Origin of the sequence: Paenisporosarcina sp. OV554 (assembly GCF_003058165.1) — a bacterium.
In the GTDB taxonomy this organism is placed as follows: Bacteria; Bacillota; Bacilli; order Bacillales_A; family Planococcaceae; genus Paenisporosarcina.
In genome coordinates, this window is record NZ_QBUC01000018.1 from 1 (window position 1) to 85,534 (window position 85,534).

An 85,534-nucleotide genomic window follows, 5' to 3' on the forward strand; every position below is an offset into this window, starting at 1 on the left:
GGTTATCAATATGCGATAAAAATTCCGCAAAAACTTCCATGTTGTTCCCTCCTAAAATGAAAATTATGTCGTTCAGAGAAATTCCTCAAACCCATGTATCCAAAATAAGAAAAAACACCTGGTGGGCTAAAATCTAGAGAAAATAACTACGTAGAAAACATCCTTTGAGAAGTGTTATATTCTCTGTCTTTTTCCGTTACCTCTTGTAATGCAACAATAGTAATTTCATTAGTTTCATTTATTACTGTTTGTAAATAATTCATCTTTTCTTCAATTGACCCTTTTATTGCAACATTCCAGTTTATTATTTGTAATTTAGACATAAAGCACCATCATATATCTTTTTTATCGGAAACTACATGGTTATCCAGTCAATGAACTTGTGTACAGGCGATATCCCTTCTAATTTTTATATAATCCCATACATTCATATGGGGGGGATTTGAGTCATTTAAATTAATGCTAATAGGATCCCACAGATCATTCCAAAAACTGGCTATATATATCATTTTTCTTTACTGGTTTGTTTATGTCTATGAAGGAATTTACGACCTGTTAGAGAAATCAGTAACAAGACCAGTACTAGTACTACAATTTGCATATATGATAAATTAAAATATTTAGCACCTGTAATAATTAATAGTGTAGAAAGCGTACCTTTTACAGTGAAAAAAATAATAATCCATAATCCGCCTTTTTTCCAGTTCATTTATATTTTACCCCTTTGATAGTTCTTGAAAGTGATATCTTAATAGAAATCTAATACATTAAGAAATAAAAAAGCAGATTTTTTTTAAACAAAAATCATGTCAATTTAATGTAACGAATTCATGTTAAATGAAATTGATAATCATTGTCAAATTTACTAAGGATTTTTAAATTTAATGTCTAATTGTTTTTCCATAAGCCTATATTTCCTTTTACTTGCAAATAAGCACTATAAAAAAACAGAAAACAAATTTCATTCAACTACGTGCCAGCGAAATAATTACCCAGCAAGACTATAGAGAGGTAATACAGCAAAATGAGTCGAGTTTGCAGCAACTTGGTCACACACTAAATTGGAATTAGAAAAGAAACTTAATAATTCCTCAAACCAGAAGCAAGTGGTAATAATTCAGAATCAGCTTGCTCAAATTACAAAGTTGGATAGTTTAACACCAGAGTTATTGCACCGCCTAATCGAAAGGATAGAAATAAAAGCAGACGGAACAGCGAGAATCTTTTATAGATTCTCGTTACCATCTGCTATTGTTTAACGTAATTTTAGCAACACGCAGTACTCCACATGTGCAGAGTGTATGTGGCTACTGAATAAAATAAGTACACATGAGTTGATGTGATTCATTTTTTCTCTAACTTTTTGAGAGTTACATCATTTCACTGTCCCCGTCCCATCAACATTCTTTTCCAAAGTTATCAAGCAATGCACGCACTTCATCTGTTGATTTCGTGTTCATCAATTGATTTCTTAATTCACCAGCTCCACGGAATCCTTTGACATAAATTTTGAAAAAACGATGAAGCCCTGTGATTGAACGTGGCAGTGCTTCCGCATATTGATCTTGAAGATCAAGCTGCAGTCTTAAAAGATCAAGGTATTCTTTACTGCTATGCTCTTTTGGCTCTTTTTCAAAAGCAAAAGGATTTTTAAAAATACCTCGCCCGATCATAACGCCATCAATACCATATTGTTCAGCAAGCTGGAGCCCAGTTTGACGGTCAGGAATGTCTCCATTGATTGTTAGCAACGTATTTGGTGCGATACGGTCACGTAATTTTTTGATTTCCGGAATTAGCTCCCAATGCGCATCTACTTGGCTCATTTCCTTTTTTGTACGTAAATGAATAGAAAGGTTCGCAACATCTTGTTTTAAAATGTGCGTTAGCCACTCCTCCCACTCATTTACAGCCTCATAGCCAAGTCGTGTTTTCACGCTGACAGGCAGTCCGCCCGCTTTTGCTGCTTGAATAAGTTCTGCCGCAACGTCTGGACGCAGAATAAGGCCACTACCCTTCCCTCTCGATGCCACATTAGGTACAGGGCAGCCCATATTAATATCGATGCCTTTAAATCCTAGCTCTGCCATGCCAATACTCATTTGACGGAAATATTCGGGATTATCCCCCCAAATATGTGCCACCAATGGCTGTTCATCTTCTGTAAAGATCAAACGGCCACGCACACTTTTCATGCCCTCTGGATGACAATAGCTATCCGAGTTTGTAAACTCTGTGAAAAATACATCCGGTCGACCGGCTTCACTTACTACGTGACGAAAAACAACATCTGTCACATCTTCCATTGGTGCAAGTACAAAAAATGGTCGTGGTAAATCACGCCAAAAATTATCTATCATTTCAAACTCAAATCCTCTCACTATAGATACAATTCAAACTCTCGGGCAAAAAATATAAAGCCAAATGAAAAAAGGAACGTATTTCTCGATGGGAAATACGTTCTTTTATATATTATACTAACTCCAACCACGCCACTGCTTCACAATGTGTGGTCTGCGGGAACATATCGACTGGTTGTACTTCTTGCGTAACATACCCACCATCTTCTAATATGCGTAAATCTCTTGCCAAGGTACCTGGATTACATGATACATAAACAACACGCTTCGGCTTTTGTTCCAAAATTGTCTGCAATAATGCTTCGTCGCATCCTTTACGTGGAGGATCGACTACTAGTACATCGGCAGTTTTTCCTTCTTTGTACCATTTCGGGATGACCACTTCTGCAGGGCCCGCTTCAAAATACGTATTTTCAAAACCATTGATTTCAGCATTGCGTTTCGCATCTTCAATGGCTTGCGGCACGATTTCTACACCTAATACTTGCTTCGCTTGTTTCGCTAAGAATAGAGAAATGGTTCCGATTCCACAGTAGGCATCAATGACGGTTTCTGTACCTGTTAGTTGTGCATAGTCTAATGCTTGTTGGTATAACACTTCTGTTTGTTCAGGATTCACTTGATAGAATGAGCGAGCAGAAATTTCAAATCGCACGTCTCCGATTAAATCTTCTATGGCATCTTTGCCCCAAAGTGTAATGGTTTTTTCACCGAATATCACATTTGTTTTTTCATCGTTAACGTTTTGTACGATTGAAGTGACTTGTGGCAGGATTCTTTTGATTGCTGTTACCGCTTCAACTTGTTGCGGGAATTTCTTTTTCTTTGTGACTAGTACGACCATGATTTCGCCAGTTGCGCGTCCTTTACGGATGACCACATGACGTAACATGCCTTGATGTGTTTTTTCGTTATATGGAGCAATGCCAAGTCGGCCTAATTCTTTTTTCATTTCGCGAAGGATTTCGTCTGCTTCTTCCGTTTGAATGATACAAACATCGGTGTCTGCAATTTCATGTGAACGGGTTTGATAAAAGCCAGCGACCACTCGTCCATCTTGCAATCCGAATGGAATTTGAGATTTGTTGCGGTAACGCCAAGGGTTGTCCATTCCTTTTACAGGAAGGACAGGCACGTCTGGCAGTTTCCCGATTCTAGTCATTGCATTTTTCACCATTTGTTGTTTCCACATCAATTGTCCTTCGTAAGATAAATGTTGAACTTGGCACCCACCACATTCATCAAACACATGACAAGGTGGTGCCACTCGGTGTTCAGATGGTGTAATGATTTCGATTAATTTAGCAAAACCATATGATTTTAATGTTTTTAATACATGTACTTCTGCTGTTTCACCAGGCAGCGCGCCCACAATAAATAACGGATAGCCGTCTATTTTTGCAACACCTGCTCCGTCATGCGTTAGATCTTCTATAGAAACCGTGATGCGGTCGTTTTTTTGTACGGGTAAAGACATATAACTTCCTCCATTTCAATTGCTTTAATTGTATCATGAGACCGTGATATTAGCAGAGCGAGATGGAATGTTTATTACGTTTAATAATTACCATGTATCTTAAATATTAAATCACAAAACTGTTGAGTAACTAACTCCTGAATATTTTCTTAATATTTTAATACACTATATAAATCATTCATTGACTTCCCTGGTCAACGTAATTATGATTAAATTGACTGAATTGGTCAAAATCTTTTTTGTGTGGGGGAAAAGCATATGTATTCTAAATTTTTAAATGTGGATCCAGAAAAACAAGAACGAATTATAAACGCAGCTAGTAAGGAGTTCGCTCAAAAAGGATATGACAATGCCTCAACCAATGAAATTGTAAAAGAAGCAGGTATTTCAAAAGGGCTTCTATTCCACTATTTCAAAAATAAAAAAGGATTGTATTTATTTATATTTGATTATTTGCAAGAAATGTTTAGGGAAAAGATTTACGAAAATATTAATTGGAATGAGAAGGATCTCTTCATCAGATATCGTGAAATTGGATTACTTAAGTTCGAATTAATTAAAAGTTATCCCGAAACGGTTAATTTCATTAAGGTTGCCTACCTTGAAGACTCTAATGAAGTGAAAAGTGACTTAGAACAAAGACAAAATATATTGATAGCTACAGCTTATCAAAAATTATTTAGTGATTTTGACCACTCTAAATTTAAAGAGAATATTGATATTAACAAAGCTATTCAGATTATTTTTTGGTCGATGGAGGGTTTTGCAAATCAGCAACAAGAAAAACTCAAGGCACTTTCAATGGATCAAGTTAACCCAGAAGAAACCCTAGTAGAGATGGAGTCTTATTTGGACATGTTGAAAGAAGCTTTCTATAAATAAGTAAATGATTTTTTCAATGTTATTTGCATTCGTTTTATCAGTTTAATTTTCATTAAAAACAGGAGGTTCTACTATGAATGTAATTGAAATTAATAATCTGACAAAAACCTATGGTAATGCACGGGGAATAACAGATCTTAGTTTTCATGTAGAAGAAGGTGAAATTTTTGGTTTTATTGGACCAAATGGAGCTGGGAAGTCGACAACAATTAGAACGATTTTGTCTCTTATTTACCCTACTGGCGGAAGTGCTAAAATCTTTGGTAAAGATTGTATTGATTTTGCACCAGAGATTGCAAAGGAAATAGGTTATTTGCCTTCAGAAGTTTTCTATTATGACAATATGAAGGTTATCGACCTGTTAAAATACTCGGCTAGCTTTTATAAAAAAGATTGTAAGAAAAGAATGAATGAATTAGTTGAAATCATGGATCTTGATATAACAAAGAAAATTGATGACTTATCTTTAGGGAATAAAAAGAAAGTGGGGATTGTTCAAGGATTGCTACATGAGCCAAAACTTATCATTCTTGATGAACCCACTAGTGGGCTAGACCCTCTCATGCAACAAAGATTTTTTGATTTGCTTTTAGAAGAAAATAAAAAAGGTGCAACCATCTTATTTTCATCACATATTTTAAGTGAGGTTCAGCGATTATGTGATCGCGTTGCCATTATTAAAGAAGGTAAAATCGTCACAGTTGAAAAGATTAGTAATTTAAAAGAAAACAACTACAAAAAAATTAAAATTGAAACAAGAAATGCTGTAGACCGTGACTACTTTAATATTACTGGTGTGAATGATTTAACCTTTAAAGATAGCACCATAAGCTTTTTATTTAGAGGTGATATTAATACAGTTTTGAAAAAAATAGCTGAAGTTGATATTACAAACCTTTGGATAGAAGAACCTGATCTTGAGGAAATCTTCATGCATTACTATGAAAAGGAGGACTAAAAACTATGAATATTTATTTTCATGAGTTAAAGGCTTATAAAAATTCAACGCTCATTTGGACGTTTTCTTTAATTGCCTTAGTAATCCTTTTCATGTCTATGTTTCCTTCTATTTCACGAGACGTCGAAGTGTTTAAAGAGTTGATGGAAGGTTTCCCTGAAGCTGTAAGGAAAGCACTTGGTCTTGAAATTGAAAGTTTTGGAACAATTCTTGGTTTCTATTCTTATATATTTTTATATGTAACTCTTTTCGGGGCTATTCAGGCAATGAATATTGGAACTTCCATTATCTCAAAGGAAGTTCGTGACAAAACAGCGGATTTTCTTTTAACGAAGCCTGTTTCACGTTCAAAAATATTAACATCTAAGCTTATGGCCGCTCTGACCACATTAATCTTTACGAATGTCGTATATGTAGTTGCGGCTAGCGTAATCGTTTCACAAGTGAAGACTGAAGCTTATAGTATGAAAATCTTTTTAATGATTACCTTAACATTGTTTTTTGTTCAGCTTATTTTTCTTGCTCTAGGAATAATCATTTCTGTAATTGTGCCAAAAATCAAATCTGTACTAACGGTATCACTGGGAACTGTGTTTACTTTCTACATCATCGGGTTACTTACTTCAACTACTGGTGATGAGTCCAAACGATATTTATCTCCTTTTCAATATTTTGACACAGGCTATATCATAAAAAATTCTAGCTTTGAGACATCTTTTTTACTTGTAGGAGTAGGGATTGTCTCTGTTTCACTAGTTACTAGCTATATCATATATACCAAAAAAGATATCCAAGCAGTTTAAATTTTACCGTTTCATCAGCCTTGTCTAAATGGAGGTATTAATAATGAATATTTTTTTGAACGAATTGAAAGCCCATAGAAAATCTTTAATTATCTGGTGTATTGGGATCATATTCTTTGTTGTATCGGACATGGCTAAATATGCAGGGTTATCCACTTCAGGTCAATCGCTGAATGAATTATTGGCTGGCATGCCTAAATCTTTACAAGCAATAATGGGTACAGGAAATTTTGATCTATCAACGGCAATAGGATATTTCGGCATGCTCACTATATATCTGTATTTAATGGCAACAGTTCATGCTGCAATGCTTGGTGCTAATATAATATCCAAGGAAGAACGGGACAAAACAGCAGAATTTTTATTCGTAAAACCTGTTTCAAGAAGTAAAATTATTTTCCCGAAATTACTGGCTGCTTTAGTCAATATCGTAATATTTAATATAATAACTTGGGTTTCTTCTTTTTATATGGTTAAAATCTTCAGCAAAGGCGAATCTGTAAGTAGTGACATCGCTTCGATAATGGCAGCAATATTTATTCTACAGATCTTATTCTTGGTCATCGGCTCAGCAATAGCAGCTGTAAGTAAAAATCCAAAAAGAGCTGTATCCATATCTACAGGAATTCTTCTAATCACCTATATATTATCGATTGTCATCGACTTAAATGAAAACATTGAATATATGAAGTATCTCTCGCCATTTAAATATTTCGAATCAAAAAATGTGATGTTTGGTGGAGGCTTAGATCCTGTCTTTGTAGTATTATCTTTGGTCATGATTGGAGTACTTACAATGGGTACCTTTGTTTTTTATAACAAAAGAGATTTGAATTTATAATAGCGAATGATTAGACAAAGGGTTAGAGAAATCTCTTATTTGGCAAAACTAAATGAATCAATGTTTTTAAGACGGTACTTCTGCTGTTTCACCAGGCAGTGCGCCCACAATAAATAACGGATAGCCGTCTATTTTTGCGACAACTGCTCCGTCATGCGTTAGATCTTCTATAGAAACCGTGATGCGGTCGTTTTTTTGTACGGGTAAAGACATATAACTTCCTCCACATGAAAAAAGCAGAATGGCTTATCCCATTTTTCTAGTCACCGTCACTTACCTTTGGCGGTGAGCAAACTTTCAAATGAAGGTTATTCCCTAATTAATATAGTCGTTGTTGACAGTGAGGAAATGGGTTAATATCTCGAATCGTTTGGTATTCATAATGCTTGAGCGCAAACTGTGACTGATATAAGTACTCCATGACGTAAAGTTCACCATCATAAGCATCGCATAATATGCCGGAGGTTCCTTGACCATTCATAAATGAAATTCCTATTGGCTGACCAATTAAGTGCATGATTTTCTGCTGCCAGTTCATAAAAATCACTCCTTTTTTGTTACCATATGAAGCTTGCCAAAACAATGTGCAAACCAATAGGTAAAGATGGCTAAAACTTCAAGACGGGCACTCCGCTATTTTCAGCAAAAATAGTAGGTGTGATGATTGGAGTACATGTACCTTTTTTGGCATAAGAAAAGAGATTTGAATTTATGAAAAAGGGTTAGAGAAATCTCTTCTTATGGGGATTTCTCTAACCCCTTTTTTACTTTTCAAAAAATAGATGGAAAGAATGCATGTAAAAATAAAGGAATTTAGTTTATTTAGATAGAAAGTAGTTAAGATACATTCAAATTATTTCCTTAAACTACCTGGGTCTCACAAAAGGAGCAGATACAATGGAACAATCAAAACAAAAAATCCACTCATTTTTAATGTTTGAGGGGAATGCTGAAGAAGCGATGGCTATGTATACCTCTCTATTTGAAGAATCTGAAATTATTAATATTATTCGTTATGGACCAAATGAGTCTGGTGATGAAGGTTCGGTTCTACATGCAACATTTTCGGTTAAGGGGCAAGAGTTTATGGCAAGTGATAGTTATGTGAAACACGATTTTACCTTTACCCCTTCAATATCGATGTTTGTCACATGTGACTCAGAAGAAGAAATTGATGTGGCATACGCGAAATTATCTCAAGGCGGAGAAATCTTGATGCCGCTAGCAGATTATTCATTTAGTGCCAAGTTCGGTTGGGTCAACGATAAGTTCGGCGTTTCATGGCAATTAAGTCTTCCGCTTGAATTTTAACAATGTGTCTTTTGGGGAATATCACCATTTCAAGAAAGTTGGGTTAGAATGGAAGTCATACTAACAAGTATCTTCACCATCCTTATCACGATTATGACCTTCTATAATCTTATTAAGGTATTCACGTTGGCCTATAAAAAAAAGCAAATTACGTATTCAAGGTTACTGCTATATGTAACATCTTCAATCGCAGTAGGTTTTGTTGTAGCTTCCATTCTACCTTTGGTTATTATTACAATAGTTGAAGTTCTTATTTAATTAATTAGTCATAACGCACTCCATTTGGGGTGCGTTTCTTTTTATGGAAAATCAGCAACAGTACTACTTCATGGAAATACTGAATGGGACTTCCTAGTAGAAGTCCCATTCTCAATTGATCTATTCTAATGCCTTCTTTACAGATTCAAGCGCATGGATGACTGTTGTATCAAATAACGGAACTTCTGAATCCTCTGGTTTTACTAATAACCCGATTTCTGTACAACCTAATATAATACCTTCAGCTCCATCTTCAATTAAACGCTGGATAACCTTTTTATAGTACTCCCTTGATGATTGCAAAATCTCACCTAAACACAATTCCTCAAAGATTACTTTATTTATGACTTCTCTATCCTCAATATTTGGCACCAAAACCTTAATCCCATTAGACTCTATTCGAGATTTGTAGAAGTCTTGCTCCATCGTATATGAAGTACCTAGTAACCCAATCGTACGTATGTCTGACTTTACAATTTGATGTGCTGTGGCATCGGCAATATGTAAAATAGGAATGCTGATTTTTTCTTCTACAAGCTTAATAACTTTGTGCATAGTATTGGTACAAATGATAATAAAATCTGCACCCGCTTTTTCCAATGACTGTGCAACATCGCCTAATACATGTCCAGCTTTTTCCCAGTCACCTTGTGCTTGATAACGTTGAATCTCTTCAAAGTTAACACTATATAAAATGCATTTCGCCGAATGTAATCCACCTAGTTGCTTTTTTACTTCTTGGTTGATTAGCTGGTAATACTTAGCTGACGATTCCCAACTCATACCACCAATTAGACCAATCGTTTTCATGTCTATCCCCCCTTAATAACTCAATATATTCTCCATTCTATGTCCCTATTCTAAGGCACGCGTTGAAGTGGGTAAACTAAGAACAACGAAACTTGTGTACCTAAATAACATTCAATTTAAAAAGACGATGATGATGATGCTTACGAGTATAAGAGAGTTGTTTTAGATTTCTGTCATGCAGCTGAATTGTTGTTGAAGGAGATATTATTTAGAATAGATCCAATTTATGCTTTTGATAAGAACGATTTGTTTAAGAAATGTCTTGATCCATTGCATCCGACTATTGAGGAACTTTATTTATGCAGGTCTTTAAAGGAAATATAATAGGAAATCCAAAAGGCACGAACATCCCTCTTCCCGTTTCTGGAATCAGTAAAAGTGAAGGCGATCAAGTGATTGCAGCAGCACGTTCCGGCAACCTGAAACTGTTTGTTGAGGGTGAAGCAAATACACCATATGTATATGATTTGATGGATGTTCATCAAGACCAGATTCCAAACAATTTAAAATATGCACCATCTAACACTTTTGGCCATTATATATTAAGCAAAGTCAACCAATTCTATTTTTAATAGTGTACTACATTACGATCTTCTAACGAATAGAGATATGCAACGTCATCAACGTTAGGTTATACTTCTCAGTTAGAAACAAAATCCCTACTCATATTCGATTAAATCACCCTAAAATGAAAAATGAGCGCTTATCCTTATTCCAGGATAGCGCCCGATTCTTGAAGATCAAGGACTGTTAAAACCGGTTCGTACTTATTGAACAATAGTCCCTTTTAATAAATTTTAAAAAAAGAGTTGCCTTAACTACTCCTAATACTTGTTATCTTATCTACTGAAGCTCTTCCAGAAGATCGTCGAGGCGGTCTAATTGTGAGGCAAATCCTTGGACTACACCCATTTCCATTACTTTTTGAAGTTCTTCGACTGACTCGAATCGAGAACGCGTTATGAGTTTTGTCTTACCCTCGTGTTCAACAAACGTCATCGTTACCAGCGTATCTGGCATACTGTCGGCTGCGTTGCCTTTTTCATCTGCAAACACATCGGTGTAGACAATCTTCTCCAGTACGACAATTTCTTGATAGACAGCTTTACCCCAAGATTCTTGGCCATAAAATTCCCCTTGGTTTTCATCTGTGCACCGCATGCTATAATGCCATACGCCGTTAGGCTTAAAATTAAACTCCCGATTTTCCGTTTGCAATAAAAAAGCCGCATTTTTTTGTGCTTCTTCTTCAATGTATTTCTTAGAAGCGACTGAACCAATTTCTTCATCTGAATTGCAAAGAAAAACGTTTTTTATTTAACGGAAGATTTAGTTTTTTAATGGCTTTAATTGCCCATAAAGACCGGATAATACTACCTTCATATCCGGGCTTATTTCGTATGCGTATTTTTAAAATATCTGTAAAAGGTAATGAAAAACTACTTGGAAAACCTTAAATTTTATATAAAAATAAATCTTAAGTTGATGCATCGTTAACCTGTATATATGATGGCTTAATACTTCACCCCAACATGCCTTACATTAAATAACTGATTTAATAACTTGTCTAACTCTTGACTACATTGAATGGTTTTGGAATGAAGAAACCCATACTGCTTATAAATATCAAATAATTCATTTTTCTTTTCCTCTATTTCTTGTGTTACTTGTTGTAATAACATAGCCATTCCTATAACCCTCCATCCAAATAACTCTTAGTAAGAATTCTATCTTGATGTGACTGCCGAAATTAGCTGCCCCGTTGTTATCTTTTCCACCAGTTACAGCATAATCAGCAAGAAGGTGAACGTCCTTGATTTTTAAAGTTTTTATAGATTAATAGAAAGCCGCACTCCATTGTGTCACTTTGCTTGATTTTGTAACGCTCATGACAACTGGCGGGTCAACGTTCAAATCCAAAGTACAATCTGCAATCCCTTTTCTCTGCTTATTCTAAATAGATATATATAGTGTAAAAAAACCGGCAACGTCATAATGAAGCGTCACCGGTTCTTAGTTATCATGTAAATTAACTAGGTTCTATCTATAGTTTGCACATGAGATGTTATAACGTACCAGTTGCTGTACTTGTTTATTTTTTTGGATTTAAACCAATCGAACGAAGGAAGTACTCTAAGCCTTTTTTGCCGATTGTTTCTTTTGGACTCACCGTTTCAGGAACGCCCACTTCTTTTCATATAGTCTAAGTTATGAAACTTATATTACAACTTTAAGTTTTTACGCGTTTATTGTAAAATTATGAAATATTATGGTAAACATAACAAAATTTTATTGATATTCAGCACTATACTAATATGCACCAGTCCAAAAAAATCTGGTTCTGGTGCAAAGTTAAAATAAGAGAGAATAAAGCGCATATATTCCTATCAGAATTATAATGAGGCTTACGTAAAACATGCAGTTCATGCTAAAAAAGCTATTAAAGAACTTTTAATTAAACAATAAAAATAGCCTATCCATCATTTGTAGATGGATAGGCTATTAAATTTATCTCAAGCCATAAGCCTTAATGACATCTTGAGAAATTTTGTTGCCTAGATCATCCAAAGCAGTTGCTCGTAATGATACATACTTAGCATTCTTCGGATTGTTGATCTTGGCTACCCACTTGTTATCGGCCGTACGCTTGAGTTTCACAGTCTCCCACGACTCACCTTCATTAAAGGAAACCTCTAATGTCGCTCCTTCTAGCTTACCCTTACCTGCTACACCTTCAAGTTTTGCAACAGATAGTTCGAGTGGAGTGGAAGGTGCCGCAAGTGCGTTACCGTTCATATCGGTCTCAACCTTATAATCCAGTGAATAGAATGGGAGTAAAGTTTGGCCTTTTTGAGACCAGAATGTCCATTCTGTATGCGTACTTAATGATGTTTTCCAGCGATTCGGGTCTCGCTTCGCATCACTTACTAGACGGTATTGTGTTTTTTCTTCTAGGACTGGTTTTGACGACATTTTTTTTCCTGTTACTTCTTGAAGAAGGGTATCTCCTTGGTACAATTTAAGTGTTTCATTTTTTACGGATTCCGCGGATGTGACCTGACCTGTAGAGCCAATTCCTGAATCTGCCCAAGCAGGAATATTAAATCGTAAATTGTTCCCTTGGCGGTTAGGGCCTTCACCCAAACGCGGACGAACTACTGGAGAGAACCAGTCTTCCTGAAGTTTTTGTCCTTTTTCATACGTAACTAAAGGCTGGTTAATTTCCCATGGACTGTCTAATACGATTGCTCGGTGTTGCCAGCGAGTATCTTTCACTGCTGAAACCCACTCTGTTCGAACAGAAGGCAACTGTAGATTGCTTAAACTCGCTATAGAGAAGGTTGCATACGGACGAAAATCATAACGGAACTCTTGACCAGGTGCTTCACGATCTGATTTGTAACTCGTGTCGATTTTAACGAGTTCATTGTTAGATGGTGCATATTTTAAATTATTTGGAATCTGACCTTGATGAACATCCGTCAAATCATATACATATGGTGTATTTGCTTCACCTTCAACAAACAGTTTCAGGTTGCCGGAACGTGCTGCTGCAATCACTTCATCGCCTTCACTTTTATTGATTCCAGAAACGGGAAGAGGGATGTTCGTGTCATATGGATAAAATGTTGTATTTCCTATATTCGGAGTGAATTCCTCATCGGTATTGTTTACGACAATCAACAGTTTTGCACCTGCTGCATGTGCCGCAGCGGCCTGTGCACGTGACGCAGCGAGCCTCTCACCTTCCGTGATACGATCGACGACAACCACTTTGCCATTTACTTCCAGATGCTCATAGTCAGCTGATGTTCCTTTTCCTGCATAAACCGTGGATAAGTTATATTTACCATCAAGAAGTGCACTTCCCCACGCCGGTGTATCATCCAACACTTTTCCTTTAAAATTGATCTCAAGGGAAGGTTTTATTAAACGCCAGCGAGTCAGAAATTCGAATTCTCCTGTCTCAACTTCCTTTGTTGGGGTAGCATATATTTTATCGACGTTTGAAGGAACAATATAGAAACCGTTTATTGTTTTGTCACCAAGGGAACGGTAGAATTCCATGCGCTGATAGCTTGGTTCTGTCTTCTTCGGCACTTCAGCTGAAATTTCTTGTGCATTTCGTGCATCAAGTTCCACGGTTTGAGGACCGTCTAGCTTGATTTCAGGATTACCGACTAATGCTACTTTAACTTGATCGGTATAACCATCCATTTCAATATAACCCATGGCTGAATACGTACCAGGTGGTAAACGAAGTGTTTTTGTTCCGGTTACGGGAATGCCAATGAATGTAGGTTTCATGTTTTCGCTAACGAGTCCAACAATCGTCCTAACAGGATTTCCATTACGGTCCTTAGCGTTAAGTGTTAGCGGATACTTCTCTTCTTCTTTCACCATGCCCATTGAAGTATGAGCCACTTGCTTGCCTTCAGAATCAGTTGCTGTTAGATGCCCCTCATAACGACCCCAGTTGCCAAGCTTCGGATCTACTGTAACTGTTACTGTCTTTGTACCATTAGCTGGAACAGTGATTTGTTTTTCGGAAACCGTCAGCAAACCATCAGGTGCATTTTTGCCATCTGCTTTAAAATCAGCTTGGAGGTTAAGCGTAACTGCAGAATCGTTGTCGTTTGTATACGTGACTGTTTTTTGTACAGGCTGCGCCTTATCGTATGGCCACTCAAAGTAGCCGATCGAAAGAGAACCCGTTGCACGAACAGTGCTGTATACAGCTGCAGGTACATCCAGTCGGCCCGATCCGATATGATAAGGCGAGTAATCTAACTTTTTAGACGTACTCATCAACGCTTCTTTTAGCTGAGTTCCGTTCCACTCAGGATGCTTCTGCAGAAGGATCGCAGCAGCACCCGCCACATGTGGGGTTGCCATGGATGTACCACTCAGACTCTTGTAAAATCCGCTTCCTGATGTTAGTCCAGATCGAGCTGCAACGATGTCAACACCCGGTGCAGACAGGTCAGGTTTCAATCCCATGTCTCCATAACGAGGTCCTTTTGATGTGAAATAAGCAATTTTGTCTGCCTTATCAACGGCACCGATCGTTAAAGCAGCATCTGCAGCTCCTGGTGAACCGATGGATCCTTCAGCACCTGCGTTACCGGCAGCAATAACAAATAGTGCACCTGTTTCTTCACTTAGGCTATTTACGGCTTGAGATAGCGGGTCTTTTCCGTCACTTTCCCCGCCTCCCAAACTCATGCTTACAATCTTGGCGTTATGTGCAGCCCATTCCATACCGTCAATAATCCATGAATCCATACCGCGTCCTTTGTTATCTAATACTTTCCCTACTAGTAAACGTGCTTCAGGAGCAACTCCTTTGTTCTTGCCTTCAGAAGCAGCACCTGTCCCTAATACCGTTGAAGCAACGTGTGTGCCGTGTCCATGACCATCATCAATCGTTTCTCCAGGTACAAAACTTTTTGCTTCGTCTACTTGATTTGCAAGATCGGGATGATTAGGATCAATTCCTGTATCAAGTACCGCTACCTTAACCCCCTTACCTGTAAAACCAGATTCCCAAGCCGTTGGGGCACCGATCTGAGGTACGCTTTGGTCTAATGTGGCTTCCACACGACCATCAAGCCATATCTTTTCAATGCCCTGGTCGAAGTTAGGTTCGGCTTTCTCGGAAGCCTCAGGTGTGATATCCTCCCAGAACGTATCCGCTTCTTTTTTAGATGTTGCAAGAGCAGCACCATTAATACTTTCTAACACACGAACCTTTTTTGCCCCTTTTGGATTGGCCTTCTTTGTTTGGACGGCGCCCGCTGTTTGGACGGCTCCAGCTGTTTGGACGGCCCCCGCTGTGGACTCTGTGTATTCTACGATAATTGGCAGGGAAGAGAGACTTTTATCATCGTAGCCGTCCTCTATTAATTTCGTTACATTAAACAAATCCTCATCCAGTTTGCCAGCAGCCAAATAAGGCATAGCTGAATTTGGTATAACATACGTATCTTCACCAATCGTATACATTTGTACGCCTGCATCGTTCGGATCGGCAGGTTCCACGTCTATGACGCTTTTACCGTTTTCAATCTTTTTGATTTTGACGATGTCACCCGTAATTAGGGTAATGGTTTGCTCGTCAGATTCACTTAAACGATCAACAACAGCAGCATTCTCAAGTGTTTTTTCTAATGTCGTTTTATCGTAGGCTTTTACGTTATAAATAGGTAAAGCAAGGACAGCCGTAGATAATGATACAGCTAATAACGTCTTCAATTTCATTTTTTTCACCATACATCCTCCTAGTAGATATGAATAAGTTACAAATGTTGAGAAATGCCTTAAAGCAGGATTCATTGTTGAATAGGGTAGTAAATTAAGAGATTAACAGGTTAAAAGGGACACCTCCTGGACGAATTACCGATTCTGTTTCAGAGGCATGTAGTAATATCCCCGCTTTCTTATTTTGATAAGCTTTTCAGAAAACTAGTAATCAACTACCCCTTCCTTAAAATTCTGAATTTTTCATATAGTCTAAGTTATGAAACTTATATTACAACTTTAAGTTTTTACGCGTTTATTGTAAAATCATGAAATATTATGGCAAACATAACGAAATTTTATGGATATTCAGCACTATACTAACTAATATGCACCAGTCCAAAAAAATCTGTTTCTGGTGCAAAGTTAAAATAAGAGAGAATAAAGCGCAAATATTCCTAGCAGAATCGTGTCTTATGCACTAACCACAAACAATTGATGGATGAATTCTTTCTGATTTTGGACAGACAGATCTCGTAAATCAATCTGTTCTTTTTTAATCATATGCATGTCTTCTACTACTGGAAGAATGGATGTAGCTGTGTTGAATCGATACTGGATAAGTTGGATTTTTTTCTACTGTTATTTCACGAGGTCTGGCAGGAGTTATTATCGAATTCGCATGGTCTGCCCTCGCTTTTAACCAGATTTTTGTTCTTGTTTTGGTATTGTCGTTGATATTTTCTTTCATTTTTAAGAATAAAAAAGAACTGGTTTCGGTAGTTGAAAATTTGATTTTATTAGTAATGGAAAATTATTTTGTCATTACTCAAAAAGATTTTATGTTTGATAATTTCCCTAACTACGCATACGGAATGCTCATACTGTTATTGCTAATGTACTATGTCTTCTTTAGAGATGTGTATTTATACGAGCAAGGAAATCAGAAAGAGTTCCAACAGAGGAGTAACTGAATCCTTTGAATTAAATCAGCTATTTAAAGAAATGGATTCAGACTGGATTGAATTTGCCATGGATCGTCTAGAAGCGAAGAAGACGGGTGTGGCAAATGGACATTTGAGGACATCCCCCTAAAATTATGGCCTGTAAGCCCGTTAAGCGAGATGTGGGGAATTGGGCGCTAAGGAGTATTTATCTTCCATATCACCCCACATAAATAAACCATTTTTGTCAAACACAATTGATGATACAGTTTTATAAAACTAGAATTATAGTTTAAGAGCTCGACTATACATTTCTAACAATTCTTTTTTCAAATCACTAATGAAGTGATCATTCAAATTCTTTACTTGTTTATTTTTTGATCGAACGATTCCAAACGGTAAGGTTGAAACAATGTTGCTAACGAACGGGATTGAAACGATTTGACCATTCAAAATGGTTGGTTCATCTTGTGAAGCTAATGTAGAGATTGCAAATGCAATATTCTCATTAACAGCAGCATAGATTGCGTTTGTATTATCTGACATAAATATGATATTTATTGGAACTATTTCTAATAATTTTTTAGTGAATGGATCGATACCAGAGCTGTACGTAGCGGCTGTTTCATTTCTCAAATCCTCTGGTATGATTGTTTCTTTTAATGCTAAATGCGATTTTTTACTTACGCAGATTCGCATTTCATTATTGAATATGAATTCTTTAGGAAACTCATTTATTTGTTCTGGTAAATAATTGTGAAAGTTAATGACACCGATATCAATTTTTTGATTTAAAATGTCATCTACTAATTCGATTGAGGTTTTTTCTACAATATCTATTTGGACATTAGGATACTTTTTTTTAAAGTTTGAAAAGACACGTAAGATCACACCCATTAAGCCTGTAATTGTCCCAATACGAATTACTCCATAAATTCCATCTTGATAGTAAAGACCTTTATCTTTTAATTCTTGAACTTTCTCGATCACTTCTTTAATTGTAATGATTAAATTCTTTCCTTCTAAAGTGAGTAAAGTACCTTGTTTTGATCGGATAAAAATACTTACACCTAATTCTTTTTCTATGCACGTAATCGCTTGACTAATTGTAGGCTGAGTAACATGTAGATTTTGTGCGGCGATCGATATAGATTCGGTTTTAGAAACTTCATAGATATAGTTCAATCGTTCAATATTCATAGATTCACATCGCTTATACATTAAATTTTTTAATATAAAACATTAACTTTCTTAAAGTATAATGCCATTTTATAATAAATTCAAATAATTCCGAGTAAACAAATTAGTCAACTGGGTTACAAATTTCTTCAAAAATAGACCAAACTTCTACAAATCAAACATCTGTCATTGTAGAGTGGAAACCAAATTAATACCACGATGAATAATTGTATACATCATTGTCTAAATTATATTTCAAGAAATTAAATTAAGCAATAACAATCTTAAAATTCAAAACATTCTTTACCTTGAATATTTATGCGCTTGATTAAATGAATAATAGTCGTGTTTTACATTTCCACTTACAGACAAGATTGAGAATAATTTATAGTTCGATATAATATTTATAAGGAGTGTTGGTTATGTCCATTGAAAATAAAAAAAATCCACCACTATACGTGGCGATTTATGACAAATTATTTAAACTAATTAATGAGGGAGTCTATCCCGTTGGAAGTAAGCTACCTTCAGAACCAGAACTTTCTAAGATGATGAATGTTAGTCGAATGACACTAAGACAAGCATTGGGTTTTCTAAAAGAGGATGGATATATTGAAACAATCCATGGACAAGGGAACTTTATTAAACAAAATATGAATGTAAAAAGTGTTGGCTTAGAAAAAATAGATAATACTGTTTTTCAATGTTGTACAGAAACGATTGATGATATTGATGCTTATGTTGATGTTAGTTTTTCAGACGATTATGATTACATGAAAAAGATTTTTAATCACGATTCAGCAGTGATGATTAGATTTAAAAGGGTGTACAAGTGTAAAAATAAAGTAGTGGCACAGGCTTTTACAATGTTACCAAGTGAGACAGCTTCCCGATATCAAATGAATTTCAACGATCTGCAGAGCGTACTAAAAATACTTGAAGAGGATATTTTTACGCTAATACATTCATCAAGAATCGAAATAAAATTTACAGAAGCAATTCTTCCTCCTTTACACCATGAATTACGTTCAAATAATAATTTATTCGTATTACTAATTGAAAATCTATGTGACTCAATGGGGAATGTTGTACTTAAAAATAAGATTTATATCCCAATCGAACTTAGTTCAATCAAAATTAATCGAATAAACAAATTACCATAAAAAGAAGAGCATAATAACATTCGTATATGTAAACAAGAATTGATATAACAAAAAAGAAACGAGAAAAAATAAAAGGCTATTTTTTTGAGGTATTGCTAACAAACAAATGAAGACGGACATCATTAATAGAAGTCCGTCTGTTCATTTATTCTCAACTTTAGTTATATTAATAGCAAATTTTTGTCAAGCGTCAACCTCATCCAACTGACAAGCGAGGAAAAATTATTGTTTTAACTGAACGAGGTTATTATAAGGTAAACCAATTTTTACTGGTTGACCTTATTTTTATTGGATTTCATATATCAGTAGCCATGTTAGGACGTACGGATGTGGGACAATAATCACTTCAGCTAAACTGTCCACCCCCTACTTGTAGAAACATGTTTGAGGATGGTTGGGACGTAATACTCGTATAACACACGAAACTATGATACTACATGGAGGATTAGGGGTACTAGTGAGTACGAGTGGTTGGTCAAGATATGACAATTTTATCAACATTTTGATGAAATTGTCTTTTTGCTTTGTGCCTTAAGCTATTCTTTTAAGCTTCTACTTTTCCTTAAAATATCAAAAAAAGAGTCAAGAGACTCTCTTTATTTTGGCAATTAGAACACGATTGCTGCTCTCAAATTAGTACTGCCATTTTCTAAATACCCCTTCAAACAGGTCAACATATAAACCCAGCCTTCTTTATTACCTAACAAATTACTGATTAATTCATCATCATTTTCGTTCCAACCTTTTTCGTTCACTTCAATAATTGTAGTCGTATCATCCACTTCGCTCAGTGTGATTGTTACCACATGTTCGTCCCCAGGCGCACCCCACTTGAATGCAATTTTCTTATCCTCTTGGATTTCCAATACGGTTAATTCCACTTGGGCATCGTATTCTTCGTATCTCAATGTAATGGTTTTGTCTTGTTCCAGTCTTGCCGAACCCGATGAAAACCAATAATTGGCCATTTTTTCAGGATCTACGATGGCTTCAAATACCTCATTAACTGGCTTTGCTATTTTTAATTTCGTATTCACTTCAATTCCCATACTTACTAATTCTCCTTCGACTACTTTATTTTTCATCATCTACTATACATTCACCATTGAATGTCTAACACCTTTTTATTTGCCTCCAAAAGACAAAACTACTTGATTACTGAATATTCATACAGTACATTAAGAGAAAACTATTTTTAGGAGGAACTCCAGTGAACATTATTTTTTTCTCCCCACACTTTCCTCAAAATAGTACGTATTTTTGTACTCATTTAAAAAATAATGGAGCAAACGTCTTGGGAATTGGGGATACCCCCTATGAATCCCTAAGCGATCCGCTAAAGGAAGCTCTAACAGATTACCTGCACATTAAGCATATGGATGACTACGATGAGGTTCTGAAAGCAGTTGGCTACTTCACGCATAAATTCGGAAAAATAGAACGTTTTGAGTCTCTTAACGATCATTGGCTAGAACTAGAAGCAAAAATCCGAACCGATTTCAATATATACGGTACAAAGTTAGATTTCGTATACGATGTTATTCACAAATCCAAAATGAAAAAGTTTTTTGAGAAATGTGATGTCACAATGATTCGCAGCGTCAAGGATGTAACGTATACAAAAGCAGCTGAGTTTATCAAGCTCGTTGGATACCCTATCGTGATTAAGCCGGATTTAGGTGCAGGCGCAAGCATGACCTCTAAGATAAATAACGATAATGAATTAAACCAATTTTTTGAACAGAAACCAACCGAAGTCAATTTTATTGCTGAAGAATTCATTGAAGGTAATGTTTTAACTTATGACGGCTTAATTGACCGTGACGGCGTAGTCCAATTTGAGGCAACTCACTTATTTGATCAAAGTATTATGACGGTCGTTAATACAAATGACCATTTGCATTACTATTGTCTAAAAGACGTCCCGCCTAAAGTTAGGCATGCAGGCCAGAATATTCTACGTTCTTTTGACATTAAAGAACGATTTTTTCATATTGAATTATTTGAGTCCAAAAAAAATGGAAACCTCTATGCACTTGAAGTTAATATGAGGCCTCCTGGTGCTTGGATGACCGATGCCATTAACTACTCGTACGATATCGACATTTATAAAGAATGGGCCAATATGGTAGTACATAACCAAGTGATCACCCCAAAAGAAGGGACCTACTATACTGCCTATGCAAGCCGAAAAGATCATAAGCACTATGTCCATAGCCACGAAGACTTATTGTCTACTTATTCACCTTACCTTGTTAACTATAATCGAATTGAAGATGTTTTTAGCCAGGCTATGGGGAATTACGCTTATCAATTTCGAGCAGAAACCTTTGAAAAGGTTCAATCAATTGTCTCTTTTGTTCAAGATGAAATGAGGAATTAATATGCATATCTCTTACCATAAGGAATGGAGCCATTCATTAAATAGAGAAATGGAATACAAGGTGTATGGACTTCGTGGAAAACCCATATTAGCATTCCCGTCTTCAGGCGGCAGATTTTTTCAATATGAAGACAATGGAATGATTGAAGAGTTGAGTGACTACATCGAGGTGGGACGCATTCAACTATGGGCTTGTGACGGCATTGATGAAGAAACTTTCTTCGCACAACATTCTGATATCCATACCCGGATGACCCGTCATAAGCAATATGATCAATACATAGCCCAAGAACTTGTTCCGTCAATTTTACATACAAGTAAGATGAACAATAATAGCGATGAGCAAAAGATTTGGATAACTGGTTGTTCCATGGGCGCATTCCACAGTGCGAATTTTTTCTTTCGTCATCCCTTCGCTTTTGATGGATTGCTAGCACTCAGTGGTGTATACTCCACGACTTACTTCTTCGGGAATCATATGGATGATGACGTCTATTTCCACTCAACTCTTTCCTACTTGAATGATCTGCATGATGAGAATCTTTTACAATCATATAGACAAAGCAGACTGGTCATTTGTACCGGCCAAGGTGCTTACGAAGAGGAAATGATTGAAGAAACCCATCAACTAAAAATCTTGTTAGAAAAAAAATCAATTCCAGCACGCATCGATTTTTGGGGACATGATTCCCATCACGACTGGGATTGGTGGAGGAAACAATTTCGCTACTATATAAGTGAGTGGATGTGAATAGATAAATAGTGAAAGGTCTCACAAGCTTTAGCGCTTGTAAGACCTTTTTGTTGCCTTGTCAACCAAATAGAAGCTCATTGCTCCATTGTTGTTCACATATAGATTACCTGTGAATGGCTTGTTGAGCTTTATGTTTATCTTCCTCTTTTACATAGATATCATATTGAGTTAAATCATTATTTCGAGCAAAATTCGCGTTAAGATTTGGGTTCCTTATACTAACTGTTTCGTATGAAACACCGTATTCTTTTAAATTGTTTATAACCTTATAATACTTTTCATTTCCAAAAGCTGTATATACTAGACACTTATATTTTGAAAACAACATCCTAAACAAACCCATCCATAACAACTCCTTTAAGATTGTTTACTATTTATACGTCTTTTATGAAAGATAGGATTCACAAATTGATAAATAATGGGAATCAGGTTATGTCCTCTTTATATTGCGCTATAGATTTGAGCGTATTTATTTGTTTTCGACCATTCAACATTGGTTTCCGACCACTCATGTTGTGTTTTCAACCACTCATGCTTACTTTCCACCCATTCAAAAGGTGTTTTCAACCACTCATAGTCACTTTCCAACCATTCGGCTATTTCACGCTATCGATTTCATCCTATTTTATTTGTTTTCGACCACTCGTAGTCACTTTCCACCCATTCGGCTATTTCACGCTATCGATTTCATCGTATTATTTGTTTTCGACCATTCAACATGGGTTTCCGCTCACTCATGTTGTGTTTCTAACCACTCATGCTTACTTTCCACCCATTCATAAGGTGTTTTCAACCACTCATAGTCACTTTCCAACCATTCGGCTATTTTCACGCTCGAAATTTCATCATTATTTGTTTTCGCTCATTCAACATTGGTTTCCGACCACTCATGTTGTGTTTTCAACCACTCATAGTCACTTTCCAACCATTCGGCTATTTCACGCTATCGATTTCATCCTATTATTTGTTTTCGACCATTCAACATTGGTTTCCGCTCACTCATGTTGTGTTTTCAACCACTCATAGTCACTTTCCACCCATTCGTCTATTTCAGTCTCGAAGTTCATCACATTTATTCTCTTGTTTGAGCATATTTCTTTCCATTTGGTATGATGAGAAAGAGTCTATACTAATCGTTCTAATTAGGAGGAGATTTTAATATGAAAGCACTTGTATATAACACGTTTGGTGGACCGGAAGTACTGGAATATCGTGAAATCGCTGATCCTGTTATTGGTCCGAATGAAGTTTTAATTCGAATGAAAGCAATCGGTTTGAACTTTGCCGATGTTTATAGAAGAAAAGGAAATTATCATCTTGCTGGTCAGCCTCCATATATTTTGGGCTATGAAGGTGCAGGAATCGTGAAGCAGGTTGGAAAAGACGTACATGGTATACAAGTTGGTGACCACCTTGCCTTTGCGGATGTCCCGTTTGCGAACGCAGAGTTAGTAGCTGTTCCATTAGATAAAGCTATTCCACTTCCAGATAGCATTTCATTTGAAGATGCTTCATCTGTTTTGTTGCAAGGGTTGACTGCTCATTATTTAACGAAGGACAGTTACGCAGTGAAAACCAATGATGTAGTGCTTGTTCATGCGGCAGCTGGCGGTGTTGGACAGCTACTCATTCAGATTGCCAAGTTGCTTGGTGGTAAGGTCATTGGCTTAACTTCTTCTAAAGAAAAAGCTATGGTAGCGCAAGAAGCTGGCGCGGATAACGTGTTCCTTTATTCGGATGACTGGAAGTTGGCAGTACTTGAAGAAACAAACGGGAAAGGTGTCGATGTTGTCTATGAATCAGTAGGATCTACGTTGATGGATAGTTTTGCTGTAACGCGCATCGGAGGTACAGTTGTGTTTTACGGAATGGCTGGCGGAGACCCAGTTGCAATTGATCCGCGTATGTTGATGGATACATCTAAAACTCTGACAGGCGGAGATCTTTGGAATGTCCTCACTTCCCTTGAACAACGTGTGACCCGCTCTAGCGAATTGTTTCAATGGATGGAAGAAGGAAAAGTACGTGTATCTAAACCGACTATCTTTGCACTACATGATGGACAAGAAGCACATCGTTACTTAGAAAGCCGGAAGAGTACCGGGAAAATATTATTGATTCCTTCGAATGGAGAAACGATATGATTATATTTCAAAAAGACGGGCTAACCGTATTTCAAAGCGCTTTATGGAAAACCACAAGTTCAGTGATTGAAACGAATGATTTGATTTTAGTTGTTGATCCTACTTGGTTACCCCATGAAGTTCAGGAAATTCAACAACATGTAGAACACATACGCAATGGGAAAGATTTGTATTTGTTATTTACGCATGGCGATTTCGATCATATTATCGGCTATCACGCATTTCCAGATGCGAAAGTAATCGGTAGCAAAGGCATGCAAGAGCATCCTAGAAAACAATACAAACTTGATTTGATTCAGTCTTTTGACAATGAATATTATGTGGAAAGACCTTATGCAATTGAGTTTCCCACTATTGATATTGTTATAGAGAAAGATGGACAGCAATTAGTACTGGGCGATACAACGATTACCTTTTATTTATCCCCCGGGCACACCCACGATGGATTATTTACCTTCATTGAACCTTTAGGTATTTGGATTACGGGTGATTATTTATCAGACTTTGAACTTCCCTACTTATTTGATAGCGCGAAGGCATATCTAGAAACCCTACAAAAATCGTTTATGATATTGAATAAATATCATGTAGAAGTTCTCGTTCCAGGACATGGACAAGCAACTGAGAGTAAGGAAGAAATGGAACGAAGAATTGACCTGGCCAAAGATTATCTTGAACGATTAATTAATGCAGTGTCAAAAGAAGATGCAGAAGCGGTCCTTGGATTGAAAAAAGAAATGTCGTTTCCATCAAACTTCACGAAAGAATGCCATGAGGAAAACGTTGCTATTATTAAGAGAGAATATAGTTAAAATGGTAGGACTCCCTGCCATTGTATAAACAAATTAGGATGGTGAGATAATGAATGTTTCAGTTTTAGGTTGTGGGCGTTGGGGAACTTTTATTGCTTGGTATGTCAATAAAGTTGGGCATAATGTAACGTTATGGGGCAGAGAAAACTCTAGAAATTACATTGGATTGAAAGAAACCAGAAAAAATGATTACCTTACATTACCCGACGATATTGAATTAAGTACTTCATTAGAAAACGCGGTTTCATCTGCAGACATTATAATCATTTCAATTAGTGCTCAAGAATTACGTTCATTTGCAAATCAATTGAGTTCATTAAATGATTTAGAGGGTAAAACATTCATTTTATGCATGAAAGGTTTAGAAGGTACTAGTGGAAAAAGACTGTCGCAAGTATTTGGTGAAGAAGTCGGGAAAAATATAAATCTTGCTGTATGGGTCGGACCAGGACATGTACAAGATTTTGTGAATAATATACCTAATTGTATGGTTATAGGCTCTGAAAATATTGAAATAACTAAAAAGATTGTTCAAGAGTTTAATAGTGATTTAATTAGGTTTTACTATGGACAAGACCTAATTGGAAATGAAATTGGAGCTGCTACAAAAAATGTTATGGGTATAGCTGCAGGAATGTTAGACGGATTAAATTATAGCAGTTTGAAAGGTTCACTTATGGCAAGGGGGACAAGAGAAATTTCTCGTCTCGTTAGAGCCATGGGTGGAAATGATTTAACGATATACGGGTTAAGTCACCTGGGAGATTACGAAGCAACATTGTTCTCACCGCATAGTCATAATAGAAAATTTGGACAAGCATTTGTTGAAGGAGAAGGATTTGGGAAGCTAGCAGAAGGCGTTTCAACAGTTAAGGCATTAAGAGAACTATCCTTACAGTATGATGTTGACCTTCCACTTTGTAATGCTATTTATGAGGTACTGTTTGAGAATAAAAATGCTAAAGAAACATTAGAAGATTTATTTTTAAGACCTGTAAAATTTGAGTTTTAATATGAAACCCTTGTGACCAAATTTTAATGTACATGTTTCTCGGTTTACCAAACTAATATTTAAAACGCTTGAGTTAGCATGGCTTGAATCTTTGTTATTTTTAAAGTTTATGAATTCATAAATATCGATTGACATATATTAGTATTTTACTGTTTAATGGAAAATGTAGGTATTTCAAAACACTAAATTGGAGGATGATATGTTTGAACAAAAGAAAGTTTATCAGAATAATGGTTGTCGTATTAATTTCAGTATTATTCTTCAGTCAGCTTCCATTGAAGGAAATTAAGGCAAATGAATCAACAGTACCCCAAGAGGAAACACCATTAATCATCTCAACTCCAGTAGAAGATGTTTTTGAGTCTTCAGAACAAATTCATTGGTATAAAATTGATCCTACTCAAGGTGAAATTGCGGATTTCACACATTTACGTATGAAGCTTCAATCTGAAAAAGAGTTAAATATAACAATCTATTCTAGTTTAGAAAATGCGATAGACAATCGTGCATTTGATAGATACATGGGATATTCATTTACAAATGTACCTGCTATCATTGATTTTCCGATTGCATGGGTTGGACCTTATTATGTGAAGGTTGAATATTATGGAGAAGAAAATAGTGAAGGTGAACTTGAAGCGCCGATTGATACAGTTACCCCTTACACAATCAGCTATGATGGCGTTACACTACCTCCAACTAATCTAGTAAGCGCGGAAGAGTGTCCTGCAGAACTAAGTACAAAACAACGAAAAAACGGTAAAGATTTATTATTAGATTTAAGAACAATTCGTGAAGATGTACTAGCAAAAACAAATAAAGGAAAAGATCTGTCAGCTATGTACTATAAAATGGCTCCATTTGTAAGTTCAAAAATGATATTCAATAAAACGTTAAGAGATAACGTTTATAATGATTTAATGCAATTGAAGGAATTATTTACTAGCGTTGCCAAAAATGGTGATGCAAGTACTTACAAAATTACAATAGAAGATCAGAAATCAATCAACAATTTGTATGAAACTGCTCTAGATTCTGTTCCAAATTTCTTAAAAGATCAAATCGAAAAAACTGGAAAGAGCATAGATATTTCTAATTTAACAAATAAAACAGTCTCTTCTATTCTAACAAAGGGCGGATTTACCAAATCCAATGTTAGCAGCAAAGAAAATCGCTTAATTGTTAAATTAAAAGATGGTAGAAAACTAAGCAGCATTCAAGCGAAAACAAAGTCATTTGGCATTCAGTCTATTGCTCCTTTAGAAATGAAGGATTCAATCTTCCCGAATATGTATGTAATGGATGTTGAAAGTAGCTCTTCTAATTTTAATGTAGCATCTAATTCTTTAAAAGCAGCATCAGTGCAAATTTCTAAGCTTCCGGAAGTAGAATTTGCTGAACCCGTACAGCAATACCATGCATTAACAGCAGATTCACAATATCCTTATCAATGGTCATTAAAGAATGAAGTAATTGGTCAAGGTAAAACTGCTGCTGATATTCAATTTGAACAGCTTCAAGAATTGCTAAAAGGAAAGCCCCTAAATGACAATATCATTGCAGTGGTAGATACTGGGGTTGACCATACACTTGCAGATTTAGGTGGGCGTGTACAAGCAGATGATGGCTATAATTTTATAAATAATAGCTCAAATGCAATGGATGACAACGGTCATGGTACTCATGTTTCGGGCATCATTGCAGCTGAAGGAAATAACCAGTATTCAATGTCTGGCATCAATTCACACTCTAAAATTCTACCTGTTAAAGTGCTTGACGAAAGTGGCAATGGTGACACGGAGCAAATTGCGTACGGCATTAAATATGCGGTGGATAATGGGGCTGATGTCATTAATCTAAGTCTTGGTGGATACTACAGCAGAGTGCTCGAATATGCGCTTAAATACGCAAATGACCATGGAGTAACTGTTGTAGCAGCAAGCGGAAATGATGGAGCTGAAGAAATCGCTTATCCTGCATCATCAAAGTATGCAATTTCAGTAGGAGCAACTAATCGTCTTGATATTGTTTCAGATTATTCCAATTATGGAAAAGGAATAGACCTTGTTGCACCAGGAACAGAGATACCAAGTCTTATGCCAGATGGCAATGTCACATATATGTCTGGGACTTCTATGGCAACTCCTCATGTAGCGGCAGTTGCAGGAATTCTTCTCGCGCGAAATCCCGATTTATTGCCAGGTGAAGTAGAAAAAATCTTAACAAAAACTGCAGTTGATGTAACATTTGAAGAACAAGATAATCCCGGTAATGGAGAATACCCAGAATATCCAGAATATCCAGGAGAAGATCCTTACCCCATCGAACAGCCTATACCAGGATATGATAATGTTTCCGGCTGGGGAAGACTTGATGCTTACAGTGCAGTTAGTTCTCTTGATAAAAAGGCTGCCTCAATGGAGCGTATTTCTGGTTCTAGTCGTTATGAAACCGCAGTAAATGTATCCAAAAAAGGCTGGGAACAATCAAATGTTGCGGTTATTGCGACAGGAAAAAATTATCCAGATGCATTAAGTGCAACACCACTTGCTTATAAAAATAAGGCACCTCTTTTATTAACAGATACAAAATCACTTCCAGCTACTGTGAAGGCAGAGCTTAAACGTCTAAAAGTTAAAAAAGTAATATTAATTGGTGGAAAATCCGCTATCACTACTAATGTTGAAAAAGAGATAAAAGGATTAGGAATTACGAGTATTTCAAGAATCAGTGGCTCAGATCGCTATGAAACATCTGTCAATATTGCTAAACAACTTGGCAGTACAGGACGAGCAGTAGTAGTAACAGGCGAAGGTTTTGTAGATGCTCTATCAATTGCACCTATTGCAGCTTCACTTAACATGCCAATCCTTTTAACGAAGAAAAATGCAATTCCTACTTCTGTTAGCCAATTTGTAACATCAAGCAAATTTAATCAGACTTTTGTTATTGGCGGATCGTCTGTTGTTCCTGATAAGATTGCTAGTGGTTTCCCACACCATATGCGAATCAACGGTGTAAGTCGTTATGAAACGAATAGCAACATTATTAATCACTTTGCTGGTGAACTAGATATGTCTAGCGTATTTATTGCAACGGGTTCAAATTATCCGGATGCATTGTCTGGCTCTGCTTTAGCAGCTGTTCATGGCAATCCAATAATTTTAACGAATCCGTCAGTTGCCCAGCAAATAACGAAAGATACAATTTCTAAGTATGCTGATTTAGCTGAAAAGTATTTTATCATCGGAGGAGAGACTGCTCTTCCTAAATCTTTAATTGAATCATTATTTGAATAACATGTAAAAAACCCCTGATTTCTTTCAGGAAAAAAGCTTGTAGAGAGTTTCTCTACAAGCTTTTTTTTCTTCTAATCCCTTTTCCGAGTAATTTTTGTTCTCAGATTGGATTATGTTTTCAGAGTACAGTTTTCCATATAGTAAGCACGAAAATAATATTATAAAGTATTGTTATCTATGGGCTGTTCTTCATCCGTATTCTTCGTTAGGAACCAACCAGCTGCGGCAATTCCAAGTAATACTGCGTAGAAGATGAGCTTCCACTCAGTGGAATGTGCGAATTCATATGAGATCACGCCAACGTCAGGGTGACCCAAAGTTAAGACAGCAAGCTTCACACCTACCCAGCCAACAATGGCAAACGCGGCAATTTCAAGACCAGGCTTCGCATGTAGCAATTTCACAAAGTAGTTTGCTGCAAAACGCATGATAATCAAACCAATCAACCCTCCCGCAAAAATAACGAGGAACTTCCCGCCATCCATGCCACCGATTGAAGGGAGATTGGTGTTCGGCAATGTCATCGCCAACGCCACAGCAGCTAATATTGAGTCGACTGCAAAAGCGATATCCGCTAATTCCACTTTGAAAACTGTTCCCCAGAAACCTGATTTCTTCTTTTCTTTTTCTTCTGTTTTCTGAATCTTTTTATTGAAGTAAAGCTTTCTAACGATATGATTGATCGCAATGAATAACAAATATAAAGCTCCTATTGCTTGTACCTGCCAAACATCGACAAGGAAAGAAATAATGAATAATGAACCAAAGCGGAAAACGAAAGCTCCTGCTAGTCCGTAGAACAATGCCCTTCTTCTCTCTTCCTCAGGAAGATGCTTTACCATAATTGCTAATACAAGTGCATTATCCGCTGCCAATAATCCTTCGAGACCAATTAATAATAGTAAAACCCAACCGTATTCTAATAATATCGATGCATCCAAATCATTTTCATCCTTTCAAATTTAAGTTATTTGTAATTCACTCTGTTATTTTAAGACTCCTTTTGGAGAGGGATTATGTTTTTAGAATCGTTATGACATCATGATCCAAGCTCTCTACACCTTCATTGAAAGCAAGACGGGACTTGAAGCGATACGATACTAGATTGTCTACATGTAGCGAATGTGGAATTCTAAATGTAAAAGGGATGTGATTTTCGGCATTCGATTCGATGTACTTTGTGGTGTAAATTGTAATAGCATCGACCACTCTTCCTGCTTTTTGGTTTTCATTATCAGACATCACAAGATCACATTCGATTCGCTTCAATTGCTGTCCAATAAGCCCCCCCTTGACCACAAATACTCCTTTTACTTGTTCCCCTAACTCGTACGTATCCTTTTCAAGTATTAAATCGATTCTTGCAGAACCTACTCCTAATAACGCCATATATTTCCTCAGTATCATATATATCCTCCTGTTTTAATTTTTAGCTGAGATGCTCCAATTCACTGGTACGATTCCGGTCTGTAAATAGAAAAAAACCTTTACCAGAACAGGCAAAGGTTTTGAAAAAATAAAAGACCTCTACCAATTGGTAAAGGTCTTGCTAACAACGAAGTCGTTGCCAACAAAGCCGGGAGAATGAAAACTCCGTAATGACGACCTTGCTGTAAAAGCTACTCCCCTTTAGGAGTTACGATTCAACTAATTACTACTAATATATTATAATCTCCACCATTTGTCAAATACTACAACGTTTCTCTTAAGTCCATTTATTTTCATCTGAAATCCATTTACTTTCTTTTAAAATCATAAGTATGAAAAAAGAAGTAGGACGGTAATTTAAGCTCGGATTCACCCGCACAATTTTGATTGTTTATTTTTGGGATTCAAGAATGAACTGGTAAGTAAATCGCTACCTCCTCCACTTCGTTTTCTATTGGATGATAAGTCTCTACAATATAAGATTCTAAGTCGCTTTCTAAACCTTTTCATCGGCCCATTTTAATAAATGCATGTGAAGATCTTCAACATCTGTTATTTTCCCTCTAGTTGTCACGTAATATTGTGTGGCTTCAATATATTCCATTCCGGAAGGAACTTCCTTTGCCTTATCAACAACATTTAATCCAACATAATAGTTACCTTCCAGATGGTTTTCACCCCTCTTTGGTTCAAAAAGTGCAATTTCAGTATCCGAAGAATTTTGAATTTCGTTAGTTCGACTCATAAATTGTTGAGCCAATACTGGAACTTCACTACCAAAGTTGGCGAAGGCTCCTCTGTTTTTTATGCCTACTACTTTAAACTCTTTTTTAACCATTTTACATTCCACTATAACTCCTCCTAAAAAAGTATTATCATATTAGTTCTATAAAATCAGACAATTCCCTTTTCTTCTCCAACAAAATTGAATATAAAAAAGAGCACCCGTTAGTTGAACAACGAGTTGAATTTATAGATTTCAAAATTATTTTTTGACTGATAAAACCACATCAGCATAGAGAAAGAGGTGCATACACAACCCAAGAATTTTCACCTATGTTTCCCTAGATGAGTATCTTATTGTTGATGCCACTTTAATTAAACGGAGGGAACAACATGGGATACTTTGTTACTGTAGAACCTGGTGTAAGAATATATGTAGAGGATGTAAACCCGGAGGGAAATAAAACAATTCTATTTATACATGGTTGGCCATTAAACCATAAGCAGTTTGAATATCAGTTTAATGTTCTTCCAGCAAAGGGATATCGATGTATAGGTATTGACTGGAGGGGTTTCGGTAATTCGGATAAACCATTCAATGGCTACAATTTTGACAGATTGGCAGATGATATCCATGCAGTAGTAGAGGCGTTGCAGTTAAAAGACTTCACACTTGCTGGACACTCCACAGGGGGCGCGATCTCGATTCGATACATGGCGCGATATCAAGGGTATGGAGTATCTAAACTTGTCCTTATAGACGCGCAATCTCCGTATAGTGTTCAAGAAGAAGTTGCAAATATGTTCATTTCAGGATCACTTAATGATCGACCTAAAATGTTGCAGGGATTAAATGATCTCTTCTTCTTCCAGTATCTTACCACCCCATTATCGGACTGGTTTTTTCAGATAGGATTACAGGCAGCTGGTTGGTCGACTGTAGCAGTAATGAAGACACTAAGAGATGAGAACGTGTACTATGATCTTGACAAAATACTAGTACCTACACTGATTATTCACGGAATACATGATAAAATTGTTCCGTTTGATAAAGCTCAGGAAACAAATACGCTAATAAAAAATTCACTGCTTGTTCCATTTCAATACAGCGGTCATGGTCCTTTTTGGGAAGAACGTGAGAAGTTTAACCAGCTATTGATGCAATTTATTGGCTAATAGTTCACTTCAGCTAACGGATAACGATATTTTTTTAACCGCTCATGTCATGGGCGGTTTTCCTTTGTAAAAATCAACAGTAAACGATAACAGAGCCTTGGATGTTAGAAACTTACTTACTGATTGAACAAGAATTAAAAATAGAACTACCGTTCACAATTTTATCTGTTCCTGATTCAAGTAATCCAAAGCATTCTGTATTACTGATTTGACCATTATCAATTACTGCAATGCTTAATCCGGATACATTGTAATGCTTCATACGCTCGGCGATGTTTATATTTTTAAAGTTCATATATAAGATCTCCCATTTGTTAGCTTGATTACAACACCATTTTGAATTTACGTTCTTATCTAAATGAATCGTGTTAAACTAATCTGCCTTGTTAGTTTAATAAGAAAAAAGAGTTGTCTAAGTAGCTCAATGATCTTCAACTAAAGCTCCCGTTAGTTGAAGAAATTTATTGTAGAGTTGAACAAAACTGTTGATTAAGAAATCTTTTCTTCTCGCTCTTTTATATTCATATAGAGAAGAACACTGACACAGAAAATTGCACCAATTGTACTGGTAATAACTCTCAACAATCGAGTTTCATCAAAACCAAAAAGCCAATGTCCTAAAGTATATAAAGCTGATAGAACAATAAACCATCGAAGTAATATTTTTTTCATTTGCTAGTAACTCCTTATTTCAAACAAATAATGCCGTACTTATGTAAGTTTACCTCGGTCTGCATTCATTAGGAATGTTGATTTTAATTGGAAACGCCCTCTTAATAGAGATAACCTAGAAAATCTAAGTCACCTTCAGTCCATTCATTCATACCAATTTTCTTAATCATCAATTCACTTTTTTCTTCATAGCCTATGCCCAGTATAGTTTGATTTCTATCCTCGATTTTCAACCATTTACATTTGTTCTTAACAGATTTGTAGCCGTTCTTTAAATACAATGTCTTATTGTCGGCAAATAAAAGTAAAAAATCAATATCCTTCTTTACACAGTATTTATCAATTTCTGATAGTAAAAGTGAAGCTATTCCTTTTGTACGGGATTCTCGTGAAACACATAAGTCAATTATTCCAAGCACTTTTATAAGTTTTCCACTAAGATTCATAACTCGGTAATCTAACCCAACCTGTGCAAGAAGGTGTTTCTCCTCGTTAAAAGCTAAGAATCTAAAATGAGGCACTTGTTTAAAATAAATCCTATTATTTGGATAAATATCCTGAAAACTCACAGTTAATAACTCTTGAATATTTTCGGTCAGTTCATTATCAATTTCGCACTCTAAAACCTTTTTTATCTTCAAATTCTTTATCATAAATAAAAAATCCTTTCTTTAAATATCCTTCTTTTAGTAAACTATTTTTCCAATCTACATTACACAGTTGTGTCAGTTTTCAAACTATAACTTGATAAAGCAACCACAATAATCGCTAAGATAATTCTAACTATTTTTCAAAATGATATTCAACTAAAGCACCCGTTAGTTGAATAAGTCGTTTTATCTATCATTATCTAAATCATCATCAAGAAAAGATTTTTTATTATCTTTAATTCCATACTTTTTTTAAAGAAAATCACCAATTATTGAATTGTTAATACCTCCCCCTAAATTTTACCACAAATAATCTTACCCCTTTTGAAGTAAATCACCTGCGGTCACTCTTCTTCTTCATCTGGAATAGTTTGTAGTTTCACTGTCACGGTTGTGAATCGAAGGTTTTTTCTTTAGTTCTTTCGTTTATCTTTCCATATTATGATGGAGGCACAGACATTCAGTCTACAATGATTCATCTCTAACATCATGTTATAGCTACGGTGATTAGACTCTATGGAAACAGTTCCGGAATCATCTACCGACTAAGTGATACCTGATACCCATCTCTATACATCATCGATTGACAATCCAATTTGCAACAACAACTGTCTATAGTTGTGGAAGATACGTTGAAAGTATTCTGTATTTGATGCACCTAGCATATGTCTGAATTTGTTCGTATTTTGCCAAGTTCTTTCCTCCTGCTTTTCCTTATAGAACAGAGATTAAAGTAAAAAAAACCGGCAACGTCGTAATGAAGCGTCACCGGTCTTTATTAATCATATAAATCATCTAGAGCCAATCTGTAGTTGGTACATGAGATGTTGTAAAACATATCTAATTGGCTCTAAAATAGTTGTTTCAAAGCGTACAATAGAACTGTACCTGCTTATTTTTTCGGCTCTAGACCAATTGCACGTAAGAAGTCTTCTAATCCTTTTTTGCCGTGTTTTTCTTTTGGCTTGGCGTTTTTCTTCGCGTCCGGCCCTACTTTTAAGAAGTTCTTTTCAATAAAGCGAACATCTTTTTCGTCAACAATTCCGTCCTGGTTCAAATCTTCTTTCTTATGATCCTTTCCGTAAAAAGCAACCACTTGGACGATATCTTGAATATCAATCATTTTATCGCCGTTCACATCACCGGCAAGGTTGTCATCCATACGTGCACTGTAAAGTTGCCCGACTAATTCCCCGTCCTGCATTTTACCGAGCTTTGTTGTCAGCTTACTCTGCAAGTGACCTGGTATCTCCACGTTAATATCGTATTCTTTATCACTTACAGGAACATTATGAATCTCAAATTGGCCGTTTTTATCAATGGTTCCTGTATATTTCTGTCCATTCCCGGTAACGGCGTACACTTTCGCTCCTAATTTTGTGTAGTCGTTAGTGGATAACCATCCTTGTTCATTCAGGAAAGCCTCTGGTTCGATATGCCCTCGAATCATGGAATGCTTTGAAATAAGGGTAAATCCTTTAGCTTGAAAAGCAGAAATCGTAACCACATCCGCTGCACCAGATTGTGTATAAGAGAATTGATCCGGTTTAAATGACAGGAAGCCATTCACACTTTCATCATTTGTTACTTCGAACGTGACATCCAAGAATGGCGTATCGCCATCCAGTCCTTTAAATTCATTTCCCTCTAAGGATGCACCGACTTTCACCTTGGCACCCCAATCGTCTTCCGCGATAGCCGGATTTGAGAGTTTCACGTTCAGTCCATGTTCTTCCGCATATTTTGTAAGCGCAGGATTCGGTTTGACATCTGTGAATGTAAACATTTTTTTATCATACGGAACTTCCAATGTACCGGATAGGAGCTGTTTGACATTATTCAAGTTTAAAGTCAACGTGATTTTTTCACCCAGCCTGACTTTGTCTTTGTTATAACTTGAGACAGCGTATTCTGTTCCTTCTTTGACAAAGGTATAATCTTTAAATCCATATCCCATGCTGCCTGCCGTCGCAGTGTCAAATCCAAACAATCGTAAATTTAACGGCTCGTTCACTTCCTCTGGAAGCACCCCGAATTTAAAGTCCCCGTTTGCTTGAATCGTGTTCAATAGGCCTGACGGAAAAGCAGAATTTTGATAATATGCGATCATATTTGCTTTTTGATCATATGGAAGGCCCTTCGCCTTTAACGCATCTACCGTTGAGTCATAAATATTGCCGTGCACCCATACCGCATGCTCGCCGTCTTCATTCGTGAACATGGATTCATTCACCTCATGAACACCCGGTTGAAGATCTTTGAACTTCATTTCTGGAATGGTATTGTCAATGATGATACTGTCGCCTTTTGTATAGGATTTTCCTTCATTATCGTATCCGATGAAGTCAAGTTCGTAATCTCCCTCAGGCAACGTGACTGGTCTATCCGCAATCGGATGGGAAGGATCGCCTGTAAATGGGTACACATAGCCCCCCATACCGGAGAACATGATATATTCGAGATTCGGTTTTATGTCGCTTGCGTCAAGTGTTCCAACAAGTCCTAATGTTTTTCCTGTTTTTCGATCCTTCACAACGGCATCAATCGTTTTCAGCGGACTGTTCAATTTGAATGTCAACGGCGAGGACGGCCTTTCCATATATGGATGGAAGTTTGTCGAATCTGTTGCCATCGCGTCCCGAAGCAAATCTACAGATGCAAGTCCCCGCTCTGTCAAACGAACGGCAAACGGAACTTGGTACGTTTCTGTTTCATTATGTTTGTTGGTGATGTGGATGTACCCTTCATATCTTCCGAATTCCGCGTTTTCCGGAATGAAAATTTCAGGATGGATTTCCCCGGATGCTCCAGCAGCTACTTTAATGGAATCCTGCACATTCAATATCACACCGTTTTTCGCCGCGTCTTGTACGCCTACACTCGTTGGCGAATATTCTACTTCTATTTTGAACTCTTTTTCATCTGTTTTATTGTTGTTTTTAATCACAACTTTTCGACTGTCTGTAATCGGCGTATGTTGTTCCAATTGGTATTTGTGACCGAACACAATCGAGCCGGTTTTCTCTTCCATTTCCACTTCTTCGTCATTTTCGATGCTTGGTGTTTTATCGATGACCTCAATGGCTGTATCTGCATGAACGGCTTTATACGCATCGATTCGCCCTGCACCCACCTCGTACACGGAACGCTCTTCTTTTAAATCAACCGCCGTGTTCATGAGCGCCTCTTTCACATCAAACGGGTTATAATCCGGGTTCGCTTGTAAAATCAATGCTGCTACACCCGACGTATGAGGAGTCGCCATGGATGTGCCGGACATACGCTCATACGCTACCGTATAATTGTCTCCGTCTTTCGGGTCGTTGATATATTCTGGGACAGTCGAGAAAATCGCCACACCCGGCGCTACGACATCCGGTTTAATATCATCCGTTTGACTCACAGGACCTCGGGAACTGAAATCAGCCAAGCGGTCGCCCTCTGTTTTTGTGTTGCTGAGCTCTCCGAATGTCAAGGTGACATCTCCTTGTGCCCGCAATTTCTCGCCATCTGCCTTTGTCAAACGGAAGGAAGGAATAGAAGATGTACTTTCTCCGAGATAAGCCGTGATTTCACCTTCTACATTGTTGTACATGATTACAGCCTTCGCGCCTGCTTGCATGGCATTTTTAATTTTTTCATCGAATGCAATTTCGCCACGTTGGATGAGCACAAGCTTTCCTTTTACATCTTTCCCTGTAAAGTCAGCTGGTTTTCCAAGCCCTGCATATACAACCGATAACGGTTGCCCTTTTAAGTCCTCAAGCTTGTCCGTAAAGCTTTTGCCGAGCAACATCATCTTGTCTATATGCCAATCGCCTGCATCCACCGTAAATGTCGGAATGGTTATCGCTGCGTCGCTTGCGCCAACTGTAATCGGAAGAGCCGCAGACCCAGGCGAACCGAGGCTTCCTTCTCCCGGTCCCGCATTTCCGGCCGCCACAACCGTTACGACCCCAGCTAACATCGCATTATTTACTGCCACGGATGTAGGATATAAAGGATCATTGATGTTAGCTCCTAATGACAAGTTGATCACATCCATACCGTCTTTTACCGCTTTGTCGATCGCGGCCAGAACACCATTTGTATCCCCGCTTCCGTATGGACCTAACACTCGGTATGCATACAAGTCTACACCAGGAGCTACCCCTTCAACCGCATAATCCACCGTGTTTTTCTTGTCTGCGGCAATCGTTCCGGCTACATGTGTCCCATGGGATGTATAGTAAGGACTGCCATTATAGACCTCAGGATAACCGCCGGAATTTTGCCAATCCTTGTATGTTGTTTCCATCGGATCTGCATCGTCATTGACGAAATCCCAACCTTTTACAGAGTTCGGATCGACTTTTGTTGGATCCGCTCCTTCTTGAGTACGATATCCTTTATACGCGTCTTTTAAATCAGGGTGATTATAATCGATTCCTGTATCCAATACCCCAACTTTAATGCCCTTACCCGTTATGTTTTCCGCATGGAGCTTGTCCACGCCGATTTGCGGAACACTGTCCGCCATTTTCGGCTGTACAGCGGCCTTAGCTGTTTCTTTCGGTAAATCGAGCTGTACCTCCTGATCGTTCCAGACGCGCTTTACAGCACCAGATCGCACCAAATCTTCAATTATATTGCCAGGCAAGGTCATGGCCACGCCATTGAACGCGCTCTTATATTCTCTTGTGATTTTGGCGGATTGAAAGTCTTTCTCTGCATCTCTCTTTTTTTGCAGCTGTTGCAGGGCTACTTTAAATTCGTGATGAGATTCTTCCACCTTTTGTTCTGCGGCAGAAGACGTAAGCTTCTTTCCTTTCGCTGCTTGCTTTAATACTTCCACTTTGGCAGGTGCCTGTTCAAATTCTACGATTACGTTTACTTTCTCTGGCGTTGATGTATTGATATCCGGAGAAATGACGAAGCCTGGTCCTGCCTCCAGTGTTTTCAAAGCATGGCGCTGTTCCTTTGTGAGATTGCTTAATACAGCTTTCGCATCAGTAACTCCAGCTGGCTTAGATGTGTTTTCCGCTAATACGTTGTACGGAACGCCGGATGATAATAGCATACTGGCAGCTAATGCTCCAGTAAGAATTTTGATAGATTTCTTCCCCTTCATGTTGTTCCCCCTCTATTGACATTCATTGTTCTTTACACAAGTGATCATTAGTTTCTCAACCATTTACTTGGCAAAAATAAGATGATCTATTCCTTTGTGTAATCTAAATTATAGACAAAACAGAAGAGTCTGTTAATTTGGAAAACAACGGTCATTTAAAGTCAGATTTTGTGCTTTTCAGGGGATTTTTCTCGAAAAAACAAACAAATACTCGAAAAAAACATTGATTATCGTATGTTTTTAAACTTTGGAAAATTTCTAAAAATCAAAACATATTACAGATTTAATCACCAAAAAAAAGGACAACTGGTTCACAATTGTCCTTTTCATCTATTAAAATACTCATTACTTCTCTAATAACCTCAAGTTCTCAAGCGTCACAGGATTCCCAATATTATGAAGCGCATTTTTAAGAATCCGATTGGATGCTAGAAGATAATGATTAACGGAAGTCAGATCTTTTTTTTCCTTATAATACGCTGTTATCATATCTAAATATTTTATCGCTCTTCTGAAATGCATACGCCGTTCGAGTGTCGGCAGCCCATGCTTAATTAAATATTGGACAAGCGTCTTTTTATCTCCCAGGGCTTCAAGATAAAGTATTTTTTGTTCTACATACATTGGTGATTTTCGGTCTTGGAAGGAATCCAATTCTTGTTTTAACAGCGCGGCCGCCTTTTCATGTTCATTAAATTCGGTAAGCGCTTCTGCGAAACTTGAGACGGTCACATAATAGGAGAGTGTATATTTTTGCTTTAAATCAAGGGATTTAGAGAAATATTCGAGCATCTTTTGAAAATTTCCTTGTCTGTGATACAAGAATCCTAGGTTATGAAGAGCGATTGCTTTCATGTCTGTATTCCGCAGTAATTCAGCGTCACTTAAGACGAGAACGAGCATTTGATCCGCTCGCTCAAATTTACCGATGTATATTAAATTAACGGCTATAATGATTTTTACATGTACAATACGTAATATATTGTTCGTATCTTGCAAAACGCGCAATGCCTTGTTTGCATAATGAAGAGACAAAGAATACTGATACAAAAGGCCATGCGTTGCCGCTCTATAGTAATAATAATCAGTGATTTTTTCACTATATTGTACTGCTTTGTCTTCTAAACGATTCAAAATCTCGAGCGATTGTACGTATTGTTGTTTGTGACCATAATAAATGGCTTGAAGGAAATCCCATACATACGCCTCAAATGAAGAATACTTTGCTACATCCTTTTTCATTTTCGATGATACTTCTTCAAATTCTGAAAATCGATCCAAGAATAATAAGTAACGAAGCATATATAGTTCATATAAATAGATCATCTCCGTGCATTGGACATATTCTTTATGCTCCAATAGCTCTTTATATAATGCTGCCGCTTTCTCTTTTTGAAGCCGTTCCATAGCATCATAAAAAAGTTCTAGCTGTCGTTTTAGAAGCTGTGTTTTTTTATTTTCTTCCTCAATGGATATATGCAATCTCTCACATAGCAATTGTAACGTTTTTGTATTTGCTTCTTTGAAATTGTTTTCGATTCTACTCAGGTGACTAACAGAACAAATCCCGTGGCAAAGCTGTTCCTGTGTCTTATGCTGCTTCTTGCGGTGATAATAAATGATTTTCCCTATAGACATAAAGCACCCCACCCTAGTTATCTGACTTTTTTTATCATTCATTATACTACATGAAGTTGAAAAACGACGAAGAGAAGAAAATGTTATTATTTCTGTGGAATTTATAGAAAGAACAGCGTTTCCATGACTTTTTCTATTTCATAAGAAATGAATCTCTTTTCTCAAGAACTAAAAAACTACATGTCTCTAATGGTTCTCTAACAGTTAGCAAAAAAAGAGTAGGTTTGGAAAATATCCAACCTACTCTTTTTTACTTAGCTTGCCATTTATTGTCTCTGTTTTCATTATTTATCCATTTGAATCTGTTTCACTAGATAGTAGTTGAATTCTTAATTTAGACATTTCTTTGTCCAGTAACGAGGAAGCATTGGATAGCTCAATTAATTGTTTTTGAGCTTCTTCCGGTATCGATTCACCTTGATATTTATAGTTGAGTTTATGTTCTGTTGATGCCCAAAAATCCATAGCGGATGTTCGGATTTGGATTTCTGCGGGAACCCATATCACTTCATTAGATAAGATGACTTGCGTTTCTACAACAAGATGAAGGCTTTTGTAGCCACTCTTTTTAGGTTCTTTAATATAGTCTTTTACTCTAATCATGCGAATATCTTCACGCTGCTCGATATGTTCCTTCAGCAAATATACATCATCAATAAAGCTAGTGACAATTCGTACTCCGACAATATCTCGTATTTCTTGTTTAATAGATTCTTGAGTCAGCGGAATTTCTTTATTTTCAATCTTCTCAACCAATGACATAATAGTTTTCAAGCGTGTTTTCATATGCTCGATGGGAGAGTATCCGTGTTTCGATTTCCATTCAAGATCAATAATATTGAAATCACTCTTCAACTCATATAATGCCATCTCATATGGGATGAAAAAGCCTTTCCAGTTTTTTAAAACCGTTTGCACTAAATCGATCTTATGTGTCTCTTGATACATATTAAACACCCCTTGATTAAAATCACACTTTATTATTCTGTCATCATATCACAGGTGGTTTGAATCGGATATATGAGAATGACTAGCCAGTGGATGAAATGGAAGTGTAATCGTGTTGTAGAAACAAGCTAAATTGAAGAACGTTTGAGCTCCCCACAACTGCGAGAAATCCATTATCTTTACCCTTTCTTACTTCAAAAACATTGAGGCCGACACCCATCGTTCTTCAACTAAAGCACCCGTTAGTTTAAGTACATTACTTCACAATGTTTAGTTTTGATAGTCCAGTTAAATAATCCTTTTACTTCTTTTCAACATATAATATTTAGACCCTAACTTAAAGGAGTGAAATAACATAGGATTTTTTCAGCCCGAGGGAACAATGGCACCAACTTCCCCTCCCCCACCTCTCATACCAACAAAACCTTCTGTATCCTATATAATTGACTGTGTATATCAAAACACTTATGTATGGCTTATAAATGGGGACCAATTCTGGTTTTACCCAACTCGCGTGGAATATGGTGAAGTATCTGGATATAGATGGAACGGTTCCTTCTGGCAATTCTACGGAATTGACCCAAGATTTATAGATGCTGTTGCCTGTTATCCTACTCCTACCCTTTACTAAAATCCAAAAAGCCTTTTGGTAATTAAAAACCTGAAGGCTTTTTCTTTTGTAATAGGCTTAAAATGAATACACATTTTCGCGATATAATCCATTCAAAGTAGTATTAAATATTTCATTAACCTGCCTCTATAAAAATTGATGTATCAACGGTTTGCACCACTTTGTGATGTTGAGTAAATATTTTTTGAAATAGTTTATAAACAGAGTCTTGAATTTCTCGTTTTTATTACCAAATACAGCTTACGCTTCGCTAAAACTAATGGAAATCATTAGCTTTTTTATCCACTATGTGATGCACAATGGATCTCTGCGATGCTTAAGAAGACGTACCCTCCCATGTCTCTTGGCGTCGGTGTGCTGACATTCCTTCGTTCGGTCTATTCATAAGGCAGGTCTTAGTTTAGTTATGTTGCTGGCTTCTCCGAGTCATCCTTCTGTTATAGGTCTCGATGATAAGAAATGTTTACGCTGTCTCTGCGAGACAGTGGAGATCCTTCATCATGTATTGTTCGTTAAAACGGACTTTCTTTTTGCAAATACCATGTAATATTTTCAGTAATTTACCACAGAGCACTACCATCGATTGCTTCCTTCGTAAGGGATTCTGTTGGCGTGTTGCGTAGTATTCATGAAGCTGTTTAAACGCTGTGTTATGACGAATGAGTGGAACCATTACTTTGAAAAGTATATATCTGAGTTTCTTTCGTCCTCGTTTCGAGATATATTTTTGTCCCTTATGTTGACGAGACGAGTTTTCACGGAGTGTTAATCCCGCTAGTTTGATAAGTTGGCGTGGATTTTCATAAAGTGAAAAGCAATTCATTATATTTTAAGAATAGAGGTTTAATAGCAATGGAGAGTATAATTACGAATAAGTGGACAGTGAAAGGAAAGTACGTGGTAATTACCGGGGCCACCAGCGGCATTGGGCTTGCCACAGCCAAAGAGCTCGCGATTCGAGGCGCAAATCTGGGAATCGTCGCGCGTAATCAGACCAAAGCGAATGAAGTAGTAAATCAAATCAAGGCATTAACCGGGAATGGAACCACAGTGGATGTGTTCCTAGCTGACATGGCTTCTCAGCAGTCCGTACGTCAAGTTGCTGCCGACATTCTGGCTAGATGCCCGAAAGTGGATGTCCTAATCAACAATGCCGGTGCCTTGTTCGAAACGCGACAACTAACTGCAGACGGCTTGGAGATGACATGGGCGGTCAACCATCTAGCTCCCTACCTGCTTACGACACTGCTCCTTGACCGGCTAAAGGAAAATGAGCAATCCCGAGTTATCACAACCGCATCCCACGGTCACAAGATGGCCAAGAAGGGGATTGATTTTGATGATCTCAGCGCCGAGCGTCTCTATAGCTTCGCCAAAAAGTTCGTTGGCGGCCCTACATTTCGCTACGCGGAGACCAAGCTCGCCAACATCTTGTTCACCTCTGAATTGGCGGGGCGACTGGAGGGAACAGGAGTCACAGCTCACTGCTTCGATCCTGGTCTAGTTTCCACGAACTTTAACCAGAACAACGGACTGTTGGCCCGGTTGACCATGTCCGTGATGAATTTGTTCTCCCGAAGCCCTGAGAAAGGTGCCGAAACTTTGGTATGGTTGGCGGACTCAGACGAAATTACCAGTCACAATGGCCGTTACTACACCGACATGCAAATTACAATCCCATCTGTGCCCGCTCAGAACATGGACGCGGCAAAGCGCTTGTGGGAAGTAAGCAAGGAACAGATCCAGTGCTCGTACACGATCGATAAAGAGTAGTCCTAAATTACCTGAAAATTGGAGAGTGAACAAACGTTGACGCAATTAAATGAACCTCAACCTAATAACATTCATGATGAGCGCAGAGAACAGATTAAAAATGCAGCCCTTAAAGTATTTGCACACCGAGGAATCATCGGGACAAAAATGAGTATGATTGCTGCTGAGGCCGGTATTAGCCAAGGTCTTTCCTACCGCTATTTCAAATCCAAAGAGAGATATGCTTCGTATGTTGAAAAGTTCCCGATACAATAACTACTTCTACATCCTTCAAAAATCACCTGCTTCTTTAACTAACCTGCCTCTTTAGTTGAATAACAATAGCACAAACTTAGACACTACATCCATCATTACATTACCATATTATTGATGTACTACCTTTTATTATTAGAAATAATATTTTGTTAAACGTAAAAAAGCATTGCTAAAAGCAATGCTAATTTGTACGTTAATATGACGTTATTTGTAATGCATCTGTCGAGTTATTTAAACTTTTTACCACTCAACTGTACGGGTTAAATAAATCTTATCCAAGCGTTTTGATTTATTCTTTTTCCCGTAAAGGTCCGTCTTTAGGAGCGAACCAAAATGCTGTGATAATCGAGACAATTAAAACGATAAATGGTGCGTAAAACATTAAGAACTCAGTCATGTGATTGGCCTCCTTTAGGCATGGTAATCCTTGTTTCCACGAACGTAGTCTTTGTTGAATAAGAATAGTCTCAACAATAGATACAACGAAGGAAGCAATAATCCTAAACCGGCAATAAACGCAACAATTAATGCAATCGCCATCGCTTCGTTGGTAAAGCTATCGTAAATCGTTAAATATGGATACAACAAGTACGGGTAATGTGAAACCCCGTAACCGAAGAATGCTAAGGCAAACTGACCAGTTAATAAGCCAAATGCTAGACCATAGTTTTTGCGTTTCCAAATGAGCCATACTGTTCCGACAAACAGCAAGAAGGACAATCCGAATACCCACCATAAATCCAGGATGCGCGCATAGTGTTCAGGGTTATGACTGCGCAATTCGAAAATGATGCCTCCTGCTGTTATCATCGTTGGTAAAGACCAGATGAGTGCATATTTCCGTAGTAGATCCGTCGCAGATGAATCTCCCGCTTTATTGGCATACCACGTTAAAAATACTGCCGAGATATACAACAATGCGGTTATACTCAATACGACAATACTCCAAGTTAATGGACTCGTAAATAATCCGAAGTAATCTAAGACAGGATTTCCATTTACCATGGAAATAAATCCACCTTCAGAAATCGTCAGTACGACGGAAAGTGATGCTGGGATAAATAAACCTGATATCCCGTACATGAACGTATAACCTTTGTGTCCATATGAACCATACATAGCAAACGCATAATACGAACCGCGTATTGCTAGTAAGACAATCGCTATACTTGCTGGTACCAATAGTGTCGTTCCATAATAGAAGGCAGTTTTCGGGAAGAATCCGATAACACCAACGAAGAAGAACACTAGAAACACATTAGTTACTTCCCACACAGGTGATAAATAGCGTTCTATAATATTCGTTAAAATATGTTCACGTCTTGTTAATGTGTTGTACGCATTGAAAAATCCTGCACCAAAGTCAATCGATGCCACGATAACATAACCGAATAAAAACATCCATAAGACGGAAATTCCGATAATTTCGAGTGTCAGTGTCATGTAATGTCACCGTCCTGTTCTTTACGTCGATCTTCAATTTCTTGTTCAACTGGATTCTTTTTAAACATACGTCTAAGTACGACAATACTTCCGATTCCAAGGATTAAATAAAGACCTGCGAATAATGCGAGCATAAGATCTACTTGACCACTTGTGGTTGCAGCATCTTCAGTACGCATAATGCCTCTCAACACCCAAGGTTGGCGACCTACTTCTGCGAACCACCAACCTGCTTCGATTGCGAGCAAAGCAAGAGGACCACCTGCAACAAGTATCCAGCGGAACCATTTGGTCTGAACGAACGACCATCTTCTCCAAGTTGCCAAGACATATAACGCCGATAATCCTGTCAGCGATATCCCAATTGTTACCATTAAGTCAAATAAGTAGTGAATATAAAGTGGTGGTACTTCATCTTCAGGGAATTGATCAAGACCCTGAACTTCGGCAAATGGATTACCATGTGCCAACACACTGAGTGCATATGGAATTTTAATTGCATACTTCACTTCACCATCGTCTAAAACACCATACATAACCAGTGATGCATTTTCTTCTGTTTCAAAATGCCATTCAGCGGCAGCTAATTTTTCAGGTTGGTATTCTGCTAAATATTTTCCGGAAAAGTCCCCGATAATAGCAGTTGCTATAGAGAAAATCAGCCCTAGTTTTAACGTTAAGAATAATGCTTTTTTGTGATAGATATGATTTGAACCTTTTAACAATCGGTAAGCAGCAATTGATGCTAATACGAATGCTGACGTCATGTATGCGGTTGCTACAACATGAGCAACCTTAGTAGGCATTGCTGGGTTAAACATTGCTAGTAGTGGGTTAATGTTGATTAATTCCCCATTTACTAAATCAAATCCTTGTGGCGCGTTCATAAACGAATTTACGATTGTAATGAATACGGCTGAGAAAGATGCCCCAATCGCAACGGGAATAAGGATTAATAAATGCTTTTTCTGATTTTCAAAACGATCCCAAGTGTATAAATAAATTCCTAAGAAAATAGCTTCAAAGAAAAAAGCGAACGTTTCCATAAAGAGTGGTAAAGCAATAACATTACCCGCTAGTTCCATAAAGTTCGGCCACAATAAAGATAGTTGGAGTCCGATGGCTGTCCCTGTTACGACTCCGACGGCAACTGTGATTACAAAACCACGAGCCCAGCGTCTTGCAAGTAATATATAATGTTCATCATTTTTCTTAATTCCGACCCACTGAGCAATCATGATCATGAGCGGAACACCTACACCAATCGTGGCATAAAGAATATGAAACGATAGTGTCAATTCTGTTAAAATGCGACTAAAGAATACCGCTTCTTCATTTCCCATCTGATTACCCTCCTATTAACTACCGAAAATCCGACCTAGTATTGACAACATCATAATGGCTGCAACTATAAATACAACCCACATCAATTTTCTCTCATGATTTTTATACATGTAGTCACCACCCTTACTTCCTATCATACCCCATTTGAACTTCTTTAAAATAACTGGATGTATCCATTTTGTCACGCACTTGTGAAGGAAATGTGAAAACCATCACAAATTAATATTGCGAAAGTTTGGATTATTTTGTATTCTAATTAATCATACTTAAATGATAGAGGTGCATAAATTGAAAATAAAGCGGAAAGTCCTTGCCTATATTACAAAAGGACAAGAACCTAATTTAGAATTGCTTGTTTTTGAACACAAAGACTTTCCTGAAGCTGGCTTGCAAGTTCCAGCTGGCACCATCGAAGAAGATGAACTATTAATTGATGCTCTTTACCGAGAAATTAATGAAGAAACTGGTCTCGTTCGAGATGCTCTGTATTTTATGGGCAAAATTCATAAATATAACTACTATCCACAAGGAAAAGATACGGTCCATGAGCGTAATTTCTTCCACTTGAATTACGCTGGTGAACAAGTGAACTGGGAACACAATGTCGTAAGTAATGGTCTAGATAACGGTTTGACATTCAAATTTCGCTTCGAACCAATAAAGACGTTACCTGAACTTTCAGGTGAACAAGGTGAAGCATTGAAAATGATGTAGATTCAAGGAGGAAGTAAATTGAATATCAGACCCATTGAAGTAAGGGATGCAGAACAACATTTAGCACTTAGCAAAAAACTAGATGAGTCGAACTTTATGTTACATGAACCCGGTGAGAGAAAAACAACTCTTGAACAGCAGACAAAATCGATAGAAACAATTTTATCTAAAAAGAATAACATCATCTTTGTTGCAGAAGTTGAAGGCAATTTGGTGGGATTCATTGCAGCAATCGGCAACCAATTCCAACGTAACAAGCACTGTGCTTATTTAGTGATAGGCGTACTTGATATGTACCAAGGACAAGGAATCGCAACGAAATTATTCAATCACGTATTTGATTGGGCGAAAGAAGTCAAACTGTCCAGACTTGAACTTACGGTTATTAAAGATAATAACAAAGCATTTAATCTCTACAAAAAAATGGGATTCACCTTGGAAGGTGAGAAAGTAAATTCATTAATCATCGATGGCAACCCAACGAATGAGTATTATTTATATAAGTTGTTGTGACGAGAAAAGAGCGCTTCCCAGATTTCCAGGAAACGCTCTTTATTATTAAAAATTAACATTCATTTTTCATGAATGATTAACACCTTTAATTACACACTACTGTACAGAGTGCTTTGCATTTTCGTTATTTGTTTGTTGTATTCCCGCCAATTTGTTGTTGAGCCATCTGAACTAAGCGTTTTGTAATTTCTCCACCAACTGAACCGTTTGCACGAGAAGTAGCATCTGCTCCTAGGGAAACACCAAACTCTTGCGCGATTTCATATTTCATTTGGTCTAAAGCTTGTTTTGCTCCAGGAACTTCAAGTTTGTTACGACTTCCAGAATTATTGTTAGCCATATCTGTCACCTCCTTGCAATGTAGAATGCTCCGTTTTGAACATTTCATTCGTGATTATAAGTTGTTAATTTATAGCTAAATTTCCTTGTGGAGGGTTGGGTGTTTTTTTCTATGAGCGGTTCTTTGTCGACTATGCGCGGATTTTTGTCGGCTACGCGCGGTTCTTTGTCGACCATGCGCGGATTTTTGTCGGCTACGAGCGTATCTCTGTCGACTATGCGCGAATCCCCAAAAAAACCAAAAACCACTACCCAAAAAGGTAGTGGTCATTAGTTAATTCAAGGACGATCTTGTTCACGAATGTCATTTATCGGAACAAACACTTCAATATGACGATGTAAATTTTCAAAGACTGCAGGTGCATTACCACCGTATTCACCGTCTAAATTTAGTTGCACATGAGCGTCAGCTGTCACTTTTATGTGACTCGCTTTTTTATAAATCACCAGTGGATCCTCTAAATGATTACCGCCTATTGCAAGTGTTGCTAAACGGATAAACTCTGCGATGTTACATTTTTTCAAGATTAACAAGGTGAACTTCCCGTCGTTAATACTTGAATTTGGTGCAAGTTTTTCAAATCCACCTACGGAATTGGTTAAACCGACTAGGAACATCATGGCCTCATCGTCAAATACTTCATCATCGTACTCGATTCGTACTTGAGAAGCTCGAATTGATGGTAACATTTCGATGCCTTTTAAGTAATACGCAAGTTGACCAAGAACTGTTTTTAACTTACTTGGAACGTCATACGTCAATTCGGTTAACTTTCCACCGCCCGCGATATTAATAAAATAGCGATCGTTGACAACGCCAACATCTACCGGAATGGTTTCTTCCGCTATAATTATGTTCACCGCTTTAGTAATATCGCGAGGAATGCGCAGTGCTCTAGCAAAGTCATTCGTAGTTCCCATTGGAATCAGCCCGACTTTCGGACGTTTTTCAAAACCACTTATTCCTGCAACGACTTCGTTTAACGTACCATCGCCACCTGCTGCTACTACTAGATCAAAACCTCGTTCGACTGCATGTTTAGCCGCCTCTACTGCATCGCCTTCACAAGTCGTCGCGTGACACGACGTTTCGTACCCAGCCTTCTCTAATTTCTCTAATACTTCTGGCAAGTGTTTTTTGAATAATTCTCGGCCAGATGTAGGATTATAAATAATACGTGCACGTTTCATACACACATTTCCTTCCTGCTTTACATTTTCAACAATTAATAGGACTTATACGCGATTAAAAAGTTGCATCTGTAGTTCGTCGCAATCTATTACCCACGAAAAGAAGCCGGACAACTGCCTCGGCTTGATTCCTTTATTATATACGAATGCAAGCGTTAGAACAATTATGATTGTTTTTGGAGTGCTGCTGTAAATTCTTTGCGAATGTCTTCATATACCCATAACCAGTATTCTGGCGTTGAAATATACTCTGCAGTAATCTTTTCAATAAATTGTTTTTGCTTGTCTTTAAATGTTGGATCCTCTGAATTCGGTAGATCTTGGCGGAGTTTTAGGACGTATTCTTGTAATTGCGGAGCACGAGGACCCCATTTTGAAATGACTTCACCTTGCTGATTTAATAATAAATATACGGGAATTGAACGCCCTCCATTTGTTAAGTAGCGATCCATTAAATCTAACGTCTGATCTCGGTAAACTACTCGAACTTCTACATCAGCCGCTTCCGCAACACGACGAATAATTGAGTTATTCAACATCGCATCGCCACACCAATCTTCAGTAATACCCAAAATGCGTGGTGATTTTTCTTTCAATAACGTAATAAACTCATCGTCTTGAGGAACATGAAACTGATCATAAATTACTTTGCTATTTTCTTTATTAGTGCCCATTTTGTCCATATATTCATTTAGAGAAATCGCTTCCTCAAAATACTGTTGTTCAGTTTTCATTGACTAACCAACTCCTTTGCAATCAGTTTACTCGCTTCATTCAAATGAATCAAATATCTTGTTGACAGTTTAATTAAAGAAGCATAGAGTTAGCTATTATTTTGATTCTTTTAAATTAGGAAGTGCTTGGATGCGGAACATTAAAAAGAAAAGTTTTAAAATCTCACCCCCGCTCGTAATAGCAGGAAGTTTTTTGATTTTAATATTTATAGGAACCCTTTGTTTAAAGCTCCCTTTTGCTACGACAACACCCATTTCTTGGACTGATGCCTTGTTTGTTTCGACTTCAGCAACAACCGTGACTGGTCTGAGTGTTTTTGATCCTGGAACTACGTTGACTGTATTTGGTGAAGTCGTTTTAATGATTCTTATCCAATGTGGCGGGATTGGGTTAATGACATTTGCGATAGCTTTACTGATTTTGCTAGGAAAGAGAGTTGGTCTTCAAAATCGGATTTACCTGCAAGAGTCTTTTAATCAAAACTCCGTTGGTGGCATCGTCAAATTAGTAAAATTAATTTTAACTTTTGTATTAACAGTTCAATCTATTGCTATTGTCATCATGACGCTCCATTGGCTTCCGAAATTCGGATTTACAGAAGCACTCTACTTAAGTGTCTTTCATGTCATTTCAGCTTTTAATAATGCGGGCTTTGCTTTATTTCCAGATAACTTAATTGGGTTTTCTGGTGATCCCATTGTCAATATCATATTATCAGGATTATTTATTTTAGGTGGGCTTGGTTTCACCGTCGTTATCGATCTTTATCAGAAAAACTCATTTAGAAAATGGTCTCTCCACACGAAAATGATGATTATCGGTACGATTATCATTAACATCATTGCGGCTCTCACGATTTTCTTATTGGAATACGGTAATCCGGATACTCTTGGTAATATGCCTTTATATGAAAAAATAATGACTGCCTATTTCCAAGGTGTAACCCCTCGAACTGCTGGTTTTAACACAGTCAATTATGGAATGATGGAAGATCCTACACTCTTGTTTACTATGATGCTTATGTTTATTGGTGCAGGGAGTGCTTCGACGGCCTCAGGGATAAAATTAACAACCTTTATGGTTGTCATTCTTGCCACAATAGCTTTTTTGAGACAACGAGGAGAACCCGATTTGTTCGGCCGTTCGATTCGTCTCGATACGGTAATTCGCTCACTTGCTATTACCACCATTAGTTTATTACTCGTGACGGCCTTTATCTTCATGTTGACCATTACAGAAAAAATCCCTTTCTTACCTCTCGCGTTCGAGGTTGTCTCCGCATTTGGTACAGTCGGATTGTCGATGGGAATTACTGGTCAACTAAGCGATTTAGGTGAAGTTTTATTATGTATTGTCATGTTTGTAGGACGGATTGGATCGCTAACTTTGTTCTTCCTCCTAATGAAACCGAAAAAAGCAAACTACCGTTATCCATATGATCAAGTATTTACAGGATGATTGTAAAGCCTCTCGATATTCTCGAGAGGCTTTTGTGTATGATTAATTGATACTTTTTAAGCGATTTGTCCATACCTAACCTTTGCCCAATAGACGCTGCATTTCCAAATACCACTTTTTGAATAAATAATGGCACACCTGCTAAATTTGTATTTTGCATTTTTAACATCATAGCTAAATGAAAAATGTTTTTCGGAATGCTTTTTTTATTAGCCTTCCCATCCGCAATCAAGCCATAACCCATTCGCATTGATTCCTCAAATTGAGAACCAGGTGTAAGTGTTACAAAAAATGTGACTGGTTGATTCGATACATTAGAGAATCGATGGTGCACTTTCTTATCAACAAGCAATTGATCATGCTCTCTTAATATATTTACTTCATTGTTGACTTGAACAGTCAATTCTCCTTCAATTACTTCAAATAGTACTTCAAATGCCAAATGATAATGTAAAGGCGGACCTTCTGAATGAGGCGGTAGATAAACTTTTATTAGAATATATTTCCCATTTGTTTCTTGAGAACTCTTCAGAAAAGTAATCTGCTCCCCAGTAAAAACATTGACGATTGTTTGATTAGAACTCATCACTTCACTCCTTTCCTTATTGTTTTTACCGAACGTTCTTCCTCACACAATGCAGCCTTATAAAATCTATTCGTTATTACTCAAAGTAATGCCTTTTATGTAAAAAATTGCTTCTTTACTTAATTCGAATAGCGTTTGGATAAGCTTATTTAAGTTTGAGATACAGTAAAGTAAGTGTCATAAATAGCAAAGAGTCAGTTGGTGTCCAACTGACTCCATTCCAGCACTTGAACGCTCAAAAGAGTTCTGTCTTATTAGCTAACTTATCTTGGTTAATAGAGACACACGTCCACTAACTCACTCCAATTCCTTCAATCAAAAAAGCGACCCCAAATTAATGGAGTCGCTTCTTTCTATTATTATCGTTTTGAAATTTCGTCTTGTAGAATTTTATTTACAAGCGGTGGGTTCGCTTGGCCTTTTGTTGCTTTCATGATTTGACCGACTAGGAAGCCGATCGCACGGTCTTTACCGTTTTTGAAATCTTCGATAGATTGCGGGTTCGCATCAAGTGTTTGTGTCACAATGTCACGAAGGGCGCCTTCGTCGGAAATTTGAACTAAGCCTTTATCTTTGACGACTTGTTCAGCTGTTCCACCATTGTCAGCAAGCTCTTTGAATACTTTTTTCGCGATTTTCGATGAAATCGTTCCATCACTGATTAGCTTGATCATGCCAGCTAATCCTTCAGGAGTAAGGTTTGTGTCATGCAATTCTTTTTGATCAACATTTAGGTAGGCAGAAACTTCACCCATCATCCAGTTTGATGCAAGTTTTGTATCAGCACCTAGTGCAATCGTTGCTTCGAAGAAATCGGACATTTCTTTCGTTAATGTTAAGACCATTGCGTCATAAGGTGGCAAACCTAAATCTTCAACATAGCGTTGTTTACGAGCATCTGGAAGTTCAGGGATTTCTCCACGAATACGATCCATCCATGCTTGGTCAATTACTAAATCAACTAAGTCTGGTTCTGGGAAGTATCGGTAATCGTCTGCTCCTTCTTTTACGCGCATTAACAATGTCTTACCTGTTGATTCATCAAATCGACGAGTTTCTTGTAGGATTTCTCCGCCACCAAGTAATACTTCAGCTTGTCGAACTTGTTCATGTTCTAGGCCACGACGTACATAGTTAAATGAGTTCAAGTTTTTCAATTCAGCTTTTGTACCGAATTGCTCCTGACCATATGGGCGTAATGAAATATTGGCGTCACAACGAAGTGAACCTTCTTCCATTTTACAGTCTGATACACCTGTGTATTGGATGATCGATTTCACTTTTTCCAAGTAAGCATATGCTTCAGCTGGTGTACGGATATCTGGTTCTGACACGATTTCGATTAATGGCGTTCCTTGACGGTTATAATCGACAAGTGAATAGCCTTTATCCGTATGTGACAATTTACCAGCATCTTCTTCTAGGTGTAAACGCGTAATTCCAATGCGTTTCTTGTAGCCATCTACTTCAATTTCAACCCAACCGTGTTCACCGATTGGTTGGTCAAATTGAGAAATTTGGTACGCTTTTGGATTGTCGGGATAGAAGTAGTTTTTACGGTCAAATTTCGTGTGTGTTGAAATTTCACAGTTTAAGGCCATAGCCGCTTTCATCCCGAAATCAATTGCGCGTTTATTAACAACCGGTAATACGCCCGGATAACCAAGGTCAATTACATGTGTATTTGTATTTGGTTCTGCACCAAAATGGTTAGGTGCTGGTGAAAACATTTTTGAATCTGTTTTCAACTCTACGTGAATTTCTAATCCAATCACTGTTTCAAAGTTCATGAGTTTGCTCCCTCCCATAGTTGAGGAGTTTCTTTATGGAAGCTTGTTGCTTGCTCAAATGCATGAGCTACACGGTAAATCGTTGCTTCGTCAAAGTGTTTTCCGATAATTTGTAAGCCCAGTGGCATACCTTCAGAGAATCCACATGGAATCGAAATTCCTGGTACACCCGCTAAGTTTACAGGGATTGTTAAAATATCATTTGCATACATCGTTAATGGATCTTCGTTTTTCTCGCCCACTTTAAATGCTGGTGTTGGTGTCGTAGGTCCAATAATGACATCGTATTTTTCAAATACTTGATCAAAATCTTGTTTGATCAATGTACGAACTTGTTGAGCTTTTTTATAGTACGCATCGTATGAACCTGCACTCAGTGCGAATGTTCCAAGCATGATACGTCGTTTTACTTCGTCTCCAAAACCTTGGGCACGTGTTTCTTTGTATAATTCCATCAATGATTCCACGTTTTCTGCACGGAAACCGTAACGAATTCCATCAAAACGAGCTAAGTTTGAAGATGCTTCAGAAGAAGATAGTAAATAGTAAGTTGCTAAGCCGTATTTAGAGTGTGGAAGAGATACTTCTTCCCACGTTGCGCCTAGAGATTCTAATACTTTTAACGCGTCTAATACCGATTGTTTAGCAGCTTCACCAACACCGTCTCCTAAATATTCTTTAGGAACACCGATGCGAAGACCTTTAATGTCACCAGTTAGCGACTCAACAAAGCTTGGCACATCTACGTTTGCAGATGTTGTATCGTGCTCATCGACACCTGAAATGGCTTCAAGTAAAAGTGCATTGTCTCTTACATTGCGTGTAATCGGTCCAATTTGATCAAGAGATGACGCGAAAGCCACCAATCCAAAACGAGATACACGGCCGTAAGTAGGTTTCATCCCAACAACACCACAAAACGATGCAGGTTGACGAATCGAACCACCTGTATCAGATCCTAATGAAAATGGTACTTCTCCTGCTGCAACTGAAGCTGCAGAGCCACCTGAAGAACCACCTGGAACGCGGTCTAAATCCCATGGGTTACGAGTGATTTTGTAAGCTGAGTTTTCAGTTGATGAACCCATAGCGAATTCATCCATATTCAATTTACCAATTGTAATCATGCCAGCTTCGCGAAGTTTGCGAACAACTGTTGCATCATAAATCGGGTTAAATCCTTGCAAGATTTTAGAACCACTTGTTGTTTCTAAACCCTCGGTAACAATGTTGTCTTTTACACCAATTGGCAATCCGAATAAAGGTCCACGTTCTGAAACTGGCACTTGATCCATTTCTTCGGCTTGTTTAAAGGCTTGTTCTTTATTCAAAGCTAAAAAGGCTTTTACATCGCCGTCTAATGCTTCGATACGGTTATATGCTTCAGCAGTTACATCAGCAATGGAAATTTCTTTGTTATGTATCATTGCTTGAAGTTCACTGGATGAATGGTTAAATACTGTCATGGGTTGTCCCTCCTTACGTCAAAATCAGTCTAAGATTGATGGTACTTTAACTTGTCCGTCTTCTTGCTCCCGAACGTTTTTCATCATTTTATCGCGGTCAAGTCCTGGAACAGCCTTGTCTTCACGCATAACATTTACGAGTGGTAAGACATGAGTAGTAGGTACAACATTAGTTGTGTCTAGTTCATTTAACTGCTCAGCAAAATTTGTAATTCCCGCAAGTTGGCCTGCAAACTTTTCAGCTTCTTCATCTGTAATAGAAAGTCGAGCTAAATGGGCAACGTGCTTTACTTCTTCTTTTGATATATTCGCCATTTTTACACCTCCGAATTCACAATCATACGGAATATCATATCATTTTTCACATTAAAAGAATAGGGACAGCACTGAAGCTATCCCTATTCTTGTCTTAATTTTGTATCTAGTTTTGAGCTTTAAGCTGCCACTCATACTTCTATTACAAGATTGAGTCATTTTTAATCGTAAATATGGACATAAGGTTCTTTAGCATCTGCTTTTTTAATAACTACTGCTTCTGGTCCATTTATCGAAGTGACACTTACTTCGACTTCCAGGGATGCAGGGAAATGTTCCATAACAAGTCCCGTCATATATTGCGTAAAACCAATAAGTTCTGCGGACCCATAAAACTGGATAGGAATATCAATAGTCAATTTTTTAATTTGATCTTCTTGATAGAAACCTGTTCCGATAATGCTTGTGTAATTCGAGAAATACTCTTCCACGTCTTGTTTAAAGTTTTTAAATGAATCACTGGCTTTACGATACTTAACTTCAGAAGGTGGTTGAGGAAAAATGACGTACTCTTCATTTAATTTATTCCAATCTCCTAATGCTTTGCCCTCATCCGCTACACTATATGCAAAATAAGTACCTGGCACAATTGAGTTACGGTCTTCTTGTTTAAATAGTCCAACCGTAATTGGTACATTCTCGAGCCCTTCCATCGCACGCATCCGTTTGATAATTTCAGCGGCCATCTTTTTTCCTTGCTCTTCGATTGTCGCTTGTGGAATCGGTTGTTCATACGGACCGTAATCTCCAACCTTGTAATAATAAACAGAGTTCATGGCTAGCCCAATAGAGACGCCACCCAGTTTGATCGTATTGTCTTTCGTTTTGACCATGTAATTTTGTTCAACAATATGAGCTAAATATTTCGGGTTTGTTTTAGCTAACTCAGCTGTGATTTCCCCGCCAGGTAGTACGGGATTTAAGCCCAGATCTACTTCCGCTTTCTTTTCTTTATTATCTTTATCTTTTCCTACTTCTCCTTTTCGTGTTAACCAAGCACGCAATGTGTCAGTATCTAACATTTGCCCTTCTTGGAAAAGGTAATCATCTGCAGAAAACGTTCGTTGAGACAAACGCAGTAAGCCACTTTCTACTTCTTTGATATCATATTTTGAATACACATTTGAAACGACTAATCCTCTACTTTTACTTGGTGCATACGGCAAAAGAGTTCGATAATAATCTTTCGAGATTTGCAAGCTTGGTATAATGGTTTTCGCTACTTCTTCGTCTTTCTCAATATCGTTAATAACTTCCGTATCTTTAGTTGAGTCTGGTGCACAGCCAGCGATTAACACTAAAGAAATAATGGCTGGAATCCAGCTAGTTCGTTTCATTATAGGAAGGACTCCTTCACTAGTTTAATTCTTCAATTAGACGGTTTTCATCCCATACTGGAATTCCTAAAGTCTGAGCTTTATCAAGTTTTGAACCGGCATCTTCACCTGCGATGACAATGTCCGTTTTTTTACTGACACTTCCGGCGACGGTTCCGCCTACAAGTTCTATTTTCTCTTTTGCTTCTTGTCGTGTCAATTGTTCCAATTTCCCAGTTAATACAACCGTTTTACCAGTCAGCACATGATTGAGATTCGAAAAATCTACTTTCTTGCCTGTGTAAGCCAAATTAACGCCGAGATCTTCCAGTCGCTTGATCAAGTCTTGCACTTCTTCATTATCAAAGTAACGAACAACTGAATCTGCCATTTTATCACCAATTTCGTGAATGGTTATGAGTTGGTCGGGAGTAGCTTGAGCCAGTGTTTTCATATCACCAAGTTCTTCAGCCAGTATTTTGGCAGCTTTTTCGCCTACATGCCGAATGCCTAATCCAAATAACACACGCTCCATTGAATTTTGTTTCGCAACTTCAATAGCAGCGACTAAATTCGTCGCCGATTTATCACCCATACGATCGAGTTGAATTAATTGATCTTTCGTTAAGGTAAATAAATCCGAAACATCATGAATAAGTCCTTCGCGGAACAATTGCTCAACTACTTTTTCTCCAAGACCGTCTATATTCATCGCGTTACGCGACACAAAATGAATCAGTCCTTCTGTAATTTGGGCAGGACACTGAGGGTTCACACATCGCAGTGCTACTTCGCCTTCAATTCGTACTAGTTCACTTTCACATACTGGACAATGTGTTGGCATCTTATATTCCGGCAAGTCTTTTTTACGTGCTTCAAGAACCACAGCTACGACTTCGGGAATAATGTCGCCCGCTTTACGAATGATGACTGTGTCTCCGATGCGAATGTCTTTTTCACGAATTAAATCTTCATTATGCAAAGAAGCACGACCAACTGTCGTTCCCGCTACTTTTACTGGTTTCAATATCGCGGTTGGCGTTAATGCGCCTGTACGCCCTACCGTTAATTCAATATCGAGTAATGTAGTCACGACTTCTTCAGCTGGGAATTTATAAGCTGTTGCCCATCGTGGGCTTTTCGCTGTAAATCCTAGGTCTTGTTGGTGAACGTAACGATTTACTTTAATGACAATACCATCGATTTCATACGGTAGTTCTGGTCGTTTAACTGTCCATTTTTCGATATATGCTTGTACTTCATCTATTGAATGACAAGTTTTTCGTTCTTTATTGGTTTGAAAGCCTAATTCGTCTAAATAATCGAGCGCCTCTGCGTGACTATCTAACTGATAGGCTTCTCCGTCCCCCCCGATACCGTAAACGAAGATTGCTAAATTGCGACTTGCAGCAATTTTCGGATCAAGTTGACGTAAAGAACCAGCCGCTGCATTTCGAGGGTTCGCGAACTGTTCTTCTTCGTTCTCTACTCTAGATTCATTTAAAGCGATAAATGATTTCTTCGGCATATAGGCCTCTCCGCGAAGTTCTATAGTGACCGGCTTCTTAAGTCGCAATGGAATCGAACGAATGGTTTTTAAGTTTTCGGTAATGTCTTCCCCTACGCGTCCATCTCCACGAGTGGCACCGCGCACAAAGACTCCATTTTCATACGTCAGTGAAATGGCTAAGCCATCTATTTTTAATTCACATACATAAGAAAAGTCATTCCCAATGCTAGCACGAATGCGTCGATCAAAATCATCTAAATCTTCTCGACCAAATGCATTTGATAGACTAAGCATCGGATGGGTGTGTGCTACTTTATTGAATCCTTGAAGTATCGTCCCTCCCACTCGTTGAGTAGGAGAATCTGGATAGATTAAATCAGGAAATTCACTTTCAATAGCGATAAGTTCCTGCAAATATTGGTCGTAAACCGCGTCTGACACGAGCGGTTGATCCAGCACGTAATAAGCATAGCCTGTGTCATGTAAAAGTTGGTTCAGTTCTTTTACACGTTCTTCTAATTGTACTTTATCCATTGAAACGTTCCTCCGCTCGTTACTTAAATAAAAATTTAAAAAGGAGCATCAAAAGAGCCAGTTTTGGAACTCAGGTTAAGAACGCCACATCCCTGCTCCTGCGGTTACTCGTCGCAAAAAGGTCTGCTCCTGCGGTTACTCGTCGCAAAAAGGTCTGCTCCTGCGGTTACTCGTCGCAAAAAGGTCTGCTCCTGCGGTTACTCGTCGCAAAAAGGTCTGCTCCTGCGGTTACTCGTCGCAAAAAGGTCTGCTCCTGCGGTTACTCGTCGCAAAAAGGTCTGCTCCTGCGGTTACTCGTCGCAAAAAGGTCTGCTCCTGCGGTTACTCGTCGCAAAATTCCTTTTGTGGCAAAACCTGAGTGACCAACTTCGTATTGCCCCGAGGCGGCGTAGCCTTTGAGTACCGCACTTGCACAGAATGTGCTGGCTTCTGCAATGCTTACAGGATGTAAGTATTGCAGAAGTTCCTCTTGTACTTAATACGTGAGGAACGGAAAAGCAAGCCAACGAAGAGATTCGACGTGCTATTTTGAGCGGACTTTTTAAATTTCATATATTATGCTTTTTCAACAGGTGCAAACTTAGCCAGTAACCTCTTAATACCAGTTGGACTTGGGAACGCAATATCGAGTTCTGTGTTCTCGCCTTCACCTCGTACACTAACAACCGTTCCAGTACCCCATTTCTTGTGAATGGCTTTGTCACCGGTTGTCCATCCAAGCTTGTCTCCGCCTGAAGATTTGTATGCTGGACGTGCAACAGCTGCACGGGTAGTGCTTGGAACTGCACGGCTGGTAGTTCTACTTCGGCCAGTCCCTGCTGATTGTTTTAAGGTAACATGTTCTAAAATATCTTCTGAGATCTCCGCAATAAATCGGGAAGGATTGTTAAAACCACTTCGACCGAACAAGGTACGTGTTTGTGCACAAGTTATATACAAGCGCTGTTCAGCTCTTGTAATTCCAACGTACATAAGACGACGTTCTTCTTCCATTTCATCCGAATCTCCGATTGAACGTGAATGTGGAAAGACGTTTTCCTCTGCGCCGATAATGAACACGACCGGGAACTCCAATCCTTTTGCTGCGTGCATCGTCATCAGAACTACTTTCCCTTTAGATACGTCTTCTTCATTATCTAACTTGTCCAAATCTGAAATTAGCGCTAAATCAGTTAAGAAAGATACGAGCGTTTTATCGTCACTACGTTCTTCAAAGGCTTTCGTAACGGATAAAAACTCTTCTATATTTTCTAAACGGCTTTCCGATTCGATAGTCTTTTCATTGTTTAGCATGTTGCGATATCCAGTTTTATCTAGCACTTGTTCTACGAGCTCAGTGACAGATAAAAACTCCTGCATTTTAATGAACCCTTCCATCATTTGATGGAACTTCGCAGCTTCGTTAGCAGCTCTAGCAGGCAAGCCCATAAAGTCTACTTCTTGTAGGGCATCAAAAATCGAACGATCCTGTTCGATTGCAAAACGCGCCATTCGGTCAAATGAAGTTGCTCCAATGTTTCGTTTTGGTTCGTTAATAATACGGGATAGAGCTAAGTCATCTTCATTGTTGGCAATTAAACGTAAATACGATAGTAAATCTTTAATCTCTTTGCGATCATAGAACTTCGTACCTCCAACAATGGTGTACGACATATTCGATTTAAGCAAAACTTCCTCAATTACACGGGACTGGGCATTCGTGCGATATAAAACTGCGAAGTCATCGAGACTACGATTATCTTTTTGCATTAATTCTTGAATGGTTTTGACAACAAACTGTGATTCTTGTTGTTCGTCATAAGCTTTGTAAACATTGATTGATTCACCAGGTCCATTGTCTGTTCGCAATTCTTTTGGATAACGTCCTGTATTGTTTTTAATAACGTCGTTCGCTGCCTTTAAGATGTGTTTAGTAGAGCGATAATTCTGTTCTAACATGATAACTTGTGCCTTTGGATAATGCTTTTCAAAGGACATGATGTTTTGAATATCTGCTCCACGCCAGCGATAAATCGATTGATCCGAGTCGCCTACTACACATAAATTATTAAATTTAGCTGCTAGCATTTGCACAAGTTCGTATTGTGCTTTATTTGTATCTTGATACTCATCGACATGAATATAATGAAATTTATTTTGGTAAAACTCCAAGACATCTGGTACACGTTTGAAGAGAATTAGAGTTGTCATGATTAAATCATCAAAGTCGAGGGATTGATTTTTACGAAGACGTTTGTCATAAGCCGTGTATACTTGTGCTGCTGTCTTCTCAAAAGGATTGAATTGATTCGCTTGACTGGCAAATGTTTGAGCATCAATGCACTCATTTTTTGCTGAACTGATGATGTTTAGCATCGAGCGAGCATCAAATTGTTTGGAGTCAATATTTTGATCTTTTATAATGCGCTTAATCACGGTTAGCTGCTCTGATGTATCTAAAATAGAAAAGCTTTTCGAATAGCCGATACGATCAATATTACGTCTTAAAATACGTACACACATCGAGTGGAATGTTGATACCCACATGCTTTGACTTGTACCGTTCCCAAGTAATCCATCCACACGGTTACGCATTTCTTTTGCCGCTTTATTCGTAAAAGTAATGGCTAATATTTTAGAGGGATACACTTCTTTTTCAACGACTAAATAGGCAATTCTGTGTGTCAATACGCGTGTTTTACCAGAACCCGCTCCTGCCATGATAAGCAGTGGTCCTTCTGTTGCTTTTACAGCTCTTTCTTGTTCGGGATTCATCCCACTTAACAAATTCTTTACAAGTACTTCCATAGTGCACCGTCCTTTTTCACGATATAAGTAAATATAAGTTAATTAGAGCTACACCATTGAACTTGGAGAAGCTATGTCTAGCTCCAAGCGCCAGCCCGCACCTAAGCTTCAGACCCTCAGGCGAAAGTAGGCTTTCGCATCGCTTCTTCCAGCACCGGTGTCGTGCTACAAGGCGCTTTGCGCTTTTCTTGCGAACATTAGTTCTTTAATTATAAACTGCTTCAGCTAATTGTCAAAGTGACAAGGTATGCACAGCTTTCACTGTTTCAAGTGCTTCGGCTAAGTTGTCATAGAGATGATTACCTACTACAATCGTGTCAGCTATTTTGGACATTTCAGACGCTTGTCGTGCAGAAGTAATCCCCCCACCGTAAAACAACCGTGTCTTTGTTAAGACTTTCTTCGCTGCACTTACCATGGCAGGGTCACCATATATACCGCTATATTCTAAATAAAAAATAGGCATGTTAAAAAAGTGTTCAGCTAATCTGGCATGGGCAATCACGTCATCCACAGATAGTTCGGTTTGTGCTTCCGTTACATGTGCCGCCTTACAATCTGGATTCAAAATGCAATAACCCTCGGGTACAAGTTCAGTCCAGTCCATAAAATCGCCGAATTCTTTAATTGCTTCGATTTGTAAATCTTTCACAAACGTAGTATTTGAACTATTTAACACAGAAGGAATGAAGTAAAAATCAAAACCAGGTGTAACGCTTTCTATTGTTGAAATCTCTAGGGCTACGGGAACTGTATATTGTCTTACTCTTATTAATAAATCGACTACTGATTCTAATGTTACTCCATCTGTTCCACCGATTAAAATGGCATCTGTTCCAGATTCACACACACGCTTTAGCGCTTCTTCAGAAAGATCTTTTGCTGGATCTAATTTAAAAACGTGACGCCACTGTAAATACTCCATGGGCTCCCACCTATCGTAATACTTTTACATCTATCTAGTATAACAAAAAAAAACTGAACAGAGTTGGTCTCTGTTCAGTACTTTGGAAATTGAAATGGTTTTTCATCTGGATACAACCGGCCCAGCATTTCATCATATGTATCGTTCCCATAATCAAAACATCGACGTACACGTGAAATGGTTGCTGTGCTGGCACCGGTCTCATTTTTAATCGTTTCATACGTTTTCTTCAAACGTAACATATGCGCAACTTCAAATCGTTGAGATAACGATTGAATTTCGCTAATTGTACATAGATCATCAATAAATCGATAAACCTCTTCTAAATCTTTTAATTCTAAAATGGCTTTAAACAATTGATCTGTTTGATGACCACGTATTTTATCTACCTGCATAATAATTGACCTCCTTTTCAAGCCTGCTTCGTTATTAAGGGGTGAAAGTAACCATCTGGTCGAGGCCAGGATCGGTTTTCACTAAATGAATCCATGATTTCCCTGGAACGAGTTTTGCAGGTTGACCATTCTCCATGGGGACAAGTACTCCATTTAGTTGTTGCCATTCAATTTCTTTCATGACACCAGCTTGGAATAAATAGCCTTTTCCACCCGATGTTAAATCGAGTTGTTGACGTCCTTTATTATCAATCGTTTGATGAACCACTTCAAAAAACATTACATTAGCCAAACTAATTTCTTCTTGTGACTCGCTATCTAGTGTTATTTCCCCACCAGAAGTACGATTGTATTGTTGAGTAAGTGTATCATACGAATACATATGGTGAAAGTCTTCACTACTGCCATAGCGGACTTCGATAATACTTGCCAGGTCACTAAGTGGTACATCTTTTGCAGAGCTGTAAAAGTCTAAACTTGGAATTTTTTCAATGGTAGTTCGTGCTCCCTCTTTTTCCATTCCTTCAAGGACATGTTCACCGGTAATATATGAGTTGTGAGGTGCCACGCGGTCATTTGAACGAATAAAAAGCGAACCATCATATTGCATACCATTTATATGATCAACTTCACCATTTCGTAACATCAACTGGGCATCAGGACTATAACCGTGTGCTACATAAAATGCGTCAAGTCCTTTTGCAATATTGACAAAGTAATCCCGTGCACTTCGAACAGGACCGATTTGTGACGGCAGTTCACTTTGATATAAAGCTAATAGTCTCGTGATATTTCCTTCAGCGACCATTTCATAGACTATATCCGCACTTGCAAGGCCTGATTGAGGTCTTGCTTTTGGATGATTGTTAACGGTAACAAGCACGGGGCGATTGGTAAATTCCTTTTCTGAACGTTCACCCGAAAATGGAGCAGCATAAGGAAGTACCACCTCTTCATCTGGTGAATTCTCTTCTGATTTTCCATCTGTTATTATTGGTTCTTCTGCATCCACTTTTTCTTCTTTATCTTTTGAACATCCAGCGACTATAAGAAGCAAGACTATCATAAACAGCCATTTCTTCATTTCTCAAAATCCCCCTAATTGTAAAAATAGTTTTGGTGTGTCTCATCTTATTAAGTATGCAAAACACCTTACTTTGATTACAACTTTCACTATTTATATCCATTGATCTGCATGATTACGAATGAATGTAATATCATCTTGATAATGCTTCACATGACCTTCATCTATCATCTTTTGAAAAGCTAGATCACCTTCACTTGCTTTTCTATTGATAGTTTTACATAATCCGTCTAATCGTTGGAGTATCATTTCTATCACATTTTCTGCTACTTTCTCTCCGTATGATTCAAAATACAATCTCACTCGCTCTTTCCTCAAATCCGCTTGTGATAATGCATCATAATCAATTTTCTCACCCTTTTCAGAAAGATAAAACCTACCTAAAGGTACACAAGTATACAGAGTATATGCTATATCCCAAAGTCTCGGACCCGGGCCCACTACATCAAAATCAATAATTCCTATAGGTTTCTCTTTGTTGAAGATAATATTATAGATTGCAAAGTCATTGTGACATAACACCTCCGCATTTTGAGGAGTGTTGTCTATCCTTTGCCAGTTTTCATCAAACGGAAAATCGCTCACGGCATCATGATAACTTCGTTGCATTTTAGCAATATTTCTTAAAACCTCATTTGACCACATGTAATCTTTTAAAGGGTAATTACCACATTCACCCTCAATAAAAGATAATATTTCTCTTCCATGTTCATCAATACCTAAAAATTTTGGTGAATACTTAAAAGCTTTATCTTCTAAATGTTTCAGTAGTGCATGAATTTTTTCACTATTTTCTTTTAATTGGCGTCTTACTGTGTTCCCGGATCGATAAACTTTCGAGACGTTTCCTCCAGTTAATATTTCATCATTTGGATGGTTGGTCATCAAATCATCTAATCTCCTCGTTATTGAGAATTTTAATCTTTTGCGTACATCAACAGTAATTGACTTTAAGATCTCATAAATGATGGGAACAACACTGATTTTTTCATCACGTCGAAAATTCCACGTTGGGTAATACGTACATACGGTAAATGCGTTGACTGTAAAAACAACAACGTATAAATTGCATCCCCATGTTTAAAGCCTCTATCGCTTAAAGCTTTTTTCAATGCGAGTTCTTGTTCAATCAAATCTTCTACTTTTTCATTTGACAAGCCTCCGCCAATACGAAGTGGAATGTGCACAACGACTTCATTATCCTCAACGAGAACAATGCCGCCTTTCAATCGTTTCATTTCATTGAATGCTACCAACATATCATGACGGTTTTTTCCAATGAGGATAATATCTCCCGTATTCGAGTAAGATGATGCAAAACCCTGCACGGATGTTGCAAAACCTTTAATCATCGTATTGACACGCCACTTACCATTGCGGTCCACAAGCATCAAAAAGCTCTCATCATGCTCTGTACTTAAACTTGCTTCACCCGTATAAATCGATACACTATATGGCTTCGTTATAACATCATTAACCATTTCAATTCCAAAAGGCATGGAGAATTCAAAATCACCATCATGTAAATCAAATGGTAACTCTAATTCGTCTAAAACAGACCAATCGATAGTAGGCAATTGCTGAACTTTTTTGCCATCTTTTTTCATCCATACTCCTTTTGACAACACACTTAACGGTACTGGATTACGTTCATTTTCCAAAAAGTTTAAAGAAGCAATTCGCCCTGTAGCAATAAAGCCATGTAAGCTCGTCATATTGTAATAGCGAGCTACATTGTAGGAAGCCATTTGATACGCATCAATAGGTTTAACTCCTGCATCAAGGGCTACTTGAATACATTTATCCATTACACCGTCGATATGAAACGAAGGTGTTGAGCCATCTGTTGTCATCATTAAGTGATCAAAAACATCCAAACCTTTTTCTACAATGCCTCTTAGTAAATGCGGTAAGTCCGGACGGATAGAAGAGTGTCTTAGTGTCACAGCATACCCATGTAACAAACGACGCTCAACTTCCTCAACTGTCATCGCTTCATGGTCACCATCACTGCCAAGTAATCGCATGCGTGCCAATGTTTTTTCTGATGCGCCAGGAAAATGACCTTCCACTTTTTTGCCTTTCATTTTAGCTGATTGTAACCAGTACAACAGTTGATCATCACCAGCTAATAATCTTGGCCATCCAGTTAATTCACCACCCATTAATACTTCAGGGCGATCCAACCATTCACTAATCGATTTAGTAGTAAACAATTGTTCTTCGTTTTCAAGTTCTGTTTGAGAATCAAATCGAGCCCACCAATAAAAAGAAAATGGCAGTTCATTTAGTTGATCTAAAATTGTAAACGCTTTCTCATTTTCAAGTAATAAAAAGAGAATGAGATTGTCTGATAGAAAAGTAGTAGTACCTAATTGAGCTGCATAATCAGCAAATGATTGGGGATGATAAAGTTGAAATGGATGAACATGAGGTTCAATATAGCCTGGCACAATTACCTGTCCGCTTGCATCAATTATTTCTGCCTGAGTCGTATTCGTTGGCATCTCCGAACCTGCATACACAATGCGGTGTTTTGAAATCCAAATATTTCCTTCTACCCATTTTTTTAAAACACTATGCAAGTATGTAGCATTCACGATAATTTTGTCGGGACTCACTTTTCCATCAATCATACTAATTTGATGGCGAATCTCACCAATTTTCCATAAAGGGTGTTGCATGTTATCCATTCCCCTTTCACTAACAATGTTCTTTTTTTATCTGATTTCCTTTTAAATCATTTAATAAAAGACAGCAGCCTGCCCCGTTATGGCGACAAGCTGTGATTCCTTAATTTTAGCATATTCATTAAGTAAAATACAGACGGTATAAACACTTATTCGAAAATTCAGACAGGAGGAAACATAGAAATGACACAAACACAAAACATAAGTACGCGTAATGCACTTGCAAGACTTTCACTTGGACTTAGTATGCTCGCTTACGGAACAGCTAAACTTTCCCGCAACCCCCATTGCAACAAAGGTCGCTTGATGGTGGCACTTGGCGCCATGAAAGCAGCCGAAGGAACCGTTAAGTTTTGCCCACTTAAAGCCATGATCCAACAACAAGGCTTGATGGGCCAACCAGCTGGACCGGATGCCGGTAACTTAATAAAAGATCTCGCTGGACAAGGCATGTCGGTAACAACTTAAAGATTTTAGTTAGCGGATTATTGGTGACGGAATGGCGTGAATTTAGGTTAAGAGGTGTTTATTCCTGTTCGAATGGATTTATTCCCTTTCGATGCTTTTTATTCCTATTCAATTATTGTTATTCCTTTTCAAACACTGTTTATTCCCTTTCGCCCAATAAATGACAAATAGACTGTTCCAAAATTACTTGGAGACAGTCTTTTTGGCTTTATTAAACCTTATTGATCTTGGCGTTTTGATAATAGGGCTATTATTATAGCTATAATCAACCCACTTATATTTACTACAGTAGTTGTAACTTGATTATCCAAGATGAAAATATTTACTTTCGTAACGATAAATAAAAAGACAATCATAATGTTTTTAAAGATTCTCCCGATTAAATTCAATAGACATTATGCTTAATAAGACAAAACACTCGAAGTTACTTCCTCAATTTAAACACGATAAAATCACTACATCGAAAATCTTCCTCGAACGATGGGTATTTTTCTAGCATTTCTGAGGATGGTTTTGGTTCAACCAAACCTTCTAAAATAAAACCTGCTTCTGTTATCGCGTTAAAATAGCTCGTCAATGTTCTATGGAAAAACAACACTTTATCTGTTTGTCCTTGAGGGTAAGCTTGTTCGTAGACACCTTCATAAAAATACTTGTCAACTTTCCAATATAACTTCTCACCATCTTCACTTTTTTCCCAACCACTATCTGGTGTCACGAAACAAGGGTGTAATATTGAAAAGACAAAACTCCCTCCACTTTTCAACAATCGATACATCTCTTTAATTGCTGCTTTATAATTTTCAAGATCTTGAATCACCATATTGGATACGATTATGTCAAAGCTTTCATCATCTAGAAATTCTAATTTCTCGCAATTCCCATAATGGTATTTAATATTAAGCTCTTTAGGTGTTTTTTTACGGGCTATGTCTAGCATGTTTTTAGAAAAGTCTACAGCTACTACGGACGCACCGGACTTGGCAAAGATTCTACTTAAATACCCTTCTCCACATCCAGCATCTAAAATATTCTTTTGTTTCACGTTTTCAACTAACTTAAATAAAGTTGGGTTGAGTAATACTTCTCTATGCAAATCCCCTTGTTCACTATAGTTTGCTGTTATGATTTCTGCGTTCTGATCCCATAATTTTATTGCTTCTTCTGTGCCCAACGAATTTTTCATAATGACACCCTCTTCTTTAATATCTATTAAACTAATTATTCCATATTATCTAATAATACCAAAATTAATGAAAATCTTTTGGTGAAAGTAAAAATCTTGAAGAATAAAAGTTTCTTATTTGTCATTATGGTCGCAATCTGCTTGATCCCTCTACACAAGAAAAAAACTCTACTAATCGACTATACAAAAATAGACATCCCATCACGAATGTAATGGGATGCCTATTTCTATTAATTCAAACTTGTTATTTCATTGCACGCCATCCGATATCGTGACGATAGAAGAATCCATCCCACTTCAAATCAGATAACGCTTTGTACACTTCGTTTTGGGCTTGTTGTAAGGTTGAAGATTTTGCAGTTACCAAAATCACACGCCCACCGTTGCCAACAAATTGACCATCTACCTCTTTTGTTCCCGCATGGAATACTTGTAAATCTCCATTAAGCTTCGTTAAATCAGGCAATTTATCTCCCTTTTCAACCTTTTCTGGATAACCATCTGCAGCAATCACAACACCTAGAATTTCATCATCCGACCATTTCAATTCAAATGGCTTTTCATCAAGAATGGCCATCATCAAGTCGCCAAAGTCTGAAGCCATCCGTGGCAACACAACTTGTGTTTCAGGATCGCCGAATCGTGCATTAAATTCGATTACTTTCGGCCCTTCATCTGTCAAAATTAATCCTGCATATAAGATTCCTGTAAACGGTGTTCCTTCAGTTGTCATCGCTTTTACGGTTGGTAAGACGATTGAGTCGTATGCTTGTTGAACGACTTCTTCCGAAATATGAGGAACTGGCGAATAAGCTCCCATTCCACCCGTATTCGGACCTCGGTCTCCGTCATATGCACGTTTGTGATCTTGGGCAATGACCATTGGGTAAATTTGTCCGTTATGTACAAATGACATATAGGAAAATTCTTCGCCATCTAGGAAAGCTTCAATGACAACACGTGAAGACGAATCACCAAACTTTTGATTGCCAATCATGTCTTCGACAGAATTAATTGCTTCTTCCAAAGACATTGCAACTACGACGCCTTTACCAGCAGCGAGTCCGTCAGCTTTGACCACAATTGGTGCGCCCATTTTTCGGATATATGCTTTCGCTTCATTTACATCTGTAAATGTTTCATATGCAGCTGTTGGGATATTATATTTTTTCATCAATTCTTTTGCGAATGATTTACTGCCTTCAATTTGAGCAGCCGCTTTCGTAGGTCCGAAAATTCGTAACCCTTCCGCTTCAAAATAATCAACAATTCCCGCAGCAAGAGGTTGTTCAGGTCCAACAAACGTTAAATCAATGGCATTTTCTTGAACGAACGCAACCAGCATTTGAAATTCCAACGCGTCAATAGCTACACATGTTGCATCGCTTTTCATTCCATCATTGCCAGGGGCAACAAATACTTCAGTTACAGAAGGAGAGTTTTTAAACTGACGCACAATGGCATGTTCACGCCCGCCACTACCAATCACAAGTACCTTCATCTAGAAAACCTCCTTATAATTAGTGTTCAAAAGGAGCATCAAAAGAGCCAAGGAGGTCGAGGCGCGTAGCCTTTGAGTACCGCACTTGCACAGAATGTGCTGGCTTCTGTAATGCTTACATTTTGTAAGCATTACAGAAGTTCCTCTCGTACTTAATACGTGAGGAACGGAAAAGCAAGCCAACGAAGAGATCCGAAGTGCTATTTTGAGCGGACTTTTTGAACTTCCTTTAGTGTTTAAAATGACGTACGCCTGTAAACACCATCGCGATTCCATATTCATTAGCTTTTTGAATTGAATCTTCATCTTTTACCGAGCCACCAGGTTGAATAATCGCAGTAATTCCAGCTTTTGCAGCCGTTTCAACTGTATCATTCATTGGGAAAAAGGCGTCTGAAGCAAGTGATGCACCTTGAGCTTTGTCTGCTGCTTGTTCTAAGGCGATCTTCGCAGCTCCTACTCGATTCATTTGTCCAGCACCAACACCAAGTGTCATCTGTGCATCTGTGACAACAATTGCATTAGATTTCACGTGTTTAACAACGCCCCAACCAAGCTTAAGAGCAGCCCATTCTTCTTCCGTTGGTTCGCGATCAGTCACAACACGTACATCTGCTTCCGCAAAACCATATGCGTCAGGTTGTTGAAGCAATAAGCCGCCTTCAATTGACACCGTGTTCCATTTATCTTTTTTGCTTTGTTCAAATGGAATGGTTAATAATCGAATGTTCTTCTTCTTGGTTAAAATAGCTAATGCTTCTTCGGTAAATGCAGGAGCTAAAATAATTTCTAAGAAAATGCCTGAAAGTTGTTCAGCTGTTTGAGCGTCAACTTCACGATTTAACGCAACGATGCCCCCAAAAATAGACATGCTATCTGCTTCGTAAGCTTTACCGAATGCTTCAGCAATTGTTTCACCTATTCCAACGCCACATGGGTTCATGTGTTTAACAGCTACCGCAGCTGGAAGCTCAAATTCTTTAACGATTTGAATCGCTGCATTGGCATCTTGTATGTTGTTGTATGAAAGTTCTTTGCCATGTAGTTGTTGTGCAGATGCAATCGAGAAATCAGATCCAAGCGCACGTTTATAGAACGCTGCTTTTTGATGTGGATTTTCTCCGTAGCGAAGCTCTTGTTTTAATTCGTATGTAAATGTAACTTGTTCTGGGAATTCTTCACCAGCTAGTTCTGTTAAATAACCCGAAATATACGCGTCGTAAGAAGCTGTATGACGGAAAACTTTTGCCGCTAAACGACGTCTAGTTTCCATTGTTGTTTTACCTTCAGCTTGAAGTTCTTCTAAAACAGCTGGGTAATCTGTAGCATCTGTAATGACTGTTACATAAGCATGGTTTTTCGAAGACGCACGCAACATCGCTGGTCCACCAATATCAATATTTTCAATCGCATCTTCAGCAGTAACATTTGGTTTAGAAATAGTCTCACGGAAAGGATATAAGTTGACACAAACAACGTCGATTGGCTTGATGCCATGTTCATACATTTGCGCTTGATGATTTTCATCATCAGGTATAGCTAGAAGTCCTCCGTGAATCATTGGATTCAATGTTTTTACACGTCCACCTAATATTTCTGGAAACCCAGTTACTTCATCGACAGGAGTAATCGTCACACCATTTTTTTGCAAATATGCTTTTGTTCCACCTGTTGATAAAATTTCGTATCCTAATGTTTCTAACTCTTTTGCGAATTCTAGAATTCCTGATTTGTCTGACACACTAATAAGCGCACGTTTTTCCACGGGAAAATCCTCCTCTTATTGAAAAGCGTAAAGCATCAGCACAACTGCGAGCTGGCGCTTGTAGCTAGACATAGCAATCAAAAGCCGCTGGTAAGGAACGAAGGCTAAGAACACGACATCGTTTCTCGACGCCTTCGTGACCCACATCCTGTGGTCCTCTAACGGCTCCATAATTGCTGTAACGTTTTAGTATAGAGTTCATGTTCGACTGCGTGAATGCGTTGTTCTGTCTTTTCGCGGTCACCGTCAACGACTTCAACGGCTTGTTGCGATAAAATTTTGCCAGTGTCCATACCAGCGTCTACGTAATGTACGGTAACACCTGTCACTTTAACGTCATGAGCTAACGCTTGGCCAATGGCATCTTTACCTGGGAATGAAGGTAAAAGCGAAGGATGAATGTTAACAATTTTGTTTGGAAATTCAGCCAGTAGAGTATCGCCAATTAACCGCATGTAGCCTGCTAAAACTAACCATTCCACTTCCAGCTGTTGCAGCTCCTGCAAAATTGCTGTCTCGTAAGCGACTTTAGAATCAAAGTCTTTTGGACGAAAAGCTATTACGGACACATCTAATGCAGTTGCTCTTTCCACCGCATATGCTTGTGGTTTATCTGTCACAACTGCTACGATATCGGCATCTAAATCGCCTGCTATTGCGGCATCCGCGATGACTTGAAAATTACTTCCACTCCCAGAGGCAAAAATCGCCACCTTTGGCTTATTGCTCATCTGTTAAACTCCCATCGTGAGAGCCAGTGAATTGAACACCTTCACCCTGCACAACGCGTCCAATTACGTACGCATTTTCACCGTTTTGTACGGCAATTTTAATCGCTTGCTTCGCTTGTTCTTCTGGAAGCGCTATGACAAAGCCAATTCCCATATTAAAGACACTATATAAATCACGGTCAGCTAATGATCCTTTTTCTTTCAACATTGAAAACACCGGTAATATTGGCCATGAACCTAAATCAATTTCCACACCTAAATCAGCAGGCATCATACGAGGTAAGTTTTCGTAAAAACCGCCACCTGTTACGTGAGCCATGCCATGAACGTCTAGCTCCTCATGTATTGCTAATACTGGCTTTGCGTAAATTTTTGTTGGTTCTAGTAATGCTTTCCCAATGCTGCCTAAATGTTCATAGCCTGCAACATACGAATCGATTTCATAGCCTTGATCGGCAAATACGATTTTTCGTACAAGAGAAAAACCGTTTGAATGAATACCACTTGAAGCAAGTCCTACAAGGACATCACCTGTTTGAATATGTTCACCTGTAACGATATTCGACTTCTCTGCAACACCGACTGCAAACCCAGCCACATCATATTCATCCACTTCATAAAGACCAGGCATTTCAGCTGTTTCCCCGCCGATAAGAGCTGCACCAGCTTGAACGCAACCATCTGCAACACCTTTGACAATTTGCTCAATCTTTTCAGGTAGCGCTTGTCCAACTGCTAAATAATCAAGGAAAAATAGTGGTTCTGCGCCTTGAGCTACGATGTCATTGACACACATAGCTACGCAATCGATGCCGATTGTATCGTGCGTATCGGTCATAAATGCTAATTTTAATTTGGTGCCGACTCCATCTGTACCGGAAATCAATACAGGTTCTTTATAATCGAGTGACGACAAGTCAAACATTCCACCAAAACCGCCGAATGCTCCCATTATGCCTTTGCGTGCTGTGCGATCAACATGAGATTTCATTCTCTTTACAGCCTCATAGCCCGCTTCAATATTTACACCAGCTTGTTCGTATGCTTTTGACATCCATGTCGCCCCCTATCGTGACAATTCTTTTTGATGCGGTAAAATGGTATCCGGAAAAATCTCTGTTGGATAATTATTCGTAAAGCAAGCCAAACAGTGTCCAGCTTCAGGTCCTTCATCCGTTCGGCCAATTGCGCGAACCATGCCTTCAACTGATAGGAAAGTAAGTGAATCTGCGCCAATTAATACGCGCATTTCTTCAATGCTATTATTTGAGGCAATCAGTTCTTCACTTGAACTGATATCAATGCCGTAAAAACAAGGATTTTTAATAGGCGGAGAACTGATTACTACATGTACTTCAGTCGCTCCCGCTTCTTTTAACAAAGTGACAATACGTCTAGACGTCGTCCCACGAACGATGGAATCATCAACCATCACGACACGTTTGCCATTCACTACTTGGCGTACAGGAGACAATTTCATCTTCACTCCACGTTCGCGTAAGTCTTGAGAAGGCTGAATAAACGTTCGTCCTACGTAACGGTTCTTAATTAATCCTAATTCATAAGGAATACCTGTCGCTTCTGAGAAACCAATGGCAGCTGAAATACTCGAGTCTGGAACACCAGTCACAACATCTGCTTCAATTTCCACTTCTTTCGCCAGCTCTTTCCCTAAACGTTTTCGAGCAGTATGAATATTAATTCCATCAATATCAGAATCGGGACGTGAGAAATAAACATATTCCATCGTACAGATCGCACGTTTCGCAGGGAAAGCAAAACGGTCTACTTTCATTCCTTCATCGTTTATTACGAGGAATTCTCCTGGTTCAATTGAACGGATGTATTCTGCCCCAATAAGATCGAATGCACATGTTTCAGATGCAACAACCCACGCATCTCCTAATTTCCCTAGTGAAAGTGGTCGCAATCCGTTCGGATCTAGTGCAACCGTCATTTCGTCTTCCGTCATCATAACGCATGCATAGGCACCTTTTAGAAGTGATAATGCATTTTTTGCGCGTTGTTCAAACGTTGCGTAGCCACTTTTTTTAATTAAATGGGCTAAAACTTCTGTATCGGAAGAGGTCTGGAATATGCTTCCTTGACGCTCTAAATGTTTTTTCAAGTGATTGGCATTCACCAAATTCCCATTGTGGGCAATCGCTAAACTACCCGTAGACGAACGGAACAAAAGTGGTTGTACATTTTCAATTCCGCTTCCGCCTGCTGTTGCATAACGTACATGGCCAATCGCGCCACTACCTTTTAGATGGTCAAGCTTACCCGTACTAAATACTTCACTCACAAGACCTTCACCTTTTACCGCTTGAAGTGTTTTACCGTCAGTTACGACGATTCCTGCGCCTTCTTGTCCGCGATGTTGCAAAGCATGCAATCCATAATAAGTGATTTGTGCTGCATTCGGGTCACCCCAAATTCCAAAAACGCCACACTCTTCGTTTAACCCTCTGAGTTCAGCAAGCATGGAATTGCTCCTTTCCAAGCAGATCGGAATTCCTCAACAGAACCTGATACCCACTCTTCGCCATGTTCATTTCGAATGATGACGGACGTATCTGATGTGACTGTACCAATCTTCACTGCATCTTTAACGATTTCTTCGAAAGCTTCTGAATGTTGTTCTTTTACAGTAACAATGAAACGCGATTGTGATTCACTGAATAAAGCAGTAATCGCTGAACCAGAGATCGTCACGTCTACACCAAGATTTTGTACGCCAAATGTTTTCTCGGCTAATGCAACTGCAAATCCACCTTCTGCAATATCATGAGCAGATGCAACTTTTCCTGCTTGAATCGCTTGTAAAAGTGCGTCTTGGCGAGCTACTTCTACATCTAAATTAATCGAAGGTGCTTTACCGAAGATACGACCTTCTACCATTTTTTGTAACTCGCTACCGCCAAATTCAGTCATCGTTTCTCCGATTACATAAACAAAGTCGCCTGCTTCTTTCACATCTTGCGTTGTAACATGTGATAAGTCTTCAACTAAACCAACTAAACCAATGGTCGGTGTTGGATAGACAGCCACTCCGCTGCGCTCATTGTAAAGTGATACGTTCCCACCGATAACTGGAGATTCAAGAGCAAGACAAGCAGCAGCCATTCCATCAGCTGACTTTTCTATTTGCCAGAAAATCTCTGGGTTTTCCGGATTCCCGAAGTTTAAACAATCTGTAATTGCTAATGGTTTAGCTCCTGAACAAACAACGTTACGTGCAGCTTCTGCCACCGCAATTTTACCGCCAGTTTCTGGATCCAAATAAATATAACGAGAATTACAATCTGTTGTCATCGCTAACCCTTTATTCGTTCCACGAACACGAACGACTGCTGCATCTGATCCAGGCGTTACTACAGTGCTTGTACGCACTTGATAATCGTATTGATCGTAAACCCATTCTTTTGATGCAATGGTCGGTTGTTTTAATAAGTTCATTAATGTTTCTTTATAGTCAGCGACTTGCGGTTCAACATTTTCCATCGCTTGATATTGTGTGTAATAAGCAGGAACACTAGAAGTTTTATAATAAACCGGCGCTTCTTCTGCCAAAGCATCTGCAGGAACATTTGCCACGACTTCACCTTTATGAAGTAAACGAAGCATTTTGTCGTCAGTTACTACACCAACAGCCACTGCATCTAAATCATATTTCTCGAATAACACTTCGATTTCAGCTTCGCGTCCTTTTGTTACTACTATTAACATACGTTCTTGCGATTCAGATAACATCATTTCGTAAGCAGTCATTCCTGTTTCGCGTTGAGGAACTGCATCCAAATTCATCTCAATACCGAATCCAGCTTTAGATGCCATTTCAGCTGCAGAAGACGTTAATCCAGCTGCTCCCATATCTTGAATACCAACAAGTGCGTCTGATTTTACAAGTTCCAAACAAGCTTCAAGTAATAGTTTCTCCATAAATGGATCTCCAACTTGAACGGCTGGACGTTTTTCTTCCGATGCTTCACTTAATTCTTCAGAAGCAAATGTTGCCCCATGAATGCCATCGCGGCCAGTTTTAGCTCCAACATACATCACCGTATTGCCAACACCTGAAGCGATACCTTTTTGGATGTCTTTATGATCGATTAAACCAACACACATCGCGTTCACTAATGGGTTTCCAGCATAACAATCATCAAACTGTACTTCTCCACCTACAGTTGGAATACCGATACAGTTACCGTATCCTGCTATCCCTGCAACCACTTCTTCAAATAAATAACGAACACGTGGGCTTGTTAATTCACCGAAACGAAGTGAATTTAACATAGCAATCGGACGTGCTCCCATTGAGAAAACATCACGAATGATCCCACCTACACCTGTTGCCGCTCCTTGATAAGGTTCGATAGCAGATGGATGATTGTGCGATTCCATTTTAAACACAACAGCTTGTCCATCCCCAATATCTACAATTCCTGCACCTTCACCAGGGCCTTGTAATACGCGTGGACCAGTCGTTGGGAACTTACGTAAAATAGGTTTTGAGTTTTTATATGAACAATGTTCCGACCACATAACCGAAAACAAACCAGTTTCAGTATAGTTTGGTTGACGTCCTAAAATCTTTTCAACCATTTCAAACTCTGAATCAGACATACCCATTTGACCGTATAGTTTTTGTTCTTTAATTTGTTGAGGATTTGGTTCAAGCATGACTGACATGTGATTCCCTCCACTGTTTAACGATAGATTTGAATAGTGCTAAACCGTCCGTGCCACCAATTAATTCATGAACAGCACGTTCTGGATGAGGCATCATCCCTAAGACATTCCCTCGTTCGTTGATAATCCCTGCAATATCTTCTACACTGCCATTAGGATTATCGTTTGTGTATGTGAACACAATTTGATTGTTCGCTTTTAATGAAGCAAGTGTTTCTGCATCACATGTATAGTTTCCTTCGCCATGTGCTACCGGAATATTAATTACTTGCCCCTTCGCATAGTCACTTGTAAATAGTGTGTTGTTATTTTCAACAGTCAACTCAATCGTGCGACACATGAATTTTAAATTTTTATTGCGAATTAACGCACCAGGTAATAGTCCAGCTTCGGTTAAAATTTGGAATCCATTACAAATGCCAAGAACTGGTTTACCAGCATCAGCTGCTTTTTTTACTTCATTCATTACATTGGAGAATTGAGCAATTGCACCACAACGTAAGTAATCTCCATAAGAGAACCCACCTGGTAAAAGAATGCCATCATAACCACTCAAATCTTTCGTATCATGCCATACATACTCTGCTTCTTCACCCAGCTCGTCTTTGATCGCGTGATACATATCTAAATCACAGTTCGATCCTGGGAATACGAGGACTGCAAACTTCATTTGCTCACAGCCTCCTCGACATCGTATCGATAATCTTCAATCACTGTGTTCGTTAATAATTTTTCACACATTTCTCTAACAATCACGTCTAACTCTCGTTCAGAGTCGTCCACTTGAAGTTCTAGGTATTTTCCAATGCGCACATCTGCGACTTCGTCATAGCCCATCGTGTGAAGAGCCCCCATGACTGCTGAACCTTGTGGGTCTAATACGCTTTCGCGAAGTGTTACATAGATTTTTACTTTTTTCATTGTGTAAGTCCTCCTAGACGGGATAGTATGATTTCGTATGCATCTGTTAATTGTCCTAAATCTCTGCGGAACACGTCTTTGTCTAACTTTTGTTTTGTTTTCTCGTCCCATAAACGGCACGTATCAGGTGAAATTTCATCCGCAAGCAAGACATTTCCTGCTTCATCACGGCCATATTCAAGTTTGAAGTCTACTAAAATTACGCCTATTTCTTTGAAGAATTTCGTCAATACTTTATTCACATGAAGACTTTTTTCATAAAGAGCTTTCACTTCATCTTGTGATGCAATATTCAACAACTCAATATGCTCTTCATTAATTAGTGGATCGCCAAGGTCGTCGTCTTTGTAGTAAAACTCAACAATCGGACGCGCAAGTTCTACTCCTTCGACAAGTCCTAAACGCTTTGCCAAACTACCTGCGGCCACTTGTCGCACGACAACTTCAATAGGAATGATGTCGACTTTTTTCACTAACTGCTCATGATCTGATAATTGTTCAACGAAATGTGACTCAATGCCTGACTCTTTCAGTTTTTCGAAAAGTAAAGAGGTGATTCGGTTATTTAACGTACCTTTTCCAGCAATTTCAGCTTTCTTTTCACCGTTAAACGCAGTTGCACTGTCCTTATATTCCACAAAAAGAATATCTTCTTTGTCTGTTGCGTATAGTCGTTTCGCCTTACCTTCATACAAAAGTTGACCTTTTTCCACGTGTATTCCCCCGATTAATTTAGTCCGAGACGTTCGAAAATCATGTCTACATGCTGGATGTGATAGTTATAGTCAAAGCAATCATCTAATTCTTCTTTAGTTAAGTATGATGTGATTTTCTCGTTCTTTTCAACAACACCTCGGAAGGCAATTTGGTTTTCCCATGCTTCCATTGCACATGGTTGTACGGTATCGTACGCCTCTTCACGAGCTAACCCTTTGTCAATTAAGCCAAGTAGTACTCGTTGTGAGTAAATCAAGCCAAGTGTGCTATCCATGTTGCGTTTCATGTTTTCAGGGAACACCGTTAAGTTTTTAATAATATTTCCGAAACGGTTCAACATGTAATTTAAAGCGATTGTCGCGTCTGGTAAAATGACACGTTCTGCTGATGAATGTGAAATATCACGTTCATGCCATAATGGCACGTTTTCATAAGCTGTTAACATGTAACCACGAATCAATCGTGCAAGTCCTACCATATTCTCAGAACCGATAGGATTACGTTTATGTGGCATTGCTGAAGATCCCTTTTGACCTTTTCCAAACGATTCTTCTACTTCACGAGTTTCTGACTTTTGCAAGCCACGAACTTCTGTTGCAAATTTCTCAACAGACGTTGCGATTAACGCCAGTGTGCTCATATATTGTGCATGGCGATCACGTTGTAATGTTTGAGTCGAAATCGGTGATGCTGCGATTCCTAAGTTGTCACACACATATTTTTCTACGAAAGGATCGATGTTTGCATATGTTCCAACTGCTCCAGACATTTTGCCTGTTTCAATTGATTTTGCAGCCGCTTCAAAACGTTCTACGTTACGTTTCATTTCTTCATGCCATAATGCTAGTTTCAAGCCAAATGTTGTTGGCTCTGCGTGCACACCATGTGTACGACCCATCATAACTGTAAATTTATGTTCTTTTGCTTTGGTTGCTAATATCTCAACAAAATTGTTCAGGTCCTTGCGAAGAATTTCATTTGCTTGCTTGATGATATATGAAAGAGCCGTATCAACGACGTCAGTAGAAGTTAAACCATAATGAACCCATTTGCGTTCTTCGCCAAGTGTTTCAGATACAGCACGTGTAAAAGCTACTACATCGTGACGTGTTTCTTCTTCAATTTCTAAAATTCGATTAACATCAAAAGAAGCATTTGCACGAATTTTTGCGACGTCTTCTTTAGGAATATCGCCAAGTTCAGCCCAAGCTTCACAAGCTAAAATTTCAACTTCTAACCAAGCTTGGTATTTGTTTTGTTCAGTCCAAATTGCTCCCATTTCCGGGCGTGTATAACGTTCTATCATGTAGTTCTCCTTCTATTCTGACCAAATGCCAGAATGCTTAATTTCGTCTAGTGTCTTATTTACATCATTCGTCAAAATCGTAACATGCCCCATTTTACGTTTCGTCTTTGCTTCTTCTTTTCCATATAGGTGTATGGACCAATCTGGATATTTTGAAATTACGTTTGATAAAGGAACAACATGTTCTCCCAGTACATTTACCATCACAGTAGGTTGGTGCAGCGCTGGTTTGCGAAGTGGCCATCCACAAATCGCACGGACATGTTGGTGAAACTGAGAAATCGTACTTCCTTCAATTGAATAGTGACCAGAATTGTGAGGACGCGGTGCTAACTCGTTAATCACCAGCGTGTCATCTTTTAACACAAACATTTCAACTGCCAATGTTCCAACTAGTTGTAAATGATCAGCGATTTGTTCTGCTGCCTTAGTAGCTTGTGTAATAACTGTTTCAGATACTCGGGCAGGTACGATTGTTTCATGCAATATATGGTCCATATGAATATTCTCACCAACAGGGAGACAATATGTTTCGCCGTTGCCATTACGCTGGACGATAACTGAAATTTCTTTAGTGAAAGGTACGAATGCTTCTGCAATACATGCACCATGTTCAAACAATGGTTCTGCTTGCTTCATATCTGCTTTCGAATGTAACTTTACTTGACCTTTGCCATCATACCCACCAAATGCCGTCTTGACGATACAAGGAAATCCAACTTCATCAATCTTTGCATTGAGTTCAATATGGCTTGTAGCGACAACATAGTTTGCAACCGGAACGCCTGCTTTACGAATTTCAGCTTTCTCAGTAATTCTATTTTGCGTAATTCGAACAAGGTCTGCACCTTGAGGAACATAGGCAATTTCAGCAAGTCGTTTCAGACCTTCATAGTCGATATTTTCAAACTCGTACGTAATCACATCGCTTACTTCAGCCAGTTCTTCTAAAGCAGTTTCATCATTATAAGGTGCCACAATTTGAATATCAGAAACTTGTCCGCACGGAGATTCCATATTCGGGTCTAATACAGCTATTTTAAATCCGGCTTCTTTTGCAGCCAAAGCCATCATTCGACCTAATTGACCGCCACCAATAATCCCGATTGTCTGACCTGGATAAATGGTTTTTGTCATATTAAATCACCATTGCTTTCAAAAACTTTAACTTTTGTCGCTTCTCGTCGTAAATCTAAGTTGTGCGCGAGTGTTTGATCTGACATTGCTAACATTTGAGCAGCAAGTAACCCTGCATTTGTAGCACCCGCTTTTCCAATCGCCACTGTGGCAACTGGAACACCACCGGGCATTTGAACGATAGACAATAATGAATCCAATCCATTTAAAGCTTTAGTTTGTATCGGAACACCTATTACCGGTAATGTCGTTTTTGAAGCAACCATTCCAGGTAAATGCGCGGCTCCACCTGCACCAGCCACAATCACTTGAATTCCTCTAGCACGTGCCGTGTTGGCATATTCAAACATTAAGTCTGGCGTTCTATGTGCAGACACCACTTTTTTCTCATATGGGACTTGCAATTCATCTAATATGTCGCATGTATGTTTCATTGTTTCCCAATCACTTGAGCTTCCCATGATAACGCCAATTTTTGGATTCATTGAAAATCTCTCCTTTTATAGAAAAGCGTAAAGCGTTTATTTAGCAAGACAACGGTGCTGGAAAATCCGAATCGGAAACAGGTTTCCGATTGAGTTTAGGAAGGCTAATTACGCGACATCGTGGTCCTGCGGTTACTCGTCGCAAAATGTAGTGCTAAGAAATCTTGTCGCCAAGCCTTCATGACCCACATCCTATGGCCCCAAGCTTAAGTGCTTGCTAGCGCTTGCAGCTAGACATTTACAACATAAAAATCCCCAAATAAACTGCTCACTATGCATGAAAAGCAGTTTACTTGAGGACTCTAAAGAAACCTGGGTATGATTGGCTAATAAAAACATATGCAGTCTCACACCCTTCGTTTCATCCAAAAGTTGCTTTCCCGCATAGTCCGGTCATTTTCGGTGACCTGGTAGAAACGCTAAAGCCAATTCTTTAGCATATATGGGGATATTCGATGTTTCTATATTCATATTTTAACAAGAACATTGTCGAGAGTCAACGAAAAATGACGAACAATAATATTTAAGGGAACAATAATGTTCGGTTTTCAGACCATTTTATGGTTACTCCGAGATGTACGTACCTTTAAATTGTATGATTTGGCGAATCGGAACAATTTCACCATTCACTTCTTGAAACACAGGTTCTTCTCTACGCCCAGTCGGCATATAGCCTTCCGTCTGCATACGATTCAAACAATCATCAATCGTTTCATTCTCTTCCACTTCAAACCAGACTGTCTTTTTCTTCATTTAAATAGCTTTCCTTTCCTTACAGTTTTAACCCAGAACCCACCATGAATAGTCTTCGGTTCATACGCAATAATAAAAGCTTTAGGATCCAACTCTTTTATCGTTGCATATAATTTCAACTCATACTTACGAGGCGTTAATATTTGCATGGCTTTGCGATTACCTTCTAGGCCATTCGCTTCCCAATCTGTCACACCATATCCTTTTTCTCGCAATAATCGTGGCAAAGTTCTATTCTCTTCAGTTGTAATCACATTTACCGTAATATATCCCAGGGCCATCTTTTCTTCAATCTTCGTTCCAATAATGACGCCTGTTCCGTAACCAACTGCGTAAGCCACTAGATTTTGAATCTCATTCAAGTTATCTAAAACCAGCCCAAGACCTACTACATAAATAACGACTTCAACTGTACTAAGTAACGCAGCAAGATAGCGATACCCTTTTAGCGTCATAATCATACGCACTGTAAAAAACGAAACGTACACAATATTTATACTAAATATAATCAACATCATTAAAAGTGCATCTGTACTCATTGCATTCTTCCCTTCGTTCTTAAAGCATTAAGCCCTTATCTTATTAGAGTAGCAAAGAGAATACAAGGGATTCATAATAAAAAGAAATTGTCCCCTTATTTATAGTTTCACTAATTTTAAATAATGAAACATTTGAAGGTTTACTGCACGATTTGAAGTTTTTTCGCTCGAACTAGAGATTTATTCCTCAAATTATTCAAAATATCCTTCGAACCGATGTTTAGTTGTGAAAATTGAGAGCTTGTGACAGTTACCTCATTTCTCGGGTATGGAATACGCTCCGAGTCTCGCCTCCTGGTTTCCTCGAACTCTTTGTTCCTTTCTCGTACACCTTCGACTCCATAGAAAAAATGAACACAAAAAAACCAGTACCTTTCGGTACCGGCTTCTTACTTGCCTAGCGACGTCCTACTCTTGCAGGGGGAGACCCTAAAGCTACCATCGGCGCACGAGCTTAACTTCCGTATTCGGGCTGCGAAAGACGATGAACGGCAGATTTCTTCGTCACCTGCGGGCTTCTCGTTTCTCGCGTATGGAATACGCTCCGAGACTCGCCCCCTTGGTTCCTCGAACTCTTTGTTCCTCCTCTTTCTCGCACACCTTCGACTCAATAGAAAAAATGAACACAAAAAAACCAGTACCTTTCGGTACCGGTTTCCTAGTTGCCTAGCGACGTCCTACTCTTGCAGGGGGAGACCCCCAACTACCATCGGTGCACGAGCTTAACTTCCGTGTTCAGGTTGCGAAAGACGATGAACGGAAGATTTCTTCGTCACCTGCGGGCTTCTCGTTTCTCGCGTATGGAATACGCTCCGAGACTCGCCCCCTTGGTTCCTCGAACTCTTTGTTCCTCCTCTTTCTCACACACCTTCGACTCAATAGAAAAAATGAACACAAAAAAACCAGTACCTTTCGGTACCGGCTTCTCTTGAAAAGTCCTAGTCCCTCATAAACAAACACAAAAAAGCCGATACCCTTTAACAGGTATCGGCTTTCTAATTGCCTAGCGACGTCCTACTCTTGCAGGGGGAAACCCTAAAGCTACCATCGGCGCACAAGCTTAACTTCCGTGTTCGGGTTGCGAAAGACGATGAACGGCAGATTTCTTCGTCACCTGCGGGCTTCTCGTTTCTCGCGTATGGAATACGCTCCGAGACTCGCCCCCTTGGTTCCTCGAACTCTTTGTTCCTCCTCTTTCTCACACACCTTCAAATCTATAGAAAATTGAATACAATAAAATCAGTACCTCTCGGTACCAGTTTCTCTTTGAAAAGTCCTAGTCCCTTATAAACAAACACAAAAAAGCCGATACCCTTTACAGGTATCGGCTTTCTAATTGCCTAGCGACGTCCTACTCTTGCAGGGGGAAACCCCCAACTACCATCGGCGCTAAAGAGCTTAACTTCCGTGTTCGGTATGGGAACGGGTGTGACCTCTTTGCCATTATCACTAGACTAATTGAGTGTTTGTTCACTCAAAACTGGATAAACGGGCCATTGAAAGCCATTCAAAATTGTGGTTAAGTCCTCGATCGATTAGTATTCGTCAGCTGCACACGTCG

General features: G+C 38.4%; 77 protein-coding genes, 1 rRNA gene, 4 pseudogenes and 1 riboswitch. Of the genes and pseudogenes, 22 read left to right on the forward strand and 60 right to left on the reverse strand.

What is annotated here, in order from left to right:
* Nucleotides 1–146 precede the first annotated feature (146 nt).
* From C8K15_RS20385 to rlmD, 4 genes are all read right to left on the reverse strand, one after another.
* Nucleotides 147–323 carry a hypothetical protein gene (locus C8K15_RS20385; protein WP_158268328.1) on the reverse strand — a complete coding sequence of 59 codons (177 nt, stop codon included), beginning with the start codon at nucleotides 321–323 and terminating at the stop codon, nucleotides 147–149.
* 182 nt (nucleotides 324–505) lie between these two features.
* Complete coding sequence (locus C8K15_RS14230; RefSeq protein ID WP_108587056.1) at nucleotides 506–709, reverse strand: hypothetical protein; 204 nt, start codon at nucleotides 707–709, stop codon at nucleotides 506–508.
* Nucleotides 710–1,397: 688 nt separating this feature from the next.
* Nucleotides 1,398–2,381: a tRNA dihydrouridine synthase gene (locus tag C8K15_RS14240; RefSeq protein WP_199224122.1), complete on the reverse strand. Its 984-nt coding sequence runs from the start codon at nucleotides 2,379–2,381 to the stop codon at nucleotides 1,398–1,400.
* 91 nt (nucleotides 2,382–2,472) lie between these two features.
* Nucleotides 2,473–3,837: a 23S rRNA (uracil(1939)-C(5))-methyltransferase RlmD gene (gene rlmD, locus C8K15_RS14245; protein WP_108587059.1), complete on the reverse strand. Its 1,365-nt coding sequence runs from the start codon at nucleotides 3,835–3,837 to the stop codon at nucleotides 2,473–2,475.
* A gap of 279 nt (nucleotides 3,838–4,116) precedes the next feature.
* Here rlmD and C8K15_RS14250 point away from each other — a divergent pair, with 279 nt between their 5' ends.
* The 4 genes from C8K15_RS14250 to C8K15_RS14265 all read left to right on the forward strand — a co-directional run bounded on the left by C8K15_RS14250 (nucleotide 4,117) and on the right by C8K15_RS14265 (nucleotide 7,321).
* Complete coding sequence (locus tag C8K15_RS14250; RefSeq protein WP_369973756.1) at nucleotides 4,117–4,719, forward strand: TetR/AcrR family transcriptional regulator; 603 nt, start codon at nucleotides 4,117–4,119, stop codon at nucleotides 4,717–4,719.
* A gap of 73 nt (nucleotides 4,720–4,792) precedes the next feature.
* Nucleotides 4,793–5,677, forward strand: coding sequence for an ABC transporter ATP-binding protein (locus tag C8K15_RS14255; RefSeq protein WP_108587061.1), 885 nt, complete (start codon nucleotides 4,793–4,795; stop codon nucleotides 5,675–5,677).
* Nucleotides 5,678–5,682: 5 nt separating this feature from the next.
* Nucleotides 5,683–6,480, forward strand: a complete 798-nt coding sequence (locus C8K15_RS14260) for an ABC transporter permease subunit (RefSeq protein ID WP_108587062.1) — start codon at nucleotides 5,683–5,685, stop codon at nucleotides 6,478–6,480.
* Nucleotides 6,481–6,523: 43 nt separating this feature from the next.
* Nucleotides 6,524–7,321: an ABC transporter permease subunit gene (locus C8K15_RS14265; protein WP_108587063.1), complete on the forward strand. Its 798-nt coding sequence runs from the start codon at nucleotides 6,524–6,526 to the stop codon at nucleotides 7,319–7,321.
* Between the two features lie 38 nt (nucleotides 7,322–7,359).
* Here the strand turns inward: C8K15_RS14265 and C8K15_RS14270 are convergent.
* Nucleotides 7,360–7,534: pseudogene (locus C8K15_RS14270) on the reverse strand (TRAM domain-containing protein); the annotation flags it as partial.
* Nucleotides 7,535–7,640: 106 nt separating this feature from the next.
* Nucleotides 7,641–7,859: a hypothetical protein gene (locus C8K15_RS14275; protein WP_108587064.1), complete on the reverse strand. Its 219-nt coding sequence runs from the start codon at nucleotides 7,857–7,859 to the stop codon at nucleotides 7,641–7,643.
* A 359-nt stretch (nucleotides 7,860–8,218) separates the two neighbouring features.
* Between C8K15_RS14275 and C8K15_RS14280 the strand changes: the two genes are divergently transcribed.
* Together C8K15_RS14280 and C8K15_RS14285 are read left to right on the forward strand one after the other, a co-directional pair.
* The gene (locus C8K15_RS14280; RefSeq protein WP_108587065.1) at nucleotides 8,219–8,632 is read left to right on the forward strand and encodes a VOC family protein; all 414 of its coding nucleotides are present in this window, start codon (nucleotides 8,219–8,221) and stop codon (nucleotides 8,630–8,632) included.
* Nucleotides 8,633–8,680: 48 nt separating this feature from the next.
* Entirely contained in the window at nucleotides 8,681–8,890 is a 210-nt protein-coding gene (locus tag C8K15_RS14285; protein WP_108587066.1) for a hypothetical protein, read from the forward strand.
* Between the two features lie 120 nt (nucleotides 8,891–9,010).
* Here C8K15_RS14285 and C8K15_RS14290 read toward each other — a convergent pair whose 3' ends face one another.
* Nucleotides 9,011–9,700, reverse strand: a complete 690-nt coding sequence (locus C8K15_RS14290) for an aspartate/glutamate racemase family protein (protein ID WP_108587067.1) — start codon at nucleotides 9,698–9,700, stop codon at nucleotides 9,011–9,013.
* 299 nt (nucleotides 9,701–9,999) lie between these two features.
* Here C8K15_RS14290 and C8K15_RS14295 point away from each other — a divergent pair, with 299 nt between their 5' ends.
* Entirely contained in the window at nucleotides 10,000–10,272 is a 273-nt protein-coding gene (locus C8K15_RS14295) for a hypothetical protein (protein WP_233260507.1), read from the forward strand.
* Between the two features lie 271 nt (nucleotides 10,273–10,543).
* Here C8K15_RS14295 and C8K15_RS14300 read toward each other — a convergent pair whose 3' ends face one another.
* The 6 genes and pseudogenes from C8K15_RS14300 to C8K15_RS21435 all read right to left on the reverse strand — a co-directional run bounded on the left by C8K15_RS14300 (nucleotide 10,544) and on the right by C8K15_RS21435 (nucleotide 16,691).
* Entirely contained in the window at nucleotides 10,544–10,918 is a 375-nt protein-coding gene (locus C8K15_RS14300) for an SRPBCC family protein (RefSeq protein ID WP_108587068.1), read from the reverse strand.
* Nucleotides 10,919–11,214: 296 nt separating this feature from the next.
* The gene (locus C8K15_RS14305) at nucleotides 11,215–11,388 is read right to left on the reverse strand and encodes an aspartyl-phosphate phosphatase Spo0E family protein (protein WP_233260508.1); all 174 of its coding nucleotides are present in this window, start codon (nucleotides 11,386–11,388) and stop codon (nucleotides 11,215–11,217) included.
* On the reverse strand, nucleotides 11,336–11,533 hold the full coding sequence (locus C8K15_RS21430; protein ID WP_108587125.1) for a TasA family protein: 198 nt from the start codon (nucleotides 11,531–11,533) through the stop codon (nucleotides 11,336–11,338). The genes C8K15_RS14305 and C8K15_RS21430 overlap by 53 nt, the downstream gene beginning before the upstream one ends.
* A 675-nt stretch (nucleotides 11,534–12,208) precedes the next feature.
* Complete coding sequence (locus C8K15_RS14315; RefSeq protein ID WP_108587069.1) at nucleotides 12,209–15,973, reverse strand: S8 family peptidase; 3,765 nt, start codon at nucleotides 15,971–15,973, stop codon at nucleotides 12,209–12,211.
* Between the two features lie 441 nt (nucleotides 15,974–16,414).
* A pseudogene (locus C8K15_RS14320) lies at nucleotides 16,415–16,549 on the reverse strand (IS6 family transposase); the annotation flags it as partial.
* On the reverse strand, nucleotides 16,497–16,691 hold the full coding sequence (locus C8K15_RS21435; protein WP_369973757.1) for a hypothetical protein: 195 nt from the start codon (nucleotides 16,689–16,691) through the stop codon (nucleotides 16,497–16,499). The pseudogene C8K15_RS14320 and the gene C8K15_RS21435, both read right to left, overlap by 53 nt.
* Before the next feature lie 152 nt (nucleotides 16,692–16,843).
* Between C8K15_RS21435 and C8K15_RS21520 the strand changes: the two genes are divergently transcribed.
* Entirely contained in the window at nucleotides 16,844–17,035 is a 192-nt protein-coding gene (locus tag C8K15_RS21520) for a hypothetical protein (RefSeq protein WP_483310853.1), read from the forward strand.
* A 134-nt stretch (nucleotides 17,036–17,169) separates the two neighbouring features.
* Here the strand turns inward: C8K15_RS21520 and C8K15_RS14330 are convergent, their stop codons facing one another.
* On the reverse strand, nucleotides 17,170–18,084 hold the full coding sequence (locus tag C8K15_RS14330; RefSeq protein ID WP_233260509.1) for a LysR family transcriptional regulator: 915 nt from the start codon (nucleotides 18,082–18,084) through the stop codon (nucleotides 17,170–17,172).
* A 401-nt stretch (nucleotides 18,085–18,485) separates the two neighbouring features.
* On the opposite strand from C8K15_RS14330, the gene C8K15_RS14335 reads away from it, so the two are divergent.
* Nucleotides 18,486–19,226, forward strand: a complete 741-nt coding sequence (locus C8K15_RS14335) for a GntR family transcriptional regulator (RefSeq protein ID WP_108587071.1) — start codon at nucleotides 18,486–18,488, stop codon at nucleotides 19,224–19,226.
* 608 nt (nucleotides 19,227–19,834) lie between these two features.
* Here C8K15_RS14335 and C8K15_RS14340 read toward each other — a convergent pair.
* A complete protein-coding gene (locus C8K15_RS14340; protein ID WP_108587126.1) occupies nucleotides 19,835–20,275 on the reverse strand; it encodes an SRPBCC family protein in 441 nt (146 codons plus the stop codon).
* Nucleotides 20,276–20,436: 161 nt separating this feature from the next.
* On the opposite strand from C8K15_RS14340, the gene C8K15_RS14345 reads away from it, so the two are divergent.
* Nucleotides 20,437–21,609 carry an ATP-grasp domain-containing protein gene (locus C8K15_RS14345; RefSeq protein WP_108587072.1) on the forward strand — a complete coding sequence of 391 codons (1,173 nt, stop codon included), beginning with the start codon at nucleotides 20,437–20,439 and terminating at the stop codon, nucleotides 21,607–21,609.
* Between the two features lies 1 nt (nucleotide 21,610).
* A complete protein-coding gene (locus C8K15_RS14350; protein WP_108587073.1) occupies nucleotides 21,611–22,360 on the forward strand; it encodes an esterase family protein in 750 nt (249 codons plus the stop codon).
* Between the two features lie 106 nt (nucleotides 22,361–22,466).
* On the opposite strand, the gene C8K15_RS14355 is transcribed toward C8K15_RS14350, so the two are convergent.
* Nucleotides 22,467–22,706, reverse strand: a complete 240-nt coding sequence (locus C8K15_RS14355; protein WP_108587074.1) for a hypothetical protein — start codon at nucleotides 22,704–22,706, stop codon at nucleotides 22,467–22,469.
* An 817-nt stretch (nucleotides 22,707–23,523) separates the two neighbouring features.
* Here C8K15_RS14355 and C8K15_RS14360 point away from each other — a divergent pair.
* The 4 genes from C8K15_RS14360 (at nucleotide 23,524) to C8K15_RS14375 (ending at nucleotide 29,630) form a co-directional block, all read left to right on the forward strand.
* Complete coding sequence (locus C8K15_RS14360) at nucleotides 23,524–24,507, forward strand: quinone oxidoreductase family protein (RefSeq protein WP_108587075.1); 984 nt, start codon at nucleotides 23,524–23,526, stop codon at nucleotides 24,505–24,507.
* A complete protein-coding gene (locus C8K15_RS14365; RefSeq protein ID WP_108587076.1) occupies nucleotides 24,504–25,319 on the forward strand; it encodes an MBL fold metallo-hydrolase in 816 nt (271 codons plus the stop codon). The genes C8K15_RS14360 and C8K15_RS14365 overlap by 4 nt, the downstream gene beginning before the upstream one ends.
* Before the next feature lie 49 nt (nucleotides 25,320–25,368).
* Nucleotides 25,369–26,331 carry an NAD(P)H-dependent glycerol-3-phosphate dehydrogenase gene (locus C8K15_RS14370; RefSeq protein ID WP_108587077.1) on the forward strand — a complete coding sequence of 321 codons (963 nt, stop codon included), beginning with the start codon at nucleotides 25,369–25,371 and terminating at the stop codon, nucleotides 26,329–26,331.
* A gap of 203 nt (nucleotides 26,332–26,534) precedes the next feature.
* Nucleotides 26,535–29,630, forward strand: coding sequence for a cell wall-binding repeat-containing protein (locus C8K15_RS14375; protein WP_108587078.1), 3,096 nt, complete (start codon nucleotides 26,535–26,537; stop codon nucleotides 29,628–29,630).
* A 158-nt stretch (nucleotides 29,631–29,788) separates the two neighbouring features.
* Here the strand turns inward: C8K15_RS14375 and C8K15_RS14380 are convergent, their stop codons facing one another.
* The 3 genes from C8K15_RS14380 to C8K15_RS14390 all read right to left on the reverse strand — a co-directional run bounded on the left by C8K15_RS14380 (nucleotide 29,789) and on the right by C8K15_RS14390 (nucleotide 31,896).
* Nucleotides 29,789–30,571 carry a TerC family protein gene (locus C8K15_RS14380; protein WP_108587079.1) on the reverse strand — a complete coding sequence of 261 codons (783 nt, stop codon included), beginning with the start codon at nucleotides 30,569–30,571 and terminating at the stop codon, nucleotides 29,789–29,791.
* 73 nt (nucleotides 30,572–30,644) lie between these two features.
* Nucleotides 30,645–31,037, reverse strand: a complete 393-nt coding sequence (locus C8K15_RS14385; RefSeq protein ID WP_108587080.1) for a sporulation protein — start codon at nucleotides 31,035–31,037, stop codon at nucleotides 30,645–30,647.
* Nucleotides 31,038–31,554: 517 nt separating this feature from the next.
* Nucleotides 31,555–31,896, reverse strand: coding sequence for an AraC family transcriptional regulator (locus tag C8K15_RS14390; RefSeq protein ID WP_233260510.1), 342 nt, complete (start codon nucleotides 31,894–31,896; stop codon nucleotides 31,555–31,557).
* Nucleotides 31,897–32,174: 278 nt separating this feature from the next.
* Between C8K15_RS14390 and C8K15_RS14395 the strand changes: the two genes are divergently transcribed.
* Nucleotides 32,175–32,957 carry an alpha/beta fold hydrolase gene (locus tag C8K15_RS14395; protein ID WP_108587081.1) on the forward strand — a complete coding sequence of 261 codons (783 nt, stop codon included), beginning with the start codon at nucleotides 32,175–32,177 and terminating at the stop codon, nucleotides 32,955–32,957.
* A 112-nt stretch (nucleotides 32,958–33,069) separates the two neighbouring features.
* On the opposite strand, the gene C8K15_RS14400 is transcribed toward C8K15_RS14395, so the two are convergent.
* The 7 genes and pseudogenes from C8K15_RS14400 to C8K15_RS14435 all read right to left on the reverse strand — a co-directional run.
* Nucleotides 33,070–33,252 carry a serine hydrolase gene (locus C8K15_RS14400; protein ID WP_108587082.1) on the reverse strand — a complete coding sequence of 61 codons (183 nt, stop codon included), beginning with the start codon at nucleotides 33,250–33,252 and terminating at the stop codon, nucleotides 33,070–33,072.
* Nucleotides 33,253–33,446: 194 nt separating this feature from the next.
* Complete coding sequence (locus C8K15_RS14405) at nucleotides 33,447–33,629, reverse strand: hypothetical protein (protein ID WP_108587083.1); 183 nt, start codon at nucleotides 33,627–33,629, stop codon at nucleotides 33,447–33,449.
* Nucleotides 33,630–33,730: 101 nt separating this feature from the next.
* Nucleotides 33,731–34,282, reverse strand: coding sequence for a GNAT family N-acetyltransferase (locus C8K15_RS14410; RefSeq protein WP_108587084.1), 552 nt, complete (start codon nucleotides 34,280–34,282; stop codon nucleotides 33,731–33,733).
* Nucleotides 34,283–35,171: 889 nt separating this feature from the next.
* A complete protein-coding gene (locus C8K15_RS14415) occupies nucleotides 35,172–39,389 on the reverse strand; it encodes a S8 family serine peptidase (RefSeq protein ID WP_108587085.1) in 4,218 nt (1,405 codons plus the stop codon).
* A 345-nt stretch (nucleotides 39,390–39,734) separates the two neighbouring features.
* Entirely contained in the window at nucleotides 39,735–41,027 is a 1,293-nt protein-coding gene (locus C8K15_RS14420) for a helix-turn-helix transcriptional regulator (protein WP_158268329.1), read from the reverse strand.
* 288 nt (nucleotides 41,028–41,315) lie between these two features.
* Nucleotides 41,316–41,975: a GTP pyrophosphokinase gene (locus C8K15_RS14425; RefSeq protein ID WP_108587087.1), complete on the reverse strand. Its 660-nt coding sequence runs from the start codon at nucleotides 41,973–41,975 to the stop codon at nucleotides 41,316–41,318.
* Between the two features lie 1,094 nt (nucleotides 41,976–43,069).
* Nucleotides 43,070–43,420, reverse strand: a pseudogene (locus tag C8K15_RS14435) (transposase); the annotation flags it as partial.
* 38 nt (nucleotides 43,421–43,458) lie between these two features.
* On the opposite strand from C8K15_RS14435, the gene C8K15_RS14440 reads away from it, so the two are divergent.
* Together C8K15_RS14440 and C8K15_RS14445 are read left to right on the forward strand one after the other, a co-directional pair.
* Nucleotides 43,459–44,379 (forward strand): SDR family oxidoreductase, encoded by a 921-nt coding sequence (locus tag C8K15_RS14440; protein ID WP_108587089.1) that lies wholly within the window; start codon nucleotides 43,459–43,461, stop codon nucleotides 44,377–44,379.
* 36 nt (nucleotides 44,380–44,415) lie between these two features.
* A pseudogene (locus tag C8K15_RS14445) lies at nucleotides 44,416–44,595 on the forward strand (TetR/AcrR family transcriptional regulator); the annotation flags it as partial.
* A gap of 328 nt (nucleotides 44,596–44,923) precedes the next feature.
* Here the strand turns inward: C8K15_RS14445 and cydS are convergent.
* From cydS to C8K15_RS14455, 3 genes are read right to left on the reverse strand one after another with little or no spacing between them, the layout of a single operon-like run.
* Complete coding sequence (gene cydS, locus C8K15_RS21525; RefSeq protein ID WP_477536305.1) at nucleotides 44,924–45,031, reverse strand: cytochrome bd oxidase small subunit CydS family protein; 108 nt, start codon at nucleotides 45,029–45,031, stop codon at nucleotides 44,924–44,926.
* A 14-nt stretch (nucleotides 45,032–45,045) separates the two neighbouring features.
* Nucleotides 45,046–46,071 (reverse strand): cytochrome d ubiquinol oxidase subunit II, encoded by a 1,026-nt coding sequence (locus C8K15_RS14450; RefSeq protein ID WP_108587127.1) that lies wholly within the window; start codon nucleotides 46,069–46,071, stop codon nucleotides 45,046–45,048.
* 2 nt (nucleotides 46,072–46,073) lie between these two features.
* Nucleotides 46,074–47,420 carry a cytochrome ubiquinol oxidase subunit I gene (locus C8K15_RS14455; RefSeq protein WP_108587091.1) on the reverse strand — a complete coding sequence of 449 codons (1,347 nt, stop codon included), beginning with the start codon at nucleotides 47,418–47,420 and terminating at the stop codon, nucleotides 46,074–46,076.
* Between the two features lie 280 nt (nucleotides 47,421–47,700).
* Between C8K15_RS14455 and C8K15_RS14460 the strand changes: the two genes are divergently transcribed.
* Together C8K15_RS14460 and C8K15_RS14465 are read left to right on the forward strand one after the other, a co-directional pair.
* A complete protein-coding gene (locus C8K15_RS14460; RefSeq protein ID WP_369973760.1) occupies nucleotides 47,701–48,135 on the forward strand; it encodes an NUDIX hydrolase in 435 nt (144 codons plus the stop codon).
* A gap of 18 nt (nucleotides 48,136–48,153) precedes the next feature.
* A complete protein-coding gene (locus tag C8K15_RS14465) occupies nucleotides 48,154–48,648 on the forward strand; it encodes a GNAT family N-acetyltransferase (RefSeq protein WP_108587093.1) in 495 nt (164 codons plus the stop codon).
* 124 nt (nucleotides 48,649–48,772) lie between these two features.
* Here C8K15_RS14465 and C8K15_RS14470 read toward each other — a convergent pair whose 3' ends face one another.
* From C8K15_RS14470 to C8K15_RS14480, 3 genes are all read right to left on the reverse strand, one after another.
* Nucleotides 48,773–48,988: an alpha/beta-type small acid-soluble spore protein gene (locus C8K15_RS14470; RefSeq protein ID WP_108587094.1), complete on the reverse strand. Its 216-nt coding sequence runs from the start codon at nucleotides 48,986–48,988 to the stop codon at nucleotides 48,773–48,775.
* A 278-nt stretch (nucleotides 48,989–49,266) separates the two neighbouring features.
* On the reverse strand, nucleotides 49,267–50,178 hold the full coding sequence (locus C8K15_RS14475) for a diacylglycerol kinase (RefSeq protein ID WP_108587095.1): 912 nt from the start codon (nucleotides 50,176–50,178) through the stop codon (nucleotides 49,267–49,269).
* 164 nt (nucleotides 50,179–50,342) lie between these two features.
* Nucleotides 50,343–50,912 carry a thioredoxin family protein gene (locus C8K15_RS14480; RefSeq protein ID WP_108587096.1) on the reverse strand — a complete coding sequence of 190 codons (570 nt, stop codon included), beginning with the start codon at nucleotides 50,910–50,912 and terminating at the stop codon, nucleotides 50,343–50,345.
* A 130-nt stretch (nucleotides 50,913–51,042) separates the two neighbouring features.
* Here C8K15_RS14480 and C8K15_RS14485 point away from each other — a divergent pair, with 130 nt between their 5' ends.
* Nucleotides 51,043–52,371: a TrkH family potassium uptake protein gene (locus C8K15_RS14485; RefSeq protein WP_108587097.1), complete on the forward strand. Its 1,329-nt coding sequence runs from the start codon at nucleotides 51,043–51,045 to the stop codon at nucleotides 52,369–52,371.
* On the opposite strand, the gene C8K15_RS14490 is transcribed toward C8K15_RS14485, so the two are convergent.
* The 12 genes from C8K15_RS14490 to C8K15_RS14545 form a co-directional block, all read right to left on the reverse strand.
* Nucleotides 52,361–52,957 (reverse strand): cupin domain-containing protein, encoded by a 597-nt coding sequence (locus C8K15_RS14490; RefSeq protein WP_108587098.1) that lies wholly within the window; start codon nucleotides 52,955–52,957, stop codon nucleotides 52,361–52,363. The genes C8K15_RS14485 and C8K15_RS14490 overlap by 11 nt on opposite strands.
* 359 nt (nucleotides 52,958–53,316) lie before the next feature.
* A complete protein-coding gene (gene gatB, locus C8K15_RS14495) occupies nucleotides 53,317–54,747 on the reverse strand; it encodes an Asp-tRNA(Asn)/Glu-tRNA(Gln) amidotransferase subunit GatB (protein ID WP_108587099.1) in 1,431 nt (476 codons plus the stop codon).
* Entirely contained in the window at nucleotides 54,744–56,213 is a 1,470-nt protein-coding gene (gatA, locus tag C8K15_RS14500; protein WP_108587100.1) for an Asp-tRNA(Asn)/Glu-tRNA(Gln) amidotransferase subunit GatA, read from the reverse strand. The genes gatB and gatA overlap by 4 nt, the downstream gene beginning before the upstream one ends.
* Before the next feature lie 24 nt (nucleotides 56,214–56,237).
* The gene (gene gatC / locus C8K15_RS14505) at nucleotides 56,238–56,528 is read right to left on the reverse strand and encodes an Asp-tRNA(Asn)/Glu-tRNA(Gln) amidotransferase subunit GatC (RefSeq protein WP_108587101.1); all 291 of its coding nucleotides are present in this window, start codon (nucleotides 56,526–56,528) and stop codon (nucleotides 56,238–56,240) included.
* 161 nt (nucleotides 56,529–56,689) lie between these two features.
* The gene (locus C8K15_RS14510) at nucleotides 56,690–57,865 is read right to left on the reverse strand and encodes a CamS family sex pheromone protein (protein ID WP_108587102.1); all 1,176 of its coding nucleotides are present in this window, start codon (nucleotides 57,863–57,865) and stop codon (nucleotides 56,690–56,692) included.
* Between the two features lie 19 nt (nucleotides 57,866–57,884).
* Nucleotides 57,885–59,888 carry an NAD-dependent DNA ligase LigA gene (gene ligA / locus C8K15_RS14515; RefSeq protein ID WP_108587103.1) on the reverse strand — a complete coding sequence of 668 codons (2,004 nt, stop codon included), beginning with the start codon at nucleotides 59,886–59,888 and terminating at the stop codon, nucleotides 57,885–57,887.
* 555 nt (nucleotides 59,889–60,443) lie between these two features.
* Entirely contained in the window at nucleotides 60,444–62,675 is a 2,232-nt protein-coding gene (gene pcrA / locus C8K15_RS14520; protein WP_108587104.1) for a DNA helicase PcrA, read from the reverse strand.
* Between the two features lie 232 nt (nucleotides 62,676–62,907).
* Nucleotides 62,908–63,600, reverse strand: a complete 693-nt coding sequence (gene pcrB, locus C8K15_RS14525) for a heptaprenylglyceryl phosphate synthase (RefSeq protein ID WP_108587105.1) — start codon at nucleotides 63,598–63,600, stop codon at nucleotides 62,908–62,910.
* Nucleotides 63,601–63,674: 74 nt separating this feature from the next.
* A complete protein-coding gene (locus C8K15_RS14530; protein WP_024533631.1) occupies nucleotides 63,675–63,995 on the reverse strand; it encodes a YerC/YecD family TrpR-related protein in 321 nt (106 codons plus the stop codon).
* 34 nt (nucleotides 63,996–64,029) lie between these two features.
* Complete coding sequence (locus C8K15_RS14535; RefSeq protein WP_108587106.1) at nucleotides 64,030–65,079, reverse strand: DUF3048 domain-containing protein; 1,050 nt, start codon at nucleotides 65,077–65,079, stop codon at nucleotides 64,030–64,032.
* A 93-nt stretch (nucleotides 65,080–65,172) separates the two neighbouring features.
* On the reverse strand, nucleotides 65,173–65,964 hold the full coding sequence (locus tag C8K15_RS14540) for a phosphotransferase (protein ID WP_108587128.1): 792 nt from the start codon (nucleotides 65,962–65,964) through the stop codon (nucleotides 65,173–65,175).
* Between the two features lie 65 nt (nucleotides 65,965–66,029).
* Nucleotides 66,030–67,763, reverse strand: coding sequence for an adenine deaminase C-terminal domain-containing protein (locus C8K15_RS14545; protein WP_108587107.1), 1,734 nt, complete (start codon nucleotides 67,761–67,763; stop codon nucleotides 66,030–66,032).
* A gap of 189 nt (nucleotides 67,764–67,952) precedes the next feature.
* Between C8K15_RS14545 and C8K15_RS14550 the strand changes: the two genes are divergently transcribed.
* Nucleotides 67,953–68,237 (forward strand): YgaP-like transmembrane domain, encoded by a 285-nt coding sequence (locus C8K15_RS14550; protein WP_108587108.1) that lies wholly within the window; start codon nucleotides 67,953–67,955, stop codon nucleotides 68,235–68,237.
* Nucleotides 68,238–68,661: 424 nt separating this feature from the next.
* On the opposite strand, the gene C8K15_RS14555 is transcribed toward C8K15_RS14550, so the two are convergent.
* From C8K15_RS14555 to rrf, 16 genes are all read right to left on the reverse strand, one after another.
* A complete protein-coding gene (locus tag C8K15_RS14555; protein WP_108587109.1) occupies nucleotides 68,662–69,423 on the reverse strand; it encodes a class I SAM-dependent methyltransferase in 762 nt (253 codons plus the stop codon).
* Between the two features lie 244 nt (nucleotides 69,424–69,667).
* Entirely contained in the window at nucleotides 69,668–70,924 is a 1,257-nt protein-coding gene (purD, locus tag C8K15_RS14560) for a phosphoribosylamine--glycine ligase (RefSeq protein WP_108587110.1), read from the reverse strand.
* Nucleotides 70,925–71,153: 229 nt separating this feature from the next.
* Nucleotides 71,154–72,689: a bifunctional phosphoribosylaminoimidazolecarboxamide formyltransferase/IMP cyclohydrolase gene (gene purH / locus C8K15_RS14565; protein WP_108587111.1), complete on the reverse strand. Its 1,536-nt coding sequence runs from the start codon at nucleotides 72,687–72,689 to the stop codon at nucleotides 71,154–71,156.
* Nucleotides 72,690–72,847: 158 nt separating this feature from the next.
* On the reverse strand, nucleotides 72,848–73,420 hold the full coding sequence (gene purN / locus C8K15_RS14570; protein ID WP_108587112.1) for a phosphoribosylglycinamide formyltransferase: 573 nt from the start codon (nucleotides 73,418–73,420) through the stop codon (nucleotides 72,848–72,850).
* Complete coding sequence (purM, locus tag C8K15_RS14575) at nucleotides 73,410–74,474, reverse strand: phosphoribosylformylglycinamidine cyclo-ligase (RefSeq protein WP_108587113.1); 1,065 nt, start codon at nucleotides 74,472–74,474, stop codon at nucleotides 73,410–73,412. Before purM ends, purN begins: the two co-directional genes overlap by 11 nt.
* A gap of 12 nt (nucleotides 74,475–74,486) precedes the next feature.
* Nucleotides 74,487–75,908 carry an amidophosphoribosyltransferase gene (gene purF / locus C8K15_RS14580; protein WP_108587114.1) on the reverse strand — a complete coding sequence of 474 codons (1,422 nt, stop codon included), beginning with the start codon at nucleotides 75,906–75,908 and terminating at the stop codon, nucleotides 74,487–74,489.
* Nucleotides 75,884–78,115, reverse strand: a complete 2,232-nt coding sequence (gene purL, locus C8K15_RS14585; RefSeq protein WP_108587115.1) for a phosphoribosylformylglycinamidine synthase subunit PurL — start codon at nucleotides 78,113–78,115, stop codon at nucleotides 75,884–75,886. The genes purF and purL overlap by 25 nt, the downstream gene beginning before the upstream one ends.
* The gene (gene purQ, locus C8K15_RS14590) at nucleotides 78,099–78,785 is read right to left on the reverse strand and encodes a phosphoribosylformylglycinamidine synthase subunit PurQ (RefSeq protein WP_108587116.1); all 687 of its coding nucleotides are present in this window, start codon (nucleotides 78,783–78,785) and stop codon (nucleotides 78,099–78,101) included. Before purQ ends, purL begins: the two co-directional genes overlap by 17 nt.
* Nucleotides 78,782–79,036, reverse strand: coding sequence for a phosphoribosylformylglycinamidine synthase subunit PurS (gene purS / locus C8K15_RS14595; RefSeq protein ID WP_108587117.1), 255 nt, complete (start codon nucleotides 79,034–79,036; stop codon nucleotides 78,782–78,784). Before purS ends, purQ begins: the two co-directional genes overlap by 4 nt.
* Nucleotides 79,033–79,749: a phosphoribosylaminoimidazolesuccinocarboxamide synthase gene (gene purC / locus C8K15_RS14600; RefSeq protein WP_108587118.1), complete on the reverse strand. Its 717-nt coding sequence runs from the start codon at nucleotides 79,747–79,749 to the stop codon at nucleotides 79,033–79,035. The genes purS and purC overlap by 4 nt, the downstream gene beginning before the upstream one ends.
* A gap of 14 nt (nucleotides 79,750–79,763) precedes the next feature.
* Nucleotides 79,764–81,059 (reverse strand): adenylosuccinate lyase, encoded by a 1,296-nt coding sequence (gene purB / locus C8K15_RS14605; protein ID WP_108587119.1) that lies wholly within the window; start codon nucleotides 81,057–81,059, stop codon nucleotides 79,764–79,766.
* Between the two features lie 12 nt (nucleotides 81,060–81,071).
* Nucleotides 81,072–82,196, reverse strand: coding sequence for a 5-(carboxyamino)imidazole ribonucleotide synthase (gene purK, locus C8K15_RS14610; protein WP_108587120.1), 1,125 nt, complete (start codon nucleotides 82,194–82,196; stop codon nucleotides 81,072–81,074).
* Nucleotides 82,193–82,681 (reverse strand): 5-(carboxyamino)imidazole ribonucleotide mutase, encoded by a 489-nt coding sequence (gene purE / locus C8K15_RS14615; protein WP_108587121.1) that lies wholly within the window; start codon nucleotides 82,679–82,681, stop codon nucleotides 82,193–82,195. Before purE ends, purK begins: the two co-directional genes overlap by 4 nt.
* A 365-nt stretch (nucleotides 82,682–83,046) precedes the next feature.
* Nucleotides 83,047–83,147: riboswitch (purine riboswitch) on the reverse strand.
* A gap of 98 nt (nucleotides 83,148–83,245) precedes the next feature.
* Nucleotides 83,246–83,434, reverse strand: a complete 189-nt coding sequence (locus tag C8K15_RS14620; RefSeq protein ID WP_108587122.1) for an NETI motif-containing protein — start codon at nucleotides 83,432–83,434, stop codon at nucleotides 83,246–83,248.
* Nucleotides 83,431–83,973, reverse strand: a complete 543-nt coding sequence (locus tag C8K15_RS14625) for a DUF2179 domain-containing protein (protein WP_108587123.1) — start codon at nucleotides 83,971–83,973, stop codon at nucleotides 83,431–83,433. Before C8K15_RS14625 ends, C8K15_RS14620 begins: the two co-directional genes overlap by 4 nt.
* Nucleotides 83,974–85,311: 1,338 nt before the next feature.
* Nucleotides 85,312–85,427 (reverse strand): 5S ribosomal RNA (rrf, locus tag C8K15_RS14630).
* Between the last annotated feature and the right edge of the window lie 107 nt (nucleotides 85,428–85,534).

What these genes read in the sequence shown, in the direction of transcription:
- C8K15_RS20385 (WP_158268328.1), bottom strand. Translation starts at nt 323, where the DNA reads ATGTCTAAATTACAAATAATAAACTGGAATGTTGCAATAAAAGGGTCA.
- C8K15_RS14230 (WP_108587056.1), bottom strand. Translation starts at nt 709, where the DNA reads ATGAACTGGAAAAAAGGCGGATTATGGATTATTATTTTTTTCACTGTA.
- rlmD (WP_108587059.1), bottom strand. Translation starts at nt 3,837, where the DNA reads ATGTCTTTACCCGTACAAAAAAACGACCGCATCACGGTTTCTATAGAA.
- C8K15_RS14255 (WP_108587061.1), top strand. Translation starts at nt 4,793, where the DNA reads ATGAATGTAATTGAAATTAATAATCTGACAAAAACCTATGGTAATGCA.
- C8K15_RS14260 (WP_108587062.1), top strand. Translation starts at nt 5,683, where the DNA reads ATGAATATTTATTTTCATGAGTTAAAGGCTTATAAAAATTCAACGCTC.
- C8K15_RS14265 (WP_108587063.1), top strand. Translation starts at nt 6,524, where the DNA reads ATGAATATTTTTTTGAACGAATTGAAAGCCCATAGAAAATCTTTAATT.
- C8K15_RS14275 (WP_108587064.1), bottom strand. Translation starts at nt 7,859, where the DNA reads ATGAACTGGCAGCAGAAAATCATGCACTTAATTGGTCAGCCAATAGGA.
- C8K15_RS14280 (WP_108587065.1), top strand. Translation starts at nt 8,219, where the DNA reads ATGGAACAATCAAAACAAAAAATCCACTCATTTTTAATGTTTGAGGGG.
- C8K15_RS14285 (WP_108587066.1), top strand. Translation starts at nt 8,681, where the DNA reads ATGGAAGTCATACTAACAAGTATCTTCACCATCCTTATCACGATTATG.
- C8K15_RS14290 (WP_108587067.1), bottom strand. Translation starts at nt 9,700, where the DNA reads ATGAAAACGATTGGTCTAATTGGTGGTATGAGTTGGGAATCGTCAGCT.
- C8K15_RS14295 (WP_233260507.1), top strand. Translation starts at nt 10,000, where the DNA reads ATGCAGGTCTTTAAAGGAAATATAATAGGAAATCCAAAAGGCACGAAC.
- C8K15_RS14305 (WP_233260508.1), bottom strand. Translation starts at nt 11,388, where the DNA reads ATGGCTATGTTATTACAACAAGTAACACAAGAAATAGAGGAAAAGAAA.
- C8K15_RS14315 (WP_108587069.1), bottom strand. Translation starts at nt 15,973, where the DNA reads ATGGTGAAAAAAATGAAATTGAAGACGTTATTAGCTGTATCATTATCT.
- C8K15_RS21435 (WP_369973757.1), bottom strand. Translation starts at nt 16,691, where the DNA reads ATGAAAGAAAATATCAACGACAATACCAAAACAAGAACAAAAATCTGG.
- C8K15_RS21520 (WP_483310853.1), top strand. Translation starts at nt 16,844, where the DNA reads ATGTCTTCTTTAGAGATGTGTATTTATACGAGCAAGGAAATCAGAAAG.
- C8K15_RS14330 (WP_233260509.1), bottom strand. Translation starts at nt 18,084, where the DNA reads ATGAATATTGAACGATTGAACTATATCTATGAAGTTTCTAAAACCGAA.
- C8K15_RS14335 (WP_108587071.1), top strand. Translation starts at nt 18,486, where the DNA reads ATGTCCATTGAAAATAAAAAAAATCCACCACTATACGTGGCGATTTAT.
- C8K15_RS14340 (WP_108587126.1), bottom strand. Translation starts at nt 20,275, where the DNA reads ATGGGAATTGAAGTGAATACGAAATTAAAAATAGCAAAGCCAGTTAAT.
- C8K15_RS14350 (WP_108587073.1), top strand. Translation starts at nt 21,611, where the DNA reads ATGCATATCTCTTACCATAAGGAATGGAGCCATTCATTAAATAGAGAA.
- C8K15_RS14355 (WP_108587074.1), bottom strand. Translation starts at nt 22,706, where the DNA reads ATGGGTTTGTTTAGGATGTTGTTTTCAAAATATAAGTGTCTAGTATAT.
- C8K15_RS14360 (WP_108587075.1), top strand. Translation starts at nt 23,524, where the DNA reads ATGAAAGCACTTGTATATAACACGTTTGGTGGACCGGAAGTACTGGAA.
- C8K15_RS14365 (WP_108587076.1), top strand. Translation starts at nt 24,504, where the DNA reads ATGATTATATTTCAAAAAGACGGGCTAACCGTATTTCAAAGCGCTTTA.
- C8K15_RS14370 (WP_108587077.1), top strand. Translation starts at nt 25,369, where the DNA reads ATGAATGTTTCAGTTTTAGGTTGTGGGCGTTGGGGAACTTTTATTGCT.
- C8K15_RS14385 (WP_108587080.1), bottom strand. Translation starts at nt 31,037, where the DNA reads ATGATACTGAGGAAATATATGGCGTTATTAGGAGTAGGTTCTGCAAGA.
- C8K15_RS14390 (WP_233260510.1), bottom strand. Translation starts at nt 31,896, where the DNA reads ATGGTTAAAAAAGAGTTTAAAGTAGTAGGCATAAAAAACAGAGGAGCC.
- C8K15_RS14395 (WP_108587081.1), top strand. Translation starts at nt 32,175, where the DNA reads ATGGGATACTTTGTTACTGTAGAACCTGGTGTAAGAATATATGTAGAG.
- C8K15_RS14400 (WP_108587082.1), bottom strand. Translation starts at nt 33,252, where the DNA reads ATGAACTTTAAAAATATAAACATCGCCGAGCGTATGAAGCATTACAAT.
- C8K15_RS14405 (WP_108587083.1), bottom strand. Translation starts at nt 33,629, where the DNA reads ATGAAAAAAATATTACTTCGATGGTTTATTGTTCTATCAGCTTTATAT.
- C8K15_RS14410 (WP_108587084.1), bottom strand. Translation starts at nt 34,282, where the DNA reads ATGATAAAGAATTTGAAGATAAAAAAGGTTTTAGAGTGCGAAATTGAT.
- C8K15_RS14415 (WP_108587085.1), bottom strand. Translation starts at nt 39,389, where the DNA reads ATGAAGGGGAAGAAATCTATCAAAATTCTTACTGGAGCATTAGCTGCC.
- C8K15_RS14420 (WP_158268329.1), bottom strand. Translation starts at nt 41,027, where the DNA reads ATGTCTATAGGGAAAATCATTTATTATCACCGCAAGAAGCAGCATAAG.
- C8K15_RS14425 (WP_108587087.1), bottom strand. Translation starts at nt 41,975, where the DNA reads ATGTATCAAGAGACACATAAGATCGATTTAGTGCAAACGGTTTTAAAA.
- C8K15_RS14440 (WP_108587089.1), top strand. Translation starts at nt 43,459, where the DNA reads ATGGAGAGTATAATTACGAATAAGTGGACAGTGAAAGGAAAGTACGTG.
- cydS (WP_477536305.1), bottom strand. Translation starts at nt 45,031, where the DNA reads ATGACTGAGTTCTTAATGTTTTACGCACCATTTATCGTTTTAATTGTC.
- C8K15_RS14455 (WP_108587091.1), bottom strand. Translation starts at nt 47,420, where the DNA reads ATGGGAAATGAAGAAGCGGTATTCTTTAGTCGCATTTTAACAGAATTG.
- C8K15_RS14470 (WP_108587094.1), bottom strand. Translation starts at nt 48,988, where the DNA reads ATGGCTAACAATAATTCTGGAAGTCGTAACAAACTTGAAGTTCCTGGA.
- C8K15_RS14475 (WP_108587095.1), bottom strand. Translation starts at nt 50,178, where the DNA reads ATGAAACGTGCACGTATTATTTATAATCCTACATCTGGCCGAGAATTA.
- C8K15_RS14480 (WP_108587096.1), bottom strand. Translation starts at nt 50,912, where the DNA reads ATGAAAACTGAACAACAGTATTTTGAGGAAGCGATTTCTCTAAATGAA.
- C8K15_RS14485 (WP_108587097.1), top strand. Translation starts at nt 51,043, where the DNA reads ATGCGGAACATTAAAAAGAAAAGTTTTAAAATCTCACCCCCGCTCGTA.
- C8K15_RS14490 (WP_108587098.1), bottom strand. Translation starts at nt 52,957, where the DNA reads ATGAGTTCTAATCAAACAATCGTCAATGTTTTTACTGGGGAGCAGATT.
- gatB (WP_108587099.1), bottom strand. Translation starts at nt 54,747, where the DNA reads ATGAACTTTGAAACAGTGATTGGATTAGAAATTCACGTAGAGTTGAAA.
- gatA (WP_108587100.1), bottom strand. Translation starts at nt 56,213, where the DNA reads ATGACAGTATTTAACCATTCATCCAGTGAACTTCAAGCAATGATACAT.
- gatC (WP_108587101.1), bottom strand. Translation starts at nt 56,528, where the DNA reads ATGGCGAATATATCAAAAGAAGAAGTAAAGCACGTTGCCCATTTAGCT.
- C8K15_RS14510 (WP_108587102.1), bottom strand. Translation starts at nt 57,865, where the DNA reads ATGAAACGAACTAGCTGGATTCCAGCCATTATTTCTTTAGTGTTAATC.
- ligA (WP_108587103.1), bottom strand. Translation starts at nt 59,888, where the DNA reads ATGGATAAAGTACAATTAGAAGAACGTGTAAAAGAACTGAACCAACTT.
- pcrA (WP_108587104.1), bottom strand. Translation starts at nt 62,675, where the DNA reads ATGGAAGTACTTGTAAAGAATTTGTTAAGTGGGATGAATCCCGAACAA.
- pcrB (WP_108587105.1), bottom strand. Translation starts at nt 63,600, where the DNA reads ATGGAGTATTTACAGTGGCGTCACGTTTTTAAATTAGATCCAGCAAAA.
- C8K15_RS14530 (WP_024533631.1), bottom strand. Translation starts at nt 63,995, where the DNA reads ATGCAGGTAGATAAAATACGTGGTCATCAAACAGATCAATTGTTTAAA.
- C8K15_RS14535 (WP_108587106.1), bottom strand. Translation starts at nt 65,079, where the DNA reads ATGAAGAAATGGCTGTTTATGATAGTCTTGCTTCTTATAGTCGCTGGA.
- C8K15_RS14540 (WP_108587128.1), bottom strand. Translation starts at nt 65,964, where the DNA reads ATGACCAACCATCCAAATGATGAAATATTAACTGGAGGAAACGTCTCG.
- C8K15_RS14545 (WP_108587107.1), bottom strand. Translation starts at nt 67,763, where the DNA reads ATGCAACACCCTTTATGGAAAATTGGTGAGATTCGCCATCAAATTAGT.
- C8K15_RS14550 (WP_108587108.1), top strand. Translation starts at nt 67,953, where the DNA reads ATGACACAAACACAAAACATAAGTACGCGTAATGCACTTGCAAGACTT.
- C8K15_RS14555 (WP_108587109.1), bottom strand. Translation starts at nt 69,423, where the DNA reads ATGAAAAATTCGTTGGGCACAGAAGAAGCAATAAAATTATGGGATCAG.
- purD (WP_108587110.1), bottom strand. Translation starts at nt 70,924, where the DNA reads ATGAAGGTACTTGTGATTGGTAGTGGCGGGCGTGAACATGCCATTGTG.
- purN (WP_108587112.1), bottom strand. Translation starts at nt 73,420, where the DNA reads ATGAGCAATAAGCCAAAGGTGGCGATTTTTGCCTCTGGGAGTGGAAGT.
- purM (WP_108587113.1), bottom strand. Translation starts at nt 74,474, where the DNA reads ATGTCAAAAGCATACGAACAAGCTGGTGTAAATATTGAAGCGGGCTAT.
- purF (WP_108587114.1), bottom strand. Translation starts at nt 75,908, where the DNA reads ATGCTTGCTGAACTCAGAGGGTTAAACGAAGAGTGTGGCGTTTTTGGA.
- purL (WP_108587115.1), bottom strand. Translation starts at nt 78,115, where the DNA reads ATGTCAGTCATGCTTGAACCAAATCCTCAACAAATTAAAGAACAAAAA.
- purQ (WP_108587116.1), bottom strand. Translation starts at nt 78,785, where the DNA reads ATGAAGTTTGCAGTCCTCGTATTCCCAGGATCGAACTGTGATTTAGAT.
- purS (WP_108587117.1), bottom strand. Translation starts at nt 79,036, where the DNA reads ATGAAAAAAGTAAAAATCTATGTAACACTTCGCGAAAGCGTATTAGAC.
- purB (WP_108587119.1), bottom strand. Translation starts at nt 81,059, where the DNA reads ATGATAGAACGTTATACACGCCCGGAAATGGGAGCAATTTGGACTGAA.
- purK (WP_108587120.1), bottom strand. Translation starts at nt 82,196, where the DNA reads ATGACAAAAACCATTTATCCAGGTCAGACAATCGGGATTATTGGTGGC.
- purE (WP_108587121.1), bottom strand. Translation starts at nt 82,681, where the DNA reads ATGAATCCAAAAATTGGCGTTATCATGGGAAGCTCAAGTGATTGGGAA.
- C8K15_RS14620 (WP_108587122.1), bottom strand. Translation starts at nt 83,434, where the DNA reads ATGAAGAAAAAGACAGTCTGGTTTGAAGTGGAAGAGAATGAAACGATT.
- C8K15_RS14625 (WP_108587123.1), bottom strand. Translation starts at nt 83,973, where the DNA reads ATGAGTACAGATGCACTTTTAATGATGTTGATTATATTTAGTATAAAT.